100 protein-coding genes (2 of these 100 only partly in view) are annotated in these 115,343 nt (G+C 71.6%); 57 read left to right on the top strand and 43 right to left on the bottom strand.

Going from position 1 to position 115,343, the window contains the following annotated elements:
- From BM204_RS05960 to BM204_RS05950, 3 genes are all read left to right on the top strand, one after another.
- Positions 1-1,020 carry the 3' end of a 3-hydroxyacyl-CoA dehydrogenase NAD-binding domain-containing protein gene (locus BM204_RS05960; protein ID WP_091111193.1) on the top strand. 1,188 nt of this gene lie to the left of the window's left edge, so 1,020 of the gene's 2,208 nt are visible here — the last part of the coding sequence; its start codon lies off the left edge, out of view; its stop codon occupies positions 1,018-1,020.
- A 158-nt stretch (positions 1,021-1,178) separates the two neighbouring features.
- The gene (locus tag BM204_RS05955; RefSeq protein WP_091111192.1) at positions 1,179-1,892 is read left to right on the top strand and encodes an ABC transporter ATP-binding protein; all 714 of its coding nucleotides are present in this window, start codon (positions 1,179-1,181) and stop codon (positions 1,890-1,892) included.
- A gap of 28 nt (positions 1,893-1,920) precedes the next feature.
- A complete protein-coding gene (locus BM204_RS05950) occupies positions 1,921-3,429 on the top strand; it encodes a hypothetical protein (RefSeq protein WP_143099666.1) in 1,509 nt (502 codons plus the stop codon).
- A gap of 167 nt (positions 3,430-3,596) precedes the next feature.
- Here BM204_RS05950 and BM204_RS05945 read toward each other — a convergent pair whose 3' ends face one another.
- On the bottom strand, positions 3,597-4,154 hold the full coding sequence (locus BM204_RS05945) for a hypothetical protein (protein WP_091111189.1): 558 nt from the start codon (positions 4,152-4,154) through the stop codon (positions 3,597-3,599).
- Positions 4,155-4,212: 58 nt separating this feature from the next.
- Here BM204_RS05945 and BM204_RS05940 point away from each other — a divergent pair, with 58 nt between their 5' ends.
- The 6 genes from BM204_RS05940 to BM204_RS05915 are packed head-to-tail and all read left to right on the top strand — an operon-like array spanning position 4,213 to position 9,536.
- Entirely contained in the window at positions 4,213-5,469 is a 1,257-nt protein-coding gene (locus tag BM204_RS05940; RefSeq protein WP_091111270.1) for an acyl-CoA dehydrogenase family protein, read from the top strand.
- Positions 5,466-6,239: an SDR family NAD(P)-dependent oxidoreductase gene (locus BM204_RS05935; protein WP_091111187.1), complete on the top strand. Its 774-nt coding sequence runs from the start codon at positions 5,466-5,468 to the stop codon at positions 6,237-6,239. The genes BM204_RS05940 and BM204_RS05935 overlap by 4 nt, the downstream gene beginning before the upstream one ends.
- Positions 6,236-7,339 carry a phosphotransferase family protein gene (locus BM204_RS05930; RefSeq protein WP_091111185.1) on the top strand — a complete coding sequence of 368 codons (1,104 nt, stop codon included), beginning with the start codon at positions 6,236-6,238 and terminating at the stop codon, positions 7,337-7,339. Before BM204_RS05935 ends, BM204_RS05930 begins: the two co-directional genes overlap by 4 nt.
- A gap of 10 nt (positions 7,340-7,349) precedes the next feature.
- The gene (locus tag BM204_RS05925; protein ID WP_091111184.1) at positions 7,350-8,018 is read left to right on the top strand and encodes a histidine phosphatase family protein; all 669 of its coding nucleotides are present in this window, start codon (positions 7,350-7,352) and stop codon (positions 8,016-8,018) included.
- A 40-nt stretch (positions 8,019-8,058) separates the two neighbouring features.
- Positions 8,059-9,126 carry a VanZ family protein gene (locus tag BM204_RS05920; RefSeq protein ID WP_091111182.1) on the top strand — a complete coding sequence of 356 codons (1,068 nt, stop codon included), beginning with the start codon at positions 8,059-8,061 and terminating at the stop codon, positions 9,124-9,126.
- A complete protein-coding gene (locus BM204_RS05915) occupies positions 9,123-9,536 on the top strand; it encodes a DoxX family protein (RefSeq protein ID WP_091111180.1) in 414 nt (137 codons plus the stop codon). The genes BM204_RS05920 and BM204_RS05915 overlap by 4 nt, the downstream gene beginning before the upstream one ends.
- Here the strand turns inward: BM204_RS05915 and BM204_RS05910 are convergent.
- Positions 9,520-10,278 (bottom strand): SDR family oxidoreductase, encoded by a 759-nt coding sequence (locus tag BM204_RS05910; protein WP_091111268.1) that lies wholly within the window; start codon positions 10,276-10,278, stop codon positions 9,520-9,522. The genes BM204_RS05915 and BM204_RS05910 overlap by 17 nt on opposite strands.
- A 174-nt stretch (positions 10,279-10,452) precedes the next feature.
- Between BM204_RS05910 and BM204_RS05905 the strand changes: the two genes are divergently transcribed.
- From BM204_RS05905 to BM204_RS05865, 9 genes are all read left to right on the top strand, one after another.
- Positions 10,453-13,518, top strand: coding sequence for a S8 family serine peptidase (locus tag BM204_RS05905; RefSeq protein WP_091111179.1), 3,066 nt, complete (start codon positions 10,453-10,455; stop codon positions 13,516-13,518).
- 126 nt (positions 13,519-13,644) lie between these two features.
- Positions 13,645-14,283: a TetR/AcrR family transcriptional regulator gene (locus tag BM204_RS05900; RefSeq protein WP_307725893.1), complete on the top strand. Its 639-nt coding sequence runs from the start codon at positions 13,645-13,647 to the stop codon at positions 14,281-14,283.
- Entirely contained in the window at positions 14,280-15,083 is an 804-nt protein-coding gene (locus BM204_RS05895; protein ID WP_091111177.1) for a TIGR03084 family metal-binding protein, read from the top strand. The genes BM204_RS05900 and BM204_RS05895 overlap by 4 nt, the downstream gene beginning before the upstream one ends.
- Positions 15,080-16,795 carry an acyclic terpene utilization AtuA family protein gene (locus BM204_RS05890; RefSeq protein WP_091111174.1) on the top strand — a complete coding sequence of 572 codons (1,716 nt, stop codon included), beginning with the start codon at positions 15,080-15,082 and terminating at the stop codon, positions 16,793-16,795. Before BM204_RS05895 ends, BM204_RS05890 begins: the two co-directional genes overlap by 4 nt.
- Positions 16,795-17,913: an acyl-CoA dehydrogenase family protein gene (locus BM204_RS05885; protein WP_091111173.1), complete on the top strand. Its 1,119-nt coding sequence runs from the start codon at positions 16,795-16,797 to the stop codon at positions 17,911-17,913. Before BM204_RS05890 ends, BM204_RS05885 begins: the two co-directional genes overlap by 1 nt.
- Positions 17,914-17,942: 29 nt before the next feature.
- Entirely contained in the window at positions 17,943-19,496 is a 1,554-nt protein-coding gene (locus BM204_RS05880; RefSeq protein WP_091111265.1) for an acyl-CoA carboxylase subunit beta, read from the top strand.
- Positions 19,493-21,487, top strand: a complete 1,995-nt coding sequence (locus tag BM204_RS05875) for an ATP-binding protein (RefSeq protein ID WP_091111171.1) — start codon at positions 19,493-19,495, stop codon at positions 21,485-21,487. Before BM204_RS05880 ends, BM204_RS05875 begins: the two co-directional genes overlap by 4 nt.
- Positions 21,484-22,662, top strand: coding sequence for an acyl-CoA dehydrogenase family protein (locus tag BM204_RS05870; protein ID WP_091111170.1), 1,179 nt, complete (start codon positions 21,484-21,486; stop codon positions 22,660-22,662). The genes BM204_RS05875 and BM204_RS05870 overlap by 4 nt, the downstream gene beginning before the upstream one ends.
- Before the next feature lie 35 nt (positions 22,663-22,697).
- Complete coding sequence (locus BM204_RS05865; RefSeq protein ID WP_246166049.1) at positions 22,698-23,813, top strand: YihY/virulence factor BrkB family protein; 1,116 nt, start codon at positions 22,698-22,700, stop codon at positions 23,811-23,813.
- Here the strand turns inward: BM204_RS05865 and BM204_RS05860 are convergent.
- A complete protein-coding gene (locus BM204_RS05860) occupies positions 23,748-24,533 on the bottom strand; it encodes a tyrosine-protein phosphatase (protein ID WP_170259094.1) in 786 nt (261 codons plus the stop codon). The two genes, BM204_RS05865 and BM204_RS05860, sit on opposite strands and share 66 nt — an antisense overlap.
- 418 nt (positions 24,534-24,951) lie before the next feature.
- On the opposite strand from BM204_RS05860, the gene BM204_RS05855 reads away from it, so the two are divergent.
- Positions 24,952-25,680, top strand: coding sequence for a hypothetical protein (locus BM204_RS05855; RefSeq protein ID WP_091111166.1), 729 nt, complete (start codon positions 24,952-24,954; stop codon positions 25,678-25,680).
- 13 nt (positions 25,681-25,693) lie between these two features.
- Here BM204_RS05855 and BM204_RS05850 read toward each other — a convergent pair whose 3' ends face one another.
- From BM204_RS05850 to BM204_RS05815, 8 genes are all read right to left on the bottom strand, one after another.
- The gene (locus BM204_RS05850) at positions 25,694-26,488 is read right to left on the bottom strand and encodes a DUF1295 domain-containing protein (protein ID WP_218031155.1); all 795 of its coding nucleotides are present in this window, start codon (positions 26,486-26,488) and stop codon (positions 25,694-25,696) included.
- Complete coding sequence (locus tag BM204_RS05845) at positions 26,485-27,807, bottom strand: SAM-dependent methyltransferase (RefSeq protein ID WP_091111165.1); 1,323 nt, start codon at positions 27,805-27,807, stop codon at positions 26,485-26,487. Before BM204_RS05845 ends, BM204_RS05850 begins: the two co-directional genes overlap by 4 nt.
- Positions 27,804-29,105 carry an SAM-dependent methyltransferase gene (locus BM204_RS05840; RefSeq protein WP_091111163.1) on the bottom strand — a complete coding sequence of 434 codons (1,302 nt, stop codon included), beginning with the start codon at positions 29,103-29,105 and terminating at the stop codon, positions 27,804-27,806. Before BM204_RS05840 ends, BM204_RS05845 begins: the two co-directional genes overlap by 4 nt.
- A complete protein-coding gene (locus tag BM204_RS05835; protein ID WP_091111161.1) occupies positions 29,102-31,153 on the bottom strand; it encodes an FAD-dependent oxidoreductase in 2,052 nt (683 codons plus the stop codon). Before BM204_RS05835 ends, BM204_RS05840 begins: the two co-directional genes overlap by 4 nt.
- Positions 31,154-31,156: 3 nt before the next feature.
- Entirely contained in the window at positions 31,157-31,879 is a 723-nt protein-coding gene (locus BM204_RS05830) for an anti-sigma factor (protein WP_091111159.1), read from the bottom strand.
- On the bottom strand, positions 31,876-32,478 hold the full coding sequence (gene sigK, locus BM204_RS05825; RefSeq protein WP_091111158.1) for an ECF RNA polymerase sigma factor SigK: 603 nt from the start codon (positions 32,476-32,478) through the stop codon (positions 31,876-31,878). Before sigK ends, BM204_RS05830 begins: the two co-directional genes overlap by 4 nt.
- A gap of 40 nt (positions 32,479-32,518) precedes the next feature.
- Positions 32,519-33,187, bottom strand: a complete 669-nt coding sequence (locus BM204_RS05820; protein WP_091111156.1) for a fasciclin domain-containing protein — start codon at positions 33,185-33,187, stop codon at positions 32,519-32,521.
- Between the two features lie 114 nt (positions 33,188-33,301).
- A complete protein-coding gene (locus tag BM204_RS05815; RefSeq protein ID WP_091111154.1) occupies positions 33,302-34,930 on the bottom strand; it encodes a molybdopterin-dependent oxidoreductase in 1,629 nt (542 codons plus the stop codon).
- A 55-nt stretch (positions 34,931-34,985) separates the two neighbouring features.
- Between BM204_RS05815 and BM204_RS05810 the strand changes: the two genes are divergently transcribed.
- The 5 genes from BM204_RS05810 (at position 34,986) to BM204_RS05790 (ending at position 42,236) form a co-directional block, all read left to right on the top strand.
- Positions 34,986-35,777, top strand: a complete 792-nt coding sequence (locus tag BM204_RS05810) for an enoyl-CoA hydratase family protein (RefSeq protein ID WP_091111153.1) — start codon at positions 34,986-34,988, stop codon at positions 35,775-35,777.
- A 377-nt stretch (positions 35,778-36,154) separates the two neighbouring features.
- The gene (locus BM204_RS05805; protein WP_091111151.1) at positions 36,155-38,353 is read left to right on the top strand and encodes a HelD family protein; all 2,199 of its coding nucleotides are present in this window, start codon (positions 36,155-36,157) and stop codon (positions 38,351-38,353) included.
- A gap of 28 nt (positions 38,354-38,381) precedes the next feature.
- Positions 38,382-40,319, top strand: a complete 1,938-nt coding sequence (locus BM204_RS05800) for an anthranilate synthase family protein (RefSeq protein WP_091111149.1) — start codon at positions 38,382-38,384, stop codon at positions 40,317-40,319.
- A 28-nt stretch (positions 40,320-40,347) separates the two neighbouring features.
- A complete protein-coding gene (locus BM204_RS05795; protein WP_246166051.1) occupies positions 40,348-40,932 on the top strand; it encodes an anthranilate synthase component II in 585 nt (194 codons plus the stop codon).
- The gene (locus tag BM204_RS05790; protein WP_091111148.1) at positions 40,923-42,236 is read left to right on the top strand and encodes an anthranilate synthase component I family protein; all 1,314 of its coding nucleotides are present in this window, start codon (positions 40,923-40,925) and stop codon (positions 42,234-42,236) included. The genes BM204_RS05795 and BM204_RS05790 overlap by 10 nt, the downstream gene beginning before the upstream one ends.
- Before the next feature lie 106 nt (positions 42,237-42,342).
- Here BM204_RS05790 and BM204_RS05785 read toward each other — a convergent pair whose 3' ends face one another.
- From BM204_RS05785 to BM204_RS05755, 7 genes are read right to left on the bottom strand one after another with little or no spacing between them, the layout of a single operon-like run.
- Positions 42,343-42,912, bottom strand: a complete 570-nt coding sequence (locus tag BM204_RS05785) for a hypothetical protein (RefSeq protein ID WP_091111146.1) — start codon at positions 42,910-42,912, stop codon at positions 42,343-42,345.
- On the bottom strand, positions 42,905-44,314 hold the full coding sequence (locus tag BM204_RS05780; RefSeq protein ID WP_091111144.1) for a sensor histidine kinase: 1,410 nt from the start codon (positions 44,312-44,314) through the stop codon (positions 42,905-42,907). Before BM204_RS05780 ends, BM204_RS05785 begins: the two co-directional genes overlap by 8 nt.
- Positions 44,311-45,012: a response regulator transcription factor gene (locus tag BM204_RS05775; protein WP_091111142.1), complete on the bottom strand. Its 702-nt coding sequence runs from the start codon at positions 45,010-45,012 to the stop codon at positions 44,311-44,313. Before BM204_RS05775 ends, BM204_RS05780 begins: the two co-directional genes overlap by 4 nt.
- Positions 45,013-45,061: 49 nt before the next feature.
- Complete coding sequence (locus BM204_RS05770) at positions 45,062-45,928, bottom strand: fructosamine kinase family protein (RefSeq protein ID WP_091111141.1); 867 nt, start codon at positions 45,926-45,928, stop codon at positions 45,062-45,064.
- Positions 45,925-46,473 carry a low molecular weight protein-tyrosine-phosphatase gene (locus BM204_RS05765; RefSeq protein WP_246166055.1) on the bottom strand — a complete coding sequence of 183 codons (549 nt, stop codon included), beginning with the start codon at positions 46,471-46,473 and terminating at the stop codon, positions 45,925-45,927. Before BM204_RS05765 ends, BM204_RS05770 begins: the two co-directional genes overlap by 4 nt.
- Positions 46,474-46,475: 2 nt before the next feature.
- Entirely contained in the window at positions 46,476-46,871 is a 396-nt protein-coding gene (locus BM204_RS05760; RefSeq protein WP_091111139.1) for a phage holin family protein, read from the bottom strand.
- A 30-nt stretch (positions 46,872-46,901) separates the two neighbouring features.
- Positions 46,902-47,573: a GntR family transcriptional regulator gene (locus tag BM204_RS05755; protein ID WP_170259095.1), complete on the bottom strand. Its 672-nt coding sequence runs from the start codon at positions 47,571-47,573 to the stop codon at positions 46,902-46,904.
- A gap of 121 nt (positions 47,574-47,694) precedes the next feature.
- Here BM204_RS05755 and BM204_RS05750 point away from each other — a divergent pair, with 121 nt between their 5' ends.
- A complete protein-coding gene (locus BM204_RS05750) occupies positions 47,695-48,606 on the top strand; it encodes a dimethylarginine dimethylaminohydrolase family protein (RefSeq protein ID WP_091111136.1) in 912 nt (303 codons plus the stop codon).
- Between the two features lie 4 nt (positions 48,607-48,610).
- On the opposite strand, the gene BM204_RS05745 is transcribed toward BM204_RS05750, so the two are convergent.
- On the bottom strand, positions 48,611-50,011 hold the full coding sequence (locus BM204_RS05745) for a carotenoid oxygenase family protein (RefSeq protein WP_091111135.1): 1,401 nt from the start codon (positions 50,009-50,011) through the stop codon (positions 48,611-48,613).
- Positions 50,012-50,069: 58 nt separating this feature from the next.
- On the opposite strand from BM204_RS05745, the gene BM204_RS05740 reads away from it, so the two are divergent.
- The 4 genes from BM204_RS05740 to BM204_RS05725 all read left to right on the top strand — a co-directional run bounded on the left by BM204_RS05740 (position 50,070) and on the right by BM204_RS05725 (position 53,418).
- Positions 50,070-50,675, top strand: coding sequence for a TetR/AcrR family transcriptional regulator (locus tag BM204_RS05740; RefSeq protein WP_091111133.1), 606 nt, complete (start codon positions 50,070-50,072; stop codon positions 50,673-50,675).
- 10 nt (positions 50,676-50,685) lie between these two features.
- On the top strand, positions 50,686-51,234 hold the full coding sequence (locus BM204_RS05735; RefSeq protein WP_091111132.1) for a VanZ family protein: 549 nt from the start codon (positions 50,686-50,688) through the stop codon (positions 51,232-51,234).
- Between the two features lie 9 nt (positions 51,235-51,243).
- On the top strand, positions 51,244-52,341 hold the full coding sequence (locus tag BM204_RS05730; protein ID WP_281290185.1) for a histidinol-phosphate transaminase: 1,098 nt from the start codon (positions 51,244-51,246) through the stop codon (positions 52,339-52,341).
- A gap of 111 nt (positions 52,342-52,452) precedes the next feature.
- Complete coding sequence (locus BM204_RS05725; protein ID WP_091111130.1) at positions 52,453-53,418, top strand: glutathione S-transferase family protein; 966 nt, start codon at positions 52,453-52,455, stop codon at positions 53,416-53,418.
- Here BM204_RS05725 and BM204_RS05720 read toward each other — a convergent pair whose 3' ends face one another.
- Positions 53,419-54,630 carry a family 43 glycosylhydrolase gene (locus tag BM204_RS05720; RefSeq protein WP_143099665.1) on the bottom strand — a complete coding sequence of 404 codons (1,212 nt, stop codon included), beginning with the start codon at positions 54,628-54,630 and terminating at the stop codon, positions 53,419-53,421.
- A gap of 226 nt (positions 54,631-54,856) precedes the next feature.
- On the opposite strand from BM204_RS05720, the gene BM204_RS05715 reads away from it, so the two are divergent.
- The gene (locus BM204_RS05715) at positions 54,857-55,801 is read left to right on the top strand and encodes a cation diffusion facilitator family transporter (RefSeq protein ID WP_091111127.1); all 945 of its coding nucleotides are present in this window, start codon (positions 54,857-54,859) and stop codon (positions 55,799-55,801) included.
- A gap of 19 nt (positions 55,802-55,820) precedes the next feature.
- Here BM204_RS05715 and BM204_RS05710 read toward each other — a convergent pair whose 3' ends face one another.
- The gene (locus BM204_RS05710) at positions 55,821-56,270 is read right to left on the bottom strand and encodes an SRPBCC family protein (RefSeq protein WP_091111126.1); all 450 of its coding nucleotides are present in this window, start codon (positions 56,268-56,270) and stop codon (positions 55,821-55,823) included.
- A 183-nt stretch (positions 56,271-56,453) separates the two neighbouring features.
- On the opposite strand from BM204_RS05710, the gene pdhA reads away from it, so the two are divergent.
- Genes pdhA through BM204_RS05695 form a run of 3 tightly spaced genes read left to right on the top strand, consistent with a single transcriptional unit; the run spans position 56,454 to position 60,092 of the window.
- Entirely contained in the window at positions 56,454-57,626 is a 1,173-nt protein-coding gene (gene pdhA, locus BM204_RS05705) for a pyruvate dehydrogenase (acetyl-transferring) E1 component subunit alpha (protein WP_091111124.1), read from the top strand.
- The gene (locus BM204_RS05700) at positions 57,626-58,621 is read left to right on the top strand and encodes an alpha-ketoacid dehydrogenase subunit beta (RefSeq protein WP_091111122.1); all 996 of its coding nucleotides are present in this window, start codon (positions 57,626-57,628) and stop codon (positions 58,619-58,621) included. The genes pdhA and BM204_RS05700 overlap by 1 nt, the downstream gene beginning before the upstream one ends.
- A 10-nt stretch (positions 58,622-58,631) precedes the next feature.
- The gene (locus BM204_RS05695) at positions 58,632-60,092 is read left to right on the top strand and encodes a dihydrolipoamide acetyltransferase family protein (protein ID WP_091111121.1); all 1,461 of its coding nucleotides are present in this window, start codon (positions 58,632-58,634) and stop codon (positions 60,090-60,092) included.
- A gap of 55 nt (positions 60,093-60,147) precedes the next feature.
- On the opposite strand, the gene BM204_RS05690 is transcribed toward BM204_RS05695, so the two are convergent.
- Positions 60,148-60,951 (bottom strand): SDR family oxidoreductase, encoded by an 804-nt coding sequence (locus BM204_RS05690; RefSeq protein ID WP_091111119.1) that lies wholly within the window; start codon positions 60,949-60,951, stop codon positions 60,148-60,150.
- A gap of 123 nt (positions 60,952-61,074) precedes the next feature.
- Between BM204_RS05690 and BM204_RS05685 the strand changes: the two genes are divergently transcribed.
- Positions 61,075-62,592: an OFA family MFS transporter gene (locus BM204_RS05685; protein WP_091111118.1), complete on the top strand. Its 1,518-nt coding sequence runs from the start codon at positions 61,075-61,077 to the stop codon at positions 62,590-62,592.
- On the opposite strand, the gene BM204_RS05680 is transcribed toward BM204_RS05685, so the two are convergent.
- From BM204_RS05680 to BM204_RS05670, 3 genes are read right to left on the bottom strand one after another with little or no spacing between them, the layout of a single operon-like run.
- Complete coding sequence (locus BM204_RS05680) at positions 62,567-63,571, bottom strand: NAD-dependent epimerase/dehydratase family protein (protein WP_091111116.1); 1,005 nt, start codon at positions 63,569-63,571, stop codon at positions 62,567-62,569. The genes BM204_RS05685 and BM204_RS05680 overlap by 26 nt on opposite strands.
- Positions 63,572-63,605: 34 nt before the next feature.
- Positions 63,606-65,063 (bottom strand): M1 family metallopeptidase, encoded by a 1,458-nt coding sequence (locus BM204_RS05675; protein WP_091111114.1) that lies wholly within the window; start codon positions 65,061-65,063, stop codon positions 63,606-63,608.
- Positions 65,060-65,617, bottom strand: coding sequence for an RNA polymerase sigma factor (locus BM204_RS05670; protein ID WP_091111113.1), 558 nt, complete (start codon positions 65,615-65,617; stop codon positions 65,060-65,062). The genes BM204_RS05675 and BM204_RS05670 overlap by 4 nt, the downstream gene beginning before the upstream one ends.
- Before the next feature lie 57 nt (positions 65,618-65,674).
- Here BM204_RS05670 and BM204_RS05665 point away from each other — a divergent pair, with 57 nt between their 5' ends.
- Positions 65,675-67,147, top strand: a complete 1,473-nt coding sequence (locus BM204_RS05665; protein ID WP_246166098.1) for a serine/threonine-protein kinase — start codon at positions 65,675-65,677, stop codon at positions 67,145-67,147.
- A 46-nt stretch (positions 67,148-67,193) separates the two neighbouring features.
- Here the strand turns inward: BM204_RS05665 and BM204_RS05660 are convergent, their stop codons facing one another.
- Positions 67,194-67,832 carry a hypothetical protein gene (locus BM204_RS05660; RefSeq protein WP_091111110.1) on the bottom strand — a complete coding sequence of 213 codons (639 nt, stop codon included), beginning with the start codon at positions 67,830-67,832 and terminating at the stop codon, positions 67,194-67,196.
- A gap of 58 nt (positions 67,833-67,890) precedes the next feature.
- On the opposite strand from BM204_RS05660, the gene BM204_RS05655 reads away from it, so the two are divergent.
- The gene (locus BM204_RS05655; protein WP_246166059.1) at positions 67,891-69,375 is read left to right on the top strand and encodes an amidohydrolase; all 1,485 of its coding nucleotides are present in this window, start codon (positions 67,891-67,893) and stop codon (positions 69,373-69,375) included.
- A gap of 30 nt (positions 69,376-69,405) precedes the next feature.
- Here BM204_RS05655 and BM204_RS05650 read toward each other — a convergent pair whose 3' ends face one another.
- Both BM204_RS05650 and BM204_RS05645 read right to left on the bottom strand, forming a co-directional pair.
- Positions 69,406-70,371: an SGNH/GDSL hydrolase family protein gene (locus BM204_RS05650; protein WP_091111107.1), complete on the bottom strand. Its 966-nt coding sequence runs from the start codon at positions 70,369-70,371 to the stop codon at positions 69,406-69,408.
- A gap of 37 nt (positions 70,372-70,408) precedes the next feature.
- Positions 70,409-71,545 (bottom strand): PucR family transcriptional regulator, encoded by a 1,137-nt coding sequence (locus tag BM204_RS05645; protein WP_091111105.1) that lies wholly within the window; start codon positions 71,543-71,545, stop codon positions 70,409-70,411.
- Between the two features lie 87 nt (positions 71,546-71,632).
- Here BM204_RS05645 and BM204_RS05640 point away from each other — a divergent pair, with 87 nt between their 5' ends.
- From BM204_RS05640 to BM204_RS05625, 4 genes are all read left to right on the top strand, one after another.
- On the top strand, positions 71,633-72,760 hold the full coding sequence (locus tag BM204_RS05640; protein WP_218031156.1) for a ferredoxin reductase: 1,128 nt from the start codon (positions 71,633-71,635) through the stop codon (positions 72,758-72,760).
- 45 nt (positions 72,761-72,805) lie between these two features.
- A complete protein-coding gene (locus BM204_RS05635; protein WP_091111103.1) occupies positions 72,806-74,047 on the top strand; it encodes a fatty acid desaturase family protein in 1,242 nt (413 codons plus the stop codon).
- A gap of 110 nt (positions 74,048-74,157) precedes the next feature.
- Positions 74,158-76,503 carry a DUF6351 family protein gene (locus BM204_RS05630; protein ID WP_091111102.1) on the top strand — a complete coding sequence of 782 codons (2,346 nt, stop codon included), beginning with the start codon at positions 74,158-74,160 and terminating at the stop codon, positions 76,501-76,503.
- 62 nt (positions 76,504-76,565) lie between these two features.
- Positions 76,566-77,384, top strand: coding sequence for a hypothetical protein (locus tag BM204_RS05625; protein WP_091111100.1), 819 nt, complete (start codon positions 76,566-76,568; stop codon positions 77,382-77,384).
- Positions 77,385-77,488: 104 nt separating this feature from the next.
- Here BM204_RS05625 and BM204_RS05620 read toward each other — a convergent pair whose 3' ends face one another.
- The 4 genes from BM204_RS05620 to ppgK form a co-directional block, all read right to left on the bottom strand.
- Positions 77,489-78,961: a sensor histidine kinase gene (locus BM204_RS05620; RefSeq protein ID WP_143099664.1), complete on the bottom strand. Its 1,473-nt coding sequence runs from the start codon at positions 78,959-78,961 to the stop codon at positions 77,489-77,491.
- 427 nt (positions 78,962-79,388) lie between these two features.
- Positions 79,389-80,156: a Type 1 glutamine amidotransferase-like domain-containing protein gene (locus BM204_RS05615; RefSeq protein ID WP_246166062.1), complete on the bottom strand. Its 768-nt coding sequence runs from the start codon at positions 80,154-80,156 to the stop codon at positions 79,389-79,391.
- On the bottom strand, positions 80,153-81,802 hold the full coding sequence (pgm, locus tag BM204_RS05610; RefSeq protein WP_091111097.1) for a phosphoglucomutase (alpha-D-glucose-1,6-bisphosphate-dependent): 1,650 nt from the start codon (positions 81,800-81,802) through the stop codon (positions 80,153-80,155). Before pgm ends, BM204_RS05615 begins: the two co-directional genes overlap by 4 nt.
- A gap of 34 nt (positions 81,803-81,836) precedes the next feature.
- Positions 81,837-82,589 (bottom strand): polyphosphate--glucose phosphotransferase, encoded by a 753-nt coding sequence (ppgK, locus tag BM204_RS05605; protein ID WP_091111253.1) that lies wholly within the window; start codon positions 82,587-82,589, stop codon positions 81,837-81,839.
- A 42-nt stretch (positions 82,590-82,631) separates the two neighbouring features.
- Between ppgK and BM204_RS05600 the strand changes: the two genes are divergently transcribed.
- Positions 82,632-84,437, top strand: a complete 1,806-nt coding sequence (locus BM204_RS05600; RefSeq protein ID WP_143099663.1) for a hypothetical protein — start codon at positions 82,632-82,634, stop codon at positions 84,435-84,437.
- A 108-nt stretch (positions 84,438-84,545) separates the two neighbouring features.
- On the opposite strand, the gene BM204_RS05595 is transcribed toward BM204_RS05600, so the two are convergent.
- Positions 84,546-85,226, bottom strand: a complete 681-nt coding sequence (locus BM204_RS05595) for a hypothetical protein (protein WP_143099662.1) — start codon at positions 85,224-85,226, stop codon at positions 84,546-84,548.
- 49 nt (positions 85,227-85,275) lie between these two features.
- Here BM204_RS05595 and BM204_RS05590 point away from each other — a divergent pair, with 49 nt between their 5' ends.
- Both BM204_RS05590 and BM204_RS05585 read left to right on the top strand, forming a co-directional pair.
- Complete coding sequence (locus BM204_RS05590; RefSeq protein WP_091111092.1) at positions 85,276-86,646, top strand: HNH endonuclease; 1,371 nt, start codon at positions 85,276-85,278, stop codon at positions 86,644-86,646.
- 20 nt (positions 86,647-86,666) lie between these two features.
- Complete coding sequence (locus BM204_RS05585; RefSeq protein WP_170259096.1) at positions 86,667-87,179, top strand: GDSL-type esterase/lipase family protein; 513 nt, start codon at positions 86,667-86,669, stop codon at positions 87,177-87,179.
- Here the strand turns inward: BM204_RS05585 and BM204_RS05580 are convergent.
- From BM204_RS05580 to BM204_RS05565, 4 genes are read right to left on the bottom strand one after another with little or no spacing between them, the layout of a single operon-like run.
- Positions 87,176-87,838: a cation diffusion facilitator family transporter gene (locus tag BM204_RS05580; RefSeq protein WP_439895889.1), complete on the bottom strand. Its 663-nt coding sequence runs from the start codon at positions 87,836-87,838 to the stop codon at positions 87,176-87,178. The two genes, BM204_RS05585 and BM204_RS05580, sit on opposite strands and share 4 nt — an antisense overlap.
- Entirely contained in the window at positions 87,835-88,233 is a 399-nt protein-coding gene (locus BM204_RS05575; protein WP_091111089.1) for an ArsR/SmtB family transcription factor, read from the bottom strand. Before BM204_RS05575 ends, BM204_RS05580 begins: the two co-directional genes overlap by 4 nt.
- A complete protein-coding gene (locus BM204_RS05570) occupies positions 88,205-88,702 on the bottom strand; it encodes a DedA family protein (protein WP_091111087.1) in 498 nt (165 codons plus the stop codon). The genes BM204_RS05575 and BM204_RS05570 overlap by 29 nt, the downstream gene beginning before the upstream one ends.
- 12 nt (positions 88,703-88,714) lie before the next feature.
- Positions 88,715-89,668 carry an RDD family protein gene (locus BM204_RS05565; protein WP_091111086.1) on the bottom strand — a complete coding sequence of 318 codons (954 nt, stop codon included), beginning with the start codon at positions 89,666-89,668 and terminating at the stop codon, positions 88,715-88,717.
- Between the two features lie 32 nt (positions 89,669-89,700).
- On the opposite strand from BM204_RS05565, the gene BM204_RS05560 reads away from it, so the two are divergent.
- The 3 genes from BM204_RS05560 to BM204_RS05550 are packed head-to-tail and all read left to right on the top strand — an operon-like array spanning position 89,701 to position 92,545.
- Positions 89,701-90,858, top strand: coding sequence for a zinc-binding dehydrogenase (locus tag BM204_RS05560; RefSeq protein WP_091111084.1), 1,158 nt, complete (start codon positions 89,701-89,703; stop codon positions 90,856-90,858).
- Between the two features lies 1 nt (position 90,859).
- Positions 90,860-91,510: a LysE family translocator gene (locus BM204_RS05555; protein ID WP_091111083.1), complete on the top strand. Its 651-nt coding sequence runs from the start codon at positions 90,860-90,862 to the stop codon at positions 91,508-91,510.
- A 24-nt stretch (positions 91,511-91,534) separates the two neighbouring features.
- Entirely contained in the window at positions 91,535-92,545 is a 1,011-nt protein-coding gene (locus BM204_RS05550) for an aldo/keto reductase (RefSeq protein WP_091111081.1), read from the top strand.
- Positions 92,546-92,551: 6 nt separating this feature from the next.
- Here the strand turns inward: BM204_RS05550 and BM204_RS05545 are convergent, their stop codons facing one another.
- The gene (locus tag BM204_RS05545) at positions 92,552-92,878 is read right to left on the bottom strand and encodes an ArsR/SmtB family transcription factor (protein ID WP_091111079.1); all 327 of its coding nucleotides are present in this window, start codon (positions 92,876-92,878) and stop codon (positions 92,552-92,554) included.
- A 108-nt stretch (positions 92,879-92,986) separates the two neighbouring features.
- Here BM204_RS05545 and BM204_RS05540 point away from each other — a divergent pair, with 108 nt between their 5' ends.
- Positions 92,987-94,033 carry an SDR family oxidoreductase gene (locus BM204_RS05540; RefSeq protein WP_246166066.1) on the top strand — a complete coding sequence of 349 codons (1,047 nt, stop codon included), beginning with the start codon at positions 92,987-92,989 and terminating at the stop codon, positions 94,031-94,033.
- A gap of 15 nt (positions 94,034-94,048) precedes the next feature.
- Here the strand turns inward: BM204_RS05540 and BM204_RS05535 are convergent, their stop codons facing one another.
- Positions 94,049-94,432, bottom strand: a complete 384-nt coding sequence (locus BM204_RS05535) for a response regulator transcription factor (protein ID WP_091111076.1) — start codon at positions 94,430-94,432, stop codon at positions 94,049-94,051.
- Positions 94,433-94,512: 80 nt separating this feature from the next.
- Positions 94,513-96,069 carry an adenylate/guanylate cyclase domain-containing protein gene (locus tag BM204_RS05530; RefSeq protein WP_091111074.1) on the bottom strand — a complete coding sequence of 519 codons (1,557 nt, stop codon included), beginning with the start codon at positions 96,067-96,069 and terminating at the stop codon, positions 94,513-94,515.
- 110 nt (positions 96,070-96,179) lie between these two features.
- Here BM204_RS05530 and BM204_RS05525 point away from each other — a divergent pair, with 110 nt between their 5' ends.
- From BM204_RS05525 to BM204_RS05515, 3 genes are read left to right on the top strand one after another with little or no spacing between them, the layout of a single operon-like run.
- Positions 96,180-98,252 carry an acyltransferase family protein gene (locus BM204_RS05525; RefSeq protein ID WP_091111072.1) on the top strand — a complete coding sequence of 691 codons (2,073 nt, stop codon included), beginning with the start codon at positions 96,180-96,182 and terminating at the stop codon, positions 98,250-98,252.
- Positions 98,253-98,262: 10 nt separating this feature from the next.
- Entirely contained in the window at positions 98,263-99,003 is a 741-nt protein-coding gene (locus BM204_RS05520) for a lytic transglycosylase domain-containing protein (protein ID WP_091111071.1), read from the top strand.
- 17 nt (positions 99,004-99,020) lie between these two features.
- Positions 99,021-99,980 carry an SGNH hydrolase domain-containing protein gene (locus tag BM204_RS05515; RefSeq protein ID WP_091111069.1) on the top strand — a complete coding sequence of 320 codons (960 nt, stop codon included), beginning with the start codon at positions 99,021-99,023 and terminating at the stop codon, positions 99,978-99,980.
- Between the two features lie 3 nt (positions 99,981-99,983).
- Here the strand turns inward: BM204_RS05515 and BM204_RS05510 are convergent, their stop codons facing one another.
- A complete protein-coding gene (locus tag BM204_RS05510) occupies positions 99,984-100,883 on the bottom strand; it encodes a sulfite exporter TauE/SafE family protein (protein WP_091111068.1) in 900 nt (299 codons plus the stop codon).
- 151 nt (positions 100,884-101,034) lie between these two features.
- Positions 101,035-102,204 (bottom strand): GAF domain-containing protein, encoded by a 1,170-nt coding sequence (locus BM204_RS05505; protein ID WP_091111066.1) that lies wholly within the window; start codon positions 102,202-102,204, stop codon positions 101,035-101,037.
- A gap of 217 nt (positions 102,205-102,421) precedes the next feature.
- On the opposite strand from BM204_RS05505, the gene BM204_RS05500 reads away from it, so the two are divergent.
- Both BM204_RS05500 and BM204_RS05495 read left to right on the top strand, forming a co-directional pair.
- Positions 102,422-103,402: a TerC family protein gene (locus BM204_RS05500; RefSeq protein WP_091111064.1), complete on the top strand. Its 981-nt coding sequence runs from the start codon at positions 102,422-102,424 to the stop codon at positions 103,400-103,402.
- Positions 103,403-103,460: 58 nt separating this feature from the next.
- The gene (locus BM204_RS05495; protein WP_091111063.1) at positions 103,461-105,287 is read left to right on the top strand and encodes a flavin-containing monooxygenase; all 1,827 of its coding nucleotides are present in this window, start codon (positions 103,461-103,463) and stop codon (positions 105,285-105,287) included.
- A 78-nt stretch (positions 105,288-105,365) separates the two neighbouring features.
- On the opposite strand, the gene BM204_RS05490 is transcribed toward BM204_RS05495, so the two are convergent.
- The gene (locus BM204_RS05490) at positions 105,366-106,241 is read right to left on the bottom strand and encodes a hypothetical protein (protein ID WP_143099661.1); all 876 of its coding nucleotides are present in this window, start codon (positions 106,239-106,241) and stop codon (positions 105,366-105,368) included.
- A gap of 124 nt (positions 106,242-106,365) precedes the next feature.
- Between BM204_RS05490 and BM204_RS05485 the strand changes: the two genes are divergently transcribed.
- The 5 genes from BM204_RS05485 to recD form a co-directional block, all read left to right on the top strand.
- Complete coding sequence (locus BM204_RS05485; protein WP_218031157.1) at positions 106,366-106,869, top strand: nuclear transport factor 2 family protein; 504 nt, start codon at positions 106,366-106,368, stop codon at positions 106,867-106,869.
- A gap of 61 nt (positions 106,870-106,930) precedes the next feature.
- Complete coding sequence (locus BM204_RS05480; protein ID WP_091111060.1) at positions 106,931-107,422, top strand: PGPGW domain-containing protein; 492 nt, start codon at positions 106,931-106,933, stop codon at positions 107,420-107,422.
- Between the two features lie 36 nt (positions 107,423-107,458).
- Positions 107,459-110,803 carry an exodeoxyribonuclease V subunit gamma gene (gene recC, locus BM204_RS05475; protein WP_091111059.1) on the top strand — a complete coding sequence of 1,115 codons (3,345 nt, stop codon included), beginning with the start codon at positions 107,459-107,461 and terminating at the stop codon, positions 110,801-110,803.
- Positions 110,804-110,822: 19 nt separating this feature from the next.
- Entirely contained in the window at positions 110,823-114,149 is a 3,327-nt protein-coding gene (locus tag BM204_RS05470) for a UvrD-helicase domain-containing protein (protein WP_246166069.1), read from the top strand.
- Positions 114,146-115,343, top strand: the 5' portion of a protein-coding gene (gene recD / locus BM204_RS05465) for an exodeoxyribonuclease V subunit alpha (protein ID WP_091111058.1). 560 nt of this gene lie beyond the right edge of the window; 1,198 of the gene's 1,758 nt are visible here — the first part of the coding sequence; its start codon is at positions 114,146-114,148; the stop codon falls past the right edge of the window. The genes BM204_RS05470 and recD overlap by 4 nt, the downstream gene beginning before the upstream one ends.

The following is a 115,343-nucleotide window of genomic DNA, read 5'->3' as shown; positions in this document are numbered from 1 at the left end:
ACCGCGACCGGTGACCCCGCTGCCCTCGCTGGCTGCGACCTCGTCATCGAGGCCGTCTTCGAGGACCCCTCGCTCAAGGCCAAGGTGTTCGCCGAGATCGCACCGTTCATCAACCCCGACGCGCTGCTCTGCTCCAACACCTCGACGCTGCCCATCACCGAGCTGGCCCAGGGCGTCGACCGCCCGAAGGACTTCATCGGCCTGCACTTCTTCAGCCCCGTCGACAAGATGCCGCTGGTCGAGATCATCCGCGGTGCGGAGACCTCGGACCTCGCGCTGGCCAAGGCCTACGACGTCGTGCAGCAGATCCGCAAGACGCCGATCGTCGTCAACGACAGCCGCGGCTTCTACACCTCGCGTGTCATCGGCTTCATGGTCAACGAGGGCCTCGCCATGGTTGCCGAGGGCGTGCGCCCCTGGACGATCGAGCGGGCCACGAGCCAGGCGGGCTACCCCGCGCCGGTGCTGCAGCTGACGGACGAGCTCAACATGGAGCTCATGGACAAGATCGCCACGGCGACGCGGGAGGCCGCCGAGCGCGACGGCACCCCGCACACCGAGCACCCCGGCACCAAGGTCGTCGGCCAGATGCTGGAGGCCGGTCGCCCCGGTCGCCTGCGCGGCGCCGGCTTCTACGACTACGACGAGAGCGGCTCGCGCGTCACGCAGTGGGCGGGCCTGGGCGAGCTGTTCCCGGTCGCCGAGGAGCAGCCCTCGATCGAGGACGTCAAGGACCGGATGCTCTTCGCCGAGGCGCTCGAGACCGCCAAGTGCTTCGAGGAGGACGTCATCACGTCCGCCGCCGCGGCCAACATCGGCTCGATCATGGGCATCGGCTTCCCGCCGATGACCGGTGGCGCCGCTCAGTTCATGACCGGCTACGTCGGCGCCGACGGCACGGTCGGCCTCTCGGCGTTCTGCGCCCGGGCCGACGAGCTCGCGGCGTCGTACGGCGACAGGTTCGCGCCCACCCCGTGGCTGCGCGAGCTCGCCGCGGCGGGCGGTTCCTTCCCCGCCTGAGCCACGGCCCGACCCAGCAGCAACCACCGACCCGCCCGAGATCCTCTCGGGCGGGTCGGTGCCGTCACGGGTCTTCCCGGGAATGCCCGATCGGCTGATTTTGGGGAGGCTGGACCGGATCTGCTGTGCACGGGTCCCCGGTCCGCGAGGATGGGGCGATGACCGAGACCCCGGCCGTCGTCGACGTGCGCTCGCTGCACGTGCGGTTCGGGGAGGTCGAGGCCGTGTCCGGTGTCGACCTCCGGGCCTATGCCGGGCAGGCCACCGCGCTGCTCGGCCGCAACGGGGCCGGGAAGTCCACGACCATGCGCGTGCTCGCGGGTGTCGTCCCGCCGACCGCGGGCCAGGTGCTGGTCGCCGGGCACGACGTCCGCACCGAGACGCTGCGCGTGAAGCAGGCCGTCGGCTACTGCCCCGACGTGGGCGGTCTCGTGCCGCGCGCGACGGCGTGGGAACACCTCCAGCTCGCGGCCCGGCTGCGCCGGATGGACCACTGGGAGGACCGTGCGCGTGACCTGCTGGAGCGCTTCGAGCTCGGCGACGTCGCACACCGCGTCACGGCCGGCTTCTCTCACGGCATGGGTCGGCGGCTCTCGGTGCTGCTGGCGGCGCTGCACGAGCCCGAGGTGCTCCTCCTCGACGAGCCCTTCGACGGCGTCGACCCGATCGGGGTCGAGGCGACCTTCGACGTGATCAGCGACGCCCGCGCCCGCGGCGCCTGCGTGCTGGTCTCGACTCACCTGCGCGAGCTGGCGGTCCAGAGCTGCACGACGGTGAGCGTCCTGCGTGGCGGCTCGGCCGTGGCGACCGTGAGTGCCGGGGAGATGGCGGGCGAGGAGGGAGCTCGTGCCTACCGCGGCCTCCTCGACTGACACCGCTCCCGTCGCGCGGGAGGGTCTCGTGGCCCAGACTCGGCGTGCGGTGGCCGACGTCGGCCACCTCGTCCGCTTCCGCACGGCGTCCCTGCGGCGGCGCCGAGCCGGGGTCGTGGCGCTCGGGGCTTTCGTCCTGGTGACGCTCGGTGCGGCCGTCGTGCCCGCCTTCGTGGCCGGCGCCGGGGCCGGCTCGGGGCGCGCACTGGACCTGCTCCTCCTGCTGCCGACGATGCTCACCGGCTTCCTCGCACTCACCATCGTCTCAGCGGCGGCGTCCGGCGGCGGCCGTGAGCTGCTCGCTCGCGACCCTGCCGCCGTACACCCGATCAGCCCGACCACCGACCACCTCGGCGCGCTGCTCCTGGCGCCCCTCAACATCGCGTGGCTGCTGCAGGCCTGGGCGCTCCTGGCGGTCACCGCCTACGCCCTGGGGCCCGAGCTCTACCTCGCCCAGGCGCAGGTCGTCGTGGTGCTCTGGCTGGGCGCCGCGACCGCGGTCGCGCAGGTGCTGGCCTGGATCCTCGAGGGCGTACGACGGGTCCCGCACGGCATCGTCGGCATCCGGGCGCTGACGGTCGGGGTCCTCGGGGCGACCCTGGGCCTGCAGATCTCCGGCCGGCTGCTTCAGGTCTTCGACGATCTGCCCACCCGCTGGGTCGTGGTCGGCATGGTGTCCGACTCGGTCGGGCGCTGGGCGCTGACCGTCGGCGTGGTGCTCGCGACGTTCGTCGGCGCGGTCGTGCTCGGTGCCGTGCCGGCGCACATCGCCGCCCACCGGATCCCGCAGGACGAGCTCGACGTCGAGAGCGGTCACCACCCCGTTCGGCGGCTCTCACGCACGACCCTGGGCCAGCTGGTCCGCACCGACCGCGCCTCGGTGTGGCGCGCCGTACCCATGCGACGCGGCGTCGCCGTCCTCGCCCTCGCTCCGGGTCTCGTGGCGCTCGCCGGCAACCTGCCGTGGGCGCAGCTCACCGTGTTGCCGGGGCTGGTCGCGTCGGGTGGAGCCCTGCTGTGGGGCGTCAACGCGTGGTGCCTCGACGGCCGGGGCGGGCTGTGGCGCGAGAGCCTCCCGGTCGCGCCGGAGACGGTCTTCGACGCACGGGCGTGGGTGCTGGGGGAGTTCCTCCTCGCCGCGTCGCTCGTGACGGTCGCGCTCGGGGCCGTGCGCGCCGGCCTGCCCTCGGTCGCCGAGCTGACGGCGCTGGTGTGCACGCTGGTCGTCGTGACCGTGCAGGTCGTCGCCGCCTCGCTGCGCTGGTCGGACCAGCGTCCCTTCGCCGTCGACCTGCGCTCGGCCCGCGCCACCCCGGCGCCGCCGATCGTGATGGTCGGCTACTCGGCGCGTCTCGCGCTCTCGACGACGGTCACCGGGCTGGCCTTCTCCGGCCTCGCCAACGTCGACGCCTGGCAGGTCTCGGTGCTCGTCGCCGTGCCGTTCCTCGCCTGGTCGACCGCGCGGCTGCTGCGCACCCGGCGGGCCTGGTGCGAGCCGGTCGCCCGTGCTCGGGTGATCACGGCCGTGGCGGTCTGAGCCGGACCCAGGGCGAGCGGTCCGACGTACTTCCCACGGAGACACGCCACCCACCAGGGGGTGCCCGGCACGGGGAGTGGCGGTTCGTCTGCATACCTTGAGGAAGCGGCCGCCGCCGGGCCCCGCGCGGGATGCGACATCGCGCCGACTCGGCGGTCAGCCACGGGTCAGTCGCGGGGCAGGGCCTGCTGGACGCAGTCGAGCTGGGCGGCGCTGAAGGCGACGACGGCGTCGCCGGAGAGGTCACCGAGCAGCGACGACTCCGCCACCTCGCGCAGCTGCTCCTCGGACACGACGGCGCGCAGGCAGGTCTCGTAGGACTCGCGGTCGACCTTGCCCTTGGTCGCCGCGACCTGGGCGCGGCCGGACTCGGAAACGAGGTCGGAGCAGCCGAACTGGGCGTCGACCCACAGCCCGGCGCCCTCGGGGGTGAGATCGGTGAGCTCGGGGACGACCTCGTAGGACGCATCGAGGATGCCCACCTCCACCAGCTCGTCGGGGGTGGTGGCGTCGACCAGCGCGTCGGCGAAGCAGGTGCCGGTCTCGACGTCCTCGGGGGAGTCGTCGTCCCCGACCCAGAGGGCCACGAGGCCCGACCGGATGGCGGACGGGTCCGCGGCAGACGCTGACGTTGTCGGGGCTGCCGGAGCCGGCTCCTCCTCGTCACCCGAGCAACCGGTGACGAGCGCAAGCAGGGCCAGCGCAGCGACGTACGAGCGGACCACGGGCACTCCTCGGGACACCGGACAACGACGTGACGATCCTCCCATTACTGTGCAGTCCGTGGACTTCTCCCCGTCACTGCGCGCCGCCGACCTGACCGCCCGTGTCAAGGACTTCATCGACACCGAGATCGCCCCGGCGGAGGAGGGCTACCACCGCGACCTCGCGGAGGCCCGTCGCACGGGCGACCCGTGGCAGCCGCTGCCGCTGATCGAGGAGCTCAAGACCAAGGCGCGCGAACGCGGCCTGTGGAACCTCTTCCTCCCGCACGAGCACGCCGGGGCGTACGCCGCCCGCTTCGGCACCGACGGCGGCGAGGGGCTGACGAACCTCGACTACGCGCCGATCGCCGAGCTGACCGGCCGCTCCGCGATCGCGCCCCTGGTGCTCAACTGCAACGCGCCCGACACCGGCAACATGGAGGTGCTGCTGCGCTACGGCACGGAGGCGCAGCGGAAGGAGTGGCTCGAGCCGCTCCTCGACGGCAGGATCCGGTCCGCCTTCACGATGACCGAGCCGGACGTCGCGTCCTCCGACGCCACCAACATGGAGGCCACCGCGGTCGTCGACGGCGACGAGGTCCTCATCAACGGGCGCAAGTGGTGGTCGACGGGCGTGGGCCACCCCGACTGCACGATCTTCGTGTTCATGGGGCTCACGGACCCTGATGCCGACCGGCACCACCGCCACTCGATGGTGCTCGTGCCGCGCGACACCCCGGGGGTGAAGATCGAGCGCCTGCTCAACACGATGGGGGTCTACGACGAGCCGCTCGGCCACGGAGAGGTGTCGTTCACCGACGTCCGTGTGCCGCTCACGAACGTCATCAGCGGTCCCGGTGAGGCGTTCGCGATCGCCCAGGGCCGGCTCGGTCCCGGCCGCGTCCACCACTGCATGCGGCTGATCGGGCTGGCCGAGATGTCGCTCGAGCTCGCCTGCAAGCGCGGCCTCGCGCGCACGGCGTTCGGCAAGCCGCTCGCCAACCTCGGCGGCAACCGCGAGCGCATCGCGGATGCCCGCATCGCGATCAACATGGCGCGCCTGCTGGTGCTCGACGCCGCGTGGAAGCTCGACGTCGGCGGGCCGATCAACGCCCTCTCCGAGGTCTCCCAGATCAAGGTCGCCGTGCCGGCCATGGCCCAGCAGGTCATCGACTTCGCGATGCAGATCCACGGTGGTGGCGGGCTCTCCGACGACTTCCCGCTCTCCGGAGCCTGGACGGCGGCCCGCGCGCTTCGGCTCGCCGACGGACCCGACGAGGTGCACCGTGGCGTGGTCGCCCGGCTCGAGCTCGGTCGCTACGGAGCCAGCCGTTGACCGCGCCGACGACCGGCCAGCGGGTCCTCGTCACCGGCGCGGCGTCCGGCCTCGGCGAGGCGCTCTCCGACGCGTTCGAGGCGCGGGGCGACGAGGTGCTGCGCACCGACATGTCGCCCGGGGTGGACCTGCACCTCGACATCACGAAGGACGACGACTGGGCCGCCGCGCTGGCCCACGTCGAGGAAACCTGGGGCGGGCTGGACGTGCTCGTCAACAACGCTGGCGTCGCCGGTGGTGGCCGGCTCGACATCGCGACGATGGACGAGTGGCAGTGGATCACCGAGATCAACCTCTTCGGTGCGGTCCGCGGCACCCGCACGTTCGTGCCGATGTTCAAGCGCCAGGGATCGGGCCGGATCGTCAACACCGCCTCGCTCGCCGGCCTGGTGCACCCGGCCGGAATGGCGTCCTACAACGCCAGCAAGGCTGCCGTCGTCGCGCTCACCGAGACGACCGGCCACGAGCTCGCGTCCTACGGCGTGACCGCGCACGTGATCTGTCCGTCCTACTTCAGGACCAACCTGATGAGCTCGCTCCAGGGCGCCGACACCGCGCTCGCCGAGGTGATGACCAAGCTCGTCGACAACTCGTCAGTCAGCGCCGCCGACATCGCGGCCGCCGTGCTCGAGGGCCTGGACCGGGGTGACGAGATCATCGTCCCGGACCGGGCCGCACGCGACGCCTACGGGCTCAAGCAGGGCGACCGGGCGACCTACGACCTGATCATGCGCGACCAGGCAGCCAAGCTGGACAGGGGTGCTCGATGACGACCAACGCCGCAGATGCGGGCAACCCGGCCAAGCCGGTCCGCGAGGAGGACGCCTTCGACGTGGCGGCAGTGGCCGCCTGGCTGCGGGACAACGCGCTGGCCTTCCGCGACGACCTCGAGGGCACACCGGAGGTGCGCCAGTTCCCTGGTGGTGCCTCCAACCTGACCTACCTGCTGCGCTACACCCCCCAGGACCGACCGCAGCGCGACCTGATCCTGCGCCGGCCGCCGGCGGGCGTGAAGGCCGCGGGCGCCCACGACATGGGTCGCGAGTTCGTCATCCAGCACGCGCTGGCGCCGCTGTTCCCCTACGTCGCCACGATGGTCGGTCACTGTACGGACGACTCGGTGATCGGCTCGGACTTCTATGTCATGGAGAAGATCGACGGCACGATCCCGCGCCGCGACCTGCCGTGGGAGCTGCCGCCCGAGGAGGTCTCGCAGATGTGCGAGAGCGCCCTCGACGTGCTCATCGCGCTGCACTCCGTCGACGTCTCGCAGTCGGTGGAGCTCGAGGCCTACGGCCGCGGCGACGGCTACGTCGACCGGCAGATGCGCGGCTGGACCCGCCGCTTCGGAGACGCCCGCACCGACGACACCGGCGACTGGTCCGACATCATCGCCTGGCTCGAGGAGCACAAGCCCGGCGACGTGGGCCAGCGGATGATCCACAACGACTTCCGTTTCGACAACCTCGTGCTGCATGCCGAGGATCCCCAGCAGGTCGTGGGGGTCCTCGACTGGGAGATGGCCACGGTCGGCGACCCGCTGATGGACCTGGGCGGGATGCTGTCCTACTGGGTGCAGGCCGACGACGACGAGTTCTTCCTGATGTTCCGTCGCCAGCCCACCACCGTGCCGGGCATGTGGACCCGCGACCAGGTCGTCGCCCACTACTGCGAGCGCATGGGCTTCGACATGACGCCCGAGCGGTGGCGCTTCTACGAGGTCTTCGGACTGTTCCGGCTGGCCGTGATCGCCCAGCAGATCTGGTTCCGCTACTTCCACGGCCAGACCACCAACGAGCAGTACGCCGTCTTCGGGCCGGCCGTGGGCTACCTCGAGACCCGCTGCCGCGCGATCATCGCGGCCTCCTGATGGGCGCCTGATGGGGCAGCTGCTGCTGGTCCGGCACGGCCAGGCGTCCTTCGGCGCCGACGACTACGACGTGCTCTCCGAGAACGGCTGGGTCCAGGGCAGGCTGCTCGGCGCGTTCCTCGCCGAGCGCGGCGTGCACCCCGACGTCGTGGTGCGTGGCGACATGCGCCGGCACCGCGAGACCGGCGAGGCGATGATCGAGGGCGCCGGCTGGTCCCTCCCGCCGATGCAGGTCGACGCCGGCTGGGACGAGTTCGACCATGTCGGCCTGGTCTCGACCGCTCCGGACCTGCCCACGGAGCCGATGGACCGCCGCACGTTCCAGGCGGTCTTCGAGCGTGCCACCGCACGATGGACCGCCGGTGAGCCCGGCGACTACCCCGAGACGTACGCCGCATTCGCGGCCCGGGTGCGCGGCTCCCTGACCGCAGCCGCCGAGCAGGCCGGCTCCGGGCGCACGGTCGTCGTGGTCAGCTCGGGGGGCACGATCGCGGTCGTTGCGGCGGCTCTCAGTGACCCCGACGCCGATCCGGCCTCGCTCGCACGGCTGTGGGCGCGCTTCAACACCGTCATGGTCAACTCCTCGGTCACGCGCGTCGTCGTCGGCTCGACCGGCGCGCGGCTGCTGAGCTTCAACGAGCACAGCCACGTCGCGGAGGACACGCTGACCTACCGCTAGGCCGCAGCCCCCTCGACCCTGGCAGGGGTAGGTTGCCGCCGTGTCCGACCAGGCGAGCAACGCACTCCTCGCGATCGCGCTTGGGACCGTGGTGGCGATCGTGCTCCTGGTGCCGGTCGCGGCCTACCAGTACCGCCTCGACGGGGGGCTCCAGCCGAGCGACCTGGCGATCCTGCTGTCCGGTGCGGTCTACGGTCTGGCGCTGTGGACCTACACGCTGCTGCCGGTGCCGCCCGAGGGGACCTACCGGTGCAAGGGCCGCCAGCTCGACCCGCTCGGGTCGATCGGCACCATGGACCTCGGGCCACCGGGGGCGCTGCTGCGGGACCCGGCGTTTCTCCAGGTCGCGCTCAACGTGCTGCTGTTCGTGCCGCTGGGCTACTACGTGCGCCAGATCTTCAAGCGCGGTGTCGTGGTGGCGACCCTGCTCGGCCTCGGCACGTCGCTGCTGATCGAGGTGACCCAGCTGACCGGGGTGTGGAGCGTCTACGACTGCGCCTACCGGCTCTTCGATGTCGACGACCTGATCGTCAACACCCTGGGCGCCGTGGGCGGGTCGCTCCTCTCCGCCGTTGTCGTACGACGAAGGGTCGCCGCGGTCCCGCTGCCGACCAGCATCACCTGGGGTCGCCGGCTCGTGGGGATGCTCAGCGACGTGCTGTTCCTCGTGCTGCTCGGCGCTGCGGTCGCGCTGGCCTACCGTGCCTGGTGCCTCTACGGCCCCGGCACGTTCGACGCGGACGTCCAGGCCGCGCTGCAGGTCGGGGTGCCCGGGGCGGTGGAGGTGCTGAGCGTGCTGCTGGTCGGTCGCACGGTCGGCGAGCACGTGATCTCGGTGCGCGCCGTCGCGCGGCGTCCGCGGTGGGTCGTCGTGTCCCGGCTGGTCAAGCTCGCGACCGGTGTCGGCCCGCTCCTCGTGCTGACCCAGCTGGGCACGACGGTCGCGGCGACCGCCCTGCCGGCGTACCTGCTCCTCACGCTCGTCGCCTCCTGGCGCAGCGAGGGCCACCGCGGACTGAGCCACCGGCTGGCCGGCATGGACCTGGTGATCGCGCGCGAGGAGGCGTTCGGCGCGGACGACCAGGAGCAGGGGAGAGTGGAGCCATGAGACTCCTCGCCCGCCTGCTGCTCGCCCTCGCGCTGCTCGTCGCCGGGGTGGGGCACCTGGTCGACGTCGAGGAGTTCCTGGGGCAGGTGCCGACGTTCCTGCCGCTGCGCGAGGAGATCGTGGTCGTGTCGGGCCTGGTGGAGATCGCGCTGGCCGTCGCGCTCGTCGCGACCCGCGGCCATCGGCTTGCCGTGGTCGGCGCGATCGTGGCCCTTTTCTTCGTGGCGGTCTTCCCCGGCAACATCTGGCAGGCCGTCAACGGCTCGACGTCCTTCGGCCTCGACACGGGGACCGGCCGCATCGTCCGGCTGTTCTTCCAGCCGCTCCTGGTCGTCTGGGCGCTGTGGTGCACCGGCGCCTGGTCGACCTGGAGGGCGCACCGCGAGCAGCGGGCTACATCAGCCGCTTGAACACCCCGAGCGGCGCGTGCTTCATGACGAGCGACAGCGGCGCCCACGGCAGCGTCGGCACGCAGGCGTCGGCGACCTCCTTCTCGATGGCCGACACCATGCCGGCCACGCCCTTCTCGGTCGAGACCATGAACGTCGCCTTGTCCCGGGCCAACTCGTTCATCTCCGAGGCGATGTAGCCCGGGTAGAGCACCGTGATCTTCACGGTCCTGCCGAGCGGCTTGCCGTAGAGCTCGTTGCGCAGCCCCTCGGCGAGGTACGCGGCGCCGATCTTGGTGGCGGCGTAGGTCGTCATCGTCTTGGGCATCCCGCGCATCGCCGACATCGACGACACCATCACCAGGTGACCGGCCTGCTGGTCCCGGAAGATCTCCATCGCTGCCTCGGTCTGGGCCAGCGCCGCGACGAAGTTGGTCATCGCGGTCTCCCGGTTGACGTCGAAGCGTCCGGTGCCGAGCGGCGCGCCCTTGCCCAGCCCGGCGTTGACGACGATCCGCTCCAGGGTGCCGAAGTCGGCGCGGAAGGCCCCGAAGACCTCGAAGACCTGGTCGTCGTCGGTGACGTCGAGGGCCCGCAGCTCGACGCGGCGCTCGGGGTGGGCGGCGAGGATCTGGCCCTTCAGCTCGTCGAGCCGGTCCGTGCGGCGAGCGCACAACGCGAGGTCGTTGCCGCGGGCCGCGAGCTGGCGGGCCATCTCGGCGCCGAGGCCCGACGATGCGCCGGTGATGAGGATCGTGGTCATGCCGCGCATTCTGGCCTACGTCCCGCCCTTTCGGAGCGTTCGGCCGCCCTTCTTGTGTGATGGTGACTGCCGACTCTTGACGGATGCCTCCCGGTGCATTGAGGTGAGGCCAGCGCCTGCCCATCCTCGGACCACCGGGGGCTCGGGGCACGGCTGTCCCGGATCGAGGTCCCCATGTCAGTGTCACGTTCTCGCGGATCGACCAGGGGGCGGCTCGCCGTCGCCTCGGTCGGTGCGCTCACCGCCGGCCTGCTGGCCGCGCTTCCGCTCTCCGGGGCCCAGGGGGCGTCGCCCGCGCAGGCCTCCGCGAGCCAGGCCTCCGCGCGTCCGGCCTCCGCCGCGGCAGCGGCAGCCCGAGGTGGAACCGAGCGCTTCACCGACGGCCGCTACATCGTGCTCCTGAGCGAGGCCTCGGCCACCGGCTACGCGGGTGGCAAGAGCGGCTACGCGGCGACCAAGTCGACGGGCGGCCAGTTCCGCGCCGCCACCCCGGCCGTCGTCCGCTACACCGACTACCTGCGCACCTCGCAGGAGCGGGTTGCCGGCTCCGTCGGAGCGAGCGTGGACACGAGCTACACCATGGCGAGCAACGGCTTCGCTGCCACGCTCACCGCGGCGCAGGCCCTGGACCTGGCCACCGATCGCCGCGTCCTGCTGGTGGAGAAGGCCGGCGTTCGCAAGGTCACCACCTGGAACACCCCGGACTTCCTGGGCCTGACCGGCAAGGGGGGTGCCTGGGCCTCGAAGGGCGGGCGCACGAGCGCCGGGAGCGGTGTCGTGGTGGGCGTTCTCGACACCGGCATCTGGCCCGAGTCGAAGTCCTTCTCGGGGCCGAAGCTCACGACGAGGCCGCAGACCCCGTGGGACATCACCATGAAGGGCGGCAAGACCCGCATGGAGAAGGCCGACGGCACCCTCTTCACCGGGGAGTGCGAGACCGGTCAGTCCTTCAACCTCACCGACTGCAACACCAAGATCATCAGCGCCCGCGTCTTCGGTGACGCCTACCTCGCTGCGACCCCCGAGTCCCAGCTCTCCGAGCACGAGTTCATCTCGCCGCGCGACGGCGGCGGCCACGGCAGCCACACCGCCAGCACGGCCGCCGGCAACCTCGTCAAGAACGTCTCCACCGCAGGTCTGAAGTTCGGCACCATCTCGGGCATGGCCCCCGGCGCCAGGATCGCGGTCTACAAGGTCTGCTGGGAGGCCGGCGACCCCGACCTGAGCGGCTGCTTCACCGAGGACATGGTCGCGGCGGTCGACCAGCTCGTCATCGACGGTGTCGACGTCGTCAACTTCTCCATCGGCGGGGGTCCCTCGCCGAGCCTGGACGCCACCGAGCTGGCCTTCGAGGGTGCGGCAGAGGCCGGCATCTTCGTCGCCGCCTCCGCCGGCAACAGCGGTCCCGACAACACCACGCTCGACCACCCGTCGCCGTGGCTCACGACCGTCGCGGCCGGCACGCACACCACCAAGTTCGAGAACACGATCGTGCTGGCCAACGGCAAGAAGATCATGGGCGCCTCCAGCTCCCAGACCCCGGTCTCCGAGCGTCGCATCGTGCCCGGCTCCGACGCGGTGGTCGAGGGCGGCGACGCCGACGACGCCGCGCTGTGCGGCCCCGACACCCTCGACCCCGCGAAGGTGGCGGGCAAGATCGTCTACTGCCTGCGCGGTGTCTACGACCGGGTTTCCAAGGGCGCCGAGGTCAAGCGTGCGGGTGGCGCGGCCCTGATCATGGCCAACCCTTCGCCCAACAGCCTCAACGCCGACATCCAGGTCGTGCCGACCATCCACATCACCGACACTGCCGGCGCGATCGTGGAGAAGTATGTCGCCGCGCAGGGCGTCGACGCCAAGGCGTCGTTCAAGCTCGGCAACCTCACCAACCAGAAGACCCCGTTGCCGCAGGTGGCGGGCTTCTCCTCGCGCGGTCCGGTGCTGGTCTCCGACGGTGACCTGCTCAAGCCCGACATCATCGCTCCCGGCGTCGACGTGCTCGCCGCCGTGGCGCCTCCGTCCAACCAGGGTCGCACCTACGACCTCTACTCCGGCACCTCCATGTCGTCCCCGCACATCGCGGGACTCGCCGCCTTCATCCAGGGCGAGCGTCCCAAGTGGACGCCGATGACGATCAAGTCGGCGATGATGACCACCGCCACCTCGATCCGCAACGAGAAGGGCGGGCTCGTGCGCGACGCCTTCGCCCAGGGCGCGGGCCAGGTCAAGCCGAAGCAGTTCTTCGACCCGGGCCTGTTCGTCACCTCGGACGCCACGCAGTGGCGTGGGTGGCTGGCGGACCTCGGCTACAACACCGGGGTGCCGGCGCTGGACGCCAAGAGCATCAACGTGCCGTCGCTCGCTGACGGCTCGATGACCGGGCCGACGACGTTCCCGCGGTCCTTCCGGGCCAGCATGAAGGGCACCTGGAAGATCAGCGCCGACCTCAAGGGCTTCACCGTCAAGCCGAGCCGCCCCAACGTGACGTCCAAGCGCGCCAACGACATCGTCGACGTCGCGTTCACCATCACCCGCACCACGGCACCGCTGGGGCACTACACCAGCGGCTTCATCACCCTGACCGGCCCGACGCGGGTCCGCATCCCGGTGGTCGTCAGGCCGCTGTCGGTGCAGGCTCCCGCACTGGTGACCGGCACGGGTGCGACCGGCACGAGCGACGTCGAGATCATCCCCGGCTTCACCGGTGAGCTCGACGTCACGACCTCCGGGCTGGCGAAGGGCGAGACGACCGTGGACACGGTCGACGCCAACGCCGACTTCCTGTCCTGCATCACGGTGCCGGAGGGCTCGACGCTGACGCAGGTCGACGTCGATGCCGCTGACGACACGTCCGACCTGGACCTCTACCTCCTGGCGGCCGAGTCGTGCGACCCGGCCACTGCCTTCGCCGTGGCCGCCCAGTCGGCGACCGGCGCCGCAGACGAGTCGATCACGGCACCCGGCCTCCCGGCCGGGACCTACATCGTCGACATCTTCGGCTTCGCCCCCGGTGCCGACGGAGCCCCGATGGGCTTCACCCTCGACACCTACTCGGTGGAGCCGGGGGCCGGTCTCGGCGCTTTCACGGCCACCCCGGACCCGGTTCCGGTCGTGACCGACACCCCGACCAGCTTCGCGGTGTCGTGGACGGGTCTCGACCCGGACGCGCACTACCTCGGGCTCGTGGAGTACGAGGGCACCAGTGACATCACGCTGGTGAAGGTGGACACCACCGGCTGAGCACGAGGCGTCCCAGATGACGGTGCCCGGGGTCCCGACGGACCCCGGGCACCGGCGCGTCGTCCGTCGTCCCAGAATTAAAAGTCAGGCTTGACTGTTTGTTGGCGACAGGGCCATGCTGCCCGGGTGACCAGCACCGCGAGCTCCCGGATCCCGCAGGAGGAGCGCACCCGACTGATGCGTGCCCGCCTCCTCGACGCGACCGTCGAGTGCCTGGTCGAGCGGGGCTTCAGCGGCACGTCGACCACGCTGGTCTCCGAGCGCGCCGGGGTGAGTCGCGGTGCGCAGCTGCACCACTTCCCGACCAAGAACGACCTCGTCGTCGCGGCCGTCGAGCACCTCACCGAGGTGCGGGGCGCCGAGCTCGCGGCCGCCGCACGGCGTCTGCCTCGAGGGGATCGGCGAACGCGTGCGGTCGTGCGGATGCTTGGCGACCACTTCAGCTCCCCGGTCTTCACCGCCGCGCTCGAGCTGTGGGTCGCGGCCCGCAGCGACCCGGCGTTGATGGCGGCCGTGGAGCCGCTCGAGCAGCGCGTCGGTCGCGAGACGCACCGGCTGACCGTGGAGCTGCTCGGCGCCGACGAGTCCGTGCCGGGCGTGCGCGAGCTCGTGCAGGCCACCCTCGACCTCGTGCGCGGCCTCGGCCTCGCCAACACGCTCACCGACGACACCCGTCGCCGCGGGCGGATCCTCGACCAGTGGGCGCGCACCCTCGACACCGCGCTCGACGGCGCCCTGCACGCGACCCTTCAGGAGACGACATGACCAGCCTGCTCGAGGACCTCCTCGACGACCTCCGCGCCGAGGGCGACCCGCTCCTCGCCGCTGTCTCCGGGCTCGACGAAGCCGGGTGGGCCACCCCCACCGCCGCCGCCGGCTGGACGGTCGCCACCCAGGTCGCCCACCTGCTGTGGACCGACGAGACCGCCGCCGCGGCCGCCCGCTCGCTCGACGGGGACGTCGGCAAGGCGGCCTGGGACGACATCGTCCTCCAGGCGATGGCCGATCCCTCCGGTTTCGTCGACACCGGCGCCCACGAGGTCGCCCGTCTCGCCCCGACCGCGCTGCTCGCGCGCTGGGGTGCCGCGCGCCAGGACCTCGCCGCCGCCGTGCGGGCCGTGCCGGTCGGGCAGAAGATGCCGTGGTTCGGCCCGCCGATGTCGCCGGCCTCGATGGTGACCGCGCGCTTCATGGAGACGTGGGCGCACGCTCTCGACGTCCACGAGGCCCTCGGTTCCGTGCCCGAGCCCACCGACCGCATCAGGCACGTCGCCCACCTCGGCGTCCGCACGCGTGACTTCGCCTACGCCGTGCACGGGCTGACGCCCCCCGCCGAGGAGTTCCGCCTCGAGCTCACGGCGCCGTCGGGTGCGGTGTGGGCCTGGGGACCCGAGGACGCGGCGCAGACCGTGCACGGACCGGCCTACGACTTCTGCCTGCTGGTCACCCAGCGCATCCACCGCGACGACATCGCGCTCACGACCACCGGCGACGCCGCCGCCCACTGGCTGACGATCGCCCAGGCCTTCGCGGGCCCCGCCGGTGAGGGACGGGCGAAGCGATGAGCGACGTCCTGAGGATCGGCAACTGCTCCGGCTTCTACGGCGACCGCCTGACCGCGATGCGGGAGATGCTCGAGGGCGGCCCGTTGGACGTCATCACCGGTGACTACCTGGCCGAGCTGACCATGCTGATCCTCGGCAAGGACACGATGAAGGACCCTTCGCTCGGCTATGCGCGGACCTTCGTGCGCCAGGTCGAGGACTCCCTGGGCCTCGCCCTGGAGCGCGGCGTCAGGATCGTCAGCAACGCCGGTGGCCTCAACCCTGCCGGGCTGGCCGACAAGCTCCGTGAGGTGGCGAAGGGGCTCGGACTGGACCCGGCGATCGCCCACGTCGAGGGCGACGACCTACGACACCTGTCCGGCGAGCTCGGCATCGAGGGCGCCCTGACCGCCAACGCCTACCTCGGCGGCTTCGGCATCGCCCGAGCGCTCGATCAGGGAGCCGACATCGTCGTCACCGGTCGCGTCACCGATGCCTCGCTGGTCGTCGGCCCGGCGATCAGCCGCTTCGCCTGGACCCCGACGTCCCACGACGAGCTGGCGGGCGCCGTCGTCGTCGGTCACGTCCTCGAGTGCGGCACGCAGGCGACGGGCGGCAACTTCTCCGGCTTCCGCACGCTGCGCCACGACGGCCGCCCGCTCGGCTTCCCCCTCGCCGAGATCGCCGCCGACGGCTCCAGCGTCATCACCAAGCACGACGGCACGGGCGGAGCGGTCACGGTCGACACGGTCACCGCGCAGCTGGTCTACGAGATCCAGACCGCCCGCTACCTCAACCCCGACGTCACGACCCACCTCGACTCGGTCCGGCTCGCACCGGCCGGACCCGACCGGGTGGCGATCACCGGGGTGAGGGGCGAGGCGCCACCCGCGCAGCTCAAGGTCTGCGTCAACACCCTCGGCGGCTTCCGCAACTCGATGGAGTTCGTGCTCACCGGTCTCGACATCGAGGCCAAGGCCGACTGGCTGCGGATGCAGCTCGAGCCGTCGCTCACCGCCGCCGCGGTGACGTGGACCCGCACGGCGCTGCCCGGTGCGGACGCCGACACCGAGGAGGGCGCCTCGTGCCTGCTCCGGTGCACGGTCATGGACCCCGAGTCCGGCCCGGTCGCGAAGGCGTTCACCGGCCCGGCCGTCGAGCTCGCGCTCGCGTCCTACCCCGGCTTCACGATGACCAGCCCGCCGGGCCCCCCGTCGCCCTACGGCGTCTACCGCCCGGTCTACGTCGACCGCGACCGCGTCACGCACACCGTGGTCCACGCCGACGGATCGCGCGAGGTCGTGCCCGACCCGGTCCAGCTCGGCTCGGCCGAGGAGCTCGTCGGTCAGCGGCCCTCGCCCTACCCGGCACCGGCCGACTCGCTGACCCGGCGGATGCCGCTCGGCACCTTCGTCCACGCCCGCTCGGGGGACAAGGGCGGCGACGCCAACCTCGGGCTGTGGGTGGCCCACGACGGGTCCGACCGCTACGAGGCGAGGGTCACCTGGCTGGCCAAGATGATGAGCCCGCGCAAGGTGCGCGAGCTGATCCCCGAGGCGCGCGACCTCGACGTCGAGGTCTACGTGCTGCCCAACCTGGGCGCCGTCAACATCCTGGTCCGCGGCCTCCTCGGCGAGGGCGTCGCGGCCTCGACCCGGTTCGACCCGCAGGCCAAGGGCCTGGGGGAGTGGATGCGCTCGCGCATCGTTCACATGCAGGAGGACTTGCTCTGATGGACATCGCTCAGCTGGGCGCCGAGTTCGTGCGCCGCGAGGTCGCACCCCACCTGCAGGAGTGGGAGGACGCCGGGATCTTCCCGCGCGAGCTCTACCTCGCTGCGGCCGAGCAAGGGCTGCTCGGCATGGCCTTCCCCGAGGAGGTCGGTGGCTCCGGCGCGACCGTGCCGGAGTCGCTCGAGATGCAGGAGGGGATGTTCTCGGCCGGCGCTTCCAGCGGGCTCATGGCCGGTCTCTTCACCAGCGGCATCGCGCTGCCCCACATCGCGGCCTCGGGCAACGCCGACCTCGTCGACCGCTTCGTGCGACCGACGCTGGCAGGCGAGCTGATCGGGTCGCTGGCGGTCACCGAGCCCGGAGGTGGCTCCGACGTCGCCGGCATCCGCACGACGGCGGTGCGCGACGGGGAGTACTACGTCGTCAACGGCGCCAAGACCTTCATCACCAGCGGGACGCGTGCCGACTTCGTGACCACCGCCGTCCGCACCGGCGGACCCGGACACGCCGGCATCAGCCTCCTCGTCGTCGAGCGCGGCACGCCCGGCTTCACCGTCGACCGGTCGCTGCGCAAGATGGGCTGGCACTGCTCCGACACCGCCGAGCTGTCCTACGTCGACGTCCGCGTGCCGGTCGCCAACCTGGTCGGCGTCGAGGGCTCCGGCTTCTACCAGATCGCCGAGCAGTTCGTCGTCGAGCGCCTCGGCCTCGCGGTCCACGCCTACGGCATCGCCGGCAGGTCGCTGGAGCTCACTGCGGCCTACTGCCGCGACCGCGAGACCTTCGGCAGGCCGCTGATCACCAACCAGGTGGTGCGCCACAAGCTCGTCGAGATGCGCCGCCAGGTCGAGGTGGCCCGGGTCTACGCCCACGACGTCGCCCGACGTCACGCCGCAGGGGAGAGCGTCATCGCCGAGGCCTGCCTGGCCAAGCAGACCGCGTGCGACGCGGCGACGTACGTCTGCGACCAGGCGGTGCAGCTCCACGGCGGCACCGGCTACATGCACGGCACCGAGGTCGAGCGTCACTACCGCGACGTGCGCATCCTGCCGATCGGCGGTGGTGCCACCGAGGTCCTCACCGACCTCGCGGCCAAGCTGATGGGCTACGCGTCGTGACCGCGGGAGCCACGGCCAACCGCGAGGCGATGCTGGAGAAGCTCGCCGCGCTCGATGCCGAGCACGCGAAGGCGGTCGAGGGCGGGGGCGAGCGCAGCGTCACGCGCCACCATGCCCGCGGCAAGCTGATGCCGCGCGAGCGGATCGAGCTGCTCGTCGACGAAGGCTCGGCCTTCCTCGAGCTGAGCCCGCTGGCCGGCTGGGGCTCCGACTTCACCGTCGGCGCCAGCGTCGTCACCGGCATCGGCGTGGTCGAGGGCGTCGAGTGCATGATCACCGCCAACGACCCGTCGGTGAAGGGGGGCGCGAGCAACCCGTGGACGGTCAAGAAGATCTTCCGGGCCTCGCAGATCGCCCAGGAGAACGGGCTCCCGACGATCTCGCTGGTCGAGTCCGGCGGAGCCGACCTGCCGACCCAGAAGGAGATCTTCATCCCGGGCGGCAAGCTCTTCCGCGACATCACCCGCGCGAGCGCCCGCAAGGAGCCGACGGTCGCGCTGGTCTTCGGCAACTCCACCGCCGGCGGCGCCTACGTGCCCGGCATGAGCGACTACACCGTCATGGTCAAGCAGCGGGCCAAGGTCTTTCTGGGGGGCCCGCCCCTGGTCAAGATGGCCACCGGCGAGGAGTCGGACGACGAGTCGCTCGGTGGCGCCGAGATGCACGCCCGGACGTCCGGCCTGGCCGACTACCTCGCCGAGGACGAGCTCGACGCGATCCGCATCGGGCGTCGGATCGTCGCCCGGCTCAACTGGCGCAAGGCCCGGGTCGACACCGGGGTCGCCTACGTCGAGCCGCTCGCCGACCCCGAGGGCCTGCTCGACCTGATCCCCAGCGACCTGAAGGAGCCCTTCGACCCCCGCGAGGTGATCGCGCACCTCTGCGACGGCGTGAGCGCCGGCAACGGGCAGGTCTTCGACGAGTTCAAGCCGCTCTACGGCACCTCGCTGGTCACCGGCTGGGCGCGACTGCACGGCCGCCCGATCGGCATCCTGGCCAACGCGCAGGGCGTGCTCTTCAGCCAGGAGGCGCAGAAGGCGACCCAGTTCGTCCAGCTCGCCAACCAGACCGACACGCCCCTGCTCTTCCTCCACAACACCACCGGCTACATGGTGGGCAAGGACTACGAGCAGGGCGGCATGATCAAGCACGGCGCGATGATGATCAACGCGATCAGCAACTCCACCGTGCCGCACCTGACCGTCATCATGGGTGCGTCCTACGGCGCCGGCAACTACGGCATGAACGGCCGTGCCTTCGACCCACGCTTCCTCTTCACCTGGCCCTCGGCCAAGTCGGCGGTGATGGGTCCGGCCCAGCTCGCCGGGGTGCTGTCGATCGTCGCGCGCGCGGCCGCCGAGGGTCGTGGCAAGGACTACGACGAGGAGGCCGACGCCGGCATGCGCGCCTTCATCGAGGCCTCCGTGGAGGAGCAGTCGCTGCCGCACTTCCTGTCCGGCATGCTCTACGACGACGGGGTCATCGACCCCCGCGACACCCGCACCGTCCTGGGCATCTGCCTGTCCGTCATCGACACCGTCGACTACGTCGGCACCGACCGATTCGGGGTGTTCCGTCCATGACGACCATCAAGCGACTGCTCGTCGCCAACCGCGCGGAGATCGCCTCACGTGTCTTCCGCACCTGTCGCGCGCTCGGCATCGAGACCGTGGCGATCCACTCCGACGCCGACACCGAGCTGCCCTACGTCGGCGAGGCGGACCAGGCGGTCCACCTGCCGGGCACCAGCCCTGCCGACACCTACCTGCGCTCCGACCTGGTGCTCGAGGCGGCTCGTCTCACGGGCGCCGACGCGATCCACCCCGGCTACGGCTTCCTGAGCGAGAACGCCGACTTCGCCAGGGCGGTCATCGAGGCCGGCCTGACCTGGGTCGGCCCGGCGCCCGAGGCCATCGAGCAGATGGGCTCCAAGATCGAGTCCAAGAAGCTGATGGCGGCCGCCGGGGTCCCGGTGCTGACCAACCACACCGTCGACACCGCCACCGAGGCCGACCTGCCGTTGCTGGTGAAGGCCTCCGCAGGCGGCGGCGGGCGCGGAATGCGCGTCGTACGCCGTCTGGTCGACCTGGCCAGCGAGATCGACGAGGCCGCAGCAGAGGCCGCCTCCGCGTTCGGAGACGGCACCGTCTTCGTCGAGCCCTATGTCGAGCGCGGGCGCCACGTCGAGGTCCAGGTCCTCGGGCACGCCGACGGCGTCGAGGTCTACGGCGAGCGTGACTGCTCGATCCAGCGGCGCCACCAGAAGGTGGTCGAGGAGGCGCCGGCGCCACGGCTGCCCGATGCCACCCGCGCGGCGCTGCACGAGGCCGCCCGCCAGGCGGCGGCGGCGATCGGCTACCGCGGCGCCGGGACGGTCGAGTTCCTCTACGACCCGGCACGACCGGGCGCCGACTCCTTCTTCTTCCTCGAGATGAACACCCGCCTCCAGGTCGAGCACCCCGTCACCGAGGAGGTCTTCGGGGTCGACCTGGTCGCGCAGCAGATCGCGGTCGCAGAGGGCCGCGTGCCCGAGCGGGCAGGTGCGCCCCGCGGGCACGCCATCGAGGTGCGGCTCTACGCCGAGGACCCGGGCGCCGACTACCAGCCGCAGAGCGGGCTGCTGACGGCGTTCGAGATCCCGGACGAGACCGGGGTCCGGGTGGAGTCGGGCTTCGCCTCCGGCTCGGAGGTCTCGACCCACTACGACGCGATGCTCGCCAAGGTGATCGTCCACGCGCCCACCCGCGAGCAGGCGGCCCGTCAGCTGGCCGGCGTCCTGCGCCGCAGCCGGTTGCACGGTCTGGTCACGAACCGCGACCTCCTGGTTGAGGTCCTGGGCCACGACGCGTTCGTCGCAGGCGACCTGAGCACCGCCTTCCTCCGCGAGCAGGAGCTGCGCTCCCAGCGCGGAGGCCAGGTCCCTGGAACGGCCTCCCAGCAGGCCGTGAGCTTCTTCGCGGCGGCAATGGCATGGGTGCAGCACGCCGTCTCGGGCCGACGCGTCCAGCACCGGGTCCCGGCCGGTTGGCGCAACGTCCACTCCGCCCCCCAGGTCGTCACCTTCGACCTGGCCGGCACCGAGGTGGTCGTCGGGTGGCGTCACGAGCGCTCCGGCGCGGTCCTGGTGGACCTGCACGGCGAGGTGCGCGGCGTACGCCTCGTCTCGGCGTCGCCGGCCCCCACCGGTCGCCTCGTCGTGGTCGAGCACGACGGCGTCCGCACCTCCCACGACGTCCGCCTCGCCGAGCACCACAGCGGACACCGCGTCGACGTGGACTCCCCGTGGGGCCACCTCGCGCTCACCCGGGTGCCCCGCTTCGTCGACCCGGCCGACCAGGTCGCGAGCGGGAGCCTGCTCGCGCCCATGCCCGGCACGGTCGTCCGGGTCGCGGTCGCGCCCGGCGAGAGAGTCGAGGCCGGCGACACCGTCCTGGTCCTCGAGGCCATGAAGATGCAGCACACCGTGAGCGCGCCGGCGCCCGGCACGGTCACGGAGATCAACGTCCGCACCGGCGCCCAGGTGGCGGCCGGAGAGGTTCTCGCCGTCGTCGACACAGGAGAAGAGGAAGCATGAGCACCAGCCAGGGATTTCAGCCTTTCACCGAGACCGAGGAGCGTCAGGAGCTCCGCAAGCAGGTCGCCAAGCTCGCGAGCAAGTACGGCCGCGACTACTTCGTCGAGAAGGCTCGCTCCGGTGGCAAGACCACCGACTTGTGGCTCGAGATCGGCAGATGTGGCTACCTCGGCATCAACATCCCTGAGGAGTACGGCGGCGGCGGTGGCGGCATCGGCGACATCGCGGCCGTGTGCGAGGAGCTCGCCGCACAGGGCTGCCCGCTGCTGCTCATGGTCGTCAGCCCCGCGATCTGCGGCACGATCATCACCCGCTACGGCACTGAGTCGCAGAAGCAGAAGTGGCTTCCCGGCCTCTGCGACGGCACCGGCACGATGGCCTTCGCCATCACCGAGCCCGACGCCGGCACCAACACCCACAACATCACCACGACTGCGCGCCGCGACGGCGACGGCTGGGTGCTCAACGGTCGCAAGATCTGGATCTCCGGCGTCGACGAGGCCGACAACGTGCTCGTCGTCGCGCGCACCGAGGACGCCAGGACCGGCAAGCTCAAGCCGTGCCTGTTCGTCGTCCCGACCGACGCCCCCGGGTTCGAGTTCAACGCGATCCCGATGGAGATCGTGTCCCCGGAGAACCAGTTCCAGGTGTTCATCGACGACGTGAAGCTGCCGGCCGACGCGCTCGTCGGCGACGAGAACGGCGGGCTCGTGCAGCTCTTCGCCGGCCTCAACCCCGAGCGCATCATGGCCGCGGCGTTCTCGACCGGTCTGGCCCGCTTCGCGCTGGAGAAGGCGACCCAGTACGCCAAGGAGCGCGTCGTCTTCCAGGTCCCGATCGGCGCCCACCAGGCCATCGCCCACCCGCTCGCACAGTCCCACATCGAGATCGAGCTCGCGCGGCTGATGAACCAGAAGGCCGCGGCACTCTTCGACGCCGGTGACGAGATGGCCGCCGGCGAGGCTGCCAACATGGCCAAGTACGCCGCCGCCGAGGCCGCCTGTGACGTGGTCGACCGCGCCGTGCAGACCCACGGCGGCAACGGCGCCAGCCAGGAGTACGGCATGGCCGGGCTGCTCGTTGCCACCCGCGTCGGCCGCATCGCCCCCGTCAGTCGCGAGATGATCCTCAACTTCGTGTCGATGCACTCCCTGGGCCTGCCCAAGTCCTACTGACCCGTGGTGCGTGGGCCCGCCGGTAACCTCGGCTTGTGAGCAACGTCGTGGGGAAGGTCGACCGCACCCAGCGGCGGCACTCGTTCCTCGGGTTCCCCCTGGCCGTGGTCTACAAGTTCTTCGACGACCAGGGCAACTACCTGGCCGCGACCGTCACCTACTACGCGTTCATCGCGATCTTCCCGCTGCTGCTGCTGGCCTCGTCCATCTTCGGGTTCGTCCTCCAGGGCAACCCTGACCTGCAGGAGCAGGCGCTCAACTCCGCATTGGGACAGTTCCCGATCATCGGTGACCAGCTCGGTCGTCCCGAGGGACTGACGGGCTCGACCGGTGCGGTCGTCGTCGGGTCGTTGGCCGCGCTCTACGGTTGCCTCGGGCTCGGGCAGGCCATCCAGAACGTCATGGCCACCGCGTGGGCGGTCCCGCGCAACAGCCGCCCCAACCCGTTCCTGCTGCGCTTCAAGTCGCTCGCGCTGCTGCTCTTCGCGGGCCTGGGCGTCCTGGGTCTGTCGGTCTTCGGTGCGGTCGGCTCCAACGCCGAGATGTTCGGCACGGAGCTGGACACGACGATCCGCTGGCTGATCCTGGCTGCCACGGTCCTCATCGTCGGCCTGGTCCTGACCTTCCTCTTCCGGCTGGCCTCGGCACGCAGCCTGCGGCTGAGGCGCGTTGCTCCCGGGGCGTTCTTCGTTGCCGTGCTGTGGCAGGCGCTGCAGCACCTCGGCACGATCTACGCCACCCGTGTGCTCACGGGCACCAGCTCCATGAACGGCGTCTTCGGCCTCGTTCTCGGTCTCATCGGGCTGATCTACGTGGGCGCCGTCATCGCGGTCCTCGGCGTCGAGGTCAACGTCGTGATCGCCCGCCGGCTCTGGCCCCGGGCCCTGCTCACCCCGTTCACCGACTCCGTCGACCTGACCGAGGCCGATCGTCGGGCCTATGCGATGTATGCGCAGATGCAGCGCCACAAGGGCTTCGAGACCGTCACCGTCCGCTTCGAGGGCCGCGACGGCGGCACCCACGAGATCGTGCTCGACCCCGATGCCAAGGACTCCAAGCAAGCCCGGACCACCGAGATCCCGGCACTACTCGACCCCGTGGTCGAGCAGCCGGGCCCGCAGCGCAGCGAGGGTGTCGGCACCCAGTCCTAGCCCGTCGGCGAGGTAGCCCTCCATCGAGCCGTACGACGAGACGACGGCGTCGTAGGCCTGCTGCAGGTAGCGCGCGTCGGCGACCATGACGGTCTCGTAGACCTCCACCTTGTCGTCGCCGAGGTGCTCGCGGACCATGCCGAGGTATTTCACGCGGGTCGCCGACGAGATCGTGTTGGTCGCCAGGTAGTCCTCGAGGATCGTCTCCGGCGCCACGCCCGCGACGTGGAGCAGCAGCACCGAGGCCCATCCGGTGCGGTCCTTCCCGGCGGTGCAGTGGAACACCTGGGCCGCTCGGCCCTGGGCGATCGAGTGCAGAAGCTCGCCGAACGCGGCCCGGCCGCCCTCCTTCTCCACGAACCCGCGGTAGACCTCACCCATGACCGCGAGGCCCTGCTCGTGCGTCTGCAGCGAGGCGACCGCCTCCATCGGGATGCCCTTGACCTCCACATGACGCCAGGTGGCGCCGGGCACGGGAGCATCGGGGTGGGCCTCGATCTCGTGGGCGTCGCGCAGGTCGAAGATCGTCTCCACCCCGAGCGCGGCCAGGGCCTGGGCGTCCTCGTGGGTCAGGGTCAGCTCGTTGGAGCGGAACAGCACGCCACGGCGTACCCGTCGGCCGTCGGCCGTGGGGTAGCCGGGGCCGGCGAGGTCGCGGAAGTTGTCGGCAGAGGCGAGGCGGACGAGCTCTTCGCCGAGGTCGGCGTCGTCGGAGGTCACGAACGTCAGGATACGAGCCCGGCCTGCTCGAGCCGCCCACCCCACCCGACCTAGTCATGTCCGACTAGTCAGATCGAGTCATGACGTGGGGGTCCGTCCGGCCCTAGTGTCGAGGGTCGGCGGCACTGGGGAGGGCCGCCACAGGGAGGGAGTCCCCACGCGGCCGGATTTCATGGGCGGTCGTGCGGGCACCCCGACACAACCCCTGGTTCGCCTCGTGCGACACCTGGAGCGACCGGCACGAAGATGCGGCCGCCGGGTGACAGGGAGAGAAGCCGGCTCGGGCCGGCGAACCTCTCCTGGCACCCCAGGTCATCAGGGGTCACTCATGACCATGGCCACCCCCATCGGTCCGACCTAGCGTCGTCGGGAGGGGCCGGCGTCGGGAGGGCGCTGGCACACGAGGGGAGACAGATCCATGCGCAAGAAGATCTTCGCGGCCGTGGCCGTGCTGGCACTCGGGCTCGGACTGGGGGGTTGGCAGGCACAGGCCAGCCAGCCGACCGCCGTCCACGCGTCAGCCGCGGCTCTGCCACTGCAAGCCGTGCTGCCCTACGAGGGGCACTACCTGGGCCACGACATGTATTACCGGACCGTCCGTTTCGACTACTACGGCGGCCGGATCCACAACTTCCGCGTCAACGGCACCGGCTTCGGCGGGGCGAGCGTGTCGGGTCACCAGTGGCACCACACCTGCAACGACGGCAAGTGCACGCGCGGCGGCTGGACTGACGACGTCACCGTCGAGGGCGTGTGGAACATGCCCAGCAGCGGCGCCGAGGCACACTTCACCGCGGCTCTCTTCGCGCACCGCAGCTCGACGCCGAGCAAGGTCAGCCTGACGAAGGCCGGGGTGTCCAGGACCAGCACGGTGCACGCCGTGCTCCCCTACGAAGGCAGCTACCTGGGCCACGACATGTACGGCCGCATGGTGCACTTTACCTTCAAGGGCAACCAGATGAGCGGCTTCATGGTCAACCACACGTCGTTCGGTGGGGCTCACGTGGGCGGCTCGGCGTGGCACGAGACGTGCAGCGGTGGGCGGTGCACGACGGGCCGGTGGACCGATGACGTGACCGTCGAGGGCACCTGGCGCGATCCGAACGGTCACCAGTCGCACTGGACCGCGCGACTCTTCGCCCACTGAGGGACAGCGCCAGCTAGCCCTTCGGCGGTAGCGGGAAGAACATCGACGTGCGTGCGGCGTAGGCGGGGTAGCCCTCACGCTGCATCATCGTCTTCTCGAGCAGCCGGGCCCCGGTGGCGAAGACCAGGAAGTAGGTCATCGCCACCGGCGCCAGCACGGTCGCCAGGCCGGCGACCCAGCCGGAGCCGAGTCCGGCCATCAGCCAGACGCCCCACCAGATGCAGGCGTCGCCGAAGTAGTTGGGGTGGCGGGTGTAGCGCCACAGCCCCCGGTCCATGACCTTGGGTCGGTCCGGGTCGGCCTTGTAGGCAGCGAGCTGGGCGTCGCCGACGGTCTCGAAGAGCAGGCCGACCGTCCACAACAGGATCCCGGCCACGACGATCGGCCAGCACCAGACGTCCGAGACCGCACCGACCTGCACCGGCAGGGAGATGAACCAGATCGCGAAGCCCTGCACCAGGAAGACCTTGCGGACCGCGAGGCCCAGGCCGACCTGGTCGAGCGGGCCGCCGAGGAGTGCCTCGTAGCGAGGGTCCTCCCCGTGGCCGACAGCCCGACGGCGGATGTGCCAGGCGAGGCGCAGACCCCATGTACTGACCAGCGCCAGCACGATCCACCGCCGGACCGGATCACCGTCCGTCGTCAGCCCGACCACCGTCGAGGTGAGGGCGACGAGGACGAATCCGAGGCCCCAGGCGACGTCGACGACCGCCACGCGGTTGAGGCGGCGCGCGGCGAAGGCCGTGACCACCATCAACAGGGCGGCCGAGGCGAGCGCGACCAGGGAGGCGAGCAGGACGTCGTTCACCAGTCGCGCACCCAGGGCAGGCTGTGCTGCCCGTCGGGACGCACCATGAGGATCTGGTCGACGCCCATGCGACCGTCCCGGAAGGCCATCGCGCCGCCGACGAGGTAGAGCCGCCAGACCCGCACGACCTCCTCGCCCACGAGCTCGGTGAGCCGCTCGAGGTGGGCGTCGAAGCGCTCGAGCCAGCCGGCGACCGTCAGCACGTAGTGCTCACGCAGGCCGTGGACGTCGCGGACCTCAAGGCCGCTCCTCTCAAGGAAGGCGATGGTCTCACCGACGGGGCGCATGTACATGTCGGGCGCGATGAAGTTCTCGATGAACGGTCCACCGCCGGGCCACCTGCCGGTGCGCGACATCTGCTGGATCAGCACGCGCCCGCCCGGCTTGACCGAGCGGTGCAGCACCGAGGCGTACGTCGGGTAGTTGCCCTGCCCGACGTGCTCGCCCATCTCGATGGAGGAGACCGCGTCGAAGTGGTCGCGCTCGGGGACGTCGCGGTAGTCCTGGAGACGGATGGTGACCTTGTCCTCAAGACCGCGCTCGGCGATCCGGGCGTCGATGAACCTCTTCTGCTCCGCGGCGATCGTGACGCCCACGACCCTGGCGCCGAAGTGCTCGGCGGCGTGCAACGAGAGCGAGCCCCATCCGCAGCCGACGTCGAGCAGGGTCATGCCCGGCTCGAGGCCGAGCTTGCGACAGACCAGGGAGAGCTTGTCGAACTGCGCCTCCTCGAGGGGCTGCTCGGGCGAGGAGTGGTAGCCCGAGGAGTAGGCCATCTGCGGCTCGAGGATCAGCGAGTAGAACTCGTTGGAGAGGTCGTAGTGGAAGCTGATCGCGGAGCGGTCACGCAGCTGCGAGTGCAGCCGCCCGCGCAGCTTTGCCTGCGAGGCGGGTGCAGCAGGTGGACGACCGAGGGCACCGATCCCCATGACAGTGCGCACAGCGCGGCTCATCGCCACGATGCTCGGTCGTCCACCGCTCAGTCCCCGGTCGCGAGCGACCGAGAACGCATGGGAGAGGACCCGGTCGAGGTCCCAGCCGTCGACCTCGTGGACCTCGAGCTCGCCGGTGACATAGGCCTGCGCGGCGCCGAGCTCGCCCGGGTGCCAGAGCAGACGGCGTACGGCGTCGGGCGTGCGCAGCTCGACGAGCGGGCCGTCCACCGGGCCGGCCTCGGACCCGTCCCAGGCGCGCAGCCGCATCGGCAGCTCGCCACCCACGAAGGGCGCGAGCGCCGCGGCGAGCTGGCCGGCCACTCCTCCGGGACCACCGGTGCCGGGCGACGAGGGGCGCGTGGCCGTCCCGACCTGGCTGGTCATGCGGTCTCCTGCGGACGGGTGAAGGTGATCTGGTTGACGTCGATGTAGCCCGAGGCGAAGCCACCGCGGGAGTACTCGAGGTAGAAGTGCCACATCCGCAGGAACCGCTCGTCGAAGCCGAGCTCCAGCACCTTCGCCGAGGCACCGAGGAACGTCTCGTCCCACAGCCGCAACGTCTCGGCGTAGTGGGCGCCCATCGAGAGGCGGTTGGTGACCCGGATCGTCGTGTGGTCGCGGGTGATCTGGTCGATCACGTCGACCGAGGGCAGGAAGCCGCCGGGGAAGATGTATTTGTTGATCCAGGTGTAGGTCCGCTTGGTCGCGAGCATCCGGTCGTGGGGCATCGTGATCGCCTGGATGGAGACCCGGCCACCGGGTGCGAGCACCCGGTCGATGGTCTCGAAGTAGGTCTGCCAGTACTCCCAGCCGACGGCCTCGATCATCTCGACCGACAGCACGGCGTCGTAGGTGCCGGTGACGGCGCGGTAGTCGCACAGGTCGACCGAGACCTGCTCGGTGAACCCGGCGGCGGCGATGCGCTGGTCGGCGAGCGCCTTCTGCTCGGTGGACAGGGTGATGGTGCGCACGACTGCGCCGCGGCGCGCGGCGCGGATGGCGAGCTCGCCCCAGCCGGAGCCGATCTCCAGGACGCGGGTGCCCTCGCCGACGTGAGCCTCGTCGAGCAGGCGCTCGATCTTGGCGCCCTGAGCCTCGTGCAGCTCGCCGGCCGTGGGGACGGCGGTGGGGGCAAGCGCCTGAAGGTGGTCGCCGCGGTCGACGACCTCGGAGGGGAAGAGCGCTGAGGAGTAGCTGAGGGAGGCGTCCAGGAACTCCTCGAAGAGGTCGTTGGACAGGTCGTAGTGGTGCGCGATGTTGCTCTGGGTGTTGTCCTCGGAGTTGCGGTGGAACCGCGGCGGACGGGACACGACGAGCGCGCGCAGCTTCTGCAGGCTCTGGGGCACCAGGTCGGAGACCTCTGCGGCCAGCACGGTCATGAGCTCGCCGAGGTCCGCCGGCTCACGGGTGTCCCAGGCGCCGGTGAGGTAGGCCTCGCCGAAGCCGATCAGCTGGTGGCGACCGATCCGGGCGTAGAACTCCTCGGGCCGGTGGATGACCATGACGGGCCCACCCTTGCCGAAGGTCTCCTCGCCCGAGACCACCGTGACGTCGAGGCGCTCGACGGCGGCGTGGAAGAGCCGCTTGGCGATGGCGGAGGACACGGCGGCGCGGGGACCCGACGGAATGGTGTCGAGACCGGGCCAGTAGTTCGCGGACTGGCGTGCGGGTGCAACGGTCATCGCGAGACTCCTTCCTGGTGGTGGTGCGGGCGGGGGCGGATCGGCAGACGTCGGAGCCAGAGCCAGATGCCGTGGGCTCGGATGAGCGCGGAGTGGCGCAGGACAGCGGGGGCGGCGCGCCAGGCGGGTCGGTTGCTCCGGCGACCCTTCAGGGCGGCCGAGAACACCGCCCCGTCGTCGCTGTGGAGCGTGACCGCGATGGCGAGGCTGCGCCCCGGGACCGGGACGGCGAGGTCGTAGCGCCCGTCGGTTCCGTGGAACGGGGAGACGTACATGGCCTTGTCGGTCGTGGCGCGCCCGTTGGCGTCCGGCTGGACGAGGTAGGCGTGCCGATCGCCGTAGGTGTTGTGCACCTCGACGACGGTGGCCACGCGCTCGCCCTGGGAGTCCCAGCACCAGAAGACGCTGATCGGGTTGAAGCAGTAGCCGAAGGCTCGGGCGTTGGCCGCCATGAGGATCCGGCCGCCGCCCCCGTTGCCACCCAGGGTGACGCCGTGCTCGGCAAGGAAGTCCTCGATGTTGGCGCGGAGGCTCCGCTCGGGCGACCCGAGGTGGTCACGTGCCTCGAACCGGCCGAGGATCCCGTGGTCCGGCAGCGCGTCGAGGTCGACGAGCCAGGTGTGCGAGGCGTGCTCGAAGGAGCGCACGAACGGCGCACGACGGGTGTGGGAGATGGTGGTCTCATAGACCTGGCCGCCGGCCGGCAGCGCCGGGACCGGGGTGCGATCGGCCCGCTCGCCCTGGTCGGGCCAGGTGAGGCCGAGCCGCTCGACCGCGGCGAGGCCGGAGCGAGCGCCGTCCTCGTGGAAGCCCCAGCCGTGGTAGGCGCCGGCGAAGGCGACCCGGTCGGTGTCGATCTCGGGCAGGCGAGCCTGCGCGGCGACCGAGGTGGGGTTGTAGAGCGGGTGCTCGTACTCCATGCGGTCGATGACCGTGGCCGGGTCGATGAGGTGCTCGCCGCCTAGGGTCACGAGGTAGTGGACGTCGGTGTCGAGGCGTTGCAGGCGCGTCAGGTCGTAGGTGACCAGCACGCCATCGCCCCCGTCAGCTCCCTGTCCCGCGGTGGGGCGGCGGAAGTTCCACGAGGCCCAGGTGTTGGCGGTCTCGGGGAGCAGGGAGGTGTCGGTGTGCAGGATCGCGGTGTTGGGCGCGTAGGGCATCGCCGAGAGGAGCTCGCGCTGCAGCTCGGTCGGCTCGGCCAGCATCGTGAGCGCCTGGCCGGGGTGGGCCGCGATGACGATCGCGTCGAAGGTGGTGACCTCGCCGTTGCCGTCCGTGACCTCCACGCCGTCGGGGGTCTCGAGGACCGAGGTGACCTTGGCGCCGAGGCGGATGTCGGGGAGGGCAGCCGCCACGCGATCGACGTAGGAGTGGGAGCCGCCGGTGACGGTGCGCCACTGCGGCGAGCCGAAGATCGTGAGCATCCCGTGGTGCTGAAGGAAGCTGAAGAGGTAGCGCGCGGGGTAGTCGAGCGAGACCTCGGGGTCGCACGACCACACCGCCGCGACGAGGGGCTCCATGAAGTGGCGCGTGAAGTAGGGCGTGAAGCCGCCCTCGTCGAGGAAGACCCGGAGCGTGGTGTCGGCGTCGGCTCCGGCGCCGCTCTCGGCGGCTGCGAGCAGCGCCTTGGCGCGGCGGTGGAAGCGGGGGATCTCGGTGAGCATCCGGAGGTAGCGCGGGTTGGCGAGGTGGCCGGCGGTGGGGATGACGCCCTTGCGGCCCAGCGCGCCGGCCCACTCGAGCCCCGTCTGGTCGTCGCGGATCGACATCGACATCTCGGAGGGCTGTGTCTGCACGCCCAGCTCGGCGAACATCCTGAGCAGGACCGGGTAGGTGCGCTCGTTGTGGACGATAAACCCGGTGTCGATGGCGAGCTCGCGCACGCCTCGCGCCGAGGTCTCGGGGACCCGGTGGGTGTCGGCATGGCCGCCGAGGCGGTCGTCGGTCTCGAAGAGCGTGACGTGAGCGGTCTTGGCCGCGACGTAGGCAGCCGTGAGTCCGGCGATGCCGGAGCCCACCACCGCCACGCGGCGTGGTGCAGTGGTCATGGGTCAGACCTGCTCGAACTCGAACGTCGCGATGGGGAAGGTGGTCGGGTGCTTCGAGCCGCCGGCCGGCTCGATGCTGACCGCGGTCGCCTCGGCGGTGCCCGGGTCGCCGTCGAGGACGACGGCCACCGCACCCTCGTCGGTCATCAGACCGGCGGGCACCATGATCCCGTCGTGCTGCAGCCAGAGCGCGTAGGTCTTGTCGTCGGGGAGCTTGGCCAGGCCCTTGGCCTCGATGACGGCCTGGTTGAGGCTGCGCGAGCGGGTGACCTTGATGGTGCCGCCCGTGACGGGACTCTTGGTCCAGGTCTCGGCGTCGGAGGCCTGGAGGACCCGGTCGGCGGCGCTCAGGGAGAACTGCGTCGTCTCGTCCTGCCAGGGCTGGGTCGCGGCGACACCGGTCCCGATCAGGGTGATCACCGCGGCCGCGGCGACCAGAGCCGGAAATCGTCGCTTCCTGCGCTCGGTGGCCAACGAGACCACGGGGGAGACCAGAGGGGGGAGGGGGCGGACGGTCTCGATGCCGGCCAGGACGCGGTCCCGCAGGGCGGCCGGAGGTGCTACGAAGGCGGCCTCGGCGAGCACTCCCGATGCCTCACGGAGGCTGTCGACCTCGGATCGGCAGGTCGGGCACTCGTCCAGGTGGCGCTCGAACTGGGCGCGCTCGATGTCGTCGAGGGCGTCGACGGCGTAGGCGCCCGAGAGTGCGTGGATGTCGCTGCTCATGCTCCTACTCCCATCGTGTCGCGCAGACGGATGAGCCCGTCGCGTATGCGTGTCTTGGCCGTGCCGACCGGGAGGTCGAGCATCGTTGCCACTTCCGTGTGTGTGTAGCCGCCGAAGTAGGCGAGCTCGAGCGCTTCACGCTGCACGGCGGTGAGGCTGTGCAACGCAGTTCGGACTCGTCTTGCTTCGAGCGAGGCGTGTGCTGCGTCGGCGGTCGAATCGTGGTCGACTGCCTGGTTCTGCGAGTGGTACGTCGTGTCCCGCCTGGTGGCGGCCTCAGCGGACCGCACCCGGTCGACCGCCTTGCGGTGGACGATCGTGAGCATCCAGGCCGTCGCACTCCCTCGCTCAACATCGTAACGAGAGGCCTTGCGCCAGATCTCCAGGAAGGCCTCTTGCGTGACCTCCTCGGCCTGGGCCGGGTCCCTCACCACGCGGACCGCGAGCCCGTAGACCCGCGTCGCCATGGCGTCGTAGAGGAGCGAGAATGCCGCCTGGTCCCCGCGAGCGGAGAGATTGAGGAGCTCGGAGAGGTCGTGCGCCACCGGCGCCCCCTTGGTGGAGGGGGCGCCCGTGGGTTCTGGCCTGAGAGGATCCATGCTCAGATCCTCTCGTTCAGATCGCTTACGTGGGAAGAGATTACTTGGCGCCGGCCATGACGGCGTCGATGATGTAGACCGTCGCGTTGGCGGTGGGCACGTTGCCGCAGATGACGTTGGCGGTCACGACGCCGTCGGTGACGGTCATGCCCGTCTCGTCGCCCTTGACGGTCAGCGTGTCCTTGTTCAGGGTCTCCTGCTCGCCGACGACGGCGGCCGGGTCGAGCTGACCACCGATGACGTGGTGGGTCAGGATCTTGGTGAGGAGGGCCTTGTCGGCGAGGATGCCGTTGAGGTCCGCCTCGGGGATCGCGGCGAAGGCGTCGTTGACCGGCGCGAAGACGGTCAGGTCGGGGGCGTCGTTCAGGGTGCCCACGAGGTCGGCCTCGCCCACGGCGGTGACCAGCGTCGACAGCAGCGGGTTGTTGCTGGCGGCGGTGGCGACGGGGTCCATGACCATGCCGTCGAAGGAGCCGGCGCCGTCGGCCGGGACAGCAGCGCAACCCTCGCCGAAGGTCTGGTCAGCAGCGCTGGCCTCGGCCTCGGTGGGCTCCTCGGCGGGGGTCTCCTCGGGAGCAGCTTCGGAGGTCTCGTCGGTGCCGGTGGCGGTCTCGGTGTCGCCCTCGGAGCCACAGGCGGCGAGGGTGAGGGAGAGGGCGATGGCGGCGGTGGCGATGCCACCGTTGCGGCGAAGGGTCTGGAGCTTCATGGGATTTGGTGCCTTCCGTTGGGGAACTTACAGGAGTCATTCGGTGCTGACCGGCCGCCGGATTGGAGCCGGTTTGTCCATTTCGTGTGGGCTGGACCACTGGTGCGGAGGTGGCTATTCCACGGTGACGAGGAACGACTGGATGCCGCTGGAGCCCCCCGGGAAGGGGTTGGCGGCCGTGGCCGTCTGGGTCTCGCCGTCGCCGCTGATGACGCGTGCGGCGACCGTGCGGGAACCGGCCTTGGCGTCCCACTTGTAGAACCACTGGCGCCAGTAGTCGTCGCCGCCCGTGGGGCCGAGCTCGGCCGGCTGCCAGGGGCCGCCGTCGATGCGGACCTCGATCTTGTCGACGCCGCCCTTCTGCTGGGCCCAGGCGACGCCACCGATGACGACCTCGCCGGCCTTGAGGGAGTCGAGGGCGTTGGGGGTGTCGATGCGCGCCGAGATCTTGATCGGGGCGTCGGTGTCCCAGTCGCGCTCGGTCCAATAGGCCTGGGCGTCGTCGTAGGTGGTCAGGGTGAGCTTCGTGACCCACTTGGTGGCGCTGATGAAGCCGTAGAGACCGGGCACGATCATCCGCGCCGGGAAGCCGTGCTCACGCGGGAGCGCCTCGCCGTTCATGCCGATCGCGATCATCGCGTCGCGTCCGTCGGTGGCCAGGTCGAGGGGCGTGGAGATGGTCATGCCCTCGAAGTCGGTGCTGAGGATCTGGTCTGACTTGGAGCCGACGCCGGCCAGGTCGAGCAGGTCCTGGAGGCGTACGCCGAGCCAGCGCGCGGACCCGACGTAGGGACCGCCCACGGAGTTGGAGACGCAGGTCATCGTGATGTCTCGCTCGATGAGGTCCATGCCGAGCAGGTCGTCGAAGGTGAACGTCATCTCGTTGTCGACGTCCCCGTCGATGGTCAGCGTCCAGTCGTCGGCGCTGATGATCGGGGTGTCCAGGCGGGTGTCCACGCGGTAGAAGTCGCTGTTGGACGTGACGAAGCTGCTGATGTCCTTGACCTGGCCGTCGAGACCCTTCGGCAGCGCCGCGGCCGGGTCGGCCGCCGCGGGGAGGGTGATGTCCTCGGGACGGCTGCGCAGGTTGCCGATCAGCTTGCCGGCGCTCCCCATGACGGCGGCAGCGGCGGCCAGGACGCCCATGGCGATCAGGACCCCGCGGCGGGTCGGGCTGGACGCCTTCTGGTCGGTCTTGTCGCTCAGCGCGTGCTGGGGGCCCTCGGAGGAGACGGTGTCGCGCTCGCCCATGGGGTGTGGCAGGCGCTTGGACGTCGTGTCGGGCGCGCTGCCCACGGCCGGGCTGGTCGCCACGGCGGCCTTGGCCGTGCGGTCGAGCCACCACAGGGCGGCGACGCCGGCGACGGCGGTCAGGATGCTGGGGACCAGGTCCACGATCTCGGCGGCAGGCCGGCTCATCGCGGCGGTCCCGGCGACGGCCACGAGCACCACGAGCAGGCCGGCACCGAGCGCGAAGCGGCGGCGGGCAAGGATGCCCGCGATCGCGGCGAAGACGAGCACACCGAGCATCACCGAGCCGATGAGGATCGCCTTGTCGGCGGTGCCGAACTGCCGGATCGCCCACTCCTTCATCGGGGTGGGAGTCAGGTCGATCACGGCCGACCCCACGGCCAGGACGGGCGACGCGGCAGGGTTGAGCAGCGAGGCGACCAGATGGCCCGTCGCCATGCCGACCAGGGTCGCCAGGAGTCCGAAGGAGGCGTAGAGCAGACGTTTTTGCATGCGAGGGGTTCGGAGCGGGAGCCGGTCCGGATGGGGCTGCGGCAAGATGACCCGCATGACCCCTGTCACTCACGCCGCGACTGACGCCTCGACCGAGCGTCCCGCTGAGCTCGTGCACTGCGTGGTCTCCGACGCCGTCGCGACCATCACGCTCGACTCGCCCCACAACCGCAACGCCCTCTCCCGCCAGCTCGTGACCGAGCTCTTCGCCCACCTGCGCTCGACGGCGCAGGACGATGACGTGTCCGTCGTGGTCCTGCGCTCGTCCGGCCGGGTGTTCTGCTCCGGGGCCGACCTCACGGAGGCCTCCGAGGGCGGCATGGAGGAGGGTGCGCGGGTCCTGGTCGAGATGCAGCGCCTGATCGTGGCCCACCCCAAGCCGGTGGTGGCGGCGCTGCACGGCCCGGTTCGGGCGGGCGGGATCGGCATCATCGCGGCCGCCGACGTCGTGGTGGCGGCCGACGAGGCGAGCTTCGCGCTCACCGAGGTCAAGCTCGGTCTGGCTCCTGCGGTCATCTCCCTCACGGTGCTACCCCGCATGACCTCGCGGGCGGCTGCCCTCACCTGCCTCACCGGAGAGCCGTTCACCGCGGCCGAGGCGGTGGTGATGGGCCTGGTCACGCGAGCGGTGCCGGCCGCGGAGGTCGACGACGCCGTCGCGTCGGTCGTCGCCTCCCTGGCGACGGGCGCCCCCCAGGGGCTCCGGGAGACCAAGGCGCTGCTGGCCCGTGACCTCCTCGCCCGCATCGACGCGCAGGGCGAGGACATGGCCCGGCTCAGCGCCCGCCTGTTCGGCAGCGACGAGGCCCGCGAGGCGATGGCGGCCTTCCTGAACCGCAAGAAGTGATCAAGGTCCGCCCCTCGGCCTCCACGCCGGGCGGCTGCGCACCATCACTCATCTCTCGGAGCCTGTTACCGACTCGTGGCAGCCTCGTGGGCCTGGTGTGGTGGTCGGTTCCGTAGCGTTGGGGATGTCGGAAGGCCCGGGGGGACCAACTGACATGGGGGGACACGGAAGCCCCGCACGAGGCGCATCGGGGGACGCGCCAGTGCGGGGCATCCGCCATTTCAGCCACCTTCCCGTTCGCGATGGCGAGCAGATCATGGCCCTCGGCGTCAGGCGTTATAGGCTTGCGGACTTGCTCGGACGGCGGGTCCCCCAGGACGGGAGCCACCGGCGAGCGACGTGAGCGACGTGAGCGTCGGGGCTGAGGGGAAACCGCGTTGTCTGAGGAGCTGGTCGAGCGCGAGGTCGCTCGCGAGCAGGAGTTCGTGGACCGGGTCTACGTCCAGCTGAACGACTCTGCCTCGGCCGCCCGTCGGCTGGCCCTGGAGGGCCACGACCGCGGCAAGCTCGGCCACGAGGGTGGCCTCGTCGAGCGCGACGCGATGGTCTTCCAGGCCGCCAAGCGCATCGCCCAGCTCGACGCCGCCCACGAGGGCCTGGTCTTCGGCCGCCTCGACCTCCAGGCCGAGGTCGACACCGCCCCGCGCTACATCGGCCGCATCGGCCTGCGAGACGCCGACCGCGACTCGTTGCTCATCGACTGGCGGGCCCCCGCGGCTGCCGTGTTCTACCAGGCGACGGCGGCCGAGCCGCACCACGTCGTACGACGGCGCGTGCTGCGCGCCACCGGCTCCCGGGTCGTCGGGGTCGAGGACGAGCTGCTCGACGCCGAGGCGCACGCCGAGCTCGAGGCCCAGGGCGCGGAGCTCCCGATCGTCGGCGAGGGCGCGCTCATGGCGCAGCTCTCCCGTGCCCGCGACCGCTCCATGCACTCGATCGTCGCGACCATCCAGGCCGAGCAGGACAAGGCGATCCGCGCACCCAGCAAGGGCGTGACCGCGATCTCCGGCGGCCCGGGCACGGGCAAGACGGTCGTGGCGCTGCACCGCGCGGCCTACCTGCTCTACAACGAGCGCCGTCGCTACGAGGCCGGCGGCGTGCTGATCATCGGGCCCAGCGGTGTCTTCATGCGCTACATCGAGCGGGTCCTGCCCAGCCTGGGCGAGACCGCGGTGGCCCTGCGCTCCCTCGGCGAGGTCGTCGACGGGGTCAAGGCCAGCCGGCACGACGAGCCGGCCGTGGCCGACGTCAAGGGCTCCGAGCGGATGGCCGAGGTCGTCCGCCGCACCTCGCGCCAGCAGGCGCCGGGCAGCCCCACGGAGTTCCGCGTGTTCTGGCGCGACGACATCATCGTGCTCGACCGCGGCGCGCTCGGGCGGGTGCGCCGCAACCTGATGTCCCAGGGCCGCCGCAACCGCCAGCTGCCCCGGGTCGCCACGACGCTGCTCGACGCGATGTGGCGCCAGGTCCGCGGCGAGCGTGGTCGCGAGCGGGGCCGCGAGGCCTTCGACGACGACATGCTCTCCCACCGCGACTTCGTCGACTTCGCCGTGGCCTGGTGGCCGCCGCTCGCGGCGGCCGACGTGCTCGGCTGGTTGCGGGACCCCGAGCTCCTCGCCCGCGTCGGGGAAGGCGTCGTCACGGCCGAGGAGCAGCGCCTGCTCACCAAGTCGTGGAGCGGCGACGCCTCGCTGTCGGTGCAGGACGTCCCGCTGCTCGACGAGCTGCGCTACGCGCTCGGCGACGTGCCCGCCCAGGTCGAGGACGACCGCGACGACCCGATGGCGCTCATCGACGGCGCCGTCGATCTCCAGGAGCTCACCACGGCCTCCGACCGGGAGTACGCCCCGTCGGGTCGCGCCTGGGCACCCCCGACCTACCGCATCGAGGACGACCCCTTCGCCCACATCCTCATCGACGAGGCGCAGGACCTCACCCCGATGCAGTGGCGCATGGTCGGCCGCCGCGGCCGCACCGCGTCCTGGACGATCGTCGGCGACCCGGCCCAGTCCTCCTGGCCGGTGCCGGAGGAGTCGCGCACGGCGCGGGCGACGGCGCTGGACGGCAAGGCGCTCCACGAGTTCCACCTCTCGACCAACTACCGCAACTCCTCGGAGATCTACGCGCACGCCGCGGCCTACGCCGAGCGCGTCGGCCTCGACGCCGACCTGCCCACCGCCGTGCGCTCGACCGGCATCGAGCCACAGGTCGTCACCGGGGTCACCGACCTCGAGGCGGCCACCCGCGCTGCCGTGGTCGAGATCGCCGGCGAGGTGCGCGGGACCGTCGGGATCGTCGTACCTGTCGCCCGACGCTCCGAGGTCAACGCCTGGCTGGCGTCCTGGCCGGAGCTCGCCGCCCACGCACCCCACGCCCGCGATGCCATCGACTCCTCGGTGCCGCCCTCGGGCGTCGACCGCGTCGTCGTGCTCACCGGCCTCGACACCAAGGGCCTGGAGTTCGACGGGATCGCGGTCGTGCGGCCGCAGGAGATCGAGGACGAGTCCGCCACCGGACGCGCCACGCTCTACGTCGTGCTCACCCGCGCCACCCAGCTGCTGACCACCGTGAGCTGAGCGAGGGCTCCGGAACTAGGCTGCGGCCATGTCTGAGTCGACCTCTGCCGCCCGGGACGCCATCGCCGCGCTCCAGGGGCACGAGGCATGGGCGATCATCCGCCGCTCGACCCGCGCGGGTGACCGCGACACGGTCGGCCTGGTGGGCGGCCGGCGCAGCGTGGTGGAGTCGCTGCTCGACGTACCTCTCGAGGAGGGGCCGCCCCAGGAGGGCCACATCGCCGACCGGCTGGTCGCGGTGCCGTTCCGGCAGGTCGCGGAGCGCGGCTTCGCGGCCCACGACGACGGCACCCCGCTGGTGGTCGTCGACGTCCAGACCGAGCTGGAGTTCTCCGTCGCCGAGATCATCGAGGCGATCGACGACGTGCCCGTCGAGTTCACCGACCGCGGCGGGTTCGAGACCGACGACGAGCTCTACGCGGTCCTGGTCGAGGCGATCATCGAGGACGAGATCGGCCAGGGCGAGGGCGCCAACCTGGTGATCGGGCGCCACTACCGGGCCCAGGTCGCCGACTGGAGCGCCGCCACCGCGCTGACCGTCCTGAAGCGGCTGCTCGAGAGCGAGCGTGGTGCCTACTGGACCTACCTGTTCTTCACCGGTGACCGCTACCTCGTGGGTGCGAGCCCGGAGCGGCACGTCACCATCCACGGCGGTGACGTCCGGATGAACCCGATCAGCGGCACCTTCCGCATCCCCCGCTCCGGCGACGCCGCCGGCACGGCCAAGGCGCAGCTCCTGGACTTCCTCGACGACGAGAAGGAGATCTACGAGCTCTTCATGGTCGTCGACGAGGAGCTGAAGATGATGTGCGACATCTGCCACGAGGGTGGCCAGGTGCTCGGACCGTTCCTCAAGCCGATGACGCACCTGATCCACACCGAGTACCTCCTCGCCGGCCACACCGAGCGCGACGTGCGCGAGGTCCTGCGCGACACGATGTTCGCCGCCACTGTCACGGGCAGCCCCGTGGAGAACGCGTGCCGGCTGATCAAGCACTACGAGACCGAGGGGCGTGGCTACTACGGCGCGGCCCTCGCGATCCTCGGTCGCGACCCCGATGGCGGGCCGGTCGTCGACAGCCCCATCGTCATCCGCTCCGCCGACGTCTCTCTCGACGGGCGGCTCAAGGTGACCGCCGGTGCCACGCTGGTGCGTGACTCCGACCCGGCCTACGAGGTGGCGGAGACGCACGCCAAGGCCGCGGGCATCCTGCGCGCCTTCGGCCTGGTGCCCGCAGCGCCGGTGCCCGACGTCAAGATCGCCGAGCTCGTCAACGACGAGGACGTGCTGCTCTCGCTCAACAAGCGCAACCGCCGGCTCAGCGCCTTCTGGCTGACCGACCAGGCCGGCTCGCCGCCGGACCGGCGCCTGGCCGGCAAGAGCGTGGTGATCCTCGACGGCGAGGATGACTTCGTCAACATGCTGCGTCACGTGCTCGGGGTGCTCGGCCTGACCAGCACGGTCGTGCGCCACGAGGACTACGTCGCCGGCTGTCTCGACGGCCACGACCTGGTGATCGTCGGCCCCGGCCCCGGTGACCCGCGCGACGGCGACGACCCCAAGATCGCCCGGATGCGTGCCGCCGTCGCTGAGCTGCTCGGGCAGGAGCAGCCGTTCCTCGCGGTCTGCCTGGGGCACCAGACGTTGTGCCACGTGCTCGGGATCCCGTTGGTCTACAAGGACATCGTCTTCCAGGGCACCCAGTCGCCCGTGGTCGTCAACGGCCGCACCGAGCGGGTCGGCTTCTACAACACCTTCGTCGGTCGGGTCGACGCTGCCGGTGGCTCGTTGCCCGAGGGCGTCACCGTCGACGCCGACGAGGAGACCCACGACATCAACGTGCTCACGGGTCCGCACTACCGCGGCATCCAGTTCCACGCCGAGTCGATCCTGACCGAGCGCGGCTACGACGTGCTGCACGAGCTCGTCGTCGACCTGCTGCTCGGCGGGCCCGAGCACGGCTAGGGCCGGAGTGCCCGAGGTGGAGCCCGAGGTGGATCCGGACGTCGTGGTGCCGGACGTCGTGGTGGTCGACCACCACGACTCCTACACCTACAACCTGGTGCACCTGGTCGCCGGCGTGACCGGCGTCCTGCCGCGGGTGGTGCAGCACGACGAGGTCGACGGCGCCACCGTGCTCGAGCACTCCCACGTCGTGCTCTCGCCCGGGCCCGGGCGGCCCGACGTGGAGGCGGACTTCGCGGTGGGGCGTGAGGTCCTGCTCTCCGGCAGTCGGCCCGTGCTCGGGGTGTGCCTGGGGATGCAGGGCCTCGTGACGTCGTACGGCGGCCGCGTCGAGCGGGTGCCCCCCGGGCACGGTGTGGTGGCGCGGGTCGACCACGACGGCACCGGGGTCTTCGCGGGCGTGCCGGACGGCTTCCGGGCCGTGCGCTACCACTCGCTGGCCGCGGTCGAGCTGCCCCCGTGCCTGCGGGTCACGGCCGTGGACGGGCTGACCGGTCTGACGATGGGCGTCGAGCACCGCGAGCTCCCGCTCGCCGGCGTGCAGTTCCACCCCGAGTCGGTGCTGTCCGAGCACGGCGCCCTGCTGGTGGCCAACTTCCTGGGGTGCAGGTGACCACCGGCGACCCGGTCGCGTTCTTCCGCGAGGTCGCGGCGGAGCACCCGCGTTGCTTCTGGCTCGACGGCGGTGGGGCGCGCGAGTGGTCGGGCCGCCGCTCGCTCATCGGCTGGCTCGAGCCCGACGACGTGTCGATCTCCTACGACGCGGTGGCGCGGGAGGTGACCCGGCACGTCGGCGAGCGGTCGAGCGTGGTCGGCGACGACGTCTTCGCGGTGCTGGCCGCCGAGCTGGCCGCGGGTGGGCCACGGGACCAGTGGTTCGGCTACCTCGGCTATGCCTCACGTCCCGATCTGCCGGCGTCCGTCGACCGCCCTGCCGCGAGGGAGGTGCTGCCCGACGCGGTGTGGATGCGGGCGCGGCACGTGCGGCTGTTCGAGCACGCGACGCCGGCAGCCGGGCCCGGCGCGGATGCGGGTCGTGTGCCGCAGGCAGCCCCACCGCGGGGTCTCCGGCACACGACCCGGACGGCCGCACCGACCAGCCCGCCACCAGCCGCCTACACCACCGCCTTCGAGCGGGTCCAGGAGGAGCTGCACGCCGGCAACTCCTACGAGGTCAACCTGACCTACCGGCTCGAGACCCTCAGCGACCTCGACCCCGTGACCGCCTACCTGCAGCTGCGCGAGCTCAACCCCGCGCCGTACGCCGGCTTCCTCCAGCACGACCTCGCCGACGCGCGCGCCTGGTTGCTGAGCTCTTCGCCGGAGCGCTACGCCCTCGTGAGGGCCGACCGGACGCTGGAGACCAAGCCGATCAAGGGCACCACGAGGCGCGGCGCGACGCCCGAGGACGACGAGCGCGAGCGGCACTCGCTCGCGACGGACCCGCGGTTCGCGGCGGAGAACCTGATGATCGTCGACCTGCTGCGCAACGACCTTGCCATGGTCTGCGAGCCGGGGAGCGTGGAGGTGCCCGAGCTGATGGCGGTCGAGTCCTACGAGACCGTGCACCAGCTGGTCTCGACCGTGCGCGGGCGTCTTGCTCACGGGGTGAGCACGATCGAGGCCCTGCGCACGCTCTTCCCGGCCGGCTCGATGACCGGCGCGCCCAAGCTGCGCACGATGCAGATCATCGAGGCCGTCGAGGACACCTCGCGGGGGGTCTACTCCGGCGCCTTCGGCTGGGTCTGCGCCGACGGCCGCGCCGACCTGGGCGTCGTCATCCGCTCGCTGACGACCACCGGCGACGGGCGTTACGTGCTCGGCACCGGCGGCGGCATCACCGTGCAGTCCGAGGTGTCGCTCGAGCACGAGGAGTCGCTGGTCAAGGCCGAGCGGCTGCTCGCGGTCTTCGACTGACCGGAGCGCGAGTCGGCGCAATGTCGCACGGAGACCCAGCGTGGCGCTGCGACATCGCGCCGACTCGGCGTACGGCGCTGCGACATCGCGCCGACTCGGCAGATGGTCAGCCGCCGAACGCGGACCCGTCGGCGTGCGCGGACAGATCCGTCATGACCTGACGCACGGCGCGCAGGGCGACGACCCTGTCGTAGGGCGCGGGGTCGACCAGGTTGACGACCTGGATCAGGTCGTCGTTCTGCACGAAGCCGGTGACCAGCAACGAGCCGTCGTCCACGTTGACGACCACCCGCGCGTCGTCCGCGCGCGCGATCGTCGGGTTGGTGACGGTGCCGTCGAGCTCGCCCATCGTGTCCCAGGCCTCGTCGAGACCGGCCGGGAAGAGCACGTAGTTGGCGTCGATCGCCGCGCCGCCCTCCTCGGCAGGCGTGAACGCGCACCGCGGCACCGCAGGACGACCGGCGTCCATCGTGACCACGGTCCCGAGAACCTCGGAGACGCCCTCGGCGCTCAGGCCGTCGCAGGGGTTCCACAGCGGGGTGGTGGGTACGGCGGCGGCGGGGTCGGTCGCCGGTGCCTCGTCGCCGCACGCCCCGAGGGTGGCTGCGAGGGTGGCCGCGAGGGCGAGGCCACCGAGCAGCGCGCCGGGGCGTAGGGGCAGGTGACGCTCAGCCATGGACGACCTCGCGGACGGCGGGTGCGGGTGTGCCGGGCAGCCACAGCGAGAGCCGGGCGCCCCCGGAGGGCGAGGCCGCCGCGGCGACCGTGCCGGAGTGGCGGTCGGCGACCTGGCGGACGATGGAGAGGCCGAGCCCCGAGCCGGGCATGGTGCGCGACTCGTCGGAGCGCCAGAAGCGGTCGAAGACATGGGGCCGGTCGGCCTCGGCAATGCCTTGACCCTCGTCGTCGACGGTGAGCAGGCCGTCGCGCAGGCGCACCGTGACGGTGCCGTCGGTGGGGCTCCACTTGGCGGCGTTGTCGAGCAGGTTGGTCACGGCCCGCTCCAGTGCGTTGGCGTCACCCTCGACCCACCAGGCCCGGGCGTCGACGTCGAAGGTGGCGGCGGGGGCGCGCAGCCGCACGCGGGCGACGGCGTGGTCGACGACCTCGGTCAGGTCGACCGGCTCGACGACGGGCGCCAGCGGCTCGTCACGGGAGAGCTCCATCAGGTCGCCGATCAAGGTCGTCAGCTCCTCGATCTGGGCGCGGATGTCCTCGAGCAGCTCGGCGCGCGCCTCGGGCGGCAGGTCGGGACCGTCGGGCTCCGAGGCCTGGGTGAGCAGGTCGACGTTGGTGCGCAGCGAGGTCAGCGGCGTCCGCAGCTCGTGGCCGGCATCGGCGACCAGCTGGCGCTGCCGGTCGCGTGAGGCCGACAGGGCGGCGAGCATCGCGTTGAACGCCGAGGCGAGGCGGGCGATCTCGTCGTCCCCCTCGACCGGCAGGGGGGTGAGGTCCTCGGTGCGCGCGATGTGCTCGACCGAGCTCGTCAGCCGCCGCACGGGGCGCAGGCCGTTGCGGGCCACGCCGAAGCCTGCGGCCCCGGCGGCGGCGACTCCGAGGAGGCCGAAGATCAGCATCACGATGCCGAGCTTGCTCAGGACCCGCTGCTGCCCGTCGAGGGACTGGGCGATGACCAACGCCTGGCCGTCGCCGTAGGGCACGGTGACGACCCGGTAGGCGACCGGCCCGCCCAGGACGGTGCGGATGCTGGACGCCTTCTCGCCCTGCGCGACGTCGAGCTCGGGGTCGCCGAGCGCCGGCGGGTCGTCGAGCTGCTCGGGGCGGTAGACGGTGCCGTCCTCGTAGACGAGCGCGATGCGCAGGTCGGTCGCGACCAGCGCCCAGGCCGGCACCTGGTCGCCGGTGCGTCGGTTGAGGATCGTGGGCGCCTCCGTCGTCTGGTAGGCCCGTTCGTAGAGGGTGTCGTCGAGGGTCGACTGGAGCTGCATGCGCACCGTCACGTAGGCGCCGGCAGCGAGGAAGGCCACGGTCACCCCCACCGCCATGGTCGTGAGCAGCGTGACCCGGCTGGCGAGCGACCGGCGGTAGCGCCAGCGCCCGACCTCGGGCTCGCTCATGACTCCTTCAGGACGTAGCCGACACCCCGCACGGTGTGGATCAGCCGTGTCTCGCCCTCGGCCTCGGTCTTGCGGCGCAGATAGCCGACGTAGACCTCCAACGAGTTGGCGGTCGTGGGGAAGTCGTAGCCCCAGACCTCCTCGAGGATGAAGGAGCGCTCGAGGACCCGGCGCGGGCGCCGCAGGAACATCTCGAGCAGGGTGAACTCCGTGCGGGTCAGCTCCATGCTCCGCTGGCCGCGGATGATCTCGCGGGTCGCGACGTTCATCGACAGGTCGGAGAAGCTCAGCGTCTCCTCGGGGGCGTCCTCGGCGGGCACGATGCGGCGCAGCAGCGCCCGCAGCCGGGCGAGGAGCTCCTGGAGTGCGAAGGGCTTGGTGAGGTAGTCGTCGGCGCCGGCGTCGAGTCCCTCGACCCGGTCGCCGATCGCGTCGCGAGCGGTGAGCACCAGGATCGGGACGTCGTTGCCGGCAGTGCGCAGCGCGCGGGTCGTCTCGATGCCGTCGAGTCGCGGCATCATCACGTCCATCACGACCACGTCGGGGTTGAGCGTGCCGATGCCGGCGAGGGCCTCCGCGCCGTCGGCGGCGAGGTGCACGTCGTAGCCGTTGAACTCGAGCGACCGTCGCAGCGACTCACGCACCGCCTTGTCGTCGTCGACGACGAGGACGCGGGGCTTCACGGCACTGGTGGACACGGTGCCACTGTGCCAGGAACGCCTGAGTGCGTCCTGAGAGCTGGGGACCTCAGAGGTAGCGCGCGGCGGTCTCGGCAGCGCGTGCGCCGTAGCCGCCGCCGAACAGGCAGGCGTGGACCAGCAGCGGGAAGACCTGGTGCAGCCCGATGCGGTCCTCCCAGCCGTCGGCGAGCGGGGTGGCCTCGTCGTAGGCCTCGAGCACGCGCGGCAGGTGCGGCAGCCCGAACATGGCGAGCATCGCCAGGTCGACCTCGCGATGACCGGCGTAGGCCGCAGGGTCGATGACCCACACGTGCCCGTCCTGGCCCCACAGCACGTTGCCGTTCCACAGGTCGCCGTGCAGCCGTGCGGGCGGCTCCTCGGGCAGCAGGTCGGTCAGCCGTCCGACGAGCGCCTCGACGACGGCCGCCTGCCCGTCGGTGATCGCGCCGCGGTCGCGGGCCAGCTTGAGGTAGGGCAGCACCCGGCGTACGGCGTAGAACTCCGCCCACGTCGGCGCGGTGCGGTTGGGCAGCGGCAGGCGGCCGATGAAGCCGTCGGCCTCCGCGCCGTACGACGGGGCGCCGGCCGCGTGCGTGACCGCGAGGGCCCTGCCGAACGAGGCAGCCGCCTCGACGCCGTTCTTCCCGGGCTCGACCCAGCGCAGGATCAGGCACTCGGGGTCGACTGCGAGCACCTCGGGGACGTGGACACCCCCCGCGTCGGTGGTCGCGGCCAGCCACGCGAGGCCGGCCGCCTCGGTCTCGAAGAAGTGCTCGGGGGAGTGCGGCAGCGTCTTGACGATCGCGGTCGTGCCGTCGGAGAGCCTCAGCTTGGTGGCGGTGGAGACGTCGCCCCCGGCGATGGGTGCGGTGGCCACGACCGAGGACCCGAGGAGCTCCTCGGCGCGCGCGGCGACCCACGGCTGGCGGGTCACGACCGATCGCCCCGGCGATCGCCCGAGGAGCCCAGCACCTGCTCGAGGGCGGCCACGATCACCTCGGTGGTGCGTTCGACCATGGCCAGGACCTCCTCGAAGCCGCTGTCCCCACCGTAGTACGGATCCGGGACCTCGCCCCCGGGGTCGACCGGGTCGAAGGTGCGGAAGAGCAGGGCGCGCTCACCGGCCCCTCCGTCGGCAGAGGCCGCTGATCGGGTGCCCGCGAGGTTGCTCGCGTCCATCGCGAGCAGCACGTCGAAGCGTTCGGCCCAGGAGTCGTCGAGCTGCTGGGCGCGGTGGCGCGTGGCGTTGTAGCCGGCGCTGGTCAGGGTGGCTGCGGCGCGGTGGTCCATGCGGCGCCCGACGTGCCAGTCGCCGGTGCCGCAGCTCTCGACCGTGACGCGGTCGGCGAGGCCGGCGGCGGCCACGCGGTCGGAGAGCACGACGTCGGCCATGGGAGAGCGGCAGATGTTGCCCAGGCAGACCAGCGCCACGGCGTACTGGCCGGGCGTGCGCGCCGGTGGCAGCGTCGCCGCGGGCACCGTCAGCGCCGCTCGTCGGGGCCGATGACCGAGTCGACGATCCAGGTGGTGACGGTGATGACGACCGCGCCGCCCAGCGCCGGCCAGAAGCCGGTGACGTCGAAGCCGATGTCGAGCTTCTCGGCCAGCCAGCCGGTGAGCAGCAGCATCGCGGCATTGATGACCAGCAGGAAGAGGCCGAGGGTGATGATCACGAACGGGAAGCTCAGGATCGTGAGCACCGGCTTCACGAACGACGTGACGACGCCGAGGATCAGCGAGACCAGGATCAGCGGGAGCAGCTTCTCCTGGATCTCGGCGGTGCCCTGCGAGGGGCCTGAGAAGCGGATGCCGTCGATCAGCCACGCAGCGGTCGCGAGGGCGATCGCGGTGGTCAGGAGCCAGGTCAGGAAGCGCACGGTGGCCAGTGTGCCAGCCAGGAGAGGCAGTCAGGACAGCCCGAGCGCCTCGATGATCTCGGCTGCGGCGTCCTCCAGGTGCTTCTCGAGGAAGAGCGAGGCGCCGTCGATGTCGTCGTCCTCGAGCAGCTGGACGAGGGCGGCGTGGGTGTCGGCCTCGTCGTGGGCGTTGCGTCGGATCCGCTCGACCTGTGCGAGCGCCAGCTTGAGCTCGACCACCAGCTCGTCGGCCATCGCGACCAGGCGCGGGCTGCCGGTCAGGCCCACCAGGGACACGTGGAAGGCGAGGTGGCGCTCGTTGAGCTCCTGGTAGGAGCCGCCCTGACGGACGGCCGAGGTGTAGGCCGACAACGTCGACCGGACGGCCTGCCGCTGGCTCTCGTGTGCCTCGCGCCACCGGCGCACGCCGGAGCCCTCGAGCACCCAGCGCGCTGCGCACACGTCGCGCACGGAGCTCGCCTCGGGGGCGGAGACGCTGACGCCACGGTGGGGCTCGCGGGTGGCCAGTCCCTCGGCGACCAGGACCGTGAGCGCCTCGCGCACGGTCGGGCGGGAGACGCCCAGCGAGGAGGCCAGCGCGACCTCGCGCAGCGGGGTGCCCGACTCCAGCTCGCCGTCGAAGATCGCGCGGCGCAGCTCCTCGGCCGCGCGGTCGACCGTGGAGGAGTGCTCCAGGTGCAGGGTGGCGAACGGCTCGGACATGCCGACCATTCTGACCCACCCGGCGCGCGGGTCGCGCCGCCTTGCGCGGGGAGCTCCCAGCCACCACACTGCCTCTTGTCAGATTGTCTGACAATTATCGAATGGGCAAGCAGGTGAACGCATGACCGAGCCACTGGCCTGGGGCCGCCACTACGTCGCGGTCGAGCCGACCCACTTCCGCGTCGACTACGCGATCAACCCGTTCATGGATCCTGCGGTCCAGCCCGACCCGGCGCTCGCGATGGAGCAGTGGCAGTCGATGGTCGCCACGCTGCGCGGCCTCGGCGCCCGCGTCGACGTCGTCCCGCAGCGCCCGGACGCGCCCGACATGGTCTACGCGATGAACCTCGGCCTCGCGCTGGTCCGTCCCACCGATCCCGGCTCTCCGGCGCAGCGCCACGTGGTGATGAGCCACATGCGCTACGCCCAGCGCCGCATGGAGACCGGCTCCGCGCAGGCATGGTTCGCCGCGCAGGGCTACGCGACGTCGTACGTCGGCAGCGAGGGCGTCGGCGCGCACCTCGAGGCGGGCGACGCCTTCGCGTTCGGTGACGCGCTGGTCGTGGGCTACGGCCCGCGCACCGAGGAGCTCGCCCTCAAGCACCTCGCCGGCGACCTGGGCATCCGGGTCCGCGGCCTGCGCATCACGCACCCCGGGATGTATCACCTCGACCTGGCCTTCTGCCCGCTCGACGAGCGCCGCGCGATCGTGTGCCCCTCGGCGCTCGACGACGCCTCGGCCCGCGCGCTGATGGAGCTCGTGCCCGAGCCGCTCGTCCTCACCGAGCAGGAGGCACTGACGACGTTCGCCGCCAACTCCGTCGTCGTCGACCGCACGATCGTGATGCCGGCCTGCCCGCCGCGCGTGCGTGCGCAGCTCGAGGCGTGGGGCTTCGAGGTCGTCGTCGTGGACGTCGGTGAGTTCCACAAGGGCGGCGGGTCGATCCGCTGCCTGACCAGCCCCGTCGACGTCACCATCGGGCGCGACCTGCCCGCGCTCGCGCGCGGCGAGGTCGTGCTCCCGCAGCTCTGAGGGATCAGGAGGCCGTCGGCGCCCAGTTGCCGTGGAACCCGGCGGGCACGCGCACGGGCAGGTGCACCGCGGCGACGTCCTCGAGCGTCTCGGCGTCGAGGAGCACCAGGTCGCTGAGGCCGGTGACCCGGTCGTGGACGTAGCCCATCACCACCCCGCTGTCCTCGGCCGCGTCGTCCGCGTGCGGGACGAAGCAGAACTCGCCGACCTCCTTGCCCGCGCCCAGCGGCCGGGCGAGCGTCGTCGCGCCGACCACGTCGTGCTTGAGCACGCTGTCGCCGGGGGCAGGGCCGTCGAGGCCGACCGACCAGCCGAAGCGGTGCCGCTGACCGGTGAGCCGCTCGTCGTGGCGGGGGAACTCCTGGGCGTGCTCGTCGTAGCGGTGCTCACGGACCTTGCCGGCGACGGTGTCGACCGTGAAGCGCACCAGGGACGAGAGGCCCTCGTAGGGCCCGGTGAACTCGGTGGCGAACATCCGCTCGTGGCGCACGGCGTCGATGACGACCTCGTCGCCGTCCTCGTAGGCGTTGAGGGTGTGGAAGACGTAGCAGGGGTCGATCTCGAACCACCGGACGTCGGCGCTGTTGCCCTCGCGGGGCAGCAGCCCGATGCGCGCGGGGTAGTCGTCGTCCCAGGAGTAGGGCAGCTGGCTCGGGGCGCCGTTGCCGCGGGCCATCGCACCCACGAGGGCGTCGGGCAGCGGGTTGCGGCCGATGACCCGGTTGAGGGCGAGCCGGGCCGGCAGTCGCAGCGGGCGCGGCATCTTCCCCGCGACCATGTCGATGTCGAAGGTGACCGGCAGGTCGTAGATCACGACGTAGTGCTCGGTCAGCGCGAAGTCGTGCATCATCGGGCTGCCGTGGACCTCGACCTCCACCTGGTGCCGCAGCCGGCCGGCGGTGTCGAGGACGGAGTAGTCGACGCGGTTGCCGCGCGTCCAGCTGTAGGAGAGCGCGTGCAGCTCGCCGGTCGTGGGGTCCTCGTGCGGGTGGGCGGTGTAGCCCGCGGCGAGGTCGCCGGCGAAGCCGCAGCGGCCGACGGTCTCGAGCTCGTCGGTCAGCTCGTACGGCGGCGAGCCGGCCTCCACCAGCGCCATCGTGCGTCCGCCGTGCTGGACGATGTTGGTGTTGGGGGCGAGCTCGTCACCCTCGGGGCGGACCCAGCGGTTGCGGTACCACCGCGCCGAGCCGTCGGCGATCCGCAGCCCGTGGGCCATGCCGGCGCCGATGAACCAGTGGTAGCCGTCCGGGTCGACCGCCCCCGGGCCGTCGAGGCGCGGGTTGGGACCGATCCGCAGGTAGCGGCCGTCGAGGTGGTCGGGAATCGTGCCGCTCACCGGGAGGTCGAACGCGGTGACCTCGTCGGTGACGGGTGCGAAGTTGCCCTGCAGGTAGCGGTTGTCCATGGCGTCTCCTATAACAGTGTTATGAGCGACGATAACGCTGTGATGAGAGGCTGACAAGGTGCCCGAGGAGACCGACGTACGACGTGCCCTGCTGCAGGCGGCTGCCCGGCTGCTCGGTGAGGAGGGGCCCTCGGCCCTGTCCACTCGGCGACTGGCGCGCGAGGCCGGGACCTCGACGATGGCGGTCTACACGCACTTCGGCGGGATGCCCGCGCTCGTGCGCGAGGTCGTGGCTGACGGCTTCGCCCGGCTCTTCGAGCGCGTGGCGGCCGTGGAGACCACCGACGACGTGCTCGACGACCTGACGCGGGTCGCCGGCGCCTATCGCGCCCACGCGCTGGAGAACCCCCACGTCTACGCCGTCATGTTCGGCTCGGCCTCGCTCGGCGGCTATCGGCTGCACGACGACGAGCTCGGCGTGGGCCTGGCGGCGTTCGGGCAGCTCGTCGACGTGACCCGCAGGGCGATGGTGGCCGGCGCGCTGCGCGAGGACGACCCGGCCGCTGTCGCCGGTCAGCTGTGGAGCGCGCTGCACGGTTACGTCATGCTCGAGCTCTCGGGCTTCAACGCCGTGGTCGACGACCCCGAGCGGCAGCTGCTCTGGCCGATGCTCGGCCACCTCGTCCGGGGACTCTCTGTGGAGGGCCACAGCAGCGATCGGTAGCGTCGGTCCGGTGTTTCCGGTCGGTGGGGTCGAGGTCATGCTCCTCGGCACCGCTCTGTCCGGAGCCGTGTGCTTCGTGCTCGCCCTGGTCCTGCGGCAGCGGCTGGGGTTCACGGCCTGGACGCTCTCGGCGCTGGCGTGGTCGCTGGTCGTGATCGCGATCATCACACTGATCCCGGCCAGCGGGGCGCCCGGGATCGTGCCGGCCGAGGGGCGCCTCGACACGTGCTCCTTCGACATCGGCGGTCCCGCCCCCGACGGTTTCTGGATCTTCTCCGGCGGTCAGCGCTTGCTCAACACCGTCGTGTTCGTGCCGCCCGGCGTGCTGCTGGTGCTGACCGCGGCGCGTTGGCGCATCGGCCTGGTGACGGTGCCGCTCGGGCTCGTGCTGCTCGCGGCCTTCTCCGCCGGGATCGAGTGGACCCAGCTCGAGCTGGCGCGCATCGACCGCGCCTGCGACGTCACCGACATCATCGACAACGTGACCGGCGCGGTCGTGGGCGTGGTCGTCGGGCTGGTGCTGGCGCTGGTCGTGAGGCCGTGGCGCCTGCGCCGTTAGCCTGCTGGCATGGCCCACCCCCAGCCGATGCCCCAGCTGACCCCCCAGCCGCGGGCGCACGTCGCCCTCATCCCCACCTACGTCCCCGGCAAGCCGCCCACCCCCCGGCCCGGCCTCACGACGTACAAGCTCTCCTCCAACGAGAACCCCTACCCGCCGCTGCCCGGTGTCCTCGAGGCCGCGACCGCTGCCGCCGCGGTGATGAACCGTTACCCCGACATGGGCAGCACCGCGCTGTACGACGCCCTCGCCGTCCGCCTGGGCGTCCCGGTCTCCGACCTGGCAGCTGCCACCGGGTCGGTCGCGCTCGTCTACCAGCTGCTCGCGGCGTTCTGCGACCCCGGCGACGAGGTCGTCCACGCCTGGCGCTCCTTCGAGGCCTACCCGATCGCGGTCACCACCGCCGGCGCGACCTCGGTGCAGGTGCCGCTCACGGCCGACGGTCGCCACGACCTGGAGGCGATGGCCGCCGCCGTCACCGACCGGACCAAGGTCGTGATGATCTGCACCCCCAACAACCCGACCGGTCCGTCGGTCACGCAGTCCGAGCTCACCGGCTTCCTGGCGGCCGTGCCGTCGCACGTGGTGGTCGTCGTCGACGAGGCCTACCTGGAGTTCGTGCGGATGGAGGATGCCGTCGACGGTGTCGCGACCTACCGCGCCCACCCCAACGTCGTGCTCTTCCGCACCTTCTCCAAGGCCTACGGGCTGGCCGGCTTCCGGGTCGGCTACGCCGTCGCGTCGACGCCCGTGGCCGCTGCGCTGAGGGCGGTCTCCCTGCCGTTCGGCGTCTCCCACGTCGCCCAGGTAGCCGCCATCGCCTCGCTCGCCGCCGAGGACGCGCTGCTGGAGCGGGTCGACGCGCTCGTGCTCGAGCGGGACCGGGTCGTGGCCGGCCTGGCCGGGGCCGGCTGGGCCTTCCCCGAGCCCCAGGGCAACTTCGTCTGGCTCGCCCTCGCCGAGCGCACCGCCGACTTCGCGGCCGCCTGCGACGCCGCCGGGATCGTCGTACGGCCGTTCGCCGGGGAGGGGTGCCGGGTGTCGATCGGGGAGCCCGAGGGCAACGACCGGCTGCTCGCGGTCGTGGCGGCGTTCGGGCACTCCTGAGACCACGGGTGACCGCCCGGCCACACGAGGAAGACAGGCGAGGGGCATCTCGTCAAGGTCGCGCTCGAGCACCGGACCATCCCGACCAGGGCCCTGACTAGGCTCGAGGACATGAGCGACGAGGGCGGACAGAAGCAGGAGTACGTCGAGCAGGGCGAGTTCGAGCGGGACACCAACTACGTCGCGGACCGGATCACGAAGCACGCCCGGCGTCCCGGGCACGGACCGGTCGACGGGGAGCTGTGGCCCGTGGAGCCGGGCCGCTACCGGCTCGTGGCTGCCAAGGCGTGCCCGTGGGCCAACCGCGCGATCATCGTGCGCGACCTGCTGGGGCTCCAGGACGTGATCTCGCTGGGCACGCCCGGGCCGACCCACGATGCCCGCAGCTGGACCTTCGACCTCGACGAGGGCGGCCGCGACCCGGTGCTCGGGATCGAGCGGCTCCGGGAGGCCTACCTCAAGCGCTTCCCCGGCTACGAGCGCGGCATCACGGTGCCGGCGGTCGTCGAGGAGAGCAGCGGCGAGCTGGTGACCAACGACTACCCGTGGATCACCCACGACTTCTTCTTCGAGTGGCGTGAGCACCACCGCGACGGTGCCCCCGACCTGTGGCCGGAGCACCTCCGCGAGGAGATGGACGAGGTCATGCAGCGGGTGTTCACCGAGGTCAACAACGGGGTCTACCGGTGCGGCTTCGCCGGCTCCCAGGACGCCTACGAGGCGGCGTACGCGCGGCTCTGGTCGACCCTGGAGTGGCTCGAGGAGCGGCTCGCCGACCGGCGCTACCTGATGGGCGAGGCGATCACCGAGGCCGACGTGCGGCTCTTCACGACGCTGGCCCGTTTCGACGCGGTCTACCACGGCCACTTCAAGTGCAACCGGGTCAAGCTGACCGAGATGCCCCACCTGTGGGGCTATGCGCGCGACCTTTTCCAGACGCCGGGCTTCGGGGACAACACCGACTTCGAGCAGATCAAGCAGCACTACTACCTCGTGCACACCGACATCAACCCGTCCGGGATCGTGCCGGCCGGGCCCGACCCGGCCGTGTGGCTCACGGCCCACGGCCGGGGCTGATCACCCCTCGCGCAGTCCCAGGGGGAGCGGGAGGAGCGGACCGGGGTCGTCGGTCTCGGGCTCCGGCTGCTGGTGGGCACCCTGGTGGTGCCGCTTCTTCTTCGCCGGCTTCACGAAGCGGCCCAGGTGCGGGCGGCCACGCCGGTCCCAGCGCAGCTGGGCGGCGAACAGCGAGCGCATCGCTCCGAAGCGGGGCACCCGCTGGAGGTCGCTGCGGGGGCAGGCGCGCTCACGGCAGGTCCAGGCGTGGAAGAACAGCAGCGAGCCGTGGATCACGTCGGCGCCACCGGGGCCGCACAGCCGGGTGCTGGCGCGGGTGACGAGCGCGCGGGAGCGGACCTTCTTCAGGCCCTGGAGCGTCGGTGCCCGACGCCACGTCGTGCGGTAGTCGCAGTCGCCGTAGTAGCCCTGCGAGGTGATCAGCACCCAACCCTTGCGCTGCTGGATGAGCACCGGGTTCTCGATGACGCCACGGGCGAAGGCCAGCACCCGGGCGCGACCGCCCTTGCGGGCCCGCAGGCCGTCACGGGTGAGCCGGACCATCCGGATCGAGGAGGGCGTGCCCTGGGTGCGGTAGAGCAGGTAGCGCGCCCCGTTGCGGGACTGGTAGCCCTCGGGGTCGATCACCCCGGCGGCCTCCTTCGAGGGGCTCGGCGGCCGGACCTTGTCGCTCGCGAGCGGGGTGTGGGCCGTCCGGGGGCAGGAGATCGGGCGCCGCTTGGGGTGGAACTTCTTCAGCGGGCTGCTGGCGACCGCCACACCGATGCAGCGACCCAACGGGCCGAGCCCGCCGGCGGGAGCCGCGAAGTAGAGGAGGAACTTGTTCTTCCTCACCTGCACGATGTCGGAGGCCCAGATGTTGCGTCCGGTCGCCCAACGGGGCAGCCGCTTGAGGGCGCTCCCCCGGTCCCTCCAGGGGCCCGCCACCGAGGTCGCGATCGACCGTGGGGCCAGGGAGCCGGTGCCGATCGCGACGTAGCGGCCGCGGTAGGCGAAGCCGGTCGGGTCGGGCATCTCGGTGTGCCGGAAGAGCGGCCGGCCCTTGCGGCCCGGGTGTCCCTGGGTGACCCGGCTGGCCAGCGGGTTGCGGGGGAAGGCCAGGCGCAGCGTGAGGCCGCGGCCGCTCCCGTTGGTGCTGGAGAGCTGGGCGGAGGTCTGGACGGATGCTGCCGAGGCCGTCGACGAGGACGTGCCGAGGCTCAGCAGGGTCATGACCAGGGCAGTCAACAGCGACCACGACACGAGATGGGACGGGACACGAGCAGGGGGTCGAGCAGGGGACACCAACGGGGTCCTTCCTCACCGGGGGAGCACAGAGTGGAGCACAGGGTCGATCAGGTGGGGCGGGGACGTCCCGGGAGTTCCCGTTCCGTGATGCCTTCGTGATCCATCGGCAGCGGTCGGGGAGAATGAAGCCACGTCACCGAGGAGATCAACGATGAAGCACGGCCATGGACACGGGCAGGGACACGGGCAGGGACACGGGCACGCCGCCGGTCGTGCGTCCGACCGTCGTCGACTGCGCCAGGTGCTCGTGGTCACGACCGTCGTGCTGGTCGTGGAGCTGGTCGGCGCCTGGCTCACCGGGTCGCTCGCCCTGCTCGCCGACGCGGGCCACATGGCCACCGACGCCGGCGCCGTGGTGCTCGCGCTCGGGGCGTCGTACGTCGCAGGGCTGCCGGGTGGTCCGCGCTCGACGTTCGGCTACCACCGCGCCGAGATCCTCGCGGCGATGCTCAACGCCCTGGTCCTGCTGGGGGTCTGCGCCTACATCGGCTACGCCGGCATCATCCGGCTCGCCGACCCGGTCGAGGTCGAGGCCGGCGCGATGATCGGCTTCGCGGCGGTCGGCCTGCTGGCCAACGCCGTGTCCATGAGCATCCTGAGCCGCTCCGAGACCGGCTCGCTCAACCTGCGCGGCGCCGCCAACGAGGTCTTCGCCGACCTCCTCGGCTCGGTGCTCGTCGTCATCGCCGGCATCGTCATCCTCACCACTGGCTGGGACCGGGCCGACGCCGTCGCCTCGCTGGTGATCGCGGTGATGATCCTGCCGCGCTCCCTGCTGCTGCTCAAGGACTCGGCGGTGATCCTCCTCGAGCTCGCCCCCGCCGGGCTCGACCTCGTCGACGTGCGCGCCCACCTGGCCGGCGTGCCCGGGGTCGTGGACGTGCACGACCTGCACGCCTGGACGATCACCAGCGGCATCCCCAGCCTCTCGGCCCACGTGACGGTCACCGACGAGGCACTGGCCGAGCGCGGCGTCGGCGCGATCCTGGACGACCTGTGCGGCTGCGTCGCCGAGCACTTCGAGGTGCGGCACGCGACCTTCCAGGTCGAGCCGCTCTCCCACGAGGCCCACGAGGACCTCGGCGAGCTGCACTGATCCCGAGGCCGGCGCGAGCTCAGGTCGTGGCGGCGTCGGCCTCGGCGGCGGCCTTGAGGTTGACCAGGGTGGCCTCGATGGCGGCCTGGGTCTTCTTGCCGAGGGCCGCGTTGAAGCCGACGGCCGCGAGGCCGTAGCGGGACAGGTCCCAGGTCTCGGTGATCTCCGTGCCGCCGTCGGCGGTCGGGGTGAGCTCGTAGCGCCAGCGGTGCAGGCCCTTGTGGCGCCAGGCGATGAGCCGGTCCTGCTCGAACTCGACGACGGTGTTGCCGATCTTGTAGGCCGCCCCCATCTTCATGTCCATGCCGAACGTGGAGCCGAGCTCGAGGCGCTGGGCGTCCCCGCGGCTGGCCTTGACGGTGCCCGAGCCGTCGATGCGGGGGTGCTGGCTCGGGTCGGTGAGGATCGCGAAGACGACCTCGGCCGGAGCGCTGGTGGTGATGCTGGTCGTGCGGTTGCGGATCGCCATGACGCGAGCGTAGTGGGGCACCCGTCGGCCGTCGGATTGGCGGCACGGACCGGACGCCCGGTAACTTGGGCTGCACAGGAATGTGTCCCCGGTCACAGGTCGCACCACCCATCGCGACCCGAGCCGGACCAACCACCCGGACAACGGCCAACCCGTGCCCCGGGCGAGGAGAAGGAGTCCCGCGTGACCCAACAGTCTTCCGGCTTCGGCCCCGACCTGGTGGAGGTCTTCGGACCCTCCCAGCAGGACGGCGGGCCGGAGCTCATCCAGCTCCTCACGCCCGAGGGCGAGCGTGTCCACCACCCGGAGTTCGACCGTGACTTCTCCGCCGAGGAGCTGCGCGGCTTCTACCGCGACATGGTCCTGACCCGGCGCATCGACACCGAGGCGACCGCCCTGCAGCGCCACGGCGAGCTCGGCATCTGGGCCCAGCTGCTCGGCCAGGAGGCCGCGCAGATCGGCGCCGGCCGTGCGCTGCGACCGCAGGACTACGTCTTCCCGACCTACCGCGAGCACGGCGTCGCCTGGTGCAAGGGCGTCGACCCGCTGCGCCTGCTCGGTCTCTTCCGCGGGGTCGACCAGGGCGGCTGGGAGCCCGACGCCCACAACTTCGCGCTCTACACGATCGTCATCGGCGCCCAGACCCTCCACGCCACCGGCTACGCGATGGGGATGCAGCGCGACGGCGTCGTCGGCACCGGCGACCCCGACCGCGACGCAGCCGTCATCGCCCACTTCGGCGACGGCGCGTCGTCACAGGGGGACGTCAACGAGGCGTTCATCTTCGCCGCGTCCTACAACGCGCCGGTCGTGTTCTTCTGCCAGAACAACCAGTGGGCGATCTCCGAGCCCATCGAGCGCCAGACCCGCATCCCGCTCTACCAGCGCGCGCTCGGCTTCGGCTTCCCCGGCGTCCGCGTCGACGGCAACGACGTCCTCGCGACCTACGCCGTCACGCAGGCGGCGCTGCAACGCGCCCGCGACGGCCAGGGCCCCACGTTCGTCGAGGCCTACACCTACCGGATGGGCGCCCACACGACCACCGACGACCCCACCCGCTACCGCCTCTCCGACGACGTCGAGAGCTGGAAGCTCAAGGACCCGATCGCCCGGCTGGAGGTCTACCTTCGCCGCAACGGCCTGGTGGAGAACGACTTCCTCGCCACGATCCAGGCGGAGGCCGACGAGCTCGGCCACACGCTGCGCGAGGGCTGCAAGGCGATGCCGGACCCGGCGCCGCTGAGCATGTTCGACCACGTCTACGCCGAGATGACGCCCGAGCTGCAGGCGCAGCGCGACGGCTTCGCGACCTACCTCGAATCGTTCGAAGGCTCTGCCGCTGGGGGGCACCACTGATGGCCACGAAGTCGACCACGCAGAAGATCACTCTTGCCAAGGGCCTCAACATGGGGCTGCGCAAGGCGATGGAGGACGACCCCAAGGTCCTGCTCATGGGGGAGGACGTCGGCAAGCTCGGCGGCGTCTTCCGCATCACCGACGGCCTCCAGAAGGACTTCGGCGAGGACCGAGTCATCGACTCCCCGCTCGCCGAGTCCGGCATCGTCGGCACCGCGGTCGGCATGGCCATGCGCGGCTACCGCCCGGTCGTCGAGATCCAGTTCGACGGGTTCGTCTACCCCGCCTACGACCAGATCGTGTGCCAGGTGGCCAAGATCCACTTCCGCTCCCAGGGCCGCGTGAAGATGCCGATCGTCATCCGGATCCCGTTCGGCGGCGGCATCGGCGCGGTCGAGCACCACTCGGAGTCCCCGGAGGCGCAGTTCGCGCACACCCCCGGGCTCAAGGTCGTCGCCTGCTCCAACCCGGTCGACGGCTACTGGATGATCCAGCAGGCCATCGCCTGCGACGACCCGGTCATCTTCCTCGAGCCCAAGCGGCAGTATCACGCCGACAAGGCCGAGCTCGACGAGTCCGCCTCGCCCGAGCCGCTCTTCACCTCACGTGTGGTCAAGACGGGCACCGACCTGACGCTGCTGGCCTACGGGCCGATGGTCAAGACGGCCCTGAAGGCCGCCGAGGCCGCCGCGACCGAGGGGCGCTCCATCGAGGTCATCGACCTGCGCACGCTCTCGCCGCTCGACATGGCGCCCGTGCTCGAGTCCGTACGCCGGACCGGTCGCGCCGTCGTCACGCACGAGGCCCACGTCAACCTGGGCATGGGCGCGGAGATCTCCGCGCGCATCACCGAGCAGTGCTTCTACTCCCTCGAGGCCCCCGTGCTCCGCGTCGGTGGCTTCGACACGCCCTACCCGCCGTCGCGGATCGAGGAGGACTTCCTCCCCGATCTCGACCGGGTGCTAGACGCCGTCGACCGCTCCTTCGAGTTCTGAGAGGCCTGACATGAGTGAGTTCCTCCTGCCCGACGTCGGCGAGGGCCTGATCGAGGCCGAAATCGTGACCTGGAAGGTCAAGGTCGGCGACGTCGTCGCCATCAACGACATCGTCGTCGAGATCGAGACCGCCAAGTCTCTCGTCGAGCTGCCCTCGCCCTTCGAGGGCGAGGTGACCGCACTGATGGTCGCCGAGGGCGACACCGTCTCGGTCGGCACGCCGATCATCGCGATCGGCGCCCCCGCCCCGGCCGCCCCGGCCGAGATGGAGATCGACCTCTCCAACCCCGCCGCCAGCGGCCGGGTCGAGGGCGAGAGCCTGGTCGGTCGCAACAAGGCCGAGCGCGGCCCGCAGCGGCGCGCCCGCAAGGGGTCGGTCTCGCCGTCCTCCGAAGCCGCCGCCAACACCCAGATGCAGCTCCAGGGTGCCTTCGCCCCCGGCGGAGCGCAGTCGCAGGACGTCGCGCCCGCCGACGAGCCCGCCGTGCCCGCTGTCCCCGCGGTCGAGCCCGAGCCGGTCTCCGAGTTCGTCCCCGCGCGTGCGCTGTCCACCGGTGAGGTGCGGGTGCTGGCCAAGCCGCCGGTCCGCAAGCTCGCCAAGGACCTCGGCATCGACCTGGCCCGCCTGCGCGCCACCGGTCCTGGCGGCACCGTCACCCGCGCCGACGTCGAGGGCGCTGCCTCGTCCAACGGCAACGGCCCCTCGGTCGCGACCGGAAGCTCGAGCGCAGCGAGAACTTCCCGTGGAGGGACCACGTCACTCCACGAGACGCGCGAGCCCATCAAGGGCGTGCGCAAGATGATGGCGAGCGCGATGGTGGGCTCGGCGTTCTCCGCCCCGCACGTGACCGAGTGGGTCACGCTCGACGTCACCCGCACGATGGAGCTCGTGGAGCGCCTCAAGGCGCGCCGCGAGCTCCGCGAGGTCAAGGTCTCCCCGCTGCTGGTGCTGGCGCGCGCGGTGATGCTGGCGATGCGTCGTACGCCGGAGATCAACTCGTTCTGGGACGAGCCGGCCCAGGAGGTCGTGCTCAAGCACTACGTCAACCTCGGCATCGCCGCGGCGACCCCCCGCGGGCTGGTCGTGCCCAACATCAAGGACGCCCAGGACCTCACCCTGCTCGAGCTGGCCGGCGAGCTCGCCCAGCTCACCGCGACCGCCCGCGAGGGGAGGACCCAGCCCGCCGAGATGAGTGGTGGCACGTTCACGATCACCAACGTCGGTGTCTTCGGTGTCGACGCGGGCACGCCGATCATCAACCCCGGTGAGTCGGCGATCCTCTGCTTCGGTGCCATCAAGAAGCAGCCGTGGGTAGTCACGACCGACGGGGTCGACGAGATCGTGGTCCGCCAGGTGACGACGCTGGCCCTGTCCTTCGACCACCGTCACATCGACGGGGAGAAGGGCTCACGCTTCCTCTCCGACGTCGCCGGCATCCTCGAGGACCCGGCCTCCGCGCTGCTCTTCTGAGACTCGCAATGCCGAGTCGGCGCAATGTTGCATGCGACATTGCGCCGACTCGGCGTCACGCCAGGTCGAGCGGACCGATCTCCCAGCCCTCGGGCGCGATCGGGTGCAAGATCGCGTCGGTGCCGCCGTCGACGAAGAGGCACACCCCGACGACCAGGCTCGCCGCGTCGGAGAGCAGGAAGCAGATCGTCGCCGCGACCTCCTCGGGCCGACCGGGTCGCCCCAGCGCGGTGGGGTAGGAGTCCGCGAAGGGGCCGAACGTCGGGTCGTCGCGCAGCTGCTGGGTCATCGGGGTCTCGATCAGCCCGGGGGCCACGGAGTTGATCCGGATCCCGGCGCCGATCCACGCGGGCGTCACACCCTCGCGTCGCGCCCACCAGGCCAGGGCGGCCTTGGAGGAGGGGTAGACCATCACCGCCTCGACCTTCGCTGCCGCCTCGCGCGCACCGGCCTCGTCGTCCTTCAGGCAGTACGACGCCACGTCGGCGTCCCACCCGGGCATGCCGGTGATCGAGTTGGACGCCAGCAGCACCACCGCCGCGCCTCCCGCGGCGCTCAGCTGCGGCTGGAGCCCGCGCACCAGCCCGAGCGCCCCGAAGTAGTTGACGCTCACCAGCAGCGCGGGGTCGACCCCGGTCAGCCCGGCGATCCCGGCACACGGCACGACCCCGTGGACCACGTCGGTCAGCGCCTGGACGCCCGTCACCGCCGCCTCACGCCCGGCGAGGGTCGACAGGTCGGCCGTCACGTCCGCGTCGTGCAGGTCGACGCCGATCACCCGGTGGCCCTGCTCGCGCAGCATGGCGGTGGTCGCTTCCCCGATGCCCGATGCTGCGCCGCTCACGACGTACGTCTTCATGGTCGGGGACTGTAACGCGTTCTAGTTCTGCCGGCGACCCGCACGCCAGGGTGGTTGAAAGTCGCCGCGACCGGGTATGTGGTGACACGGATCACTCGGAACCACACCCCTCGAGGGGGACTCATGTCACTCACTGTCCTCGACCGCGAACGCACGGTCGCCGGCACCGGCTTCAACCGCTGGCTCATCCCGCCCGCAGCCCTCGCCGTCCACCTGTGCATCGGCCAGGTCTACGCAACCAGCGTCTACAAGGACGCGCTCGTCTCGCACTTCGACACCTCGCTGACCGCGGTCGGCGCGGTGTTCTCCATCGCGATCGTGATGCTGGGCCTCAGCGCCGCCGTCTTCGGCACCTGGGTCGACACCGGCGGCCCGCGTCGCGCGATGGTCGCCTCCGCGACCTGCTGGGCGACAGGCTTCATGGTCGGCGCCGCGGGCATCGCCACCGAGCAGATCTGGCTGCTCTACCTCGGCTACGGCGTGATCGGCGGCATCGGCCTGGGTCTGGGCTACATCGCCCCCGTGTCCACGCTGATCAAGTGGTTCCCGGACCGCCCGGGCCTCGCGACCGGCATGGCGATCATGGGCTTCGGCGGTGGCGCGATGATCGCGAGCCCGCTCTCCGCCAAGCTCCTCGACCTGTACGGCGGCGGCCCGGACGGTCTGCAGGACGGCAACTCGGTCGCCAAGCTCTTCGTGACGCTCGGCCTGATCTACCTCGTCGTCATGCTCTTCGGTGCGTGGCTGGTGCGCGTGCCGCCCGCGGGCTGGAAGCCGGCCGGCTTCGACCCGAGCTCGATCAAGACCAAGTCGATGGTGACGACCGCCAGCGTCTCGGCCGCCAACGCCGTGCGGACCCCGCAGTTCTGGCTGCTGTGGGTGGTGCTCTTCTGCAACGTGACCGCCGGCATCGGCATCCTCGAGCAGGCCTCCCCGATGATCCAGGGCTTCTTCCGCGACGGCGACACCTCGTCGGTCTCGCTGGCCGCGGCCGCGGGCTTCGTCGGGGTCCTCTCGCTCTTCAACATGGCCGGTCGCTTCGTCTGGTCCTCGACCTCCGACGCCATCGGGCGCAAGCCGATCTACATCCTCTACCTCGGCGCCGGCATCGGGCTCTACCTGCTGCTGGCGACGGTCGGCACGACGAGCACGGTCGTCTTCGTCATCCTGGCCGGGCTGATCATCAGCTTCTACGGCGGTGGCTTCGCGACCGTTCCGGCCTACCTGCGCGACCTCTTCGGTCCATTCCAGGTTGGCGCGATCCACGGTCGGCTCCTCACCGCCTGGGCAGCCGCCGGTGTCGCCGGACCGCTGATCGTCAACGGCATCCTCGACCGGCAGGGCGACCCGTCGCAGCTGGTTGCCGCCGACTACCGCCCGGCGCTGTTCACGATGGTGGGCGTGCTCGTCGTCGGCCTGCTCGCCAACCTGCTCGTGCGCCCGGTCGCCGACAAGTTCCACGAGCCCGAGAAGGCCGATGCGACCGCAGGTCTCGCGGATCGCCACGAGGGCCGCACCTCCGTCAACGACGCACCCGCGCCGACCCCGGTCCTGCTCCCGGTCGCGTGGCTCGTGGTCGGGCTGCCCCTGCTGTGGGGCGTCTACGAGACGGTGGTCAAGGGGAGTGCCCTCTTCGGCTGACCCACCGGTCCAGCAGGTCGGTCTCCCGCTCGCGCGTCATCCCGGACACCACGGCGTCCGGGGTGGCGCGCAGCCAGGCGAGGGTGTCGCGCGCGGTCTCCTCGATCGCCCGCGTCACCAGCCCCGCGTCGAGCGACGGGGTCGGGTCGTGCGCCAGCATGCCGTCGTACGACGGACGCGGGAGCCAGAGCGGCAACGACCCCGGTCCGGACCACGGAGCCACCTCCTGCGCGGTGAGGAAGTCCTGGTCGACCCAGGTCCAACCAGGCTCGGCGCCGACCCCGGCGGCCGTCGCGGCCAGCAGGTCGGCGATCGGCGTGACCGGGCCCGTGCCGTCGAAGTCTCCGCCGAGCCGGCCCTCGAGGCTCGCGACGAACCAGGTGGCGAGGTCGCGCACATCGATGACCTGCACGGTGTCGGACGGAGCGCCCGGCGCGAGCACCGGGTCGCCGGGTCCGACCTCGGCCAGGCGCGCCGGCCAGTAGGTGAAGCGCCCGGTCGGGTCGCCCGGGCCGACGATGAGCCCCGGCCGCACGACCATCGCACCATCCGTCCCGTCGCGGACGATCTCCTCGCACGCGACCTTCATCGGTCCGTAGGCCTCCGGGTCGACGGCCAGGTCGTCGTCGTCGTGGAGCGGCTCGTGCACGGCGCCTGTCGTGGGGGTCAGGCCGGGCGTGGCGTCGTCGGGATAGACGTTGACCGTCGAGACGAAGAGCCAGTGGGCGCTGGGGAAGGTCGCCACGGCCGACAGCACGCGCGAGGGGTGACGGGCGACGTCGACGACCGCGTCGAAGCTCTCGTCGAGCAAGGAAGCAGGCGCCGGCTGGTCGCGGTCCCACACCACCAGCCGCGCGCCGTCCGGCACCGACCCCGAGGAGCCCCGGGCCGCGCAGACGACGTCGTGCCCCCGTCGTACGGCAACTGCGGCGGTCGCGCGGGACAGGAAGACCGTGCCGCCGAGCACCAGGATCCGCATGGACCCAACCTAGCCACGCCGAGGCGTGGGCCGATCAGGCCCGGGGAGGTGTCTGCTCCCCGAGGAGCCAGGAGTCGAAGAACGCCGAGAGCTCCTCGCCGGTCTGCTCCTCGAGCCACGGCAGGTAGTCGTCGCGGCCGGCGCTGCCGTTGGTCCGCTCCTCGGGCCAGGCCCGCATGATGCGGAAGAACTCGTCGTCGCCGATCTGTTGGCGCAGCTCGTGCCACATCAGCGCGGGGCCGTAGTAGATGTTGCCGGAGCCGAAGGACTGCGGGTCGTAGGCGGCCGGCGGGCCGGCGATGGCGCGCTCGTCGTCCTCGAAGCGGGCCCACTCGTCCATGATCGCGCCGACGGGCCGACCGTCCTGGTCGGCCTGCCACATGCCCTGGAGGTACATCGCCATGCCCTCGTTCATCCACACGTCGCGCCAGTCGTCGGGTGTGACCGTGTCGCCGTACCAGTGGTGCGCGAGTTCGTGCAGCACCACCGCCGGGGACGTCGTGTAGTCGGTGTCGCCCAACGTCACCATCGTCTGGGTCTCCATGCCGCTCTCGGAGTCGACGACCACGGTGCCGAACGTGTCGAAGGGATAGGGGCCGAGCTTCTCCTCCAGCCAGGCGATGGCGGCCGGCGTCGTGCGCAGTCCCCGCATCACGTGGGCGGGGGCGTCGCGGTGGACCCAGTAGGTGATCGGGACACCGCTGGCCGAGACGTCCTCGGTCATCTCGAAGTCGCCGAAGGCCACGGTCGTGAGGTAGGCCGCCGCGGGCTCGGCCAGGTGCCAGGTCGTCGTCGTGAGGTCGTCGTCCTCGCGGCGATCGGTCAGCTCGCCGTTGGCGACACCGACCCAGGGCGAGGGCACGGTCAGCTCGAAGTCGTAGAGCGCCTTGTCGGCCGGCTGGTCGTTGACGGCATACCAGGTGTAGGCGCCGTAGGGCTCCTGCATCGTCCACGTCTCGCCGGTCTCGGTGATCGTGAAGCCGGTGTCGCTGAAGTCGCCGCGCATGGTCGGCGCGGGCACGGCCTCGGGCGTGCCGGCGTAGGCGACGCCGAGCACGTAGCGCTCGTCGGCCGTCACCGGCGCGGTGACGACGAGGTCCTTGCCGTCGTGCTCGAAGTCCACCGGCTCGTCGTCCAGCGTCACCTCGGTGACCTCGAGCGGCGCGCCGAGGTCGAGCTGGAACTGCTCGGCGGTCGCCGTGGCACGGAAGGTCAGCGACTGCTCGCCGGTCAGCACGCTCGCCTCGGGGTCCCAGGTGAGGTCGAGGTCGTAGTGCAGCGCATCGACCGAGGGGTCGCCGACCTCGGGATAGACCGAGTCCTCCACCGGCTCGCTCACCGCGATGTCGTAGGCGGGGGACGCTGGCGGCAGCGCCGTCTCCGGTGAGGGTGCCGACGAGGGTGCCGGTGCGGATGCCGGGTCGGCGGCGCTGCTGCAGGCGGTGAGGGCGAGCGCGCTCGCACAGGCGATCGCGGTGAGGTGGCGCCTCATGGTGTGCCTCTCAGCAGGGGTCGGACCAGCTTGCGGCCGTGGTGGATCTGGGCCTTGACGGTGCCGAGCGGCGCCCCGACGTGCTGGGCGATCTCCTCATACGACATGCCGTAGACGTCACGCAGCAGCAGCGGCTCGACGAACTGCGGGTGGTCTCGCTCGATCGTCTCCATCGCCTCGAGCAGGTCCAGGCGCGTGCCGGCGATGACGCTGGTGGTGCGGGGGTCGGGTCGCTCGAGCTGCGGGGTGTCGGTGGCGACGGCCTGGTTCTTGAGCCGGCGGTAGGTCGTGCGCGCGGAGTTGACCGCGACGACGTGCAGCCAGGTCGTGAAGCGCCCGCGCCCGCCCCACTGGCCGATCTTGGTCGCGACGTTGAGCAGCGCCTCCTGGCAGGCATCCTCGGCGTCGGAGGAGTGCGGTAGGACGCCCCGGCAGACGTTGAGGGTGCGGGGTCGCACGGCGCTCAGCAGGGCCTCGAGCGCGTCACGATCGCCGTCACGCGCGCGGCGTGCCAGCTCGTCGGTCTCGTCGGGCGTGAGCCCCTCGGTCGTCATGCCCACCCTCCTACCCATGCCACCCCCGGATGAGTCGAACATAATGCAGCGGTGTCCATGCCCAGCCGGATCGGTCGCTACGTCGTCAGACGGCGCATCGGCGCGGGCGGGTTCGCCACGGTGTGGCTGGCCTACGACGAGCAGCTCGACTCGCCGGTCGCGGTGAAGGTCCTCGCGGACAACTGGACCGAGGACCACCACGTGATGCAGCGCTTCCTCGAGGAGGGCCGCTACCTGCGCCGGGTCGAGTCGCCGCACGTCGTGACCGTCTACGACGCGGGCACGCTCGAGGACGGCCGGCCCTACCTGGTCATGACCTACGCCGACCAGGGCACGCTCGCCGACCGCCTCGAGCTCGATGGCCTCACCACCCGCCAGGCGCTCGAGGTCGTGCGGCAGGTGGCCGCGGGCCTCCAGGCCCTGCACGACCGCGACATCCTGCACCGCGACGTCAAGCCCGCCAACGTCCTCTTCCGCACAGTCGACAACGACCTGCGCGCGATGGTCGGCGACCTGGGCCTCGGCAAGGCACTCGACATGTCGTCGCGGCTGACGATGATCGCCGGCACGCCGTCGTTCGTCGCCCCCGAGCAGGCACAGGCCGAACCGCTCGACGCCCGCGCCGACCAGTACTCCCTGGGCGTCCTGGCCTACCTGCTGCTCGCCGGCCGCCCGCCCCACACCCACGCGGACCTGACCGCAGCCGCCTCCCCGGGCGAGGTGCCGCCGCTGTCGACACCGGAGCGTCCGGTGCCGGCTGCCGCCGACCACGTCGTACGACGAGCCCTGGCGCTGAAGCGCGAGGAGCGGTTCGCGTCGGTCACCGACTTCGCCGCCGCGCTGGCCGACGCCTTCGGCGACGACGTCGCCCCGGAGGGGCAGATCGCCCAGCCCTGGCTGCCGCTCGACCCGCAGCTGACCATGCCGGGGGTGCGGCCGTCACCGGTCCCGGCCGCTCGTCCTGTCGCGTCGACCGCGGTCCAGGCGCCGCCGGTCCGGCGACGCTGGCCGGTCGTGGTCGTGGTCGTGGGTGCGCTCGCCCTCGCGGTCGGCGCAGGGGCGGGGCTGGTGCTCGGCCAGCAGGGGACGCCCGCCGACGTCGAGGTCAGCGACGCCTCGGGCACGGTGTCGGTGACGGTGCCGGACGCGTGGGACGGCGCCGTGGCGGACGGCGGCTGGGCTCCGCCCAACGACCCCGACGGCGCCTACCCGGCGCTGTCGGTCGGCACGAGCGAGACCTGGACCTCGGTCGACTCGCGCTCGCAGGGGGTGTTCCTCGGCCTCTTCCCCGGTGAGGCGCTGCCTGCGCTGCTGCCCCAGCACCCGGAGTGCGAGGAGATCGAGGACCCGGTCACCGAGACCTCGGGCGACCCCTCGACCACGGTCGTGCACGCCGACTGCCCCGGTGGCGTCACCGTGGAGCGGGTGGTGCAGGTGGCCGCCAACCGGCTGCTGTGGGTCCAGGTCCGCAGCGCCGACCGGGCCACCGCCAACCGGGTGCTCGACAGCGTGGAGACGCACGGCCTGTGAAACGACTTCGTCGTTCTCACGGCGAGTACTCCCCGTGAGAGGGGACTCACGACCGCGACAGCGCGCCCCCGTCGGTGATGCGCTCCAGCAGGTCGACCAGGCCGACCCGGTCGCGCTCGCGCCCGATGACCGCCACGGTCACGTAGGCCGCGTCGGTGCCGTCGAGGGAGAGGAAGCGCTCGATCGTGAGGCGTCGGTAGCTGTCGTTGACGTAGGTCGCGACGAACGTGTCGCCGGTCTGCGACTCGAGCTCGAGCTCCTCGACGGCGGACATGAGCGCGTCACGCCGCGCAGCGAGCGCCTGGGCGACGGTCAGGCGCAGCCCGCTGATGATCTTGACCCGCAGGAGGTAGGTGTTGACGGGCGCACCGACGGGCTCCCACTTGGTCTCCTCCAGGATGTTGTCGGTGCGCACCCAGCCGTCGGGGACCGGCAGTCGTACGCCGAACGCCTTCGACCCCATCCGCTCGTCGTGCAGCTCTAGCGCGGGCTCGAGCGCGGGGGTGTCCGGATCGGGCAGGACGGTGACCACCGGGTCGCTCGGGAACGGGGGCGACTCGCCGACCACGGGCTCCGCTGCCCGGATCGCGGCCGGTGGCTCCTCGCCGCCGCTGCCGATCGCCCAACCGCCGGCGAGCCCGACCAGCGCGAGCACCAGCGCGACCCCGAGCAACCGCACGTTCATGGCAGCACCGTAACTGCCGGCGTACGTGGTCGCGGGCCCAGCCGCTAGCGTGGTGGGAATGCTGATCCGCGATGCCCGGCTGGTGCCGGTGACCCCAGCCCGGCAGACCCCCGACCACCCCGTGGACGTCCTCCTCGAGGAGGGTGTCGTGGTCGCTGTCGGTGAGCACCTCCCGCGACCTGAGGGGGTCGAGGAGGTCGACGCGGCCGGTCGGTGGATGATCCCGGGCCTCTGGGACCAGCACACCCACCTCGGTCAGTGGGCGCTCACCTCGACCCGGCTCGACCTCAGCGGCACGGACTCGCCCGACGCGGCGCTCGACCTCGTGGCCGCGTGGCTGGCCGAGCACCCGGGGCAGCCGCTGGTCGGCTTCGGCCACCGCCCCGCTGTCTGGGACCGCCAGCCGACCGTCGACGAGCTCGACCACGTCGCCGGTCACGTGCCGGTGGTCCTCATCGCGGGCGACGCCCACCATGCCTGGCTGAGCAGCTGGGCGCAGCGTGCGCTGGGGCTCGAGGTGCGCGACGACAACATCTACGAGAACGAGTGGTTCGCCGCCTACGCCGGTCTGCCCGGCCTGGTCGGCAACGACGGCATCGCGCCCGCCGGCTATCGCAACGCCCTGCACCGCGCAGCCGAGAAGGGCGTGGTCGGCACGGTCGACTTCGAGTTCGGCGGCGGCCCGCACGACTGGATCGCGCGCTGGACCGAGGGCTGCGACCTGCTCCGCATCCGCGTCGCGATGTATGCCGACCAGCTCGAGGAGGTCATCGAGATGGGCCTGCGCACGGGCGACCGGCTGTTCGTGGGTGACGACCGGCTGACGATGGGCCCGCTGAAGATCATCAGCGACGGCTCGCTCAACACCCGCACCGCGTGGTGCTGCGAGGCCTACCCCGGGGGCGAGATGGGTGCCGCCAACCAGAGCCCCGAGGAGCTGCACCGCCTCGTCGGGCGCGCCTGGGGCGCCGGGCTCGAGGTCGCGACCCACGCGATCGGCGACGCGGCGGTGCGCGACGCGCTCGACGTCTACGCAGCGACCGGTGCCCACGGCACCATCGAGCACGCCCAGCTCATCACCCGTGCCGACGTACGTCGGATGGCCGGCGTCAACGTCCGCGCCAGCGTGCAGCCGGCCCACCTCCTCGACGACCGCGACCTCACCGAGCAGATCTGGCCCGGGCGCGGCGACCGCTGCTTCGCCTTCCGCTGGATGCTGGACGAGGGCGTGCCGCTCGCGCTCGGGTCCGACGCCCCGGTGGCGCCCCTCGACCCGTGGCTGGCGATCGCGGCCGCCGTGCACCGCGGCGACGACGAGCGCGAGCCCTGGCACGCCGAGCAGGCACTCACGCCCCTGGAGGCCCTGCGCGCGTCGGTCGACGCTCAGCCGACCGTCGGCGTCGGCTCCCGGGGTGACCTGGTGCTGCTCGACCGCGACCCGCTCGCCCCGGGCGAGGACAGCCTCGAGGTTGCTCGCGCCCTGCGCAGCATGCCGGTCGCGCTCACCGTGGTGGCGGGGCTCGCCCAGTACGACGCGCTCTGAGGGTCACGTCCCGCCCGGAGAGTCGACGCCTCAGAGGATCTCGAGGATCAGGTCGGCGACGGCTGTCTGCTCGGCGAGGAACGGGTGCAGTGCGAGCGCGGCGTTGGCCTGCGTCTCGATGCCGTTGACCCACGGCTCGGCCGAGCAGATGTCGTGGCCCAAGCTGGCGGTGTAGGCGTCGATCACGTCGGCACCCGCGGCCTCGCCGCCGGTGGTGACGGCGTCGGAGAGCGCCTTGTTGATCGACAAGACGTAGGGGTAGTCGCCGGCAGCCAGCGGCAGGCGGGCGGGGCAGGTGCCCTTCGACGGCACGAACTGCGGGTAGTTGACGACGATCACCCGGGCGTTGGGGGCGCGGTCCTTGATGCCGAGGGTGATGGCCTCGACCCGGTCCTGGATCTTGCGCGCGCTCTCGAGCAGCTCATCGCCGTTCCCGGCCTGGTTGGCCTCCTTGCAAGGAGCCCCGGTGGGGTCCTGCTGGGCGGCCTGGAGGCAGGTGAACATCAGGCTGGAGAAGAGGTTGAAGTCGTTGCCGCCGATGCCGAGCGTGACCAGGTCGACCTCCGGCGTCAGCGAGTCGAACTGCGGCAGCTGCTGGGTATCGCCGGTGATCTGCACGCCGATCATCGACGTGCTGGTCGCTCCGGAGCAGCTGACGTCCACGAGGTCGTAGTCGCCGAGCTCGTCGATGACCTGGTTCGGGAAGTTGTTGCTGGACCGCAGGCAGCCCGTGCTCATGTCGGTCGTCGGCACCAGGGGCGCGGAGACGAAGGAGTCGCCGAGGGCGACGTACAGGTTCTCGGCCGGCACCTCGGACTCGCTGGGAGTCTCCGAAGGCGAGCCCTCGGACGGCGAGCCTCCCGCTGACGGGGTCGCCTGCTGGGACTGCTCGGCCCCCGGTGCGGCGTCCCCGCTCTGGCAGGACGAGAGCAGCAGGACGGCGGGGAGCAGGGCACCTGCGAGCAGGCGCGCTCGTAGGGCGCGGGACGACAGCATGTCCACAACGGTACGAGACAGGGCCAGGCGCCCCGAATCAGCGCTCAGGTGCGCCCAGGGCCACCGTCAGCGCGAGCACGGTCTCCGGGTCGTCGAGCCGGTCGCCGTAGAGCTCGCGCAGCTGCCCCATCCGGTAGCGCACGGTCTGCGGGTGCACGAAGAGTGCCTCCGCGACGCCCTCACGGCGGCCTTGGTGGAGCAGCCACGCGCGCAGCGTCTCGGTGAGCTTCTCGACCACCGCCGGCCGCAGCTCGGCGAGGGGCGCCAGGACCTGGGCACGCAGGTCGGCCAGCGCGTCGCCGTCGGAGGTGAGGACCAGCTGCACCAGGTGGGTGTCGGTGTCACCGTCGAGGCCGAGCGTGCGGGTGCGCAGGGCTCGCTCGTAGGACGCCCGCGCCTCCAGCCAGGGCCGCGCCGGCCCGGCCACCGCACCGCGGTCCCGCAGCGTCCGCAGGAGCGCGGCGCGGCGACGGCCGTGCGCGTCCGGCACGAGCAGCAGGGCGGCGTCGTCGAGGCCCGGCCCCTCCGCCTGGAGGGTCTGCGGGGAGACCTCGGCCAGGACCGGTCGCACCTGGGACTCGGTCAGGATCACGGCGGTAAGGGTCGTCGGCACCGGCCAGCCGGCGCGCTCGGCCGCGCTGCGCACGGTCTCCTGGGGCGAGCCGGTGAGCAGGTGGTGGGAGATCCGCTCGAGCAGGCGCTGGCGCACGCGGCCCGACGTGGCGAGCTCGTCGGTGTGGCCCGCCACGCTGGCGGCGGACAGCTCGTCGATGTAGGCGAAGACCAGCTCGGCGAAGGAGACCAGCGTCTCGGCCGACAGCCCGCTCTGCACCGCGTGCATCGACATCTCCCGCCAGGAGACGCGAGCGCCGATCCGGTACGCCGAGAGGAGGGCGTCGGTCGTACGCCCGCTGCGGGCCTCGCCGCGGCCGAGCTGGTAGGCGCCCTCGACCGCAGGGGCGGCGGGGGTGCGCGGGTCGTCGCCCTGGCTGCCGCCGGCCAGGGACAGGAAGCCGCCGAGCGCGATCTGCACCGCGGTGCGGATCGTCTCGCCCATGGGGCCGCTGAACGCGTCGTCATAGCTGGGGACCTCGGCGATGATGGCGGCCACGACCTCGTCGGCGACCGCCGGCAGGTGGACGCGGATCTCGGCGATCGCGACGTCGGGGATCACTTTTTATCTCCTGCGAACAAATGTGACGTGGATGTTCACGTCACACGGTCAGGACTTTACCCCGAGCCGTGCAGGATAGTAAGTGACATGACCCCCGTTGTCCTGATGCGCACCTCCGGTGGCCCCGACACGTTCCGCTCCCGCACGCTGCGCGACCGCCTGGTGCGGGTCGCCGAGGCGGCGGTGACCCCCCTGGTGCCCGCCGACGTCCTCGACATCTTCGACCCGCTGCGCTCGGGTGCCGACCTGCGCGGGCGCATCGTCTCGGTCACCGCCGAGACCGCCGACTCCGCGACGATCCTGGTCAAGCCGGGCAAGGACTGGGCCGGCCACGTGCCGGGTCAGTACCTCCGCGTCGGCGTCGACGTCGACGGTGTCCGCCTGTGGCGCACCTACTCGCTCACGCACGGCCCCCGCGCCGACCGCTGCATCTCGATCACCATCAAGGCGATCCCGGACGGCAAGGTGTCCAACCACCTGGTCCGCCACGCCCAGGCCGGCCAGCTCCTCCACCTCGGCCAGGCCGAGGGTGACTTCGTGCTCAGCGACCCGATGCCGGACAAGCTGCTGCTCGTCACCGCCGGCTCGGGTGTCACGCCCGTGATCGGGATGCTGCGCAACCTGTTCTCCAAGGCGGCCCCGCTAGCCACCGACATCGTGCTGCTGCACTCGGCGCTCTCGCGCTCCGAGGTGATCTTCGGCGAGGAGCTGCGCCGCTACGCCGAGGAGGGCCGGCTGCGCCTCGTCGAGCTGCACACCGACACCGACGGGATGCTCGACGTCGCCGACCTCGACCAGATCGTGCCCGACCTCGCCAGCCGCACGACGTACGCCTGCGGCCCGGTGGGCCTGCTCGACGCCCTCGAGGCCCACCACACCGAGCGCGAGCTGCCGCTCCACATCGAGCGCTTCCGCACCGCGGTCGTGGCCACGGGAGAAGACGGGCAGAGCGGCGGCTCGGTCACCTTCGCGAAGTCCGGCATCACCGTCGAGGGCGACGGGTCCACCCCGATCCTCGACGCCGCCGAGGCCGGTGGCGTCCTGATGCCGAGCGGGTGCCGCATGGGCGTCTGCTTCGGCTGCGTGCTGCCGCTGCGCGAGGGAGTCGTGCGCGACCTGCGCAACGGCGCGCTCACCGTCGCCGCGCCCGGCGACGGGGTCGCCATCCAGACCTGCATCAGCGCCGCAGCAGGCGCCTGCCACATCGACCACTGACCCACCCGATCGACCACCCACCCGATCGAACGCGAGGAGATCGACATGACCGTCATCCAGAAGAAGTCCGAGTCCACGAACCCGGTGGCGCACCTGTCGCCCGAGGAGATCGAGCGCATCGGCGTCGAGCTCGACGCGATCCGCCAGTCGATCCTCGACACCCGCGGCGAGGCCGACGCGGCCTACATCCGCAAGGTCATCGACGCGCAGCGCAAGCTCGAGCTCGCCAGTCGCGCGGTGCTGCTGGCCAGTGTCTTCCCGCCGGCGTGGGTGCTCGGCACCGCCGGCCTCAGCGTCGCCAAGATCATCGAGAACATGGAGATCGGTCACAACGTCATGCACGGCCAGTGGGACTGGATGCGTGACCCGAAGATCCACTCGACCACCTGGGAGTGGGACAACGCCACCCCGGCCGAGCAGTGGAAGCACTCGCACAACGAGCTGCACCACACTTACACCAACGTCATCGGCAAGGACAACGACCTCGGCTACGGCATCATGCGCGTCGACGAGGACCAGCGCTGGATCCCGATGTACCTCGCCCAGCCGTTGTGGAACTTCATCAACGCCTGCTTCTTCGAGTACGGCATCGCGGCCTACGACCTCGAGCTCGGCAAGAACCTCGCCAGCGAGAAGCGTCGCCAGAGCCCGGAGTTCAAGGCGCGCTACCAGCAGACCCTGAAGAAGATCCGCTCCCAGGCGAAGAAGGACTACGTCGTCCACCCGCTGCTGTCGCTGCCGACCGGCTCGCTCCTGCCGACCCTGGCGGCCAACTTCACCGCCAACCTGGCCCGCAACCTGTGGACCCACTCGGTCATCATGTGCGGCCACTTCCCCGAGGGCGTCGAGACCTTCGAGCGCAGCTCGATCGAGGGTGAGACCCGCGGTGACTGGTACCTGCGCCAGATGCTCGGCTCGGCCAACATCTCCGGCTCCAAGACCATGCACTTCATGACCGGCAACCTGTCGCACCAGATCGAGCACCACCTGTTCCCCGACTTGCCGAGCAACCGTTACGCCGAGATCGCGCCGCAGGTCCAGGACGTCTTCCAGCGCTACGGGCTGAGCTACCACGTGGCCCCGCTTCCGCAGCAGGTCGCGAGCGCCTGGCACAAGGTCGTGCGGCTCTCGCTGCCCAACGACTTCCTGTCGCTGACCACGGTCAAGAACGCCCCCCAGCAGCTCAAGCTGCTCTGGGCGATGACGACCAAGGGCCCCAAGGTCCGTCGCGCCGCCCAGGCCCGACTGACCCAGCAGGCACGCCGCGCGAAGGTGGCCGCCGCCTGAAGGCCGAGTCGGCGCAATGTTGCAACAACTGCTACATCGCGCCGACTCGGCCGTGTCTGTGACGGCAGTCATGCGTTAGACCTCCTGAGAAACCCTCAGGAGGTCTTTGCATGTCACGTCGTCTGGTCGCACTCGGAGCGACCCTTCTGCTCCCGCTCGTCGCTGCCCCCGTCCTACCCGCGCCCGCTGCACCCGCGCCCGCTGCGCCCGCTGCCGTGGTCCAGGCCCAGGTCCCGGCCGCGCAGGTCCAGCGCAAGCCCCTGGTGATCAAGGTGCTGTCCAACCGGGCCGACCTGGTCTCCGAGGGCGACGCGCGGGTGGCGGTGGCGCCGGCGAAGGGCGTCACGCTGCGCAAGGTCCGCGTGAGCCTGGGACAGCGGGACGTCACGAAGCGTTTCGCGCTGCGACCCAACGGTCGCTTCGAGGGCATCGTGACCGGGCTGGAGGTCGGGCGCAACGTCCTGACCGCGCGGGTCGGCTCGTTCTCCACGAGCGTGACGATCACCAACCACCCGGCCGGCGGGCCGATCTTCTCCGGGCCGCAGCTGCGCCACTACGAGTGCCAGGCGACCGCGCGGGACACGCAGTGCAACGAGCCTGCGTCGTACTCCTTGCTCTACCAGTCCACCGACCCCACCAAGGGCGGGCTGCAGCCCTACGACCGGCAGGACCCGCCGAGCGACGTGGCGACCACGACGACCGACAACGGCGTCACCGTGCCGTTCGTCGTACGACGGGAGGACGGCTTCCAGGACCGTGACCGCTACACGATCCTCACCCTCGTCCAGCCGGGGTTGCCGTGGGCTCCGTGGGCGCCCCAGCCGCAGTTCAACCACAAGGTGCTGATGACCCACGGCGGCAACTGCGGTGCGGCCTACACCCCGGGGGAGCCGCCGCTGGAGGACTATTCCGGCACCGTCCCGGCCGACACCCCAGGGCTCACGCAGAGCTATGTCACCGCGCTCGGGCTGGGCTTCTCGGTCATCTCGACCGCGCTCGACAACACCGGGCACAACTGCAACGTCGCGATGCAGGCCGAGTCGTTGATGATGGCCAAGGAGCGGTTCGTCGAGCGCTACGGGCTGATCCGCTACACGATCGGCACCGGCTGCTCGGGCGGCTCGATCGCCCAGCACACCGTGGCCAACGCCTACCCCGGCATCTACCAGGGCCTGATCACCACCTGCTCCTACCCCGACACGCTCTCGGCGGGTGCGCAGTTCGCCGACTACCACCTGATGCGGCGCTACTTCGAGGACCCGAGCCGCTGGGCGCCCGGCGTCGTCTGGTCGCCCACGCAGATGGCCGACGTCGAGGGGCACATCTCGATCATCAACGCCGTCGTCGCCGACGAGGGTCTCTTCAAGGCGGCGCTCAACCCCGAGACGGCGTGTCCCGGCACGAGGGACCCGGTGCCCGGCAACCGGGCCACGCGCTACGACTCCGAGAGCAACCCGGGAGGCGTGCGCTGCTCGGCGCTGGACATGATGGAGAACGCGCTCGGCCCCCGCCCCCGCTCGGTGTGGACCTCGCAGGAGAAGGCGGCCGGTCACGGCTTCGCTGGCGTCCCGTTCTCCAACAGCGGGATCCTCTTCGGGTTGGAGACGCTGAAGGCGGGCCGCATCACGACGGCCCAGTTCGTCGACCTCAACGAGAAGCTGGGCGGGCTCGACGTCGACTCGCAGCCCACGACGGGGCGCAGCGAGGGTGACGACGCATCGATCCGGCGGGCCTACCGCACCGGGCTGGTCAACGAGGCGGAGAACCTCGACGACGTCGCGATCATCAACTTCGGCGGCCCCGACCCGGGCATCGCGCACGACTACGCCCACGCGTTCTGGACCGAGGAGCGCCTGCTGCGCGACCAGGGCCACACCGACAACCGGGTCATGTGGTTCGGTGTCACCCCGCTGATCGGCGATCCCGGCTGGGCCAACGAGGCCCTGACCGAGATGGACCGCTGGCTGCGCGCGGTCGAGCGGGACCGGCGCCAGCTCCCGCTGTCGCGCAAGATCGTGCAGGACAAGCCTGACGACCTCACCGACCGCTGCTCCAACGTGCCCGGTGTCGGCGACGTCGCAGGCGAGGACGACGAAGTCGACTGCGCGCTGCCGGAGTCGCTTCAGCTGCGGCTGAGCACACCGCGCGAGATGGCCGGCGACGCCGTCTTCAACGACAGGCTCGCCTGCCGGCTAGAGCCGCTGCAGCGCAGCAGCTTCGACTTCCTGCTGCTGCCGCTGACCGACGCCCAGTGGTCGCAGCTCCGGGCGGTCTACCCCGACGGGGTGTGCGACTACTCGGTGCCCGGGCGCGGTCGGGTCCGCACCCAGACTTGGCTGAGCTACTCCGACGCCGCAGGCGACGTGGTGTACGGCGGCCGCAACCTGGCGCCGCTGCCCGCCGGGTCGGCCGACGGCTGGTCGAGCGCGTCGTTCCGGGAGATCCTCCGGCGCTGAGGCCGCCTGCTCGGCTGCGCCGGCACCGGGCCCCACTTTTCGCGCGAGCATAGGATCCGGACATGGAGCTGATCCTGTTGATGCTGGTCATCGCGGCCCTGGTCGCCGTCTTCCTCGTGACGTCACGACGCACCAAGGAGCGGGAGCTGAACCGACGTGAGGGTGAGGTCGCGCCGGTGCGGAAGCTGGCCTTCGAGGACATCACCGCATTCGGCGAGGACCTGCAACAGCTCGACGCGGAGATGAGCGGCCACGAGCTCGACGCCGGCGCGAACGCTGACTACCAGCGTGCGCTGGACGCTTACGAGTCAGCGAAGCTCGCTGGTGACGCCATCACCGAGCCGGAGGACATCCGGCACATCACCGAGATCGTCGAGGACGGCCGGTACGCCGCCGCGTGTGTGCGCGCCCGGGTCGCGGGTGCGGCGTTGCCGACCAGGCGGCCGCCGTGCTTCTTCGACCCGCGTCACGGGCTCTCGGTCACCGATGTCGCCTACGTTCCGCCCGACGGGGTCGAGCGGGACGTGCCCGCGTGTGCCCTCGATGCCGAGCGGGTCCACGCCGGCGCCGACCCCGATGTCCGCAAGGTCATGGTGGGGGCGCAGAGGGTCCCCTACTGGCAGGGTGGCCGTGCCTACGAGCCCTACGCCCAGGGCTACTTCGGTGCCTTCGGCCCCATGACGTGGATGTTCATGGGCGGCATGATGTTCGGCGGCTTCGGCGGTGGCTACGACGGGGGTGGCAGCGACGGTGGCGACGGAGGTGGGGACGACGGCGGTGGCGGTGACGCCGGCGGGGGCGACGCCGGCGGGAGCGGTGACGCCGGCGGGTTCGACGCCGGCGGGTTCGACGGAGGCGGCTTCGACATGGGCGGCTTCTGAACCCGGACTGCCGCAACCGAGGAAGCGCACGTCCAGCGGGCTCTCGGCGACGTCCGGTGCCGACGTGTCGTCGATGACGTCCAGACCTCCCCCGGCGGTGCCCGTCACGGGAAGGTGACGGTGAAGACGCTGCCGCGGCCGAGCTCGCTGCGCACGCACACCTGCGCGCCGTGGGCGGCGACGATCTGGCGCACGATGTCGAGCCCTAGGCCCGTGCCGGGAATGTGGCGGTCCAGGGCGGCGCCACCGCGGGCGAAGCGCTCGAAGACGTGGTCGAGCTCGTCAGGGGCGATCCCGATGCCCGTGTCGTGCACCTCGAGCTCGGTCGCACCCGCACCCGCGGCCTGGCGGAGCCGGACGGAGACGGAGCCGCCCGGCTCGGTGTACTTCACGGCGTTTCCGACCAGGTTGTCGAGCACCTGACGGATGCGCTGCTCGTCGAGCGGGACGACCAGGCGCCCGGGAGCGACGGCCTCGACGTCCACCCCTGCCGCCGAGGCGGACGGACCGGTCGCCTCGACCACCTCGCGGACGAGGGCGGCAAGGTCCACGTCCGTGCGGTGGAGCAGCAGCGGACCGGCGCTGCGCTGGCCCACGTGCAGGAGGTCGGTGACGAGCGTCAGCAGCCGGGTCGCGTTGCGGTGGGTGACACGCAGCTGCGCCGTGACCTCGGGCGGTAGGTCGAGGCGTTCCTCGAGCATCTCGAGGTGGCCGAGGACCGAGGTGAGGGGCGTGCGGAGCTCGTGGGAGACCGAGGAGACGAAGTCGTCCTTGACCTGCAGGGCGCGCAGCAGGTCGGTGACGTCCTGGTAGGCCAGCGCCGCACCGAGCTTCTCGCCGGTCGCGCTCAGCACCTGGCGTGCCGACGTCGAGAAGGCCGAGCGGTTCAGGGGGTCGGCGCCCGCCCAGAAGGTGTAGTCGTCGAACTCCTCGCCCTGGACGGCGCGGTAGGAGGGCATCTCCTCCCGGCTGATCGGCCTGCCGTCGAGGTGGAAGACGTGCCCGAGCTGGCCGGCCGCGCCGTCGTGCCCGTCCGGGAACGCCACCTCCATGGCCTGCTGGTGCCGGAGGTTGGTGCGCTCGTAGCGCCCGTCGCGGCCGACGAGGAGCAGCCCGACGCCCACCGCCTCGAAGATCGCCTCGAGTGCCTGCCGCTCACGCTCGACCTCCGCGTTGACGGACCGCAACCGTTCGGCGTGATCCTGGTGCTCGGTGACGTCCAGGATCTGGGAGATGAAGTGCAGCGGCTGTCCGTCCGGGCTCCGCACCAGGGCCACGGAGAGGTCTCCCCAGATAACCCGTCCCTGCGCATGCAGGTAGCGCTTGCGCAGCCGGTAGGAGCTGATCTCGCCGGCCAGGGTCCGGCCCAGGAGCGCGAGGTCCGCGGCAAGGTCGTCGGCGTGCGTGATCTCCTGGAAACCTCGTGCCTGGAGCTCTCCGACGGTGTAGCCGAGCATGGCCGCCATCGCAGGATTGGCCCGGAGCAGGTGGCCGTCGGGTGCCACGAGGGCCATGCCGATCGGCGAGTGCTGCAGCGTCAGATTCCACAGCTCAGCGCTGTCGGAGGTCTCCTCCATCGAACCCTCCGCGCCCGCGACGATGTCGGTGCCCACCGTAGGTGACGCGGTGGCCTCCCGTTGCGGTTCTGGCCTGCACCGGGGAGTCCTCGTCACCCCAGCGCCGCCGGGACCACGTCGCGGGTCGGATCGCCGGATCGAGCGATCCTGCGGTCAGCGACTGGATTCGTAGGGTCAGCCCCTCATCTGCTGTGTGTCGGTCTCTGAGTATCGACCGCGCCAACTACGGAAAATCATCGGTCGCGATCTGCGACGTCGGGCCGTCGGGCCGTTGACGCAACGGGCGCGCACATCGATCACCAGCCCAGCGCGGATCACCAGACGTCCCCACATGGCCATGGGCGGGCGTTTCACCACGCTCAGAGGCGGCGAACTGGGGCAGGCGCGAACCCGACGACCGCTCATTCTTGAGCCTGGCTCGGCCGAGTCAGCCCAGGAAGCGCACGTCGAGCGGGCTCTCGGCCACATCAGGCGCCTGACCGCCATCGATCACGTCAAGGCCCTGGCCGGCAAGGTGCACGCGCCACGCGCGAGCACCAGGACGCGACGAGACGGCCTCCAGGAGCTCGCCGTCGCGGAAGACGAGGGCGCAGCCGTCGTCGGCGGCGAAACCGGCGGGGAGGGTGCCGGTGGCGACGAGGTCGACGTACGTCGGGCGGCGCTCGGCCTCTCCGTCGTAGTGGGGGCAGGCGGAGCCGGCGAGGAAGCCCAGTCCGTCCTGGAGCGGGGCGAGGGGGCCGAAGGAGTCGGTGACGGAGGCCTCGAACCAGCAGTTCATCCCGGCGCTGACGCCGGCGAGCACGACCCCGCCGGCGGCGGCCGCGGCGAAGATCTCGTCGAGACCGTGCAGGCGCCACAGGGCCAGCAGGTTGGCGGTGCTGCCCCCGCCGACGTAGATGACGTCCTGGTCGAGGACGAAGGAGCGCAGGTCGACGTGGGTGAGGTCCTCGAGGTGGAAGAGCTGCAGCGAGCTGGTCTCGGCGCGCCCCTCGAAGGCGGCGAGGAAGCGGTCGACGTAGCTCTCCGCGTCACCGCTCGCCGTCGGGACGAAGCAGACCCGGGGCAGCCCGCCGTTTCCGCGGCGCCGGGTGGCGAGGGAGAGCACGTGGTCGTCGAGGATCGGGTTGTCGGGCTCCATCGAGAAGCCGCCCCCGCCCAGGGCGACGATGGTGCTGACCGACGTCGGTTTCGTCACCCGAGCGCCGCCGAGACCACGTCGCGCGCCTCGTCCTGCACGCGCGCGAGGTGCTCGGGGCCCTGGAAGGACTCGGCGTAGATCTTGTAGACGTCCTCGGTGCCCGAGGGTCGCGCGGCGAACCACGCGGACGCCGTGGTGACCTTGAGGCCGCCGATCTTGGCGCCGTTGCCGGGGGCCTCGGTGAGCTTGGCGGTGATCTCCTCACCGGCCAGCGTGGTGGCGCTGACGTCGTCGGGGGAGAGGGCGGCGAGCTTGGCCTTCTGGGCGCGGTCGGCCGGCGCATCGATCCGGGCGTACGCCGGGTCCCCGTGCGCCGCGACCAGGTCGGCGTAGTGCTGGCTCGGGGTCCGGCCGGTGCGGGCCAGGATCTCGGAGGCCAGCAGGGCCAGGATGATCCCGTCCTTGTCGGTGGTCCACGTCGTGCCGTCCTTGCGCAGGAACGACGCCCCGGCCGACTCCTCGCCGCCGAATCCGAACGACCCGTCGATCAGTCCGGGCACGAACCACTTGAAGCCGACGGGCACCTCCACCATCGGCGTGCCGAGCGATGCGGCGACGCGGTCGATCATCGAGGAGGACACCAGCGTCTTGCCGATGCGGGCGCTGTCGGGCCAGCCGGGGCGGGCGCCGCCGAAGAGGTAGCCGATCGCGACGGCTAGGAAGTGGTTGGGGTTCATCAGGCCACCGTCGGGCGTGACGATGCCGTGGCGGTCGGAGTCGGCGTCGTTGCCGGTGGCGATGTCGAAGGCGTCCTTGCGCGCGATCAGGGACGCCATCGCGTCGGGCGAGGAGCAGTCCATCCGGATCTTCTCGTCCCAGTCGAGCGTCATGAAGCGCCACGTCGGGTCGACCAGCGGGTTGACCACGGTGAGGTCGAGGCGGTGCCGCTCGGCGATCGCGGCCCAGTAGTCCACGCTGGCCCCGCCCAGCGGGTCGGCCCCGATCCGCACGCCGGCCTCGCGGATCGCGTCGAGGTCGAGCACGTGGGGGAGGTCCTCGACGTAGGTGCCGAGGAAGTCGTAGGACGTTGCCGCCGCCCGGGCACGCGCGAAGGGGACCCGTCGTACGCCGTCCAGGCCGGCGGCGATCAGCGCGTTGGCGCGCGCGGCGATGACCGAGGTGGCGTCGGAGTCGGCGGGGCCGCCGTGGGGCGGGTTGTACTTGAACCCGCCGTCGCTGGGCGGGTTGTGCGAGGGGGTGACGACGATGCCGTCGGCCAGCCCGGCTCCGGAGCCGGAGAGAGACTTGCCCCGGTTGGCGCGCAGGATCGCGTGGGAGACCGCGGGGGTCGGGGTGTAGCGGTCGTCGGCGTCGACGAGGACGGTCACGTCGTTGGCGGCGAGGACCTCGAGCGCCGTGGCCCATGCCGGCTCGGAGAGCCCGTGGGTGTCGCGCCCGATGAAGAGCGGGCCGTCGTAGCCCTGTGCCTTGCGGTAGTCGCAGATCGCCTGGGTGGTGGCCAGGATGTGATGCTCGTTGAACGACGTCCTGAGGCTGGTGCCGCGGTGCCCGCTGGTGCCGAAGGCGACCTGCTGGTCGACGTCCTCGGGGTCGGGGGTCTGCGTGTAGTACGCCGTCACCAGGTGCGCGACGTCGACGAGGTCCTGGGGCTGGGCAACGGTGCCTGCGCGGGAATCGGCCATGGCGTCATCATGCACCGCACCGGTCGGAGCGAGGCTAGAAGCGGCCCTCGCGGGCGTAGAGCGCGGCGCCGATGATGCCGGCCTTGTTGCGCAGCAGGGCCGGGATGATCGGGGTCTCGATGTCGATCATCGGGAGGAACGTCGCGGCGTGCTTGCTGACCCCGCCGCCGACGACGATCAGGTCGGGGGAGAACAGCCGCTCGAGGGTCCGGTAGTAGGTCGTGAGCCGCTCGGCCCACTCCTGCATGCTCAGGTCCTCGCTCTCGCGGGCGCTGTTGGCGGCCCGGTGCTCGGCGACGTGGCTGTCGATCTCGAGGTGGCCGAGCTCGGAGTTGGGCACCAGGACGCCGTCGTGCACCAGGGCGGAGCCGATGCCCGTGCCGAGGGTCGTCAGGATCACCAGGCCGCTCTGGTCTCGGGCCGCGCCGAAGCGCACCTCGGCGATCCCGGCGGCGTCGGCGTCGTTGAGCACGTGGACGTCGCGGCCCGTGGCGGCCGAGAACAGCTGGTCGGCGTCCGCGCCGATCCACGCGTCGTCGATGTTGGCGGCGCTGCCGACGACCCCACGTCGTACGACGCCGGGCACGGTCACCCCGACGGGGCCGGTGTGGTCGGGGAAGCGCCCGAGAAGCTCCGCGAAGACCTCCGCGACGGCGTCGGGGGTCGAGGGCTGGGGGGTCGGGATGCGCTCGCGGTCGGCTGCGAAGTCGCCGGTCTCGAGGTCGACCGGGGCAGCCTTGATGCCGGAGCCGCCGAAGTCGATGCCCAGGGGGTGGTCCGTGCTCATGATGGTCATCACATCACGGCAGTCGTGCCGTAGTTTGCGGAGGTGATCTCGGGGCGCAGGGGCGGATTCGTGGTGGGGGTGGCTCTCATCGCCCTCGTGACGGGCGCCTGGCACGTCTGGGTGGCCGGTCAGCAGACCTGGATCATCGACGACTGGATCTACCTCGACCGGGTCCAGACCTACGGCTTCGTCGACTACCTCGTGCAGGACTACAACGGGCACGTGATGCCCGGCGAGTTCCTGCTGATGTGGCTGCTCACCCAGCTCTTCCCGATGTCGTTCGGCGCCGCCGTCGCGGTGGTCGGCCTGCTCTCCGTGGGGGCCGTCGTCACCTGGGGGCTGGCGCTGCACGAGCTCTTCGGCCCCCGGCTGCGCCAGCTGGTGCCGCTCGCGGTCCTGTCGCTGAGCCCGCTCACGCTGTGGCCCAGCGCGTTCTGGGCCTCGGCGATCCAGGTGCTCCCGCTGCTCCTGCTGACGGGTGTCGCGATCCAGCAGGCCGCGCGGGTCGCCGCCGGCCGACGGCGGGCCGGGTGGTGGCTGGTCGGGACCTACGTCGTCGCGCTGCTGCTGTGGGAGAAGGCGCTGCTGATGCTGCTGCCCGTCGCGGGCGTGCTGATCTTCCTCCTCGGTCTGCGCGGCCTCCTGCGGCGCCGGACCCTGCTGGCCGCGCTCGGCGGCGTCACCGCGGCGTACCTCGCCCTCTATGCCGCCCTGCGCGACGGACCCGTCACCGCTCCGGTGACCTGGGTCGACGAGGGGTCCTACTCGTTCCCGGTCCGGGTGCTGCACCTGCTCGACTACGCGCTCGGGGTGCTGCGCGACCTCGCGGTCCCTGCGTTGTACGGCGGGCCGTGGGGGTCGATCCCGATCGTCAACGACCTCGAGCACCGGCCGCCGCCGCTGCTCTCGGGGACCCTGACGGCGGTGACGGTCGTGCTGATGGTCGTCGGTGTCCTGGTGCGGCGTCGCGGGTGGGTGCCGGTGCTGATGACGCTCGGCTACGCGTTCGTCGCGTCGTTCCTGATCCTCTTCAGCATCAAGTACGCCGTGCTCGGGCCCTACGCGCTCTACGAGGACCGCTACTTCACCGACCTGCTCCCGGTCTCGGTGCTCGCCGTGTCGCTGCTGATCTGCCCGACGCGGCTCGAGGTCGAAGCGGGGGAGGAAGCGTTCCGGTCGCTGCCGGCTGCGCCGAAGGCCCTCGTGAGCGGGGCCGGGGTCCTCCTGGCGCTGGCCGCCGTCGTGTCGCTGGTCGTCGGCAACCTGACGCACTGGGACCGCATCGGCCCCAACCCGGCGCGCCACTGGGTCGACAACCTCCGCGACGACCTGCGCGCCGCCCCCGCGGGCACCAGCGTCCGCGACGCGCGGCCGCCGGAGGACGTCTTCACCGCCAGCTACTACCCCGAGGAGGGGTTGATCTCCCGGATGACGGCGTCGCTTGACACCGCCGCTCGCTTCAACGAGCCTGGGTCGCCGATCCAGCTGGTCGACGCCTCGGGCCACCTGGTGCCGGCGACGATCACGCCCTCCGTCGTCAGCACGGTCGGGCCGCAACCCGACTGCGGCTACGTCCTCGCCGCGGGCCTGACCGCCGAGGTCGAGATCGCCCAGGCGCTCTTCGCCTACGAGTGGGGCGTCCAGGTCGACATGTTCTCCGGCATCGGCGGCCAGGTCGTCGTGGAGGTCGACGGGGTGTCCCAGGAGTTCGCCATCCCGGACGGGATGAGCTCGACCCAGCTCGTGCACGCCGGCACGGTCGACACCGTCACGGTCACGATGCCCGACGCGGCCGACACCGGGTGCGTCACCGAGGTCCACGCCGGCGAGCTGGTCCCGGCGTCGTAGGGGCGATTCGCGACGGTCAGACCGCGGCCCCCGCGGCCCCCGCGGCCGCCGCGGCCCCCGCGGCCGCCGAGCTCGAGGCGTTCCTCGGAGAGCTGTGAGAGGTCGTCGTCAGCTCGTGGCGCACAGCCCGGCGATGTCGCGGAGCGCGGACTGGTAGGCCTCGTCGTCACCGCTGTCCAACGCCACGACGAAGTTCTGGAACTCGAGCCACTGGGGGTCCGTCGTCACGGCGAGCAGGAACTGGGCGGTGCCCACGAACGACGCATCGGTCCGTCGCGCATCCCCTGGGGTCGACGGCGTGGCCTCTGGGCCGAACGAGTCCAGCGTCGGACGATCGCGAACCAGGTCGGCGTTGATGGCGCACAGGTAGGACCTGAGCTCGGGCAGACCGGCCCGGGTGTCGAACCCAGCAGCCGAGCAGGTCGCGAGCAGATCGTCGCGCGCTGCGCGACCGCTTCGTGCACGGGCTTCGTCGCTGGCGGACCAGAGACGCGCCGCGAGTGCGGAGCCCTGGTCGGCTTGCAACGCCGCGCGAAAAAGGTCTCGCGAGGCGAGGTCGGCGTAGTGACGGGTGATGGCGTCGACGCGGTCGGTGCCGCGCTGCAGAGCGCAGCCGAACTCGATGTGGCCCTCGGTGCTCGTGTCTGCGCCGGGTGCCGAGACGCTGGGGGAGGCCGTCGGAGGTTGCCCGGCCTGCGAGGCCGGATCGGAGCCGCACGAGGCGAGCGTGAGGGTCGCGATGACCACTCCGGCGTAGACCCCCATCCGCTGCATGAGCGGATGTGGCATGTGGATCGGCCGTTGACGCACAGTGGGGGCGTGACATATAATCAAACACATGTTCGCAGTCTCGGAGCTGGTCGGATCGGTGGGTCGCACGGCGTCACCCACCGGTCGGTCCTGGCTGCGGGTCGAGCCGGACCTCACCGTCGAGGACCGGGGCCTCGTCGACCAGATCGAGGCACTGGAGCGTCAGACGAGCTCGGCCGCGGCCGCGAAGGCGCGCCTGAGCGCCGAGCTCTACGCCCGCCGGGTCGACCGCGACAGCGACGCGCGGGTGCCGACGGCTCGTCCGGGTCGCGGGGTGGCCCACGAGGTCGCGCTGGCCCGCCGCGAGTCACCCCACCACGGCCGCGAGCACCTCGCCCTCGCCCTCGCCCTGGTCCACGACCTCCCCGAGACCCTCGCCGCCCTCGAGCGTGGCGACATCGACGAGCGGCGGGCGATGATCATCGCCCGCGAGTCCGCCGACCTCACCCGCCCCGACCGGGCCCGGGTCGACACGGTCCTCGCGCCTACCCTGGCGGGCCTGGGTGAGCGGGAGACCACGATCGCCGCCCGTCGGATGGCCTACCAGCTCGACACCGCGACCGCCGAGACCCGCAGCCGCCGCGCCAGAGGCCGACGCCGGGTCACGATGCGCTCCCTGCCCGACGCGATGGCCCGCATCAGCGCCGAGGTCCGCGCTGAGGACGCCGTCTTGGTCATGGACTCCCTCGCCGAGCACGCCGCGTTGCGCCGCGCCATCGGTGATGACCGTGGCCGCGACCAGGTCGTCGCCGACGAGTTCGTCGAGCGCCTGATCCGACCCGTCACCTCGGTCGCCCGTAACGTCGAGATCCACCTCGTCATGGACGCCGAGGCCCTCCTCGCCGACGCGACCGCCCAGGACGCCAGCGCGAACCCGGTCCACCTCGTGGGCCACGGGCCGCTCCCGCACGGCATAGCCAAAGACCTGTTGGCCGACCCCGACGCCCACGTCCTGATCCGCCGGCTCTTCGCCCACCCTGAGGACGGCACCCTCGTGGCGATGGACTCCAAGGGCGTCCTCTTCACCTCACGGCTGCGCCGCCTCCTCTTCGCCCGCGACGGCGAGACCTGTCGCACCCCGTGGTGCGATGCCCCCCTCAGACACGGTGATCACGTCACCCCACGCGCCCGTGGCGGCGCCACGAGCCTCGACGGCGGTCAAGGGCTGTGCGAGGCGTGCAACTACGCCAAGGAGTCACCCGGCTGGCACCACCACACCCGCTCGCGATGGCCGAGCCGACATCACGTGGAGATCACGACTCCCACCGGACACACCCACCACTCCCACGCCCCACCCCTGCCCGCCCGACCGAGCCCGGCGTGCACGTGTCGCACCACGACCCTGACCGTCGAGATCTACCGCCCCCTGCACCAGCTCGACGTCCAGCTCACCGCCTGACTCCTCCTAGGGTGAGGGCCATGCGCGTCGTGCTCCTGGGGGACAGTCACCTGGCCCACGTCCGCCGCAAGCTCGACCTGATCGGGAGCGACGTCCTGAACGCAGCGGTCGGTGGTGCCTCCGTGCGAGCGCTGAGCGCGCAGGCGACTGGAGCGCAGGTCTCGAGCGGCGACGTCGTCGTGGTCTCGATCGGCACCAACGACGCGGCGCCGAGCAAGCAGCTGCCCCTGCCCGACTTCAGCACCATCCTCGGAGAGTGGGTGGGGTCGCTGGACGTCGGTCGCTGGGTCTTCGTGACGCCCCCGGGTGTCGACGAGGCCCGACTCCAGGGCGCCGCGGATCGCACCAACAAGGTGATCGGCGCCTACCGCGACGCGGCGGTCGGGATCTTCGAGGCAGTCGGCGCCCACGTCGTCCACGCCGACCAGGTGCTCGAGCGCCTGGGACCCGGCGGGTTCGCCGACGACGGGCTGCACCTCACGGGCCGGGCCTACGACCTGCTGCTGCCGGCGGTCGCGGTTGCCGCCGCTTAGCAGGAGCCGCAGCACCCGTCGCCGCGCCACGCCTCGCGCCCTTCCTTGAGGGCGACGGCGGCGATGACGAGCCCGGCGACGGGGTCGGCCCAGGACCAACCGAGAGCCGCGTTGAGCACCAGCCCCACGAGCAGCACGGCCGAGAGGTAGGTGCACAGGAGCGTCTGCGTGGAGTCGGCGACGACGGCGTTGGAACCCAGGGCACGTCCGGTGCGCCGCTGCGCCCACGACAGGAACGGCATGACCAGCAGCGACGTGGCGGCGAGGACGATGCCGACGATCGAGGGGTCGGGCTCGCGCGACACGACGAGCGAGCGCACGGACTCGAAGCCGACATAGCCGGCGAGTGCGAAGAACGAGAGCGCCATGAGGCGCAGCGCGGTCCGCTCGCGGGACTCCGGCAGCGGGTGACGGAACTGCCACAGGATGATCAGCCCCGAGGAGACCTCGACGAGGGAGTCCAGGCCGAAGCCGACGAGGGCGACGGAGCCGGCGACGAGGCCGGCCGTGATCGCGATGCCCCCCTCGACGACGTTGTAGGCCACCGAGGCGCCGGCGAGCAGCTGCGCCCGTCGTCCCAGGCGACGCCGCTCCGCTTCGGGCAGTGCGTCGGCCAGTGCGATGGGCTGTGCGTCGGGGTGCACGTGGTCGGTCGTCACGACCACCCCTTGCGCGCGAGAGCCTCGGCGCCGTGGTCGGCGCACAGGACGACACGGTGGCCGGTGAGGTCCAGGAGTCGCTCGGCGGCGGCCCACAGGTCGGTGAGCGCCTCCGCGTCGGCGAGGGAGTAGAAGGTCGCGCGGCCCTGGGGGCGCGATGTGACCAGGCCGCAGTCGCGCAGGCAGGCGAGATGCTGGGAGACCGTCGACTGGGCGAGTCCGAGGTGACCCCTCAGGTCGACGACCCGGTGCTCGCCCAGCGCCAGGTGCTGCAGGATCGCGATGCGTGCCGGATCGCTGAAGCCGTGGAACAGGCACGCTGCCGCCGTGAGGCCATCGGCCGCGGTGGTCGCCTCCAACGACGATTCATCGCCCATGGACTTTGTCATCGTCATGCGACGATGATTGCTCGGTTCCAGCAGAGACGTCAAGCCTGAGCCGGGTCCGGAGTCCCAGGGCCACCAGGGCGGCGATCGCGAGCGCGGTGACGGCGGCGCGCCACGGCGTACCGCTCCAGAACGCGTCGAGCACCGCCAGCCCGACGGTGGCGTAGACCGCGGCCCACAGCAGCGCCCCGACCGCCAGGGCCGGGACATAGCGGCGCAGGGGCATCCGGCCGCTCCCGGCTGCGGCGTTGACGGCCGTCTGGACACCGACGGTCAGGAAGCAGAGCGTGACCGCAGGAGCACCGAAGCGCGCGATCGCCTGCTCAGCGCGGACGACGGCGGGTCGTTCGAGCAGCGAGGTGTGCCGACCCCCGAGGCTGCGGGCGCCGCGGGCGAGGGCGTAGGTCGCGCCCGCCCGACCGAACGCGACGGCGCTCAGGAAGGCGAAGAGCCCGGCGGCGGGCCAGTCATCAGGCACCCGTCCAGGCTCTCAGCGTGGCAGAGGCTCCGCCAGGGACTTCGGTCCCGACCCCTCGATGATCGACGCCGACACGGCCGGCGGCAGCTCGACGCGGCGAGGCGTCCAGTCGTGGACCACGGCCGAGCCGGCAACGAGGTCGTGCAGTGCGCGCCGGTCGGGGTGGACCAGGGCGAGGGCGTAGCCGAGCCCCAGCAGCGCCCCGCTCACCGGCAGCATGGCGGTGCGCACCAGCGACCCCCAGGCGCCCAGCGGCGCGCCGTCACGTCGTACGACGCGGAGGCCGACGAGCGTCATGCCGGGCGTCCGGCCGGCCACCTCGAGGCTGAGGAACACATAGCCGAAGCCACCGAGCGCGGCGAGGGCCAGCCACCACGGCTGCGTCGAGAGGTCGACGGTGATGGCGGTATCGAAGAGCGTGCGCGAGAGGAAGTCCAGGCCGGCCAGCGCCAGCGTGCCGGAGGTCGCGAGCAGCCAGACGTCAGCCGCCGCGGCGGCGAGGCGGGTGACGGGGCCTGCGTAGCGGCCGGTCACGTCCAGCCGGCCGTCCCGGCTCACCACGGGCGCGGTGGCGCCGAGCGACGAGGGCGACTGGCCCCAGGCCGAGCGCCGCCGACGCAGGAGCGAGTCGATGACGCGGGCGACGAGGACGTCGACGACGACGAGCTGGCGCCGGGCGGTGTCGAGCGCCGTGCCGGCGAAACGCCCGGTGCTCTCGGCGACGATGTCGGGGACGCCGGAGCGGCGTACGAGGGCGTCGATGTCGGCGCGCTCGAGGAGCCGGTCGATGTCGACCCGGTCGAGGAGCCGGTCCACGTCCACGCGGTCGAGCAGGGCGTTGACGTCGACCTGGTCGAGCACGAGGTCGGGATCGATGGCACCGACCACCCGCCCGGTCACCGCCCCGCTGAACCGACCGAAGAGGCCGGTGAGATCCGCAGTGCGGGACGGATCGGGATCGGTCACCTCGACATCATCGCACCGGTAACCTCACGCGGGTGAAGGCTGTGACCTGCCAGGGCGGCGTCCTCGACGTCGCCGACGTGCCCGACCCGGAGCCGGCGCGCGGGCAGGTGCTGCTCGACGTCCTGGCCTGCGGCATCTGCGGCTCCGACCTGCACGCCCGGCACCACTGCGACGACATGGCGCAGGACGCCGCCGAGTCCGGCTACGACGCGTTCATGCGCTCCGACGAGTCGGTCGTGATGGGCCACGAGTTCTGCGGCGAGGTCGTCGACCACGGCCCCCGGACCCGCCGGCGCTTCAAGCCTGGCACCCCGGTCGTCGCGATGCCCCTGCTGCGCAACGCCGGTGGCGTCCACACGACCGGCCTCTCGACCCTGGCCCCTGGCGCCTACGCCGAGCAGGTCGTCGTCCAGGACGCCCTGACCTTCGCCGTCCCCAACGGCCTGGACCCCCACGCCGCAGCGCTGACGGAGCCGATGGCGGTCGCCCTCCACGCCGTACGACGGGGGCAGGTGGGCAAGCGTCAGGTCGCGTTCGTCATCGGCTGCGGCCCGATCGGCCTCGCCGTGATCGCCATGCTCAAGGCGACCGGCGTGCGCACCGTGGTCGCCAGCGACTTCTCCGCCGGCCGTCGTGCGCTCGCCACCACCGTGGGTGCCGACGTCGTCGTGGACCCGGCCGTCGAGTCGCCCTACACCTGCTTCGAGGGACGCTTCATCACCGCCGCGGGACTCTTCGAGCTCGCCGTCGGCACGATGGAGAAGCTGCGCGCCGTGCCGATGCTGCCCTGGTCGAAGGTCATGCAGGCCGCCGAGGCGGCCGGAGCCAACCCGTCCGGCCCCGTGGTCTTCGAGTGCGTCGGCGTGCCGGGGATCATCGGCCAGATCGTGGCTGCCGCACCGCTCTACTCCCGCGTCGTCGTGGTCGGGGTCTGCATGGGCGCCGACCAGCTCCGCCCCGCGATCGCCATCAACAAGGAGATCGACCTGCGTTTCGTGCTGGGCTACACACCCCGCGAGTTCCACGACGCGCTCCAGCTGCTCGGCGAGGGGACCGTCGACCCGACCCCCCTGATCACCGGCACCGTCGGCCTCGGGGGCGTCGATGCCGCCTTCACCGCACTCGGCGACCCCGAGCAGCACGCCAAGATCCTGGTCGTGCCGCGCAGCGACGCCACGACGGTCTCCTGAGATGGAGCGCTGGGTGACGTTCGTCGTGGCGAGCGTGCTGTTCATCCAGGTCCCGGGGCCCAGCCTGCTCTTCACGATCGGCCGCGCGCTGACCGTCGGGCGTCGCGAGGCGCTCCTCTCGGTGGTCGGCAACGGGCTCGGCATCCTGGTGCAGATCGTCCTGATCGCTCTCGGCCTCGGCGCGATCGTGGCCGCCAGCGCGACGGCCTACACCGTCCTCAAGCTCGCCGGTGCGGCGTACGTCGTGTGGCTGGGCGTGCAGTCGATCCGACACCGCGGCGACGCCCGAGCAGCGCTCGTCGGGCTCGAGAGCGGGGCGATCACCACCCACGAGGTCCGCGCCAGGGCCACGGCGACCCGGTCGCTGCGGATCGGCGCGATCGTCGGGCTGACCAACCCCAAGACCCTGGTGTTCTTCGTGGCGTTCCTGCCCCACTTCGTCGACGAGGCAGCCGGCAGCACCGGCGTCCAGGTCGTCCTCCTGGGACTCGTGTTCTGCCTCCTCGCGGTCGCCTCCGACAGCATGTGGGCCCTGGCCGCGAGCAAGGCACGCGACTGGTTCGCGCGGCGCCCCGAGCGGCTCGACACCCTCGGCGCGGCCGGCGGCACGATGATGATCGGGCTGGGCGTCACCTTGGCGGTGCTCGAGTAGGTCCGACCTCCTAGGGTCGGGCCCATGGAGCAGCGAACACTGGTGACATCCACCCGCGGGACCAGGGAGCAGCACGCGTCCGTGGTCGGTCTCGGCACCTGGCAGCTCGGCGCCGACTGGGGCGAGGTGTCGGAGAGCGACGCCCGCGACGTGCTGGAGGCCTCGGCCGAGCGGGGCGTGAGGTTCTACGACACCGCCGACGTCTACGGCGACGGCCGCAGCGAGCAGATCGTCGGCCGCTTCCTCGCCGCCCACCCGGCGGCGGGCTTCACGGTCGCGACCAAGATGGGGCGTCGGGCCGAGCAGGTGCCGGAGAACTACGTGGCGGCCCACTTCCGCGAGTGGATCGACCGCTCACGCACCAACCTCGGCGTCGACACCGTCGACCTCGTGCAGCTGCACTGCCCGCCGTCGGCCACGATCGACGACGACCGCACCTACGACGCCCTCGACGCCCTGGTCGAGGACGGCTCGATCGCCGCCTACGGCGTCAGTGTCGAGACGGCCGCCCAGGCACTCAGCGCCATCGCCCGCCCGAACGTCGCGTCGGTCCAGGTCATCCTCAACGCCTTCCGGCTCAAGCCTCTCGACGAGGTGCTGCCGGCTGCGCGGGCCGCCGGGGTCGGCATCATCGCGCGCGTGCCCCTGGCCTCGGGCCTGCTCTCCGGCCGCTACGACCGCGACACGACGTTCGCCCCCGACGACCACCGCACCTACAACCGCGATGGCAGCGCCTTCGACGTCGGTGAGACCTTCTCGGGCGTCGACTTCGAGACCGGTGTCCAGGCGGCGCAGGACTTCAGCCGGCTCGTGGCCACCGAGGCTCCCGAGGGCGTCACGCCTGCCCAGGCCGCGATCGCCTGGATCTGGCAGCAGCCCGGCGTCACGACCGTCATCCCCGGCGCCCGCAACACCGAGCAGGCGCGGGCCAACGCCGCGGCCGGCGACGTGGCGACGCTCGGTGAGGACTTCCTGGCCGGGGTGCAGGACCTCTACGACGCGCGGATCCGCCCGGCGGTCCACGACCGCTGGTGAGCCGGGTCAGACGGTGGCTGCCAGCTCCTCGGCCAGTCGTGCGATGCGGTCCTCGACGCGACGGTAGTGCGTCCAGGCACCGATGCGCTGACTCGTGACGAGTCCCGCGTCCTGAAGGGTTGCCATGTATTGCGACGCAGTCGACTGAGACACCCCAGCTCGGGCCTGGATGTGCTTGAGGCACACCCCGACCTCTTCGGCCGGTTCCGACTGGGGAGGGAAGCTGCCCGGATCCTTCAGCCAGTGCAGGATGCGCACTCGCATCGGGTTCGACAACGCCTTGAATGCGCGCGCGAGCTCCTCGGACTGCGGGTCCTCAGTCGCTGTCGGCATGACGCCAGCCTACCGGGGGCATCGTGAGTTCGCGATGTGTGTGCTTCACTAAGGCATCGCAACTTCGCGATATTACGATGGGAGTAACCGGTGGTAGCCAGATGCAACGTGGCACTCGTCGTCGGCGCGGCAGGGGTGATCGGCGGAAACCTGGTCGAGCACCTCCTCAGCGACGGCACCTGGGACGTGATCGGACTGTCGCGTCGAGGTGGGACGGATGGCGACCATGTCCGACACCTCTCCGTCGACCTCCTCGACGAGGTCGAGACCCACGACAAGCTCGGGAGCCTTGCCGAGGTCACCCACATCTTCTACGCGGCCTACCAGGACCGGCCCACCTGGGCAGAGCTGGTCGGGCCGAATCTCGCGATGCTCGTCAACACCGTGCGCGCCGTCGAGGCCGTCGCCCCGGGGCTGGAGCACGTCAGCCTGATGCAGGGCTACAAGGTCTACGGGGCTCATCTCGGGCCCTTCAAGACACCTGCGCGGGAGAGCGACCCACCCCACCTGCCGCCCGAGTTCAATGTCGACCAACAGCAGTTCCTGGAAGACGCACAGCGAGGCAAGAGCTGGACGTGGTCGGCGATCCGCCCCTCGGTCGTCGTCGGCTTCGGTCTGGGCAACCCGATGAACCTCGCCCTCGTGATCGCCGTCTACGCGACGTTCTGCAAGCGCCTCGGGATCCCGCTGCGGTTCCCTGGCAAGCCTGGCGCCTGGACGAGCCTGATCGAGATGACCGACGCCGGACTCCTCGCCGAAGCGACCGTCTGGGCGGCGACGACCCCGGAGTGTGCCAACCAGGCCTTCAACATCAACAACGGCGACCTCTTCCGCTGGGACGAGATGTGGCCCGTCCTCGCCGCCCACTTCGGCATCGACACCGCTGCACCTCTGCCGATGTCGCTGGAGGTGGCGATGGCGGACAAAGAGGCGCTGTGGGACGAGATCGTCGCCGAGCACCAGCTCCAGCCGACGCCGTTCTCCGCTGTCTCCTCCTGGATCTTCGGTGACTTCGTCTTCGCGTGGGACTACGACGTCTTCGCCGATGGCTCCAAGGCTCGCCGCCTCGGTTTCCAGCGCCATGTCGACTCCCGAGCGATGTTCCTCGAGGTCTTCGGTGACCTTGCTCGCCGCCGGATCATCCCGACCGGCTGATGGCGTCGGTGCGGGTCAGCCAGCACGGGCGGCGGCGTCAGCCAGCAGCCGGTCGACGAGGACGACGAGTCCCTTGAGGCTGAAGGGCTTCGTGACGTAGTCGTCAGCCCCGGCCACCAGACCGCGCTCGCGGTCGGTGGGGTGGGCCAGCGCGGTGAGCAGGACGATCGGCATGTCCGGGTGCCGGGTGCCGGCGCGGACCTCGCGGATGACGTCGAGCCCGGACTTGTCGGGCATCGACACGTCGAGGACGGCGACGTCGAAGTCGTGCTCCGCATACTTCTCGAGCGCCTGTGCGCCGTTGGCGACCGCGACGACGTCGTGGCCGGACTTGGTCAGGTGCAGCTCGAGCAGGAAGCAGATGTCGGGGTCGTCGTCAGCGACCAGCACGGACGCCATGGCTCCCCCAGTTCCGGGCCGCGGCCCCGCGGCTCCCTTGCGGGCCAGCATGTCATCGGGGCCGCCGTCGCGGAGGGCTTTCAGCCAGGTACGGCGAGGTCGGTGGCCTCCGCGCGTCCGCGCAGCACCGTGCTGCCCTCGCGCCGCCACCGCCGCGCCTCGTCCTCCCCGGCCGCCTCGACGCTCTGCCAGGAGACCAGCAGCCGGCCCTCGACGTCCTTGGCCAGGTCGGTGAGTCGCGATGCGGAGTTCACCGCGTCGCCGATGACGGTGTATTCGAAGCGCTCGTGGTGCCCGACGTTGCCGGCCACCACCTCGCCGGTGGCGACACCGATGCCGGCGCCGATCTCCGGGACCTCCACGGCCAGCCGTTCGGCCATGGCCCGGGCGGCGGCGAGGGCCGAGCCGGCATGGTCGGGCAGCACGACAGGGGCGCCGAAGATGGCCAGCACGGCGTCGCCGATGAACTTGTTGACCAGCCCGTGGTGCCGGTCGACCTCGTCGACCACCACGCCGAAGAATCGGTTGAGCACGGCGACGACCTCGGCCGGGGAGTGCTCGCTGGCGTAGGTCGTGGAGCCCACCAGGTCGACGAAGACGACCGACACCACGCGCGTCTCGCCGCCGAGCTCGACCAGGCCCGAGGAGGCGGCCTCGGCCACGTCCCGACCGACGTGGCGACCGAAGACGTCGCGGAGGTGCTCGCGCTCGCGCAGCCCCTGGACCATCTGGTTGAAACCGCTCTGCAGCATCCCCAGCTCGGTGCCGTCGTAGACCACGACCTCGCGGTCGAAGCGCCCCTGCTCGACGTCGAGGAGCGCGTCGCGCACCGACACGATCGGCGCGACGACCGAGCGGGCGTTGAGGGTGGTGATGAGCAGGCCGAAGCTCAGCACCACCCCGCACAGCACCAAGGTGATGACCGCCAGGCGCTCCAGCGAGGTCTGGTCGTCGACGAGCGCGAGGATCGCCGCGATCGCGAGCCCGATGACCGGGGTCGCGGTGCCCAGCACCCAGAAGATCACCATCCGGGCTCCCACGCCGGCTCCGCGCGGGCGCGTGCTCACCCGCTCGTCGGCCAGCGCGCGCGCCGAGATCGGTCGCAGGGTGAACTCCGCGAGCAGGTAGGCGACGCCCGACACGATCAGTCCGGCGATGCCGACCGTCAGGCCCGTCGCGACCGCCCGTCCCGGCTGGATGACCACGGCCAGCAGTGTGAAGAGCACGGTCGCCCCCAGCCACAGCAGCGCCTGCATCTGGGTCAGGCGCAACGGCACCCGCAGGGCCGTCCGACGATCCCCGTCGTCGGGCGACCGGCCCGCGGTCGCCCAGCGCAGGGCCCGCAGCGTGGTCGCCGTACCCACCGATGCGCCGACGACCACGGCGACCGCGACGTAGACCGGCACGGCGATGGCCAGCGCGACGACCGTGGCCCCGCTCGGCCGGGGCGCGGGGACCATGAAGGAGGAGATGAGCAGGACCAGCCCGGCGCCGATCAGGTTCGTCGTGACCAGCAGCAGGGTCAGCAGGACCTGGACCCGGATGCGCAGGGCGCGGGCGGACTGGTCCACCGCGCCGAGGAGGCGGGAGCCGAAGGGATTGCGCCGTTGCCCCCGGGAATCCTCGCGCTGCGGCATGCTCGGACCCTAGGCCACCAACGTCGCGATGTGACCGCATCCCGGCTTTCACGCACGCGGCTAGGCGCGACCTCGCATACTTTGCGGGTGGGCGCCATGGGGAGCAGCAGGTGAGTCAGGCGACGGCTGAAGCCGTCGACGCTCCCAAGCGCACCCGGTTGAACTACCGCCCCGACATCGACGGGATCCGCGGCGCCGCGGCGATCGGGGTCATGGGCTACCACGCCAACGTGCCGGGCTTCGAGGGCACGTTCATCGGGCTCGACCTGTTCTTCGTGCTGTCCGGCTTCGTCATCGCCAACCTGCTGCTCAACGAGTACGACCGGACCGGCACGATCAAGTGGGGCGCCTTCTACGCCCGGCGGGCCCGGCGGCTGATCCCCGCCAAGATCACGATGCTGCTCGGCGTGCTCATCCTGAGCTACTTCCTGCTCACCCCGGTCGGCGCGCAGCAGGAGACCGCCCGCTCGGTGGCTGCTGCTGCCGGCTTCGTCTCCAACATCTTCTTCTGGCAGATCTCCGGTGAGGTGGAGTACTTCGCCCACCAGCCCGGCACCGGGGTGCTGCTGCACACCTGGTCGCTCTCGGTGGAGGAGCAGTTCTACCTGATCCTCCCGGTCCTGCTGATCCTGGCGCTGCTGCTCTCGCGGCTGCTGCGCTTCGACGTACGTCGGATCCTGCTGGTCGCCTGCCTCGGCCTCACCGTCGGCTCGGTCTACCTCGCCGTGTCGTGGGCAGAGTCCAGCCCCCAGGCCGCCTACTACCTGCCGATGTCACGGGCCTACGAGTTCCTGCTCGGGGTCGCGCTCTCGCTGATCGTGGCCAAGGTGACCCTGCCGCGCTGGTTCCGCGAGATCCTCGGGGTCGTCGGGCTCGCGATCGTCGTCTACGCCGTGATCTTCCCGCTCTCCACCATCGGCTACCCCAACACCACCGCCCTGGTGCCCTGCGCCGCGGCGATCGCCCTGGTGTGGGCCGGCTGCGGCTCCGAGACCCTGGCGACGAAGGTGCTGAAGTTCCCGCCGTTCGTGGGCCTGGGCCTGGTCTCCTACGGCTGGTACCTCTGGCACTGGCCGCTGCTGGTGATCGGTGAGTCGGTCAACCTGGCCCCGCCGCCGCTGGCCATCCGCATCGGGCTGGTGCTGCTGGCGCTCGGCATCGCGCTGCTCAGCTACCGCTACGTCGAGGGCGTCTTCTACGCCCGTGGCGGCGGCTCCACACCGTCGATCAGCTTCAAGCCCCGCAACGCGATCCTCATCGGGGTCACCGCGATGGGACTCGTCGCCGCCCTCGGCGGCGGGGCGCTGGCGGTGGCGCGCGACCAGGCCACCTCCGACAAGTGGACGCAGGTCCAGGCCCAGCTCGACGACTACCCGTTGATGCCGCCGGTGTGCGTGAAGCGCGAGGACCTCATCCCGCAGCGACCCGGCGCCTGCAACCTCACCGCCTTCGACGCCGACCGACCCACCGTCGTGCTCTGGGGCGACTCCCACGCCTGGATGATGATCCCGGCGGCCCGGGCCGCGATCGCCAACCGGGACGTCAACCTGGTGGCCTTCGTCATGGGCTCGTGCCCGCCGATGGACCCCGACCGGTCGGCCCGCGCCCGCGCCCGGCCCCTCGACTGCGTGGTCAACAACGAGCTGGCGCTCGACTACGTCACCGACCTCGTCGACCGTGGCCGCTCCGTCCACGTCGTGCTCGGCGCCAGCTGGGAGATCTACCGCGGGGTCGAGCCGGGCTCGCTGATGACCCGCCGGGCCACGGAGCTGGGCCAGCCCCGCTACCTCGACAGCATCCTCCCGCTCTTCGAGAAGGGCACCCCGCGGGTCTTCCGGACGCTGGGCGGCCTCGGCGTGCCCGTCGACGTCATCGCGCCGACCGCCGAGCTGCCCCGCAGCGCTCCGCTCTGCCTCTCCGGACCCCGGCCCTACTCCTGCGACTCGGTCGCCGCCGAGATCGTCCGGAGCGAGGCCTCGACCCGCTTCTGGCTGGCCGGCCAGATGGGCCGCCTCGCCGGGAAGCCCCGCCTGATCGACGTCAACAAGACGATCTGCGACGACGTCTACTGCCGTGCCGAGATCGACGGCACCATCGCCTTCTTCGACGACGACCACCTCAGTGCGAGCATGTCCCGCTCCCTGAAGAACTACTTCAAGCCGACGGTCGACAGCCTGCTGTGAGCCCCTCCTGATGCAACGCCCCTTCCGCAGTGCCGCGTCGTTCGTGCTTGCCCTGGTGGCGGTCTCGGCCGCGATCTTCCTGCTCCAGCAGCTGCTCTACCCGCGCGACCAGGTGCTCGACCTCACCCCGACCGCAGCCCCGCCGACAGCCCCGCCACCCGCCACCGCGGCGGCTGCGCCCGTGAGCAGCGTCCCGGTCGTCGACCCGGCGTGGGTCAGCGACACCGCAGCCCGCACGGGCATCCCCGGACCGGCGCTCCTTGCCTATGCGCGCGCCACGCTCCGAGCGCCAGGCTCGTGCGGCCTGGGCTGGACGACGTTGGCCGGCATCGGGTGGGTCGAGTCGCAGCACGGCACGATCGGCGGTCGCACCCTGCGCGCCGACGGGACCTCCTCGAGCCGCGTGCTCGGCCCGGCCCTCGACGGGGTGGGCCCGGTCGCGGCGATCCGGGCGACGTCGGAGTCGACCACCTGGCACGGCGACCCGGAGTGGGATCACGCCGTGGGCCAGATGCAGTTCATCCCCTCGACCTGGGAGACCTGGTCCTCCGACGGGGACGGTGACGAGGTGGCCGACCCCAATGACATCGATGACGCCGCCTGGGCCGCCACGCGCTACCTCTGCGCCGACGGTCAGGACCTCACCACCGGCTCCGGCTGGGCCGGCAGCATCTACTCCTACAACCACGCCCAGGTCTACGTGGACGCGGTCTACACCGCCGCGACGACCTACGCGGAACGGATCGGCTAGAAGTTCGTTGTCTGGGCATGACCGTCCTGATCCGTGCACTGCTCGTCCTCGCTGTCGCCCTCGTCGGGCTCACGGTGACCGGGTCCACCAGTGCCAGCGCCTCGCCCGAGCGGGCCAAGAACCCCCGCACCGACTACCCGTCGATGCCCAGCTCGTGCGTGGCGCGCAAGGACCTCATCCCGCAGACCCCGACGCGGTGCGAGATGAACGACTACGACGGTTCCCGGCCCACGCTGGTCCTCTGGGGCGACTCGCACGCCTGGGAGATGATCCCGGCGATCCGTGCGGCGCTCGGTGACCGCGACATCAACTTCGTGGCCTACGTCCTCGGCGGCTGTGCGCCGTTGGACGCCGACATCGACACCCGTGCCAAGCGCGCCAAGGCGTCCGACTGCGACCTCAACAACGACATGGCCCTGCGCTTCGTCCAGGAGCAGCAGCAGGTCGCGCCGGTCAAGGTGATCCTGGGTGGCGCCTGGCACTACTACCTGGAGGAGATCCGCAAGGGCTCCAAGCCCGACGAGAGCTACCGAGCGCGCATCGCCAACGACGTGAGGACCGACACCCCGCGCCTGTTCCGCACGTTGGGTCAGTCCCGCGTCGACGTCGACGTCGTCGGTCAGACGCTGACCGTCCCCGAGACGGCCACCTGCACGAAGGGCCGCAACCCCTACGTGTGCACCCTTCCGCGCAGCCGAGCCGTGCCCAAGGAGGCGGCCAACAGGAGATACGTCCGCAACGTGATGAGGCCCCTCGCCGGTTCGCCGCGCTACATCGAGGTCAACGACGCGCTGTGCTCGAGGCAGACCTGCCGCGGCAAGATCGACGGCGTCTTCACCTTCTACGACGACTTCCACATCAGCGCCACCCGCTCCGGCACGCTGGGCCGGTTCTTCGCGCCCAGCGTCCGCGACATCACCCCCGCCGTCACCCCCGTGGGTGGAGGCGACGGGTGCGTGCTGATCCTGTTCTGCTGAGCGTCAGACCCCGGCGTACGACGCCGCGGGCTCGGTGACGTCACCACGGGAGCGGCGTTCCTGGCGCACGGCCCACGCGATGCCGGTGATCCACAGGACGGCCAGGGTGGCGACGACGGCGGCCACGGTCCAGCCCGTGGCGCCGAGGGTCTCGGCGATGGTCTTGGAGTTGGTGACAACGATCAGGCCCCCAGCCGCGACACCGAGCACCCGGGCGGCGAGCTTCTTGACCAGCCACGCCGCGATCGGGGCGGCGACGACACCACCGGCGAGCAGCGCGAGCGCATAGCTCCACGGGATCCCCGAGGAGCTGAGCGCGATCAGGAAGCCGAGCGAACCGCCCACGGCGACCACGAATTCCGAGGTGTCGATGGAGCCGATGACCTTGCGGGGCTCGAGACGGCCCGAGGAGAGCAGGGTGGTGGTGCCGACAGGGCCCCACCCGCCGCCGCCGATCGCGTCGAGCGCGCCGCCGACGAGGCCCATGGGGGCCAGCATGCGGGCCGACGGGCGGCTCTTGAAGGTGGGGCGGCGACCGCCCAGCACCAGGAAGCGCCAGATCACGTAGAGGCCGAGGCTCAGCAGGATGCCGGCCACCCACGGCTTGGCCGCGTCGCCGTCGAGGCTGGCGAGGAACGTCGCGCCCGCGAAGGCGCCGACGAAGCCGGGGATCGCGAGGATCGAGACGGTGCGCCAGTCGACGTTGCCGAGCTTGTGGTGGGAGAAGCCGGAGACCAGCGAGGTGCCGATCTCGGAGAAGTGCACCGCGGCGGAGGCGGCGGCGGGAGCGAGGCCGGCGGCCAGCAGGAGCGTCGAGGACGTGACGCCGTAGGCCATGCCCAGCGAGCCGTCGATGAGCTGGGCCAGGAAGCCGACGACGCCGAGGACGAGGAGCTTGCGCATGTGGTGCACCTTTCGGCTGTTCGGACCCTGCACCGGGCCCGACGAAGTCGAGTAAAAGTAAATGATGTAGTGAATTACTAGATATTATGCAGTGACCTGATCTGATAGTCCAACTCCGGCGCGCCGATCGAGCCGCGAGCGCCCGCCGAGATCACGCCGCCGGCGGGCGCAGCACCATGAGCTGCACCCCGTCGGCCAGGCGGTAGGGGTTCGTCGACACGAGCGCGCCGACCACCCGCCGCAGTCGGGAGATTTCGGCGCGCACGGTCACCACGTGGGCGCCGTCGCCGAAGATCGCGATGCTGAGCTGCTCGGCGGTCAGGCCCGCACGGCCCGCGTCGCCCAGGCGCGCCAGCAGGTCGGCGTGGCGCGGGGTGAGTGCCGTGCGCCAGGGCTCGTGTTCCGAGCGCACCTCGAGCACCGGGTTGCCCGGCGAGCCGGCGAGGTCGAGCCGGGCGGTGATCGTGTGGTCGAGCTCGGTGGGTCGCACGAGCCAGCCGTCACCGATCCGCTCGGGCAGGCACATTCCCAGCCCGGGGATGGCCAGGGCGCGGTGCGCGACCGGCACCTCGATCCGGTCGCGCCGGGCGATCCCGCTGTGGTGGGCGACCCAGCCGTGCTCGTCCACGACGAGGAACGGCCCGGCCAGGTGCTCCGAGGAGCGACGCAGCCGTGCCAGGCGCACCTCGTGGTGGCGCCACAGCTGTGCCTCCGCGAGCCGGACGGCGCTCTCGACCAGCGCGCCGATCGCCGGGTGCAGCGTGAGGGCAGGCCCGCTGACGTCGACGACCCCGATCAGTTCCCCGGTCCGAGGGTCGTGGAGCGGGGCTGCGGTGCAATACCAGGGGTGCTGCTTCTGCTCGTAGTGCTCCGCCGAGAACAGCTGCACCGGGGCCGCCTCGGCGAGTGCGGTGCCGATCGCGTTGGTGCCGACGATCCGCTCGGTCCACGCCGCCCCCTCGGAGAACCCGAGGTCGTCGGCGCGCACCCTGACCCGAGCGGCGCCCTCGCGCCACAGGATCACCCCCTCCGCGTCGCACACCACCATGAGGAACTGCGACGCGTCGGCCACGCTGGTCAGCACCCGCCGAAGCTCGTCGACGACCGGTGCGAGCGGAGAGGCCCGACGTCGGCGCTCCAGCTCGGACTGCGGCAGCGGGTCGCGCGCGTTGTCGCCGTCGGGGTCGAGGCCCATCTGCATCACGCGTGACCAGGAGCGGGCGACCAGCGGGCGGGGCCGCGAGGGTGGCCGGCTGCCGCCGAGCACCGCGTCGTGGACGCGCTGGAGCTCCTGCGCGCGACGCGACAGGTCAGCGGTCATTGGTCCTCCTGTGAGCCCCCACTGTGAGGACCGTCACTGTGTCACGCCGAGGTTGGCGTGCTGTTGGTGACGTGTCCTATGGTTGGCATCGAGGGGAGTACCCCACTCAGGTCATCTGGTCAGTACGACGCCCCCACGGGCGTCCCGGGTGGTCGCCGCCCGGTTCGGGCGGTGGGGGAGACCTCAGGCGCAACACCATGTCTGAGGAGAACCCTTCATGCTCGACACCATCGGCACGCCCACCCTGTGGGCGGTCACCATCGGCGCGGTCATCGCCCTGCTCGTCGTCGACTTCATCGCCACGCGCAAGCCCCACGAGGTCTCGATGCGCGAGGCGCTCGCCTGGTCGGCGTTCTACGTCGCGCTGCCCCTCGCCTTCGGCGGCTACATCTGGTCGCAGCACGGCAGCGAGCGGGGGGTGGAGTACTACACCGGCTACCTCGTCGAGAAGACGCTCAGCGTCGACAACCTCTTCGTGTTCATGCTGCTCCTGGCTGCGTTCGCCGTGCCGGCGGTGCTGCAGCAGCGCGTGCTGCTCTACGGCATCGTCGGAGCCTTGGTCCTGCGGGGCATCTTCATCGCGCTCGGTGCCGCGGCGCTGGGCGCCTTCGACTGGGTCTTCCTGGTCTTCGGCCTGATCCTGCTCGCCACCGGCGTCAAGCTGCTGCGCGACGCGATGCGGGGCCAGGAGCACGACGTCGACATCTCCGAGATGCGTGTCGTGAAGCTCGCCCGCAAGCTGATGCCTGTCACCGAGGAGTACGACGGCACGCGCATGACCGTCCTGCAGAACGGCAAGCGTGCGCTCACCCCGCTGGCCCTCGTCGTCGCGGCAGTCTTCGCCACCGATCTGGTCTTCGCCATCGACTCGGTCCCCGCGGTCTACGGCATCACCGGTGACCCCTACCTCGTCTTCGCCACCAACGCCTTCGCGCTGCTGGGCCTGCGTGCGCTCTACTTCGTGCTCCAGGGCGCCCTGGCCAAGCTGGTCCACCTCAGCTACGGCCTGGCGGCGATCCTCGGCTTCATCGGCGTCAAGCTGGCCCTGCACTGGGGCCACATGACGTGGTCCTCGGTCCCAGAAATCCCCACGCTGGCCTCCCTGGGCGTCATCATCGGCATCCTCGTCGTCACGACCACGACCTCGCTGATCGCCTCCAAGCGCGCCGAGGCCGAGCGCGAGACCGTCGACGCCTGACGGCTGCAACAGCCTGCAACCCTGGTGCTGGCGGCATTGGTGGTGTGGTCTGGCTCACATGACCCAGACCGTCGATCCCCCGACCACCACCTCCCCGCAGGCCCGCACCGATGCCTGGCTCGCGTCGTTCGAGAAGGCGCTGCGCGCCCGCGACGTACGACGTGCCGCCGGCCACTTCGCCACCGAGAGCTACTGGCGCGACCTGGTCTCCTTCACGTGGAACATCACGACCGTCGAGAACCCGACCGGCGTGGCCGACCTGCTCGGGGAGACCCTCGAGCGGGTCGACCCGTCCGGCTTCGCCACCGAGGAGCCACCGGACGAGGCCGACGGGGTGACCACGGCCTGGTTCACCTTCGAGACCGCGGTCGGGCGTGGTCGCGGCCTCGTGCGCCTGGTCGAGGAGGAGGGGGAGACGTTGGCGTGGACCTTCCTCACCAGCCTCTTCGAGCTCACGGGGCACGAGGAGCCGCGGGGCACCCACCGTCCGATGGGCGCCAAGCACGGCGCCGACAAGCACCGCACCACGTGGCTGGAGAAGCAGCAGCAGGAGGCCGCGTCGCTCGGCTCGACGACGCAGCCGGAGGTGCTGGTCATCGGCGGCGGCCAGGGCGGCATCGCCCTCGGCGCCCGGCTGCGCCAGCTCGGCGTACCGAGCCTGGTCATCGACAAGCACGCCCGGCCCGGGGACCAGTGGCGCAGCCGCTACAAGTCGCTGTGCCTGCACGACCCGGTCTGGTACGACCACCTGCCCTACCTGAAGTTCCCCGACAACTGGCCGGTCTTCGCGCCCAAGGACAAGGTGGGCGATTGGCTGGAGTTCTACACCCGGGTGATGGAGGTGCCCTACTGGTCGAGCACGGTCGCCACCTCGGCGTCGTACTCCGAGGAGACGCAGGAGTGGACCGTCGAGATCGAGCGCGAGGGCCGGGCCCTCACCCTGCGGCCGAAGCAGCTCGTGCTCGCCACCGGCATGTCGGGCAAGCCGTTGGTCCCCGTGCTCCCGGGCCAGGACGTCTTCCGCGGCGACCAGCACCACTCCTCGGCCCACCCGGGCCCGGACGCCTACGCCGGCAAGAGGTGCGTGGTGGTCGGCAGCAACAACTCCGCCTTCGACATCTGCGGGGCGCTGTGGGAGAACGACGCCGACGTCACGATGGTGCAGCGCAGCTCGACCCACATCGTGAAGAGCGACAGCCTGATGGACCTCGGCCTCGGCGACCTCTACTCCGAGCGGGCACTGGCGGCCGGGGTCACGACGGAGAAGGCCGACCTGATCTTCGCCTCGCTGCCCTACCGGATCCTGCACACCTTCCAGATCCCTGCCTACGAGGCCATGGCCGAGCGGGACAAGGACTTCTACGAGCGGCTCGAGGCCTCCGGCTTCCGCCACGACTGGGGCGACGACGGGTCGGGCCTGTTCATGAAGTACCTCCGGCGCGGGTCGGGCTACTACATCGACGTCGGTGCCGCCGAGCTGGTGGCCGACGGTGAGGTCAAGCTCGCGCACGGCCAGGTCGACCACCTGACCGAGGACGCGGTCGTGCTCGCCGACGGCACCGAGCTGCCGGCCGACCTGGTGGTCTACGCCACCGGCTACGGCTCGATGAACGGCTGGGCCGCCGACCTGATCAGCCAGGAGGTCGCCGACAAGGTCGGCAAGGTGTGGGGCCTCGGGTCCGACACCACGAAGGACCCCGGCCCCTGGGAGGGCGAGCAGCGCAACATGTGGAAGCCCACCCAGCAGGAGGCGTTGTGGTTCCACGGCGGCAACCTGCACCAGTCGCGCCACTACTCGCTCTACCTCGCGCTGCAGCTCAAGGCCCGCAGCGTCGGGATCGACACCCCGGTCTACGGCCAGCAGGAGGTCCACCACCTCAGCTGACGTACGACACCTTCGACACCGCGCCGCCACCCAGCAGGGTGACGGCGCGGTGTGCATTGCCGTGGAGCCAGGGGTTGCTCAGCCGACCAGGTCGCAGACGACCGGGATGTCGATCGTGTCGCAGACGGTGGCCAGCGGGAGCTGGTTGGTCAGCGGCGAGAGCAGGGCGAGCAGGGTGTCGAGGCCCGGGACCTCAGGGATGCCGGGGAACGACGGGATGCCGGGCAGGCCGCCCGGGATGGGCAGGGTGTCGAGGCCGACCTGACCACCTGCGAGGTCGCAGATGCCTTGGGGCAGACCGGCGTCACAGAGGGCCTGGATCGGGTTGTCGACGCCCGGGATGGACGGGACCCCGGTGGCTGCTGCGTCGCAGATCGCCTGGGGCAGACCGGCGTCGCAGAGGGTCTGGATCGGGCTGGTCGCGCCGGGCGCACCGCCGGGGAGCGGGAGGCTGTCGAGCGCGTCGCAGACGGCCTGGGGCAGGCCGGCGTCACAGACGGGCTGGAGCGGACCGGCCGTGCCGCCACCACCACCGGCCTGCTGGCAGGAGCGCAGCTGCTGGGCCGCCACGGCGACCAGGTTGCGCGCCGTCTTCAGGTTGCGGACCTTGACGGCCCGGTTGGCCTTGGCGCGCTTGACGCCCTTCTTGGCGTTCTTGATCAGGGCCTTCTGGCCGGACTTCTTGGCCTTCTGCAGTCGCTTGCTGGCCTGCTTGAGGACCTTGCCGGCCTTGGCCAGCTGGGTCTTCTTGATCGCGGCGTTGCGCTGGGTCCGGGCCACGCGTGCCTGCTGCTGACCGCACTCGTCAGCCCGCTCCGCCGTCGATCCTGGGGCTGTCGATCCTGGGCCCGCTGTTGCGCGCACCGGTGCTGCGGTGGCACTCGTGCCGGTGAATCCGGCCATCAGCGCGATCGCGACGAACGTCGCGAGCGCCAGCTTCCACATCCTGGTCATATCCGGGTTTCCCTCCCTCGGTGCTCGGATCGAGGAGCCCGAGCCGTCGAAACGTAACCTCGCGCGGGTGCCCGGCGGGGTGCTTTACGTGACATCGGTCATGGGGGGTGGGACCTTAGGCCCCGTGACAGGTCAGTTGTTCCGTGCCGAGGAGATCACCGAGGCCTACGCCGCGATGCATGCGCGGGTCCAGGAGCACGCCCGCACCGGAGACTGGGCCGACTTCGCCCTCAACTTCACCGAGGACGCCGACTACGTCGAGCACGCCTTCGGCACCTTCCACGGTCGTGACGCGATCCGCGAGTGGTCGGTCGCCACCATGACCTCGTTCCCGGGCGGGACGATGACCTCCTTCCCGTTGGCCTGGCAGGTGGTCGACGAGGCGACCTCGCGGTTGATCTGCGAGGTGCGCAACCTGATGCCGGATCCCGGTGACGGATCGCTCCACGAGGCCGCCAACCTCACGATCATGACCTACGCCGGCAACGGGCTCTTCAGCCGCGAGGAGGACGTCTACAACCCCCTGCGCTTCCTGCGGATGACGGTCCGCTGGGCGAAGGTCGCCGAGGCCCACGGGCGCCTCGACGACGAGGGACGCGCCTACCTCGCGACGTACGCCAGGAGCTGAGCCGCCGAGGCCGGGCGTCCGTCCGGCATCGACACTTGTCCCGATCTGCCAGAGTTATGGCATGAAGGGTGCCGCGAAGAGAGTCGCGCTCGAGGGTGTCGGCTGGCTGTTGGTCGTGGCCGGCATCGCTGCGCTGATCCTGCCCGGGCCGGGGCTGCTGATGGTCTTCGGTGGCCTCGCGATCCTCTCCCAACAGTACGAGTGGGCCGAGCGTCGCCTCGCGCCCATCAAGTTCCGCGCGCTCAAGGGTGCGGCCGAGAGCGTCGAGACGATCCCTCGCGTGGTCGCCTCGGTGACCGGTGCGTTGCTGCTGTTCGTCGCCGGGGCCGTCTGGATCTGGAGTCCTCCGGCGCCCGGCTGGTGGCCCTTCAGCGATGGCTGGTGGCTGCCCGGCGGCCTCGCCACCGCGGTCACGCAGATCGCGTCGGGCTTCATCGCCCTCGCGCTGGTGGTCTACAGCTATCGCCGCTTCCACGGCCACCCCGACGCGGTCACGCAGCTCGCTGCCGAGCGGGAGAAGGCCGACACCGCAGCACACTGGGGCGACGACTGACCGACTCGTCGGTGCAGCCGTCTAGGGTCGGCCGCGATGAGCCTCCACCTCCACCGCGCCTCGCGCACCGACCAGCTCGCCGACGCGCTCGGCGACCTGCTTGCGTCCCCACTGCCGGACCCGTTCGCCCAGGAGCTCGTGGTGGTGCCGGCCAAGGGGGTCGAGAGGTGGCTCACCCAGCGGCTCTCGCACCGGCTCGGTGTGGGCGACAGGGGCGCCGACGGGGTCTGCGCGGGGGTGCGGTTCCTCAACCCCCGTTCGCTGGTCTCCCTGCTGCTCGACCGTGGTCGTGAGGACGTCTGGGACGCCGACCGCCTGGTCTGGCCGCTCCTCGCGGCGATCGACGCGAGCCTCGACGAGCCCTGGGCCGCGACCCTGGCGGCGCACCTCGGCCACGGTCGCGACGGCGAGGAGGGCGGGCTGCGGCGTGACCGACGCTTCTCCGTCGCGCGGCGCCTCGCGGGGCTCTTCTCCTCCTACGCCGTCCAGCGGCCCCAGCTCGTCACCGACTGGCGCGACGGGCTCCTCACCGACGGTGCCGGAGGTGAGCTGGCGCCCGACCTGGTGTGGCAGGCGCTGCTCTGGCAGCGGCTGCTGGAGCGGGTCGACGTCGAGCCCCCGGACGTGCGCCACGACCGGGCGCTCGCCCTGCTCCGCGCCGGCGGCGCGGGCCTCGACCTGCCGGAACGCCTCTCCCTCTTCGGCCACACCCGGCTGCCCGCGACCGAGGTCGCGCTCCTCGGCGCCCTGGCGACGACACGCGAGGTGCACCTCTGGCTGCCGCAGCCCTCACCAGCGCTGTGGGACGCCCTGGCCGGGGTCGGTGGCGTGGTCGCCCGCGACGACGACGAGTCGGCCGGCGCCGTGGGTCACCCGCTCCTGGCCTCGCTGGGCCGGGACGCCCGGGAGCTGCGCCGCACCCTGGCGCCGGTCGCGACGGTCGACGAGCCGGTGGGGGTGGCGGTCGAGGAGCCCACCACCATCCTCGGCTGGCTCCAGCACGACCTCCGGGCCAACGGCGCGCCGTCCGCCGAGGCCCGCGCGGTCCGGGTGCCCGCAGCCTCCGACCGCAGCCTCCAGGTCCACGCCTGCCACGGCGCGGCCCGCCAGGTCGACGTCCTGCGCGAGGTGCTGGTCGGGTTGCTCGCCGACGACCCCACGCTCGAGCCCCGCGACATCCTCGTGATGTGTCCCGACATCGAGACCTACGCCCCGCTGTTCTCGGCGGGCTTCGGTCTCGCCGACGTCGTCGACCAGGCGGCTGGCGGTGGCCATCCCGCCCACCGGCTCCGGGTGCGCCTGGCCGACCGGGCACTGACCAGCACCAACCCGCTCCTCGCGATCGCGGCGGGCCTGGTCGAGCTCGCGTCCGGACGACTCACCGCCTCGCAGGTCCTCGACCTCGCCAGCACCCCGGCGGTGCGGCTGCGTTTCGGCTTCACCGACGACGACCTCGACCGGATCACCCGCTGGGTCGGCGAGGCCGGCATCCGCTGGGGGCTCGACGCCGCCCAGCGCGGCCGGTTCGAGATGCAGCGTTTCGAGCACAACACCTGGCGGGCGGGCCTCGACCGCATGCTGCTCGGTGTCGCGATGAGCGGCGACGACCACCGCCACGTCGGGCGCGGCCTGCCGGTCGACGACGTCGGCAGCAACGACGTCGACCTCGTCGGGCGGCTGGCCGAGCTGGTCGACCGGCTCGGCGCCTGTGTCGTCGCGCTCGAGGCGGCGAGCGGCGTCGACTCCTGGATGCGTGCCCTCACCGAGGGAGTGCTCGGTCTGACCGACGTCGCCCCGGACGACGCCTGGCAGGTGCCGCAGCTCGAGCGCGAGCTGACCGCGGCGGCGCGCTCGGGCCACGACACCCCCGAGGTGCCGCTCCGGCTCGCCGACGTCCGGGCGCTGCTGGCCTCGAGGCTCGGGGGACGCCCGACCCGGGCCAACTTCCGCACCGGCACCCTCACCGTGTGCACCATGGTCCCGATGCGCTCGGTGCCCCACCGCGTGGTGTGCCTCGTCGGCCTCGACGACGGGGTCTTCCCGCGTGTGAGCATCGAGGACGGCGACGACGTCCTCGCCCGACGTCCCCTCACCGGTGAGCGCGACGCGCGCAGCGAGGACCGGCAGCTGCTCCTGGACGCGCTGCTCGCCGCGACCGAGACGGTCGTCGTCACCTACACCGGCGCCAACGAGCACTCCGGTGCCGCACGACCCCCCGCCGTGCCCCTGGGGGAGGTGCTCGACGCCGCCGACCGCACCGCGGCCGCCCCCGTGCGCGACAGCGTGCTGGTCGAGCACCCGCTCCAGCCGCACGACCCCCGCAACCTCCAGCCCGGGCGGCTGCTGCCGGGCGACCCGGGGCGCCCCTTCAGCTTCGACCGCGCCGCGCTCGCCGGGGCGCGCGCGATGGTCGGCCCCCGGGTCGCCCGGCCACCCCTGCTCGACGGACCGTTGCCCGAGCGGCCGGTCGAGGACGTCTCCCTGGCCGACCTCAAGACGTTCTTCACCCACCCGGTGCGCTCCTTCCTGCGCCAGAGGCTCGAGGTGTCGGTGCCGCTGTCGCCCGACGAGCTGCGTGACGCGATCCCGGTGGAGCTCGACAAGCTCGAGGAGTGGCACATCGGTGACCACCTGCTCCGTGAGGTGATGGCGGGCCAGGACGACACGGCCGTGATGCTCGCCGAGCAGCTGCGCGGCACGCTGCCCCCCGGTGACCTCGGCGTCACGACGTTGAAGGGCGTCGTCGCAGAGTCCCAGAAGCTCTTCGACCGCACCGCCGACCTCCGGGTGGGGGCGGCGCGCTCGGTGGACGTCGACGTGGACCTCGGCGGCGGTCGACGCCTCTCCGGCACGGTCTCCGGCCTCTACGGCGCCAAGCTGGTCTCCCTGGGCTACTCCCGGCTCAAGCCCCGCCAGCGCCTGCACTCGTGGATCGACCTGCTCGCCCTGAGCGCCGCCCGCCCCGACGCCAGCTGGACCGCCCACGCCGTCGGGCGAGAACGGGCCGGCCCCCGCCGTGCCCTGGCGGGTCCGCTGGACCACCGGGCCGTCGACCACCTGCGCACCCTCGTCGAGCTGCGCGACCTCGGCCTGCGCACCCCGCTGCCGCTGCCGATCCAGACGGCGGCCGCCTGGGCGGATGGGCGGGCCCGCGAGCTCAGGGGCGACGACGTCTCTCCCGTGGAGCTGGCCCGTCGGGCGTGGACGACCGACCCGCACAACGCCTTCGGGATCAAGGGCGAGGACGCCGACGACCATCACGTCCGTGCGTTCGGTCCCGACCAGCCGGTCGAGGTGCTCCTCGCCGCCGGCCTCGCGACCTACGCGTGGCAGGTGTGGGAGCCCCTCCTCGCCGGCGGCGAGAGGGTGGCTGCCCTGTGAGGCCTGAGAGGAGTGACCTGTGAGGAATGACCTGCCCACCTTCGACATCGCCGCGCCGCTGCCCGTGGTGGGGACGACCCTGCTCGAGGCCAGCGCCGGCACCGGCAAGACCTGGACGATCGCGGCGCTCGTCACCCGCTACGTCGCGGAGGGGGTCGCCGGCCTCGACGAGATGCTGGTCGTGACCTTCGGTCGCGCCGCCAGCCAGGAGCTGCGCGAGCGGGTGCGGGCCCAGCTGGTCGAGGCCGAGCGGGCGCTCGGCGTCGACCCTGGCGTCGACATCGGGGCGTCCTCCCTGCTCACCCTGCTGGTCGAGTGCGACGCCGATCAGCGGGCGTTGCGCCACCAGCGCGTCGTCGATGCGCTGGTCGGCTTCGACGGGGCCACGATCGCCACCACCCATCAGTTCTGCTCCCTGGTGCTCAGCTCGTTGGGGGTGGCCGGCGACACCGACGCGCGGGCGCGGCTGGTCGAGGACCTCGACGACCTGGTCTCCGAGGTCGTCGACGACCTCTACCTGCGGGCCTTCGCCTTCGCCTCCGGCGTGCCGGTCTTCACGCACACCGAGGCCCTCGAGATCGCCCGCGCGGTCGTGCGCGACCCGCAGGCCTGGCTCGAGCCGGTGTCCGTCGACCGCTCGACCCCGGCCGGTCGCCGGGTGGGCTTCGCGCTCAAGGTCCGCGAGGAGCTCGAGCTCCGCAAGCGTCGGCTCGGGATCCTCTCCTACGACGACCTGCTCAGCCAGCTCGCCGACGCGCTCGAGCCGGAGGACTCGCCGGCGCGGGTGCGCATGCGGGCCCGCTGGCGGATCGTGCTGGTCGACGAGTTCCAGGACACCGACCCCGTCCAGTGGAAGGTCCTCGACCGTGCCTTCAGCGGCGTCGCCACGATGGTGCTCATCGGCGACCCCAAGCAGGCCATCTACGCCTTCCGTGGCGGAGACGTCACGACCTACCTCGCGGCCGCCGAGACCGCGACGACCCAGCAGACGCTCGGCACGAACCGACGCAGTGACGCCGGTCTGCTCGCGGGCCTCCAGGAGCTGCTCGTGGGGGCAGAGCTCGGCGATCGGCGGATCGTCGCGCGACCGGTGACGGTGCACCACCAGGAGCCGCGGCTGGCCGGCACCCCGGTCGCCTCCCCGTTCCGTCTCCGGGTGGTGCGCCGCGACGCCTTCGGGCGGTCTCCCGGCGCGTCGCTGGCGGTCGCCGACGTCCGGCGCCACGTGGCCACCGACCTCGCCCTCGACGTACGCCGTCTCCTGGCGTCCGGTGCCACCTTCGACGGGTGCGCGCTGGAGCCTCGCGACGTCGCGGTCATCTGCTACCGCCATGCCGACCTCGCCGCGTCCCAGCGTGAGCTGCACGCGGTCGGGGTCCCCGCCGTGATCGCCGGTGGGGGCAGCGTCTTCGCGACCCCGGCGGCCCTCGAGTGGCTCATCCTGCTCGAGGCGCTCGAGCAGCCGCACCGGGCCCCTCGCGTGCGCGCCGCGGCGCTGACCTGCTTCTTCCCCCACACCGCCCGCGAGCTCGACGAGCGCGGTGACGGGCTCACGGAGGAGGTCGGGGAGGTGCTGCGCGAGTGGGTCGAGGTGGTGCCGCGTCGCGGGATCGCGGCCGTCCTCGAGGCGGCCTCCGCCGCGGGCCTCCCGGCCCGGGTGCTGCGCGAGGTCGGCGGGGAGCGGGTGCTGACCGACCTGCGCCACATCGGCGAGGCCCTGCACGAGGCCGCGACCACCGAGCGCCTCGGCGTCGTCTCGCTGCTGGCCTGGCTGCGGGTGCAGGTGGTCGAGGGCCGTGCCGGACGCGGCCTCGAGCGCACCCGGCGGCTCGACTCCGACGCGGCCGCGGTCCAGCTCGTCACGATCCACGCCAGCAAGGGTCTGGAATACCCCGTCGTCTACCTCCCCGCCCTCGGTGACCGGTTCGTCCCCAAGCCGACCCGCCCGCTCTTCCACGACGACGAGGGTCGCCGCTGCCTCGACGTCGGCGCCGGTGGTGGCGATGAGTGGCCCGAGCACGTGCGGCGCTGGGCGGACGAGGAGGCAGGGGAGTGGCTGCGCCTGCTCTACGTCGCCATCACCCGCGCCCAGTCCCAGGTGGTGTGCTGGTGGGCCCCGACCAAGAACGCCGTGGCCTCCCCGCTCCACCGGTTGCTGATGCGGCTCGACCCCACCGACGGTCAGGTCCCCGCCTCGCCCCCGGTGCCGACCGACGACGACGTCGTCGGCCTCTTCGCCCGGTGGCGCGACCGCGGCGGCCCGGCGCCCGAGCTGGCGGCCTGGGCGGACCCGGGTCCCGATCCCGTGCTGCCCGAGGTCGGCGACCTCGCGGTGCGCAGCTTCGGTCGCAGCGTCGACACCGAGTGGCGCCGCACCTCCTACTCCGCGCTCAGCCACGTCGACGTCGCGCCCGGAGCCGTGGCCGTCACCAGTGAGCCCGAGCTGCTCGCCAAGGATGACGAGGACGTCGACGTCGCCGGTGTGGCCGATGACGCAGCGACGGAGTCGGTGCTGTCGCCGATGGCCGGGCTGCCCGTCGGGGCCACCTTCGGCTCCCTGGTGCACGCCGTGCTCGAGCACACCGACCCCGACGCGGCCGACCTGCGCGCCGAGCTGGGTGCCCACGTCGACGAGCAGCTGGGCTGGTGGCCCGTGGACCTCGACCGTGAGGAGCTGGTCGAGGCCCTCGTCGCGGTCTGTGACTCGCCCCTGGGCACCGTCGCCGACGGGGCGACGCTGCGACAGGTCCCGCTGCGCGACCGGCTGCGTGAGCTCGACTTCGAGCTCCCGCTGTCGGGGGGCGACCTCCCGGGTGCGGGTGCGGGGGCCCGGCTGGGTGACCTTGCCCCCCTCCTGCGTCGCCACCTGCCCGAGGGCGACCCGGTGCGGGGCTACGCCGAGGCACTGGCCCTGCCGGCGCTGGGGGAGCAGACTCTCCGCGGCTACCTCACCGGCTCGGTGGACGTCGTGCTCCGGCTCGGCACACCGGCGTCACCGCGCTACGTGATCGTCGACTACAAGACCAACTGGCTGGGCCCGCGTGATGAGCCGCTCACCGCCCACTCCTACCGGCCCCAGGCGCTCGACGACGCCATGGGCCACTCCGACTACCCCCTCCAGGCGCTGCTCTACGCCGCGGTGCTCCACCGCTTCCTGCGCTGGCGCCAGCCGGGCTACGACCCCGCGGTGCACCTCGGCGGCGTGCTCTACCTCTACCTGCGCGGCATGTGCGGTCCGGGGACGCCGCTCGTGGACGGCGAGCCCTGCGGCGTCTTCACGTGGCGTCCGCCGGTCGCCCTGGTCGAGGAGCTGTCAGACCTGCTGGACGGAGAGGTGCGCCGATGACCGAGCTCTTCGAGCCCCTGGGCGACCACGACCGGCGGTTGGCGCTGGGGGCGGAGGGTCTGCTCGCGGTCTTCAACGTGGCCGGCGTCCTCGAGGCCGGCGACGTCCACGTCGCTGGTCGTGTCGCCGACCTCGCGTCCGAGACCGACGAGCGGGTGCTGCTCGCGGCCGCGCTCGCGGTGCGTGCGGTGCGCGCCGGCTCGGTGTGCGTCGACCTGACCACGATCGCGGCGCTGGCCCCCGAGCTCCCGTGGCCCGAGCCGGTGGAGTGGGTCGCTGCCCTGACGGCCTCGCGCCTGGTCGCCGAGGGCGTGCTGCGCCACGAGGGCTCGTTGACCTACCTCGACCGTTACCACCGCCTCGAGACGCAGGTGGCCGCCGACCTGCTCACGCGGGCCGCCGCGGACGCTCCGAGCGTCGACGAGGCCGCCCTCGCCTCGGCCCTGGGTCGGGTCCGCGGCGAGCACCTCAGCCCCGAGCAGGAGACCGCCGCCGAGGGGGCCGTGCGTCGGTGGACCACGGTGCTGACGGGTGGACCCGGCACCGGCAAGACCACGACCGTGGCCCGGATGCTGGTGCTGCTTGCCGACCAGGCGGCCGTCGCGGGCCGCCGCTGCTCGATCGCCCTCGCCGCCCCCACCGGCAAGGCTGCGACCCGGGTCCAGGAGGCGGTGCTGGGTGAGCTCGCGGGTCTCGACCCCGCCGACCAGGAGCGCGTCGGCCGACCCGACGCGATGACCTTGCACCGGTTGCTCGGCTTCCGTCACGACAACCGCACCCGTTTCCGCCACGACCGCGCCAACCGGTTGAAGTACGACGTCGTGGTGGTCGACGAGTGCTCCATGGTCGAGCTCACCATGATGGGCCGGGTGCTCGAGGCGGTGCGACCCGAGGCCCGGCTGCTGCTGGTCGGCGACCCCCGCCAGCTCACCTCGGTCGGGGCCGGCGCGGTGCTGGCCGACGTGGTGCGCGGCTTCGAGGGACACCCGGCCTCCCCCGTCGCGTCGCTGACCGAGAACTTCCGCTCCACCGAAGACATCAAGGACCTCGCCGAGGCGCTCCGCGTCGGTGACGCCGACGCCGTGCTGGCGACGCTGCGCCGCACCAGCGACGAGGTGGAGTTCGTCGAGACCGACGACCCGGCCGCCGCGTTGCGCGAGGACGCGCTGGCCTCGGCGCTCGCCGTCCGTGAGG

The organism is Nocardioides psychrotolerans (assembly GCF_900113685.1).
GTDB lineage: Bacteria > Actinomycetota > Actinomycetes > Propionibacteriales > Nocardioidaceae > Nocardioides > Nocardioides psychrotolerans.
This window is presented reverse-complemented; position numbering and strand designations above follow the sequence as displayed.

Coding starts and splice junctions, on each gene's coding strand:
- BM204_RS05685 (WP_091111118.1), top strand. CDS start 61,075: ATGTCACTCACTGTCCTCGACCGCGAACGCACGGTCGCCGGCACCGGC.
- BM204_RS05815 (WP_091111154.1), bottom strand. CDS start 34,930: ATGCAAAAACGTCTGCTCTACGCCTCCTTCGGACTCCTGGCGACCCTG.
- BM204_RS05725 (WP_091111130.1), top strand. CDS start 52,453: ATGAGCGACGAGGGCGGACAGAAGCAGGAGTACGTCGAGCAGGGCGAG.
- BM204_RS05880 (WP_091111265.1), top strand. CDS start 17,943: ATGCTGGAGAAGCTCGCCGCGCTCGATGCCGAGCACGCGAAGGCGGTC.
- BM204_RS05480 (WP_091111060.1), top strand. CDS start 106,931: ATGAAGGGTGCCGCGAAGAGAGTCGCGCTCGAGGGTGTCGGCTGGCTG.
- BM204_RS05785 (WP_091111146.1), bottom strand. CDS start 42,912: ATGGCTGAGCGTCACCTGCCCCTACGCCCCGGCGCGCTGCTCGGTGGC.
- BM204_RS05535 (WP_091111076.1), bottom strand. CDS start 94,432: ATGGCGTCCGTGCTGGTCGCTGACGACGACCCCGACATCTGCTTCCTG.
- BM204_RS05595 (WP_143099662.1), bottom strand. CDS start 85,226: ATGCCACATCCGCTCATGCAGCGGATGGGGGTCTACGCCGGAGTGGTC.
- BM204_RS05665 (WP_246166098.1), top strand. CDS start 65,675: ATGCCCAGCCGGATCGGTCGCTACGTCGTCAGACGGCGCATCGGCGCG.
- BM204_RS05730 (WP_281290185.1), top strand. CDS start 51,244: ATGGCCCACCCCCAGCCGATGCCCCAGCTGACCCCCCAGCCGCGGGCG.
- BM204_RS05885 (WP_091111173.1), top strand. CDS start 16,795: ATGGACATCGCTCAGCTGGGCGCCGAGTTCGTGCGCCGCGAGGTCGCA.
- BM204_RS05655 (WP_246166059.1), top strand. CDS start 67,891: ATGCTGATCCGCGATGCCCGGCTGGTGCCGGTGACCCCAGCCCGGCAG.
- BM204_RS05955 (WP_091111192.1), top strand. CDS start 1,179: ATGACCGAGACCCCGGCCGTCGTCGACGTGCGCTCGCTGCACGTGCGG.
- BM204_RS05755 (WP_170259095.1), bottom strand. CDS start 47,573: ATGTCCGAGCCGTTCGCCACCCTGCACCTGGAGCACTCCTCCACGGTC.
- BM204_RS05895 (WP_091111177.1), top strand. CDS start 14,280: ATGACCAGCCTGCTCGAGGACCTCCTCGACGACCTCCGCGCCGAGGGC.
- BM204_RS05640 (WP_218031156.1), top strand. CDS start 71,633: ATGACCCCCGTTGTCCTGATGCGCACCTCCGGTGGCCCCGACACGTTC.
- BM204_RS05675 (WP_091111114.1), bottom strand. CDS start 65,063: ATGAGGCGCCACCTCACCGCGATCGCCTGTGCGAGCGCGCTCGCCCTC.
- BM204_RS05500 (WP_091111064.1), top strand. CDS start 102,422: ATGCTCGACACCATCGGCACGCCCACCCTGTGGGCGGTCACCATCGGC.
- BM204_RS05495 (WP_091111063.1), top strand. CDS start 103,461: ATGACCCAGACCGTCGATCCCCCGACCACCACCTCCCCGCAGGCCCGC.
- BM204_RS05690 (WP_091111119.1), bottom strand. CDS start 60,951: ATGAAGACGTACGTCGTGAGCGGCGCAGCATCGGGCATCGGGGAAGCG.
- BM204_RS05830 (WP_091111159.1), bottom strand. CDS start 31,879: ATGAGCAGCGACATCCACGCACTCTCGGGCGCCTACGCCGTCGACGCC.
- BM204_RS05585 (WP_170259096.1), top strand. CDS start 86,667: ATGCGCGTCGTGCTCCTGGGGGACAGTCACCTGGCCCACGTCCGCCGC.
- BM204_RS05710 (WP_091111126.1), bottom strand. CDS start 56,270: ATGGCGATCCGCAACCGCACGACCAGCATCACCACCAGCGCTCCGGCC.
- BM204_RS05530 (WP_091111074.1), bottom strand. CDS start 96,069: ATGCCGCAGCGCGAGGATTCCCGGGGGCAACGGCGCAATCCCTTCGGC.
- BM204_RS05750 (WP_091111136.1), top strand. CDS start 47,695: ATGACCGAGCCACTGGCCTGGGGCCGCCACTACGTCGCGGTCGAGCCG.
- BM204_RS05635 (WP_091111103.1), top strand. CDS start 72,806: ATGACCGTCATCCAGAAGAAGTCCGAGTCCACGAACCCGGTGGCGCAC.
- BM204_RS05625 (WP_091111100.1), top strand. CDS start 76,566: ATGGAGCTGATCCTGTTGATGCTGGTCATCGCGGCCCTGGTCGCCGTC.
- BM204_RS05545 (WP_091111079.1), bottom strand. CDS start 92,878: ATGCCGACAGCGACTGAGGACCCGCAGTCCGAGGAGCTCGCGCGCGCA.
- BM204_RS05620 (WP_143099664.1), bottom strand. CDS start 78,961: ATGGAGGAGACCTCCGACAGCGCTGAGCTGTGGAATCTGACGCTGCAG.
- BM204_RS05800 (WP_091111149.1), top strand. CDS start 38,382: ATGTCTGAGTCGACCTCTGCCGCCCGGGACGCCATCGCCGCGCTCCAG.
- BM204_RS05820 (WP_091111156.1), bottom strand. CDS start 33,187: ATGAAGCTCCAGACCCTTCGCCGCAACGGTGGCATCGCCACCGCCGCC.
- BM204_RS05835 (WP_091111161.1), bottom strand. CDS start 31,153: ATGACCACTGCACCACGCCGCGTGGCGGTGGTGGGCTCCGGCATCGCC.
- BM204_RS05490 (WP_143099661.1), bottom strand. CDS start 106,241: ATGACCAGGATGTGGAAGCTGGCGCTCGCGACGTTCGTCGCGATCGCG.
- BM204_RS05590 (WP_091111092.1), top strand. CDS start 85,276: ATGTTCGCAGTCTCGGAGCTGGTCGGATCGGTGGGTCGCACGGCGTCA.
- BM204_RS05670 (WP_091111113.1), bottom strand. CDS start 65,617: ATGACGACCGAGGGGCTCACGCCCGACGAGACCGACGAGCTGGCACGC.
- BM204_RS05930 (WP_091111185.1), top strand. CDS start 6,236: ATGACGACCAACGCCGCAGATGCGGGCAACCCGGCCAAGCCGGTCCGC.
- BM204_RS05660 (WP_091111110.1), bottom strand. CDS start 67,832: ATGAACGTGCGGTTGCTCGGGGTCGCGCTGGTGCTCGCGCTGGTCGGG.
- BM204_RS05510 (WP_091111068.1), bottom strand. CDS start 100,883: ATGCGCAAGCTCCTCGTCCTCGGCGTCGTCGGCTTCCTGGCCCAGCTC.
- BM204_RS05875 (WP_091111171.1), top strand. CDS start 19,493: ATGACGACCATCAAGCGACTGCTCGTCGCCAACCGCGCGGAGATCGCC.
- BM204_RS05505 (WP_091111066.1), bottom strand. CDS start 102,204: ATGACCGCTGACCTGTCGCGTCGCGCGCAGGAGCTCCAGCGCGTCCAC.
- pgm (WP_091111097.1), bottom strand. CDS start 81,802: ATGGCCGATTCCCGCGCAGGCACCGTTGCCCAGCCCCAGGACCTCGTC.
- BM204_RS05630 (WP_091111102.1), top strand. CDS start 74,158: ATGTCACGTCGTCTGGTCGCACTCGGAGCGACCCTTCTGCTCCCGCTC.
- BM204_RS05515 (WP_091111069.1), top strand. CDS start 99,021: ATGACCGTCCTGATCCGTGCACTGCTCGTCCTCGCTGTCGCCCTCGTC.
- BM204_RS05780 (WP_091111144.1), bottom strand. CDS start 44,314: ATGAGCGAGCCCGAGGTCGGGCGCTGGCGCTACCGCCGGTCGCTCGCC.
- BM204_RS05715 (WP_091111127.1), top strand. CDS start 54,857: ATGAAGCACGGCCATGGACACGGGCAGGGACACGGGCAGGGACACGGG.
- BM204_RS05555 (WP_091111083.1), top strand. CDS start 90,860: ATGGAGCGCTGGGTGACGTTCGTCGTGGCGAGCGTGCTGTTCATCCAG.
- BM204_RS05550 (WP_091111081.1), top strand. CDS start 91,535: ATGGAGCAGCGAACACTGGTGACATCCACCCGCGGGACCAGGGAGCAG.
- BM204_RS05890 (WP_091111174.1), top strand. CDS start 15,080: ATGAGCGACGTCCTGAGGATCGGCAACTGCTCCGGCTTCTACGGCGAC.
- BM204_RS05845 (WP_091111165.1), bottom strand. CDS start 27,807: ATGACCAGCCAGGTCGGGACGGCCACGCGCCCCTCGTCGCCCGGCACC.
- BM204_RS05855 (WP_091111166.1), top strand. CDS start 24,952: ATGCGCAAGAAGATCTTCGCGGCCGTGGCCGTGCTGGCACTCGGGCTC.
- BM204_RS05575 (WP_091111089.1), bottom strand. CDS start 88,233: ATGACGATGACAAAGTCCATGGGCGATGAATCGTCGTTGGAGGCGACC.
- BM204_RS05925 (WP_091111184.1), top strand. CDS start 7,350: ATGGGGCAGCTGCTGCTGGTCCGGCACGGCCAGGCGTCCTTCGGCGCC.
- BM204_RS05870 (WP_091111170.1), top strand. CDS start 21,484: ATGAGCACCAGCCAGGGATTTCAGCCTTTCACCGAGACCGAGGAGCGT.
- BM204_RS05745 (WP_091111135.1), bottom strand. CDS start 50,011: ATGGACAACCGCTACCTGCAGGGCAACTTCGCACCCGTCACCGACGAG.
- sigK (WP_091111158.1), bottom strand. CDS start 32,478: ATGGATCCTCTCAGGCCAGAACCCACGGGCGCCCCCTCCACCAAGGGG.
- ppgK (WP_091111253.1), bottom strand. CDS start 82,589: ATGAGCACGGACCACCCCCTGGGCATCGACTTCGGCGGCTCCGGCATC.
- BM204_RS05520 (WP_091111071.1), top strand. CDS start 98,263: ATGCAACGCCCCTTCCGCAGTGCCGCGTCGTTCGTGCTTGCCCTGGTG.
- BM204_RS05840 (WP_091111163.1), bottom strand. CDS start 29,105: ATGACCGTTGCACCCGCACGCCAGTCCGCGAACTACTGGCCCGGTCTC.
- BM204_RS05810 (WP_091111153.1), top strand. CDS start 34,986: ATGACCCCTGTCACTCACGCCGCGACTGACGCCTCGACCGAGCGTCCC.
- BM204_RS05650 (WP_091111107.1), bottom strand. CDS start 70,371: ATGCTGTCGTCCCGCGCCCTACGAGCGCGCCTGCTCGCAGGTGCCCTG.
- recC (WP_091111059.1), top strand. CDS start 107,459: ATGAGCCTCCACCTCCACCGCGCCTCGCGCACCGACCAGCTCGCCGAC.
- BM204_RS05680 (WP_091111116.1), bottom strand. CDS start 63,571: ATGCGGATCCTGGTGCTCGGCGGCACGGTCTTCCTGTCCCGCGCGACC.
- BM204_RS05915 (WP_091111180.1), top strand. CDS start 9,123: ATGAGACTCCTCGCCCGCCTGCTGCTCGCCCTCGCGCTGCTCGTCGCC.
- BM204_RS05700 (WP_091111122.1), top strand. CDS start 57,626: ATGGCCACGAAGTCGACCACGCAGAAGATCACTCTTGCCAAGGGCCTC.
- BM204_RS05905 (WP_091111179.1), top strand. CDS start 10,453: ATGTCAGTGTCACGTTCTCGCGGATCGACCAGGGGGCGGCTCGCCGTC.
- BM204_RS05720 (WP_143099665.1), bottom strand. CDS start 54,630: ATGACCCTGCTGAGCCTCGGCACGTCCTCGTCGACGGCCTCGGCAGCA.
- BM204_RS05695 (WP_091111121.1), top strand. CDS start 58,632: ATGAGTGAGTTCCTCCTGCCCGACGTCGGCGAGGGCCTGATCGAGGCC.
- BM204_RS05910 (WP_091111268.1), bottom strand. CDS start 10,278: ATGACCACGATCCTCATCACCGGCGCATCGTCGGGCCTCGGCGCCGAG.